The sequence below is a fragment of the Segatella cerevisiae genome (genome assembly GCF_024054555.1).
Classification (GTDB): Bacteria; Bacteroidota; Bacteroidia; order Bacteroidales; family Bacteroidaceae; genus Prevotella; species Prevotella cerevisiae.
In genome coordinates, this window is record NZ_JAMXLY010000002.1 from 1 (window position 1) to 115,343 (window position 115,343).

The following is a 115,343-nucleotide window of genomic DNA, read 5'->3' on the forward strand; positions in this document are numbered from 1 at the left end:
CTACCTTTGCCTTAAAACTTGGTTCAAACTTACTTCTTCTTCCCATTTCTGTTCCTTTCTTACTTAGTGCAAAGATAAACAATATTCTTTAACTTTAGCACCTGTACTAAAATTGGGGAGTATTATACTTGGCCTGAACCGTAAATGCGCAGGCAAACAAGAACAGTGCAATAAATAAAAGATTCTTCTTCATTTTATATTTTATAATTTAATTAGCTTATCCAGATCCAACGAGACACCACAGGAAAAAGTTGTGCCACGTGTTGCCGGAGAATTGCTGTAATAGTACTTCGGTCTGTAATTGAAGAGATTGTCGACAGCCATCGTCAGACGTATGCCTTTGTAAATACGCTGTATGAACGTGGCCTTCCACAACTGATAACCGGGATACTTCACCCGCTCCGTCTGCTCATAAGAAGTGGTAGAGGTATACTCATCCGTCCTCAGGCTGGAGAGCAGGCGACCATTGATGGCAAAATTGAAGCCGTAGTTTTTCCAACTGTGGTCATACTCTACCCTGACGACTCCGGTATGAGGGCGGGTTGACCTCGTGAGCGGTTGTCCGGATTTGACATGCTCATCCGTATAGACATAAGAGAGGCTGGCTCCTATACCGCAGGCATATTTTGCCTCGGCATTCAGTTCCACGCTCGCAAGATTCATTTTTGCCATGTTGATGTATTCCATACCCTTCAGTTCCTGATTCCAGGCTGTCGTGATACGGTTTTTGAAGGCACTGTAATATCCCGTTGCCGTCAGGGAGTAGTTGCCCTTCGTATATTCAGCCGACAACTGGAAATTATTGTTCGTCTCAGGTTTCAGGTCCTTGTTCCCGTAAATGGTGAAGATGCTCGCCATATCGAAGTTCATGTACATCTCCTTCAACGAGGGCGCGCGGAAACCTCCGGCATAGGAAGCCCGCAAGCGAAGGAACGGAAACTTGTACATCAGCGCAAGTTTTGTGCTCAAGTGATCCATGCTCGCCTCAGAGAAATAGTCATAGCGCATGCCGCCAAGCAAGTTCAAGTGATGGGTGATGTCCCAGTCAAACTGTGCAAACCCGTCTACAGTATACTGCTTGTGACTGCCGTCATTCGTAAACTGGTAGCTCATCAGGTAGTCACGCATCAAGTCGCCGCCGACGGCCAGCGTCCCGATATTGCTGAAGGTGTAATTATAGAGTGTACGCACGGAATGTTGCACGTTGCTGTAGTCCCTCACATCCTTATTGGTCAGCATCGAGAGATCACTCTTGTCGTATTGATCAAAGAAATAACTGAGTTCCAGATTACTCATCTGACTGAACTTGTAGTTCCCTTTCAGGCCTGCATCCAGATCACGGTAGCGGTTATGCGTATCAGCTGAATACATCCGCTCACGGAAGAAATACCCCATGTTACCCGTCAGGTCGAGTTTGCTGAACGGCTGATAAGTCAGGTTCTCCTTGAAGTTCCAAGTTTTCTTGCCATAGACTTTATTGAAGTCACCGGCCCTGTCGAGATTGATGTCATCGATTTTCGTATACTGGACATTTGTGAGCGTCGTGAAATTCTTCTTCCCGTAGCCCACAGAACCGCCGTAGCGCTGGTCATTGTATGCCCCCAGCCTGCCATTGAGGTTGAAGGTCAGACCATTGTCAGGTTTTTTGGTAATGATGTTGATCACTGCCCCCACGGCATTCGAGCCATAGAGGGATGAAGCCGCGCCCTTGACGATCTCGACACGCTCCACGTTATCCAGGGTCAGTCGATTATAGTCGATATTGTCCAAGGTCTCCCCCGCCATACGCTCGCCATCGACGAGGAACAGGACAGAGTTGCCCCCGAAACCCGAGAAATTCAGATCCGTCTGCTGATCCATAGAAAACGAGAATTCCACTCCGGGGAGAACCGTCTTCAGCAGATCCTCTATATTCGTGGCATCCGATTTCCGGATATCCTCGGCTGTAATGACACGAGTGACCAAAGGCACGTCCTTCAATAATTTAGGTGTTCTGGTAGCTGTGACGACAACCTCATTCAAATTCATCAAACTGTCTTTCAGCGCAATGTTGGCTCTCACAGGCATCACACCGCAGAGCAGCACAAAGCCAACTAATATCTTTTTACCGGTCATTTCACTATTTTAATGTTAAGGGATACACATAGGAAAATTTCATATAGCCTTTGACCCCGGAATCGTCCATATAGGAATCCAGGTGCAAGGCTGCAAAAGTACCGTCAGAAAATTTCACGATATAGACTTTCCCGGATGCCGTATAGATCGGAGGCATCACGCTCGTGTCCACATTAAGCCATTTGCTGATCGTGGCATTATAGTAAGTCGACGCATAGACCAGGTGACCGTCCATCATGCCGCTCATATCTATGATGACCTTATTCGTAGTAAATGAATCCGGTTTCAAGACACCCGACGGCATCTTGCCAGAACTCTGAAGATCCTGAATAGTCGTAAAATTAGTTTCAAGACCAGAACCGCCGTTCGTCTTGACATCATAACGATGGATGGCGATGTCCCAGTTGGCGGGTTCCTTCGCATCCTTTGACGTATCTATCAGGGCAGAGTCTATCGTGCACTCGTGGAAGTTCACATAAATCCACTGGTTATATTTAGTTGCATCCACGTATACTGTGCCTACAGAAGTCCCATCACTTTTCGTCAGAAAACCGTATTTGCTTTCTGCAGAGTTGTCCGGTCTATCATAGATCCCGTCCAATACTCCATCACAAGATGACAGGGCAAGCACCAGCCCTATCACCATCATACCTATTCTCGTCATTTTTTCTCGCATTTACTCTCTCATTTAGCGTCTTGAGGGGTTAGAGTTATCACCGTTCCTCCCATCACAGAAGGCACATCAATAGTAAACTTGAAATCTCCGGCCGCACTGTTACGCTTAATCACAGCCGTGAAAGTTGCATCATAAGGCTTTGCGGGACTATTCGGGTCCATACCCATATTTATGGTGCCTTTGCCACTAACGGTATAAGCCGTATCGGTCGTTACGACATCGGCATTTTCAAAGGTTCCATGCCCCCATGTTTTTCCGATATATGAAATATTCACCTTATTCTTACCGGCCGAAGTAATGGTAATGCTGTCACTGTCATTGACAAGAGGCTTATCAGAATATTTAAAAGCTCCACTGGCTTTTGCCACGTAATCATTGGCTATCAGTTGATCTGCCGTAAAAGCAGAATGAGGCAGGAACGAGACCACTGTTCCACCCATGACACTGGGGACACTGATCTTGAAACTGAAAGAGCTCGGATCTTTCTTGTTGACATAAGCCGTGAGCGTTGCCTTGTAAGACGAACCCTTGCCACCGCTCATGGACATGACCATATCTCCATCCCCGCTTATGACATAGGCAGTATCATTCTCTGTCACTTTTGCAGCATCGAAGGTACCCTTTCCCCAAGTCATACCTCTATAAGATACATTCACGTTATCAGTACCGGCTTTCGTTACAATCACGGTATCCCCCTCATTGATCATCGGATCAGTGATGTAGGCGAACAAGGCAGAAGATACGCCGTTGTAGTTCTTGGATACCAAGTCAGCCAGGTCGGACTGCTGTCCTGAATCATTGTCATCGTCATTGCTGCAAGAGCAAGTTGTTCCCAAAGAAATAATTGCCAAAGCAAGCAGAAGTCCCAGTTTTAGTCTTTTCATCTTATTTTTTGTTTAGTTTTACCTAGTAATTAAAAATCTTCGACAAAGGTAATGGGATTTTCAATTGCAAACAATACTCAAAAACAATGAAAATTTCTATACAAAAGTGAATAAGTAATACCCAATAATAATGCTTATTTGCCCCTTTAGAGGGCAAATGTATGATTTTCACTCGGCAGTCATACCATCAGGCCATCTGTTAATTTCAAAAACACCGATTCCCAAACCGTTGGTTTTCAGTTGTATTTTATAATAAGTTCAATCTTACAAACCTTACATTCGATATACATGACTCCTCCTCTATTTGAAAGACCGATAAAATACATGAAGAAAAAAGAAATGACAAATTTACAAATTGAACGACCTTATTAAATGCATTAAAGAGCAAGAAAAGAAAACTTAAAGGCAGTTCAAATACTTGACAAACAGAAAGAGAGCCCCCATCATCATTCATTAAAGTTCATCGATAGATCCCTATTATATAAGGTGTAATCCTCCATACGTTTCAAAGCCTTGCCGATGTTGCAAAACAACTGACCAAGTTGTACTCCCCCATCAGCTACCGGAGGCCCAAAGAATATTTTTCAACCGGACATCCATTGAGACATCGTGACATTCCACCGGTCAAGAGCATCATTCCCTAATGATCTCCTTTCTTAGAAAGGGACAGGCTACAAACAAACCATAGGAATACACCAAAAAAGATAAAAGAATATCAGGTCTTTACCCCATCAGAGTTGGATGGTGATTTTCCGAACATGATTGACCGGGCATCATATATTTTCCAGTCCAACACACCTAGCCCAAATCATAAAAGCATTCTCTTATCAGGGAGCCTGTAGAAACATCTTAAAAAGGGAGAGCTCACAAACATTTGAAAGCCATATCAACCTTTATCTATTTAAAGGAGATACGGCTTCCCATCTTATTATTTATATCACAAAAGGTTCTCTCAAAAACCGTTCACTTCTGTTTCTCCGGTTGATTTTTCTTATGCTTATGATAACTGACGAACCAGAGATAGCCCAAAAGAACCAGGAATACGACAAGGATAATCCCGATCTGCATTCTGTATTTCTCCGGTTTGACCCAGATTTCATTGAGCAGGTTGATACGCCCCATTACCTCAACGGGTGTCCAAAAGACAATGACAGTCGCAATAGCCATTCTGATATTGGCACCCCAAGCCTGAAGCCGGAGCTCCTTTTTGAACATGAACACCGAGCCTATTAGGCAACCTATCGCCACGATAAAGGTCACAGGATGGTGATCCCCCAGAAAACGCTTGTCATAGCAGAACATCAAGGCCAAATAACAAGTCCAGAGGATCATATTCAGTTCCATAAAGGTCACGATACTCGTATGCCGCGTCATCGGGTGCGCAGCTATTTCGTTTTTCCGGCTCCCGAAGAACAACTTTTGAAACCAGTTAATGAAATTACACCCGTTGCGTGTACTGAAAAGGTACATCAGCATGATCATTGCCCAAAAGCCAAAAGTAGCAGGCAAGATAAGGTATTCCGGTCGTGTGACGACTACCCCGTTTTCCACCTCAGGTTGCACCCCATAGCGCTCTGCATAGTATTGGAAAAGGAATTCCACCCACCCTGTCCAGAACAGCAGTCCTCCCAGGAAGCCCCACAAAGTCTGTTTGGTATCACCCTTTGCGAAGACACCGATGATGACCATGGTCATTCCGATGAGTCCCATCAAGAACGCACCATAGTGAACGGCTGTCGGAGTCATCGTGTGATCCATCACCAACATCAGGGCATGTCCCAAAGGCATGGTGAAAAGAACCATCAGAAAAGATACAATCGTACGCCACCAATAATACTTCTTATTCGCTGTCATTGTCTGTTATTTATTGTTCTATTTACTTCAGTTTATCCAGGTAATAACTGATTTGCCCGCCATCGCCACCAATTTCAGTCTTTGTATTATACCAACTGACGATCTGCAGTTTATAATAATGCTTTCCGTCAGCACTACGAATCACATAGGTATGGTATGAAGGGGCATAAGACATAGGCGGGCCGGAAACAGCTATAGACTGTTCGAGCAACGGATTAGCGCTGGAACGTTTCTGCTGAGGACCGCTGTTAGGATCAAACCATGGATATTGATCCGCGTCAAGTCCTTGCTTAGCCAGATAACTGTACCACTCATTTTGGGAAATCGTCACATTGACAGACGTATCATTATCGATAACCCATTTCGTATCTTTAGGAATCTGAGCAGCCGAAGTCCATTTCTTATAATCCCCATAGCCCAGGTCTGCTGCGGCTCCTTTACCGGGTCCACTTGTCCCGCCATTGGTACGTACATGATGTCCGCAAAACGCGAAATCCCAATCTGTGCGTGTCAGTTGCTGTCCCTCCGTGATTTCCTGATTTGGTGCAGTCTTATTATAAATGGAATCCGTAGTCATATTGAAATAGATCCAATCGTTCGTCACACCAGTCGTATATCCTGTAATACGAGGGAGAACCTTGCCTGTAAAGTCAGCGGCGTCATAATTTGTATCAAGGATACAAGAAGACAACAACATAGTCAGGCATGTGGCCAAGATTATATTTCTATTCATTTTTTCTCCTTAATAATTTATCCAGATTGAATTCCACCTCCACATAGCATCTTGCACCAGCAGTAGCCGGCACATTAAAAGCAGTGAGCCCAGAGCCTAATGTCTTCGGTTTATAATTGAAGACATTATCAATTCCTGTTATCACCTTAATCTTATCATGAAAAGTTTGTGTAAAATTAAGATTGCACAATGCATAAGCAGGCAGTTCACATCGAAAATAGGCCGGGTGACTGACGCCGTCTACTGTCAGTCGGTCCTGAACATCGTAACGCTTCTTCCCCATTATGGATGTACTGAACGTCGCCAGCAGTTGATAGGATTTTTTCTGCAGATGATAGTCTATGCTTCCGGTAGCAGCCTGAGGAGAAGTGGTATTGATACGCAGTCCGTTTTCCTTGCTCACGTTCACATAACTGTAAGATGCATTGAGGACAACCTGCGGCACAATACGCCATTTGGCAAGAATTTCCCCACCTATCAGATTCTGTTTATCAAGATTTGTATACTCGAAGTTATACTGCATATCGTATATTTTCCATACACCCTCTATCTTATTCTTGAAAAGATTCGCATAAAGTGTCGTATTAATAAAAAACGTTCCATTATCGAATTCAGTACTTATTGAGAAATAATTATTTTTTTCAGGCCTTAAATATTCATTACCCTTTATCATGAACATGCCTAAATGATCCCAGTTGAAGAACAGTTCTTTTATACTTGGAGAGCGATAGCCTTTAGAATAGTTGGCACGGAAACTCCACAGGTCATCAGGGGAATATTTGGCAGCGATTTTAGGCACCCACATAAAGCCGAACTGATGTGAAAAATCTGTGCGTACACCGGTTGAGAACATCCAATGGGATTTCACTTTCCATTCATCTTGTATATAAGATTCCGTCTCGTGAAGAGAACGTGTCAGCATCTTCAGAGTTGCTTTACCTGAAAAGCGATTACTGGTCAGTTCGTCACTAAAACTCTCCACTCCGAAAATAATATGATGGCCGGGGAAATAATCACTGGTCAGGGTCAGGCGAGGTTGAGATATTTTACTGTCATACACCTTTTGTCTCTCATCTCTCCGTTCATGGCGTTTAAAACGATCGTAAACATCAGAATGGAGGCTTCCGGCCAAGGTAAACCAATTCCGAAATGTATAGGAAGCTTTCGCACCGTAGGTATAGTCATAACTTTGGGTGAATACCAGATCCTGTACCATGTCATACTGATTCATCCAAAATCCGGTCCCATAGATTTCCGCATGAAAATTCCGAAACGGATCCAAATAGATTTTCTGTTGGACCTGCAAATGCTCTGACCCTTCTACCCCCATAGGCGGACGCGGCATACTGCTGACGATTGTCACGTCATGATCGAGAAAAGGATTGGCTTCAGCGGTATAAACCTTTTTGTCATTGGAAGACTGGTAGAGATAGAAGGCGTCTGTTTCAGCATACCACATATCTGTCTGTCCGCTAATCCAGCCTTTCTTCCAGCCGGCAGACAGCCAGCCTTGTAAATTCGGGCGATCAGCATTCTTCTCAAACATATAGAGAAAATCTTCTTTCTTCGGATGCTTATAGTTACGTTCATTCATACCCCAGTTCGGGATAAGACTTAAAATAGACAGAGCTGATTAGTCCTTTCAATAGTGTATCCGTTAAGCGCTTTAGGCTTGTTTGGGAAGAAACAATATGCTCCCAATGCAGCAATCAGATTTATAATGAAGTTGTTGACCGATCTGTGTCTGGAATGTACGATCTGTGCAGTATTTTTCAGCATATCATTGATAGTTTCAATGATGAGTCTCTTTCTGAGCATCATCTTGTCATAAAAGGGCATTAGCTTGTTCTTCATGTTCGCTTTCAGCCCGGTAACGAGGTGGATTCCGTCTTCAAAAAGACTGTCGAAAAGTTTTTTTGATATATAGCCCCTGTCGGCAAACAGCTTGCCGTAAAGTTTCTTGGCCAGCGAAGTCCAAACTTTTGGGTCGCGGTCATCTACATTGGCACTTGTGAGGACAAAGGAGATAATTTCTCCCCTGTCATTACAGGCCAGATGCAACTTGAATCCATGGCACCATCCCATCGTGCCTTTCCCGTCCTTTGCAAGGCCCTTGAATACCTTGTTCGAATAACGGCGCAGGTTATGGCAGACCGGGATCATTGTGGAATCGACAAAGGTAATCCCCGTGCACCTGCCGAAAGCCTTGAGGTTAAGGAAGAACATCAGCTGGAAGAATACACGGCTCTCCAGTTCTACAAAACGGTTGTAGGATACGGCATGTGGGAAGTAGGACTTCAAGGTTCCCTTAATGTAGAAAAGGTAATAGTGCTTGAAATTACGGAAAGTACCGAAATGGAACAGAAGCATGATGGTCATTATCTCGCTGTCGGATAATGATGCCGCGCGTCTGCGGCGTTGCTTCCCCGTACCGGTAAGAAGTACCCTATGAGCATTTTCTTTATCAAAATGTTTGCAAAACTCATCGATAATACAAAATAATTCTATAACTTTGTTCGTGGCGATCATAATGGATAGTTTTTGTAACTTATTGATTGTTAACTATAAAGTTACGAAATATTCTTGTGATTGCCAACTTTTTTGTCATTTTTTTGATGTCTCTTATCCCGAACTGGGGTATTCATCTGTCCCCACCGAAATCCTGCAGTGATATCAAGTGGCTGTGTAGGTTTTTTGGAAATCAAATTGATTACGGCGCCGGAGGCCATACTGCCATATAGCGTACTGCTTGCACCTTTGATGATCTCAATATGGTCAATAGCATGAAGATTAAAGCGCTCATAATCGAGATTTCCTGCCATATCTCCTGTCATTTGTTCTCCATCCTGAAGGAAAAGCACATGCCTGGCATCCAGTCCCTGCATAGAAATTTCATTGCCGAAACCTACCTTCTGAATATTCAATCCGGGAGTCTCCTGTTGCAATACTTTTTGAATATCACCATATCCCGCATCCACCATCGCCTTTGCATTGATGACCTGCGTTGTTATAGGTGTAGACTTTATAGGTTTTGCTTCATGCAAACCCTTTACGACGACTTCATTTATATGGAAAATCGAATCCTGCATCTGCTCTTGAGCAGACGTATTGATAGGTGGCTTTACATTTTGAGCATTGACAAACGATCTTGAGAACAATATTATTCCCAAGACCGTTGTCAAATACTTTTTTATAGTATTCATATATCAGTTCAAACCATGATCTTTTTTATACTGGGCAAGTGCAGCTTCATAATCTTTAAATTCTTGTTCATAATTAGCCATGCGACTCGTATCAATAGTCTGTTGGAAGACATCACTACTCATATTCATCACATTGAAATTAGTAACGAATTCGATTTGCTTGCTGTTAGCATTGAAATAGCCCTCGACTGTTCCGCCGCCGCCAGAACCATTAGTATACTCAGCCGTGTTCCCGGTATAATTTACAACTCCATCCGTACCTTGGAATTTAATCCATCCTTTATCAGTATATTCTTGTTTTTCCCAGCTATTCAACTGCATAATCTTACAATTGACGGAAAACCATATCGTCACAGGCATTTGACCGACAGTAAAACCTCGTAATTGAACATTCAGACTATCGCCCCTCCATGAAAAGAAATACTTTAAAGGACACCCACTGTCTAACAAAGTTTTATTCACAGTACCTTGCATGGCAGTTGCATTCAATACTATACTGTCACGTAATATTTTTTTTGCCATTGCCAAATCAGCATCGGAAGCAGGTGTTTGAGATATTTTCTCATCATCTGAACAACTGAAGCATAATATGCAAGAGAACAGAATAAAAAATACAGAAAAAACAGATAATTTTAATTTGTTATTCATATTCTAAAGTTATTTTAAACCGTCAAATGTAAATACAGATTCTTTAGTTTTATTATTGTCACTATCCATATAAGCGCTGCAAGTAAAAGACAAAGAACCATTCGATAAAGTTCCGGAAATCTTGCCAGTATACTTTCGGCCATCACCTATATCCCCCCGAACTTCAACATCTGAAAAATCTCCTTCTGAAATAGGCTCTGAAGACTTCATGGAAAAGTCGTGATTAGTAGCTGAAAAATTCCCGCTAATAATCCCATTAGCATCCACTGTAAAAGAGCCTTGCACTGAAACAGGAATCACTAGAGTTATACCATCCATCTTTATAGCCGTTGCAGTACCTGAATATGTTCCGGCAATATCGTCACTTTCATTTAAACCGGAAATTACTGAACTTTGTGAACCAACGCCTATAGCATTTACAGCTATTGTGCTTACAAACATAACTACTAAACTTAATAAAATCTTTTTCATTGTACTCATTTTTTAATTATTAATAAAACTCAAAACACCATCTTTTTTCATTTATAATCTTTTGTCCAATCGTATTCTCTAGCTGAAAAATCCGAAAAACCACCACTAATACAGTGAGTATGATTTTTGTCCAGAAATGCTTTAGTCGTACTTAAATCATCCATATCTTTTGTAATTCCAAAATACATTATTCCCTTCACATTATCTATTTCTTCACCATTAAACCAATTCTTTATGTCGGGATACTTAAGGCCAGCGCATTCAGGCAAATCTCCTAAACTCAGTTCGAACATTGAAGAAAATTGGCTCAAATCTAAAGATTTCAATTTAGGTAATGCATAGGCCTCTAAGGTGAACAGGAGCGTAGCCTTCGGTGGGAATTTAATACTTTGAAGGTTGTCACATACGTCTATTTGGATATAACTAGGCAGATCCATTTGTGCGAACTCATCATGAATATCACGTTGTCCAAGTTTCACCTGTTTGCTTAAGTCAAGGGATGTAATAAATTTATTATGTGTAATTATTATACCACAGAGGTTTACATCTTCATCTATATTCAAGTAATTAACATCCATGTTATTAATGAACAAGTCACTAATGAATTTATTGACCTTAATATAAGGGATATGCGTGTGACTACCACTTATACCTACATCTATTATCGATCCTGAATAACTCGGATTCATGGCCACATATTCTATTCCCTCTAAACTCTTGTATTTGAGCGTTTCAAGATCGAGATTTCTCGTTTTTTCAGCCACATTGACAAATCTTTTACTGATATCAATTTTATCTCCCCTGAAAATCGAAGGGTATGATGTTTTCAATCTTTTACGAATGGTATCATCCGGTACTTCTCTCAACGTGGTATAAGGTTTCAGTTCTCCTAGAGAATCCTGCATCTCCATATTGGACGTCTTCTCCTTTGCAAAATACGTCGGAATTTCCGCGCAATTGTATTGGGCACTGTGGGGCAGAAGCAATTTTGATAATGGATGAAGCACCTTTACCGTTTCATCACCGTTGTCTGCCGTCTGTATATCCAACAGGCCGGGATATTCGTAAATCTCATTGCCTGAAAGATTCACACTCGTAATCTGCTGGGGCAATAATCCAAAGTTGAATCTCGGACCGTATCCATTGTTGGAAAGATCCACTGCCGACAAATGAGGCAGAATGGAGAGGTCTGCCAAAGCCGTGGTATCAAGTTTGGTCCCCGAAAGATCAAGTGTCGTAGTCGTATCGGCTTTCGTATCAATCAGCAATTGACCATCCGCATTAAAATGAAATCCTTTTTGGATTAAAATCTCTTTCAACGCATTGTCTGCCAAAGGTTTCTCACTATAAGACGGACCATCATTGTCACTACATGAAACCATAAATAATAAGACAGCCAATAAAGCCATCAGATTTGTTTTGTTTATCCTCATCCTTTTATTAATATTTTAATTATATATGCGCAAATTTAAAGTATATATTATAATATAAAAGTTTATATTACCCATTTAACAATAAAATCATAAATAATGAGTACAGAAAATATAAGTATTTATAATAAATCATCACTTTTTATTGCTATTTGTTACATTTTTAATTCCATAAGTATGGCAAATCAAGCAATCATCTTTCATTTATAATCTTTTGTCCAATCGTATTCTCTAGCTGAAAAATCCGAAAAACCACCACTAATACAGTGAGTATGATTTTTGTCCAGAAATGCTTTAGTCGTACTTAAATCATCCATATCTTTTGTAATTCCAAAATACATTATTCCCTTCACATTATCTATTTCTTCACCATTAAACCAATTCTTTATGTCGGGATACTTAAGGCCAGCGCATTCAGGCAAATCTCCTAAACTCAGTTCGAACATTGAAGAAAATTGGCTCAAATCTAAAGATTTCAATTTAGGTAATGCATAGGCCTCTAAGGTGAACAGGAGCGTAGCCTTCGGTGGGAATTTAATACTTTGAAGGTTGTCACATTCGTCTATTCGAATATAACTAGGCAGATCCATTTGTGCGAACTCATCATGAATATCACGTTGTCCAAGTCTCACCTCTTTGCTTAAGTCAAGGGATGTAATAAATTTATCATGTGTAATTATCACACTACAAAGGTTTACTCCTTCATCTATGTTTAGGTAATTAACATCCATATCATTAAGGAACAAATCATAAATGAATTTATTGACCTTAATATATGGGATATGCATGTGATTACCTTCTTCACCTACATCTATTATCGATCCTGAATAACTCGGATTCATGGCCACATATTCGATTCCCTCTAAACTCTTGTATTTGAGTGTCTCAAGATCGAGGTTCCTCGTTTTTTCAGCCACATTGACAAATCTTTTACTGATATCAATTTTATCTCCCCTGAAAATCGAAGGGTATGATGTTTTCAATCTTTTACGAATGGTATCATCCGGTACTTCTCTCAACGTAGTATAAGGTTTCAGTTCTCCTAGAGAATCCTGCATCTCCATATTGGACGTCTTCTCCTTTGCAAAATACGTCGGAATTTCCACGCAATTGTATTGGGCACTGTGGGGTAGAAGCAATTTTGATAGTGGATGAAGCACCTTTACCGTTTCATCACCGTTGTCTGCCGTCTGTATATCCAACAGGCCGGGATATTCGTAAATCTCATTGCCTGAAAGATTCACACTCGTAATCTGCTGGGGCAATAATCCAAAGTTGAATCTCGGACCGTATCCATTGTTGGAAAGATCCACTGCCGACAAATGAGGCAGAATGGAGAGGTCTGCCAAAGCCGTGGTATCAAGTTTGGTCCCCGAAAGATCTAGCGTCGTAGTCGTATCGGCTTTCGTATCAATCAGCAATTGACCATCCGCATTAAAATGAAATCCTTTTTGGATTAAAATCTCTTTCAACGCATTGTCTGCCAAAGGTTTCTCACTATAAGACGGACCATCATTGTCACTACATGAAACCATAAATAATAAGACAGCCAATAAAGCCATCAGATTTGTTTTGTTTAAGCCCATTACTTTATTAATATTTTAATTATATATGCGCAAATTTAAAGTATATATTATAATATAAAAGTTTATATTACCCATTTAACAATAAAATCATAAATAATGAGTACATAAAATATAAGTATTTGTAATAAATCATCACTTTTTATTGCTATTTGTTACATTTTAAATTCCATAAGTATGGCAAATCAACTCATTAAGTTACAAATGTTCTCCAGTCCGCATAACCAACCATTATAATGACCAAGTCCATCACCTTATTTTAAAACAAAAACAGTTTACCCGTCCATGACCGAACTTTTGTAGCAGACGCTACTTATGTATTCATCCAACAAATGCAAGAGTCCGGCAAATGGGGACAGACCCTGATGCCCTTCTTATGAGAAAACTCTAATCTCAACTCAAAGCATTCTAATCGTTTTCATTGAATTGCGGATGCATTTAAGTTTATCTTTGCATTCTAAAAAAGAGTTACAATGAATCATTACAGATTGAATTTTCTCGTTCTTATCTTTATCGCCAGTTCACCCGGACTCATCGCAGCAGAAAGCGGGAGCGTAGGCGCATCCCTGACGGTCAGTTTAAGCGAAGCAGAGCAAGCCATGCTCAGGCATAATCCCCAACTTCGTTCAAAAGACTACGACATACAGGCCAGCAGTGCCCAACTCTCGCAAGATAAGCGGTACGACAATCCGAATATCAGCAGTATGTACAATGTCTATAATCCCTCCAACAAGCGCTATTTCGACACAAGCCGCAACGGAGAAATAGACCTGCAGATAGAGCAGCCCATTGCCATCGGGGGACAACATAAAGAAAAGGTGAGAGAATCTCAGGCAATGACGGAATCCTCAAAATACAACAGGAAAGACACTGAGCGACAACTCCTCCAGCAACTGGATGAGAAATTCATCGAACTCTATTATCTGCAAAAAGAGAATCATATCTACGAGAAAGAGAATCTGTCACTTGAGAAAATCCACCAAGCCTATCAGGAACAGATGGAAAAGGGAAATATCCCCGAGTTGGAAGTCCAGCGTATAGAAAACATGCATTTCCAACTCCTTCAGGAACAACAGGAACTCCTGACCTCTGAAAAAGACCTGGAGAAAGACATCCGGTTGCTGACCGGACTACCTGAAGACAAGGATATCATACCCGTCATCAATGACCGGCAGATCATCAGTTCACTGTCTTCAGTCCTCAATCTGAAAGAACTCCTTGCCATGGCACAGTCCAGGCCCGATATCATTGCCCAGAACTACAATATACAAGCCAGTGAACACGAAGTGAAACTTCAGAAGGCTAAGGCCCTGCCCCAAGTCTCATTGCAGGGGGAATACGACAAGAACGGAAATATCGGGCATAACTACTTCGGGGTCGGAGTCGGACTCAGCATACCTATTTTCGATCATAACAAGGGCAATATCAAAGTTGCAGAGATCCAGTCCCGGCAAGCCCAACTGGATCAGGAGACCAACAGACAGCAGATAGAAGCCGATATCAGGCAAAATTTCAGCCAACTCTTTCTGGACAAGAAGATCGTCGATGAAGCCGACGGGAAATTCAGCAACAGCATAGACGATCTGATCAACCAGGCAGAACTCCAGTATATGAAGAGAAATATTTCCATGCTCGAATTCCTCGATCTCTACACCTCCTATAAAGATTCCTATATCGCTATCAATGAATCCAAGAAACGGCTTCTGGATTCGGCCGTCAATATGAATGCACTTGTAGGGAGCAATATCATCAAACTGAACTATTGAATCAAGACAAGAAAATCATGAAACATACCAAAGAATGTATCTTTTCCATCATAGTACCGATGCTGTTGTCTATGACAGCCTGCAACAGTCACAAAAAAGAAAAACCAGTCGCTACTGTCCACAATCCGACTGAAAACCTGAATGCTATCCTGGCATCCGGGCAAGTTTCAACAGGATTCATGTATGACGAGATCATCCTCAACGGGAATGTCTCCTGTGATGAAAGTCGCATGGGGAAAGTTTTCATCCCCTGCAGCGGGCGGATCTCAGGCATCCGAGTAGAGAAAGGCGACCATGTCAGCAAGGGACAGTACCTGGCTACCGTCCATTCAACAGATGCCGCCGACTATCACAAAGAACTCAGTGAGGCGGATGCTGACATCCGCATGGCATCCCGGGAATTCAGGATGAAAAAAGATATGGAAAAAAGTGGTATGGCTTCAGACAAAGACGTCTCCGAAGCCCGGGAGAAGTTGCTCGTATCCGTAGCCGAGAAGAACCGGTTGAGGACGATAGCCGGCATCAACGGATTCGCTTCCCGCTCCAATGCTATCCTGCGCTCGCCGATCTCAGGATACGTCATCACCAAAAACGTGTACAACGATTCCTATATCGACAACGACGACAATGACGACCCCGCTTTCGAAATAGCAGATCTATCCGATGTATGGGTGATCGGAGACGTTTACGAAAGTGACATCGCCAAGGTCCATACGGGAGAGCGGGTATACGTGACGACTACGGCCTATCCCGGATTGTCCCTCCTTGGGACCATTGACAAGGTATACAGTATGATAGATGATGCCAGCAAGACCATGAAGGTGAGGGTCAAACTCCCGAATACGAACGGCAGGCTCAAACCTGGCATGTTTGCCAATATCCATGTCATCCTCCCCACACATGGCAGACCGGTGACTTATGTCCCGGCAGCAGCTGTCGTTTTCGAAAACGGCAACAACTATGTCATCGTCGACAAGGGAAATCACGAGTATTACAAGCAGCAGGTCCACATTATCCACGCCACAGGAGACAGGGACTTTATTTCCGATGGAGTCCGCCCGGGACAGAAAGTTGTCATCAAGAACGCACTTCTCGCCTTTAACGCCTTAAGCAATGAATAAATTTATCGATTTTATCATTTCCTTTTCCCTCAAAAGGAAATACCTGATCTTATGTCTCACGCTGGTCACGATCGTCATAGGCGTGATCAGTTTTTCGAAGACCCCTGTCGATGCGTTCCCTGACGTCACCAATACCAAGGTGACCATCATCACCCAATGGCCGGGAAGAAGTGCGGAAGAAATAGAGAAATTCGTCACGATTCCCATTGAGATCGCGATGAACTCGGTGCAAAAGAAAACGGATATCAGAAGTACGACACTCTTCGGACTGTCTGTCGTGACTGTCGTTTTCGATGATCATGTGGAAGATGAATTCGCCCGCCAACAAGTGTTCAACATGTTGGCAGACGCTGATCTCCCTGACGGCGTAAAACCTGACGTGGAGCCGTTGCAGGGACCGACAGGCGAGATCTACCGCTATACGCTGAAAAGTGACAAGAGGAGTGTCAGAGAACTGAAGACCCTCCAAGACTGGGTCATCGACAGAAAACTCCGCTCTGTCCCCGGCGTAGCAGATATCGTCAGTTTCGGGGGTGAGGTGAAAACGTTCGAAGTCAGCGTCAATCCCAACCAACTCGCCACCTATGGTATCAGTCCGCTGGAACTCTACCAGGCTATTGCGAACAGTAATGTCAATGTCGGCGGAGATGTCATAGAGAAAAATTCCCAGGCGTATGTCGTAAGGGGACTGGGACTGATCAACAATGTGGACGAAATCGGCAATATCGTCGTCAAGAACATCAACAATACGCCTATCCTTGTCAGAAACCTCGCCCATGTCCACGAGTCCTGTGAACCCCGACTCGGACAAGTAGGCAGGGATAATGAGAAAGATGTCGTCGAGGGAATCGTCATCATGCGCAAAGGCGAGAACCCTGAGAACGTCATTGCTGCCCTGAAGTCGAAACTCAAGGAGATCCAAGGTGAAGACCTCCCGAGGGATGTCAAGATCAAACCGTTCTATGACAGGCAGGATCTCGTCGATCTGGCAATCCATACGGTATTCCACAATGTCCTCGAAGGCATCTTACTGGTGACGCTGGTCGTGTTCCTGTTCATGAAAGACTGGCGGACGACGGTGATCGTCGCTTCCATCATCCCCCTGGCACTGCTCTTCGCCTTCATCTGCCTGCATCTCAACGGCATGAGTGCGAACCTCCTCTCCATGGGAGCCATCGACTTCGGAATTATCATAGACGGGGCAGTGGTCATGGTGGAGGCGATCTATGTGACGTTGAATGAAAGGGCGCGGAAGGTAGGCATGTCAGCGTTCAACAAACTCAGCAAGGATGGCATGATCCGCATCACTGCCAGAGGAAAAGCCAAATCCGTATTCTTCTCGAAATTGATCATCATCACTGCCCTGCTGCCGATCTTCTCTTTCCAGAAAGTGGAGGGAAAGATGTTTTCTCCCCTCGCCTACACGCTCGGTTTTGCGCTCTTGGGAGCCCTCATCTTCACGATGACGCTCGTGCCCGTCCTCTCCTCTCTCTTCCTCAAGAAGAACGTCAGGGAAAAGAAGAACAAATTTCTCGAGTTCATCTACAAATACTTTGACGGATTCTTCTCTCTCTGCCATAAGAATCCGAAAAAGACCATTGTCATCACCTTTGCAGCGGTGGTCTGCGGCCTCTCCTGCTACGGTCTGCTGGGCTCTGAATTCCTGCCTGAGATGGATGAAGGATCTATCTATATCCGGGCGACTCTGCCTCAGAGCGTCTCCCTTCATGAGGCGGTAAAACTCGCCAATCAGTTCAGAGGTGAAGTGAAATCATTCCCCGAGATCAAGGAGGTCATGTCCCAGACCGGCAGACCTAATGACGGGACTGATGCCACCGGCTTCTACAACATCGAACTCTTCGTGAAGATGTATCCTGAGAACACGTGGAAGACGGGGCGCAACAAGGACCAACTCATCAAGGTCATCAATAAAAAACTGAATGCCTATCCCGGCATTGATTTCAATTTCTCCCAACCGATCAGTGACAATGTCGAAGAGGCCGTCAGCGGTGTCAAAGGGGCCATCGTCGCAAAAGTCTACGGTCCGGATCTCTATGAGGGCGAACATATCGCAGACCAGATCTACAAGGTCATGAAACCGATCAAGGGTATCACGGATCTGGGGGTCATCCGAAATATCGGGCAACCTGAATTGCAGATCAATATCGATGAAGCCCGCCTTGCCAGATACGGTGTCAGCAAACAGGATGTCCAAAGTACGATAGAAATGGCCATCGGCGGAAAAGCAGCCTCGCAGGTTTATGAGGATGAAAGGAAATTCAACCTTGTGGTCAGGTACGAGAAACCTTTCCGGGACAATGAAGAGGAGATCGGCAAGATTAAGGTACCCGCCAGTGACGGAAGCATGATCCCCATCAGCGAACTTGCTGACATCCGCACCATCACCGGGCCACTCATCATCTACCGGGAGAACCATGACCGGTACAGTGCCGTCAAGTTCTCTGTCCGTGACAGGGATATGGGCTCTGCCGTCGACGAGTCACGTGCCAAAGTTGCCAAATTGGTCAAACTCCCTCCAGGATACAAAATCAGTTGGAACGGGGATTTCGAGAATCAGAAAAGGGCCAGCAACCGACTCGCCCAAGTCGTACCCATCAGTATCCTGCTCATTTTTGCTATCCTCTATGTCCTCTTCGGGAACAGTCGGGATGCCTCGCTTGTCCTGCTCAATGTTCCGGTTGCTGCTGTCGGAGGTATCCTCATCCTACTCCTTACCGGTTTCAACTTCTCCATCTCTGCCGGTATCGGTTTCATCTGTCTTTTCGGCATTTGCATTCAGAACGGGGTCATTATGATCATGGACATCAAGCAATTCATCAGGCACCGCTACCCGCTGCCCATTGCGGTCAGCAAAGGTATGCACTCCAGAATCAGGTCTGTCCTGATGACCGCCATGATGGCTACTCTCGGACTGATGCCTGCTGCCCTGAGTCACGGCATCGGCAGCGAGAGCCAGCGCCCACTGGCAATCGTCATCATCGGAGGACTGATAGGTGCAACGACTTTTACCCTGTTTATATTCCCGATTATTGTGGAAAAGGTATACGGACATACGGTATTTGATAAAAAAGGTATCCTGAAACAGAAGAAACTGTGAGGCCGACAAGGTCTGGAATCCTCAAAAGTTTCTGAAGGAGACCCCCCTCTATATCAGAAGACAGGCAGGCGAGTGGGAAACGGCCTCGTCTGTCTTCCCGGTTCCAGACCGACAGTCCATACCGGAGCCACAAGAGAACGATTTTAAGATAAATTAGAGTTTTCTAAGTACCGGCAGTCAGGATTTTCCACCAAAAATAGTTAGATTTGCAGAGAATGGAACAAAAAGACAATCATCAGCAGTACAGAATCTGCATGGCAGAGGACGAAGCCAACATTTCAGATTTTGTATCGAGAGGACTCTCTGAATTCGGGTATCAGGTAGACGTTTTCAACAACGGTGAGAAAGCCTGGGAAGCCTTGAAGACAGGCAATCCCCATGATACGACTCAGCGGAACAGTCCCTATGACCTCCTGCTCCTCGACATCCGTATGCCCCGGTTGTCAGGCATCGAGGTGTGCCAACTTTTCCGGGATAAATACGGTTATCAGACCCCTGTCATCATGCTGACGGCTCTGAGCACCACTGATGATATTATCATGGGGCTGCATGCCGGTGCCGATGACTATCTCTCCAAACCTTTCAAATTCATGGAACTGCTTGCCCGGATCGAAGCCTTGCTGCGCAGATCGTCGTTCAATGAGGGACACCAACTCTTCCACTATGCGAATCTGACGATTGACCCGTCCTCCCATAAAGCCCAAAGGGGTGACGTGTCTGTCGACCTGAGCACCAAGGAGTACCGCTTGCTGGAATATTTCATCCGGCATCACGGGGAAGTACTCTCCCGGCGACAACTCCTCAAAAATGTCTGGGACAGGGACTTCGACACGAATACTAACATCGTGGAAGTTTATGTGAAATACATCAGAAGCAAAATAGACGATCCTTTTGACCACAAACTGATCCACACGATCGTCGGCATCGGTTATATGATGAAAGAATAATCTCCCTGCCATGAATACCAGTAGAAAAATCTCTTTCCTGTATTCAGGAATTACCATTGGTCTGGTGCTGATAGCCGGATTCATCTTTTATATCATCTCTTCATACTACACCGAAAACCTCTACTTCAAGTATATGAATGAGAAGGCACACGCTGTGGCTGATGAGAAATTCTCCAAAGATGAACTCGACGCCGTAAAATACCAGAACGTCGTCAGACGCAGGCAAAACTCCATCCCCACATCCAAAGAACTCTTCATCAACATCAAAGACCGGCGGCAAGCCAACCGCCAACTGTCACGGTACCTCAACGCGGACCAACTCCGGGATCTCTATCAGAACAAAGTGGTCAACTTCTATCATGGGGATCAGGTCGGCACAGCGTTCATCTACTATGACAATGAAGGCAATTTCGCTGTCGTTGTCCTTAGCCGCAACCCCTATGGCAAGGAGATATCCCGCACCATCAAATGGTATATATCCTTCCTCGTGATCGTCTCTGCTGTCATCCTCTATCTGATCAGCCGGTTGTACGCAGCTAAAATGGTAGACAGGATCGACAGGGACTACCAAGTAGAAAAACTCTTTGTCAATAATGCCTCTCATGAAATCAACAATCCCCTGACGGCCATACAAGGCGAATGTGAGATAGCCCTGATGAGGGAGCGCTCTATAGCGGACTACCGGAACTCGTTGCAGAGGATCCATTCTGAGACCGAGCGCATCATCAGGATTATGCAGCAACTCCTGCAATTCTCTCATACCCGGTCACAGGAAACGGATCCCGATAACCTCAACAAGGTAGACTTCGCGGACTTTCTGGAACAATTCGACAATGAGGACACTGATATCATCGTAAAGAATGATTTCAAGATCATGATTGATGAAAGTCTCTTGAGGATCGCCATGCGCAATCTTATCGGAAATGCCCATAAGTATTCAGAAGGCAAGAAGGTCCGCATCACTGTCAACAAGGGGATCATCTCGATCAAGGACCAGGGTATCGGCATCTCGGAAAACGACATCAAGCATATTTTCGAACCTTTCTACCGTGCCGGAAATGCCAACGGCATCAAAGGTCATGGCATAGGACTGGCTTTGGCCGAACAGATACTGAAGAAATATGGTGCCTTGATCAAAGTTGCTTCTCAGGAAAATAAGGGTACGACCTTCACCATCGATTTCCGGAAGATCTTATAAACTCTCTCTTCTATCAATGAGAGATACAAGAGAGGGCTTCATACGAGATGCTCCGCAGTATTTTGAGATAAAAGAATCGGGAGAAAGAATGCTGATCCTGCTCTCTGACTATCATCGATTACAGACCTGCCGGGACGGTTTTACAGGTCCTTAAAAAACAAGAATTCGTAGTTTCGAGAAAGAAGACGACAACTTTCGAGAAAGAGACGGCTGACTTTCTCGAAACTATCCCCCGCTCTTTCTAAAGAGTTAGAACTTCTTTTCCATCAGTGATTGTTACAGTATAACTCTCCCCTGTTTTTACAAAAAAGCAGGGTGATTCCCACGGCTTTTAAGAGAAGTCCCGTTCTACTCAGGAACAAGGGGTAGGAAAACGTTCTTTGACGCACAGGGTGACTCTGACAGGCCACATCTGTTCCGACAGAAAACCGTCAGACACACGACACTTACTGCAAGGAATCAGAATCGGATGAATCGGATTTCTCTTCAGGGATTCCGTCACCGACATTGTCTGAAGGCATCGCACCGTATTTTGGTGAAGGACCATACTTGTTCTCTTCCGGTTTTGAATCCATACAATACCAGACCAAAAGTACGACTGACATGACAAGGATCAATATGACTGCAAACAGTGTCAAGATGTACCATTGGACAAGGGCAAAGACACAACACAAGATGGCGGGGATGAACACGCAAAAGAAATACCAGCCACTCCTGCCCGTGTCGTGCAGGCGGCGCCAGGCAACGGACAAACTCGGCAAGATCAAAGCCAACTCGACAATCATGGAGACTACGCCTTCACCTGAATCGGAAATATCAAAACCCAAGAGTTTATCCACCAGTGCTGCAATCGTGACTACAATCACCTGGAACAACTGGAACCACCAGTATTCTGAACGACGGGCACGACCCGTAAAAGTGGCATACTTTCTGAAGACTGTACTGACAGCCTGCACAAAAGTGAGCATCGGCCGACCTTCTTGAACATCGTTTTTATCCATAGTATCTGTTTTAAAAAGTTAATCATTTCTTCAGGACCGGCATTGTCTCCAATACCCGATGGCCGCATCATTTATATTTTGGAGAAGGCCCGTATTTGTTGATTTCCTTCCGGGAATCCAAGCAGCAGAATGCCAGGAGCGCAGCGAATGCAACAAGTCCCAGAATGCCAAAGAAAATACTGCCTGCATAAGTGAATGAAGCCAAGACCGTACTCAATACGATCGGAACAAAGAAGACTAGCCAATACCAGCCACTCCGCCCGATATCATGAAAGCGACGCCAGAACACGGCAAGGTCAGGGAGTAACAGTCCGACAAATACGATAAGCGTCAGGACGCCGACAGAACCCCTGAAGTGCAAATTGAAGTGATTGAGGATGAAGTTGGTGATCAGCGTATCCAGGCAATTGACAAGGAAAAAGGCCAGCATTTCAAACAGTTTGAACCACCAGTATTCAGATCGTCTGGCCCTTCCTCTGAAGGTCCAGTAATGATGAAAGACACGCTTCACTGCCTGATTGAACTTCAGTGAAGGCAATACTTGTGGTAAATGATTCATTCCCATGCTATTCTCTTTTTCGCGTTAGACGCAGTACGAGTTATTCTGACAACCGGCTCTTTCCCATCCGGTCTTGCCGTTTCTCTTGATAACCCTACAAAAATAACCCATATCCTCGAGATATACAAGTTTTCTATTGGAAATTCCCAATATTTCAGTATTCCGAGGGTCAATAGGCGTGTTTGTCATGGACAAAAACAGATTTGATGGTCAGGAAAATGATATAGAGGTCAAGCCAGAAACTCCAATGTTCCAGGTACCAGATGTCCTGCCGGACACGCTTCTTCATCAAATCCAGATCCTTCGTCTCTCCCCGGAAACCCGTCACCTGTGCCCATCCAGTAATACCGGGTTTGACAAAATGACGGACCATATATTTTCGGATCAAACTCGAATAGAGTTTAGTATGGATCAGCATGTGTGGCCGTGGACCGACAATGCTCATCTCACCTTTCAAGACATTGATAAACTGCGGCAGTTCATCGATGTCAGTCTTTCTCATGAAATCCCCGAAGACAAATTTCCGGGGGTCATTTTTCGTCGCCTGCACTTTGTCGGCATCTGCATTGACGCGCATGGACCGGAATTTCAGGATCGTAAATTCCTTTCCGTTAATCCCTGTGCGCCTCTGCTTGAAAAACACAGGACCGGGACTCGAAATTTTTATGATCAGTGCAATGATCGGATAAAAAGGCAAGGTGATAACCAGTGAGACCAAGGCGAAAACGATGTCAAAAACGCGTTTGACCAAACGGTTGGCAGACAGAGACAAGGGCATGTTGTACGTTGAGAACACCAGCATGTCATCACCCAGCATCTCCGGCCGAAGGTTCAGTTCAAAACCCTCCGCCAGCATCGGGACATAAAAGAAACGGATAAAGTGATCGTCACAATATTGGGCGACACGCGAGATCTCATTACAACAAGACCGGGGAAGACTACAATAGACCTCATCGGCATGGATCTCCTCCTTTTCAGATTCCAGTTTCTTGTCCAAATCCTCATAACTGCCGAGATAGGTGAGTTTGCTGAACACCGAATAAGTGGTCGTATCTGCCGGTGCATAATACCCCCCGAACCGGTATCCCGTAGAAGGATTCCCTATCAGTTTTCCGAAGATGATATCCAGGGCAGGATCAGTTCCGATGAAGATGACTGAACGAGTATTCCTGCCATTCCTCCGCAAGTTGACAAGCACAGCACGCTCCGCAAACCTCAGTCCAAACAGCAGGAACCAGTAAGTGACACAAATCACGGCCAGGATGGAGCCGCCGTCATAGTCATCGAAATGGAACAGGCGCAGCATCAGATAGGTCACGACAAATACCGTCACGACCAATTCCGTGACCCGGCGGAACACCTTTCTCGGTGTCACTATCCGACGATGAATGATGGAAGAATAACCGTACTGTGAAAACATCAACCCGACAAGGGCTGAAAGATAAAACAGTTGCCGGTCTGCAAAACTCCACGAAAGTTGGGGAAAGACAAGAAACAGATAGATCGCAGCAATAACATAAAAGAGGACAATGTCCCCTATTAAAACGGTCCATTTAATAAGTTCACTTGATTCTGTCAGAACCTTCTTCATTATGAATTTGTCTTATTTAACCAACTAACTCTTGCAAAACTACTACTTTTTACTGAATTTCACAAACATTATGAAAGAATTCCAAAGACTAATCCCTAAAAGTGTCCCTATCCTTGCCCTTTCAAGAAGCACCGGATTTCTTTACAACTCTTCATTACTGCCCCTGTTTTCAAGGTAAATATTTATGGCCGACTCCCGGTTATCAGAAAAGATTTCGTATATTTGCAAGGAAATGCTTCATCTCGGATTTTAAAAGTATTCGATCTGGTCTCGTACAATCAGACCATACCATTTACAGTATAAATAAATTGAAAAGCAAACTCATCATCATAACCCTTCTGTTTGTTGTAACAGTCTTTCTGTCTGCTGTTCCGGCGGAAGCTCAGACACTTGACTACAAATTGGAAACCGATGCCGGCATTTCTCATGGCACAACTCCTTTATGGTTGAATGCGAACAAGTACGGCGTATCGTCCTTGGACGAATCCAACGGCTATCTGCGGACAGAAATCTACAAATCTCTCAAAGGTTTTCTGAATGAGGAAATCAAGTCTGAAGGACGGGGGAACGGAGAACCGTCTGAAAGCAAATGGGATTGGGGGGCAGGACTGGACATCGTCGTCCCCCATCATTATACATCGGACATCATCATCCAACAAGCCTATGTCGAGGGCCGCTGGCTGCATGGCATTCTGACGATCGGCGCCAAGGAATTCCCCGAAGAGCAGAAGAATCCGCTCCTTTCAAGCGGTTCTCAGACCTTGGGTATCAATGCCCGCCCGATACCTCAGATCCGTCTGGAACTCCCGAACTATATCAAGGTCTTCAACTGGCTCGGCTTCAAAGGACACATTGCCTATGGCTGGGCGACAGATACGAAATGGCAGGAGCGGACTGCAGACCCTGAATCCAAATGGGCGAAGAACATGCTGCTCCATACCAAATCAGGTTTTTTAAGGTTCGGACACCTTTCGAGTCACTTCACTTTCGAGACAGGCATAGAAATGGCGTGCCAGTTTGGCGGGACTACTTACAACCACGGGAAAGCCATCAAGCGCGGTACGAAACTGAAGGATTATTGGCAGGCGTTCCTGCCCGGTGGAGACGGAGACGTGGGAGAAGGGGTCTATGCCAATGTCGAAGGCAACGGCCTGGGATCACTGATGTCCCGCTTCAATCTGGATGAACCCACGTGGAAGGCATCCTTCTATATCGACCATTTCTTTGACGACCATTCCCAACTCTTTTTCCTCGACTTTGACGGCTATGGGGACACGGACAAGGACTTCCGGAAACACAAGTATACCCGTTACATCTTCTATACACCCCGGGACGGACTGTTCGGTTGGGAGGTCAACCTGAAAAAAGGTACGTGGCTGAAAGACATCGTACTGGAATATCTCCATACGACCGATCAGAGCGGGTCTGTCTACCATGACAGCGAACCCGGTCTGGCAGCCCATGTAGCCGGAAGGGACGACTATTATAACCATTATTTCTATCCGGGATGGCAACACTGGGGGCAGGCGATGGGCAATCCCCTTTACCGTTCGCCGGTCTATAATGACGACGGAATCATCGACTTCAAGGATACCCGATTCATCGCCTGGCATCTGGGATTTTCGGGGACCCCCATCCCCCTATTGGACTACCGGATACTGGCCACTTTCCAAAAAGGCTGGGGCACTTACAACAACCCCTATGTGCCGATAGAGCGCAACTTCAGTATGCTGATGGAAGCTGCTTACCAGTTGCACCACGGTTGGAGGGTCAAGGGAGCTTTCGGACTGGATCACGGCAAAATACTGGGGAACAACGTGGGATTCAATCTGACCATTTCAAAAAGCGGGATTTTCAAACTTTAAAAGATGAGCATCTATACAAACTATATGAGGAAAGCCATACCTGTCATTACCGTTCTGACGCTTCTGCTCTGCTCTGCCTGCGGGGACATCCATCCTACTGACGACCGGAAGATCGACGGCTACTGGTTGCTGACGAATGTCGATACCCTTTCCAACAGCAGAGGAAAAGACGTCACCCAGGAAAAACTATTCTGGGCTATCGAGGGAAAATTGTTCCAGGCAGGCGGATTGACACTGATGACAGAAAAGTACGGTGATACCCTTCACCTCTATCGGCCGGCACCGGACTCGACCGCCATCAACTCCAAATATTCGTCCATTGACCCTTTCCGCAAATACGGCATCAATTCTTTTGACGAACATTTCATCATTGAGCAACTGAACGGAAAACACTTGATCGTCAGAGACTCACTCCTCAAATTGCAATTCAGACGATATTAAGTGCTTCGTTTCCGACATTAGGCACATTTTCCGGGCAGATTCATTTCATAATGAAACCCTTGGATTATCGGAAAAAATGATTATCTTTGCAAATAGTGATTTTAAAGACTCAATAAGAACAATGGAACTCACTGAACGATTTATCAATTACACAAAGTTTGACACGCAGTCGAGTGAAGACTCTGACAGTGTCCCGAGTACGGCGAAACAACTGGAGTTCGCCAAGTATCTGACCAAAGAGCTTGAGGACGAAGGCCTCAGCGACGTCGAAATGGATGACATGGGCTATATCTATGCCACCCTGAAAGGAAACGTAAAAATAAAGACTCCGACCATCGGATTCATCTCTCATTACGATACCAGTCCTGACGCCAGCGGTGCGAATATCAAAGCGAGGGTGGTCAAGAATTATCAGGGAGGCGACATCGAACTTTCACCCGGCATCGTCTCATCGCCTGAGAAATTCCCGGAACTCTTGTCCCACAAGGGGGAAGACCTGATCGTCACTGACGGCACTACGCTGCTGGGCGCTGACGACAAAGCCGGGATAGCTGAAATCGTACAAGCAATGTGCTATCTGCGGGATCATCCGGAGATCAAGCATGGTGATATACGCGTCGGTTTCAATCCTGACGAGGAAATAGGTATGGGCGCACACCATTTCGATGTCAAGAAGTTCGGTTGTGACTGGGCTTACACGATGGATGGCGGTGACCTGGGGAATCTGGAATATGAAAACTTCAATGCTGCTGCCGCAAAGATCCATATCAAGGGTGTCAGCGTACATACTGGCTATGCCAAAGGCAAGATGATCAATGCCAGTAGATTGGCTTGTGAATTCAATAACTTGATTCCATCTGACGAGATTCCGGAGACGACTGAAGGCTATCAGGGATTCTATCATCTGCTGAACCTGAAAGGGCGCACAGAGGAAGCCACGCTCTACTATCTGATCCGTGACCACGATGCACAGAAATTCAAGGACCGCAAGAATTTCATCATGGAGTGTGCCAAAAAACTGAACAAGAAATATGGTGAAGGCACCTGCTCTGTAGACATGAAGGACCAATACTATAACATGAAAGAGAAGATCAATGCCAACATGCATGTGATCGAGATCGTCCTTCGTGCAATGCAGCAAGTCGGCGTTCCGCCGAAAGTGGAAGCCGTAAGAGGCGGCACTGACGGTGCACAACTCAGTTTCCGCGGTCTCCCCTGCCCCAACATCTTCGCAGGCAGTGTAGAAATGCACGGTGACAATGAATTTGTCAGTGTACAAGTGATGGAGAAAGCGGTTCAGACAATCGTCCGGATTTGTGAGATTGCCGCAAAGTACAACGAATAAATACGCACAGACAAGAAACCCTGCACTGATGCTCTTTTCATCAGTACGAGGTTTCTCAACTGTTTTTTATGCCCATGGCAGAAATTCCTAATCTTATTGCTGATCTTGCTCTTATCCTTATCATAGCAAGCATTGTCACACTTTTATTCAAGAAACTCAAACAGCCGCTGGTCTTAGGTTATCTGGTCGCCGGGTTCCTGGTGTCACCTCACATGCCCTATACCATATCTGTCATGGATAACTCGTCTATCCAGACGTGGGCGGATATAGGGGTGATCTTCCTGCTCTTCTCCCTGGGACTGGATTTCTCTTTCAAGAAAATCCTCAAGATGGGGATGACTCCGGTCATCGCATCCTGCACGATCATCTTCTGTATGGTGACGCTCGGAATCCTCGTGGGACACTCTTTCGGCTGGCGGAAAATGGACTGTATTTTCCTGGGGGGTATGCTGGCAATGGCCTCTACGACCATCATCTATAAAGCCTTCAATGACTTGGGATTGATGCAACACAATTTTGCAGGACTGGTCATGAGCGTGCTCATTCTAGAGGACATCCTGGCCATTGTCATGATGGTCATGCTGTCCACCATCGCAAGAGGCAGCAATCCTGACGGCGGACAGTTGGTGGAGAGTATCCTGAGGATTGCCTTCTTCCTCATCCTGTGGTTCGTCATCGGACTCTTCATCGTCCCGATTTTCCTGAGGAGCACGCGACGGTTCATGAATGACGAGACACTGATCATCATTTCCTTGGGTCTGTGCTTTCTCATGGCCGTCATCTCATCGAAAGTCGGGTTCAGTTCGGCCTTCGGTGCATTTGTCATGGGCAGCATTCTCGCAGAAACCATAGAAGCAGAAAAGATCAACAGACTCGTGGCACCGGTAAAGAACCTGTTCGGGGCTGTATTCTTCGTGTCTGTCGGCATGCTCGTCGATCCGAAGATCATCGCGGAATATGCTGTCCCTATTCTGATTCTGGTCGTGACGGTCATTGGGGGTGAGGCCATATTCGGGACCTTGGGATTCATGCTGAGCGGACAGCCGTTGAAGACAGCTATGAAATGCAGTTTTTCGATGACCCAGATCGGTGAGTTTGCCTTCATCATCGCCTCATTAGGTCTGTCCCTGCATGTCATCAGCAATTTTCTCTACCCGGTAGTTGTCGCGGTGAGTATCAGCACGACCTTCCTCACGCCCTACATGATACGCTTTTCCGATCCCTGCTACCACTATTTGGAGCATCACCTGCCCAAGCAATGGATCCGGCGGCTCAACCACATCACCCTCAGCATACACACCTCCACAAAGGTAGAGAAGAACAATTGGAGACGCCTCCTCTATGCCTTGCTGGAAATCACCATTGTGTGCAGCATTCTCTCGACAGCCGGCATCTTCCTGATGTTCACCTTTATCCTGCCTATCCTCCGCCATCTCATCGGTTTTACTGCCGGCAACATCGTCTGCGGCCTATTGACGCTCATCTTGATATCCCCAGCTCTCAGGGCTATGATCATCAAGAAGAACCATAGTGAAGAGGTCAAAGTCCTTTGGGCCGAGAAACGCCTCAACCGCCTGCCTCTCATCTTCCTCGGACTGGTCAGATACTGCATTGCCGTGGCATTCGTTTTCTATGTCTGCAACACGCTCACTGAATTCGGCAACGCGCTGCTGATGACGATGGCCGTGGCCATCATTACCTTGATGATGGCGTCAAAGAGACTCAAAAGGGAGAGCATCAAACTCGAACGGCTGTTCGTGCTCAACCTGCACAGCAGGGAGATCAATGCTCAGATACAAGGGAAGAGAAAGCCGCTTTACGAGGGGCACTTGTTGGACCGGAATATCCATATCAGTATCTTTGACATATCGGAAGACTCTGAATGGGCAGGGAAATCACTGCGGGACTTACAACTCCGGAAGCGCTTCGGGGTACAGGTGAGCAGCATTATCAGAGGACTGCAACGCATCAATATCCCCAACGGGGACAGCAGTATCTTTCCCGGCGACCGCATGGAAGTCATCGGAAATGACGAACAGTTGTCAAGACTGCACCAAGCTCTCGAGAAAGAGCGGATACCGGAAGACCCGAACATCGAAAAGCGGGAGATGAAACTCCGCCAGTTCATCATCGGCGACAAGTGTCCGTTAGTCGGAAAGACGCTTAAAGACAGCGGTATTCGGGACCAGTTCAACTGCATGGTCGTGGGACTTAACGAAGGGCTGGAAAACCTGACGATGATCAAACCTGAAAGGACCTTCAAAAAGGGAGACATCCTTTGGGTCGTCGGGGAAGAATATTCACTGAGTCAACTAATGGGGGAAGTTTGATACCAAATGGCCAAACTCACATAGTTCTAAAAAAAGTCATTGATAAAGCCTTCAGATCGATCCCTGAAGACCCTATCAATGTTTTTAAGTATAGCCTATTTCCGATGAGGAAGCGCAGCGACGGCTTTGGACAATTGTTCCAAACCTTGACGGACGACACTTATCGGATTGCCGATGTTCAGACGCATGAAGCCTTCGCCCCCGGGACCGAACATCTCGCCGTCATTCAATGCCAGATGGGCCTTGTCAATGAACAGATCCAATAACTGCTCATGATTCAGTCCCAATGCCCGGCAGTTGAGCCAAACCAGGAAACTGGCCTGCGGACGAACGGGAACGATTCCCGGAATATTTTCAGCACAATAATCTTCCACAAAACGGATGTTCTTTTCCAAATAGGACAGTAACTGCCGACGCCATTCTTCCCCATGACGGAAAGCAGCGACAGTGGCTATCGGTGCGAAGATATGTGCCTCTGCCAGTTCGTTGACATCAATCCAGTGATACAACTTGCTCCTGAGTTCCGGATTGGGAATGATGGAATGAGAAGTGATGATCCCTGCAATATTGAAGGTCTTCGTAGGCGCCTGGAACGTAATGGTGATCTCGGCGGCTTTCTCGCTCACGCTGGCAAAAGGAATATGCTTATGCCCGAACATGGCCAGATCGCAATGGATCTCATCACTGACCACGAGAAGATGGTGGTCATAGCAGAAATCAGCAAGCCGGACGAGTGTCTCACGATCCCAGCAGATCCCTGCAGGATTGTGGGGATTACAAAGCACGAAGACCTTGCAATCCTTGTCGTACACCTGTTCGAGTTGGTCGAAATCCATACTGTAAGACCCGTCCGTATTCCGCTTGAGGTGATTGAATACGACCTTTCTGTCATTTCCCTGAGGAACGAGGCGGAAAGGATGGTATACGGGGGGTTGGATGATGACCTTGTCACCGGGTCGGGTAAATACGTTCAGGACCATTCCCAAACCTTTTACGATCCCCGGGATAAAGTTGATCCAACCCTGTTCGACCTTCCACTGATGATGGGAGAAAATCCAGTCTTGTATAGCCGGTTTGTAATCATCAGGGAAAACAGTATAACCTAAAATCGGATGCTCAAGACGCTTACGCAAGGCTTCCAGAATAGCGGGACAGACCGCAAAGTCCATGTCTGCCACCCACATCGGCAACAGGTCTTTCCGTCCCCATCGCGGGAGCAAAGCCTCATGCATGAGGTCCCCTGAGCCGGATCGGTCTATCACCTGATCAAAATCGTATCTTTCTTTCATCTTTATTTCTTAGCATTAATCTCTTCTCAAGCCTTCAAAGCCTGACGCACATCATCGAAAAGATCATTCACGTCCTCAAGTCCTACAGACAGGCGGACTGTCGTATCCAGTACATCCATATCAGCTTTCTGACGGTCAGTAAAACCTCCGAAAATAGTGCTGGCAGGATGAATGGCCAAAGTACGGTTGTCGAACAGATTCGTAGCCCTGCAAATGAGTTTCAAATGATCGATGAAAGAATAGCAGTCTGCCTTGGACTTCAAGTCTATACAGACCATTGCACCTGCAGAAGTACCAAACTGCCGCTGTGCCAAGGCATGGTACGGATTGTCTTCGAGACCGACGTAATTCACCCGTTTGATCTGTGGGAGAGTGGTCAGTTTCTTGGCCAAAGCGAGTGCATTGCCAGCCTGTATCCTGTAACGGGCATCCAGTGTCTCCAGACCGATCGTCTGCATGAAGGCCACTTGCGGGGTCATGTAAGCGCCTAAATTGAAGAGTATCTCATTCTTCATCAATGCGCCGAAGCCAGGTACTGTACCGTAATCGATGACCAGACCACCGAGTGAAGTTGCCCCGCCACTGACATATTTGGTACTCGAGACGACCTCGATATCAACGCCCAATGCTTTCGAAGAAAACTGGGTGAAAGGTATGGTCGTTGTATCTGCAACCAAGGGTACATGATGACGGCGAGTGACTGATGAAAGTGCGGAAATGTCGACAACTTCCATCTGCGGATTCGTGATGATTTCGAAAAACACAGCACAAGTGTTGTCGTCGATCGCAGCCTCTACTGCCTCAGGATGAGTCAGATCCACGAGCCGTGTCTCAATGCCGAACCTTTTCAAGGTCGATACCAACAAAGAGAAGGTATTGCCGAAAAGGTGTTTGGAGGTGACGATATTCCTGCCTTGAGCCGACAGGGCCATCATCGTATTGCTGATAGCTGCCATACCCGAATTCAGGGCGATGACATTTGCAGCGCCAGTCAGCGCCTTTACTCTTTCCTCAAAATTGGTCACCGTAGGATTGGCTGTACGTGAATAATCAGGTGCATCCACTTTTCCGGTGAACACATCAGCCATTTCCTTTGCGTTCTTAAATTCGTAAGCCACTGAATTATACAAAGGAAAACTGAGTGCGCCATAAACGTCAGGGCGTTTGAATGGCACATGAATAGCCTGTGTTTGCTTCTTCATAAATTTTTGCCTTTATCTTTAAAATCAAGAATCAATCTTTACCTTAATATCTTCTAAAACTCGGACTCGCGTGGCCTCTTGCCACAACATCTGCTAATACCATTGGACGGCATTGGAATAACCGCTTCTCTTCTCGTACTTCAAAGCATCTGTCAATGTAGAAGCATTGCAACGGAAGGTGAAATTATAACTCGTATAAGGCGCAAGTACGACATCACAACTCATATTGAAACAGTGTAGGTCGCGCTGCAGTGAGGCTGTCGTCATACTGATCTTATGGTATTCGAAATCATAACCTGACGAGAAATTGATGTTCCACCCGTCACTGAGCCGGATATTTCCACTGACATTGAGCGTCTGGGTATACTTGTAGGGATAGCGCATGTGCTTGTAGTTGAACTTGCCGCCCGTATTTTCACTCATCGTGATGCCATAGCCGAATGTGAGGGACCAAGGCATGGAGAACTTCATATAACCGTCTTCATCGGTTTCTGCCTTACCGTTCTTCTCTGCGCTGTGCTTCGCCTTCTCCATATCCGGATCGATATTGCTTTCGATATTTGTATCCGTTCCCTCATCGTCGTCATCGTCATCGGAACTTTTCTTCTTGTTCTGATCGGTGTCATCGTCTCCGGGATGGAACAACTTCTTGATCTTGTCCGGTGTAAGCGTGTAAGAGATGTTCTGGGACATTCCCTGAAAACGGGGGAAACGTCCTTTTCCGAATTCGGTATGGTTGCCGATATACGGTTTCCCGTTCTGATCCAGTTCATAGGCATAAGTGGAAAACACGCCATTGAAGTTGAAGGTGTAGTTCTTCCACCATTTCAAACGCATCCGCACTGACAGGTCACTCCACCGGTGATAGTCTGCAGCTGCATTATAGGACATCGTGGCTCCCAGTTCGTCAATCAAACTGATTTTCTTGAAACCTGTGGAATCCTTGTCACTCTTGACTTTCATCTCGAGGTTGTTGTCAATATCCCAAGTAATGCTCTCTGAGCGCCCTTTACCAGGCACACCATAGAGTCCTTCGCTATAAGGAGAATAAGAAACGAGAGAGACATTGCCATCGGCATCGGTCTTGAGGTAGGAATCCCAATAGCCATAGCGGCGGGTGCCGAAATCAGGAGAATAACTGAAGGTTACGGTAGGCGTGAAGACGTGGCGTATGGCCTGGATCTTGTCCCCGAAGATCTTTCTGCTCGGAACCCAGAAGCCGTATACTTTCGTACTTGCCCCTACACTGAAATCCCAATTGTAGACATTGTGGAAACCATACGTGGTATCGGCAATCTCAGTCTGTCTTGCCGTATCCCACGAACGCATGATCTTATTCGAATACATCCGGTCGGTAAAATTGAAACTCGGATTGATATTGATGGCATTGAACAGGGTAAAACTTGCACTGATCGGGATGTTGTGCTCCCAACCGTTCTTCCAGTCCTTAATCAGATTGGAATGCATGAACTGGTCTTCTTTCGTACTGATGGAATTGCTGACTTGGCCCGTATAACTCATGGCAATCTTTTCATACCAGCGTTCCGTGCCTACCTGATGCTTGCGGCGGAAAGGATAGAAACGAGCCAAACTGATATTCAAATCAGGTAAGGTCATGTCCAGACTGGAATCTCGCATATTCTGGGACAAGTTGGCTGTGGCACTCAGGGTGAGTCCGATACTCGAGAAACCGGTACTCCAACTAACGGAAGAGGTTCTCGTACTCTGGGTATAACTCTGCGGATTGTACAAACTGTTCAGATTGTTTCGCTCATAACTGGAAGTCGCAAAATTGACACTTGCAGAAAGTGAACTGAACGGATTAGCCTTCGCATCCTGACGGTGACTCCACTGGATCTTGAAACTCTCCTGTTTGGCATAGTCAGGCATACCCTTATCGCCCGTCTTGGTATTCTGGTAACTGAGGAAGATGCTGCCACTATAACGGTAACGTTTCCGGTAATTGGTAGCGGCACTCAAACCCCACGAACCTTGCGTGTAGATTTCACCCAGGAGTTTGAGATCCCAGTTGTCATTGACCGCAAAATAGTAACCGCCGTTCCGAAGATAGAATCCCCTGTCATTCTCATCACCGTAACTCGGCATGATAAAACCTGAGGAATAATGCTTGGTAAAAGGAAAAAAGCCATAAGGAATGGCGAAAGGCAACGGCACGTCTGCAACGACCAGATAGGCTGGTCCGAAAACAACATCTTTGTTGGGACGTACTTTAGCCCGTGAAAGAGCAATATAGAAATCAGGATCGGGTTTATCACAAGTCGTATAACGGCCATGCTGCAGGAAGATAACGCCGGAAGAATCCCGCTTGGACAATTTTCCGGAGAGATAACCCTCGTCCTGATGCGTATAGACCTGATCGATCAGCGCTTTCTTGGATTTATAATTGAAAGCGATGGTATCGGTCTGATACTCATCCTGACCGGCCTTGAATACAGGTTTTCCCTTGACACCGCCCTCGGCTGCCGAATCCGGCGTGCCATGAGCACGGATCATACTGTTGTCCATATTCATCCTGATCCTGTCGGATGTCAGATCATAGTTTTCATATTTGACATTGGAATTGCCATAGAGATAAGCGATTTTCTTATCCGCATCATAGACCAGAGAATCCTCTGCCTGATAATTGATCGGGGCATCAATGCCCCCTGCCCTTTTCCGGTTGATGGAATCGAGACGGATGGAATCATCGACGGTTTTATTGTGATGGTAGATAGCCAGTTGCATAGAGTCCATCTTCGTTGTGTCAACGACGATACGCCCCAAAGAATCACGCTGTACGGAATCCCGTAGGGCTGCAGAATCAGTGGACAACGACTTTTTCTTCCTTTTGAAAAAAGGCATATTGGGCACCGCCATCATATAATAAATGAAAGCGCACAATACCAAAATTATAACTGACTTTCTTCTCATTGACAGAGTGCAAAGATACGAAAAAGTTGCCAGCCGTGGAATAGCATCTTATTTTTTTTCCGCTTCAGACCGGATTTAACTTTTTACACAAATCTTTAACTTCTCAACCTAGAGACATCTCCCGTCACTGCTGAAAAGTTCTTCAGAAACCTACTCGAATAATTTTTCCCAATACCGAAAACGCGCCAGGCCTTCTTCACCGAATTTCGCCAAACTTCGCTCAGCTTGCGCTTTCGTCTTCTCGCGTTCCGGGCGGGTCTTGGAATAGAACTTGTCTGCATAGCAGATCACTTGTTCCTCCATGGTCTCCGGGAGGAAATCCTTATGCGGCAAGGGCAGATTCTGCCTGATGATCTCCGCCTTGGTCAACCCTGTACCGGTATGCCGCTCACAGACACGGGCATGACGGGGATAACCTTCTGCACGCAATAACTGTGCACCGATATAGCCGTGACAGATATAAGGCTCCGGACCGAAACAGAAGATGCCGGGAGCATGGCATCTGAAAATGCCGATATCATGGAGCATGGCGGCTTCGATCAGAAACCGGCGGTCCATCTTCAACTCAGGGTGTGCATCACAAATACGCACAGCACGCTTCATAACAAGCGTGCTGTGCGTGACGAGAATATAACGGAGTTCGTTGTCCTCCGGATAATATTTATCAATGATATGCTGATAATCCAAAATGAATTCCGGAAAAAAGAGGTTCAGGCCTCCGGACGCTGGATATACCCCAGAACATCACCTTTACGGACCTTAGAACCTTGATGAGCATTGATTTCAACTAATTCGCCTCCTAAATCAGCAGGGATGGGTTCGAGTTCTCCCCAAGGTGTCTGAAGATAACAGAACACGTCTCCCTTCTCATATGACTTGCCGATATAAGGCTCTACTGCAGGAGCAACCTCTCCGTCGCCCTGGAATTCCCAGAATACTTGTCCGCGAACAGGGGCGACAACTGGATCTGCCTTGGCATGCTTGAAGGCAACAGCCTCTTCCGGACTCACTTTAGCGCCCAAGCGGGCATCCTTGGCTTTCTGCAGATCTGCCAGGAAATTCTTCTTGGCCTGTCCGCTCTTATAGTTCCGGTATTGCTCCGGATGCATGGCAAGCTCAAAGAGTTCTTCATCATCCTGACCATAATCCCAGCCATTCTTATCCATCTCTTTACGGAATTCAGGCAGGGAATCTTTCAGAAGCGTATGAGGGTCAACATCAGTAAACTCACGGCCCTGCTTCTTGGCAAGTTCTACCAACTCTGGTGCAACTTTACCAGGTACACGACCGCTCTTTCCGAGGATCATCCCCCACATGTTATCGTCCATCATCACAAAACGACCCTTGCCCTGTTCCATTGTCAAGAGGTTCATCAATGCGATGTTCTTCGTATACTGACTGAAAGGTGTCACCAATGGTGGATAACCTACACGAGGCCACACATAAGCTACCTCGTCGAAGAGTTTGACCATCAGATCATCTACTGAATATTCGGGTTCGCCTTTCTTTGCTCTCAAGTGATTGATGGTCTGGCGCATTCCGCCCAAGTCTGCCATCATACTTCCCATCATCCCTCCAGGCAGACCGCAGCCTAACAGCAGAGAAGACATCAGTTTGTTTTGCGGATTGATGAAATATCCCAACCAGTCGTCGATGAACTCCTGTGTCAAGGCACGGGCTTTCATATAGGCTTTCATATTGATCTCAGGGACGTCAAAGCCATAGTGCTTCAGCATACTCTGGACAGAGATTACATCGGGATGAACCTTACCCCAAGCAAGGGGCTCAATAGCCGTATCGATGATATCGGCACCGTTCTTGCACACTTCCACGATAGAAGCCATACTCAGACCAGGACCGGAATGGCCGTGATATTCTATCAGGATATCAGGATGCTTCGTCTTGATGATCTTCGTCAACTGTCCCAGAAAATAAGGCTGGCCTATTCCTGCCATATCTTTCAAACAGATTTCCTGAGCACCGGCAGCAACCTCCTCATCGGCGATCTTACTGTAATACTCTAGGGTATGGACAGGTGAAGTGGTGATACAGAGTGTCCCCTGAGCGATCATACCGGCTTCCTTTGCCCATTTGATGGCAGGAGCTATATTACGTATATCATTAAGACCGTCAAAAATACGGGTAATGTCTACACCCTGGGCTTTCTTCACCCTATACATCATCCGGCGGACATCGTCCGGCACAGGATACATGCGAAGTGCATTCAGACCACGATCAAGCATGTGAGTTTTGATCCCAGCTTCATTAAGGGGTTTGCAAAAAGCACGGACAGACGGATTAGGATCGTCTCCTGCAAGAAGATTGACCTGCTCGAAAGCTCCTCCGTTAGTTTCTACCCGAGCGAAACATCCCATCTCTACAAAGACAGGGGCAATACGCTCTAACTGGTCCTTGCGTGGCTGAAACTTACCTGAACTTTGCCACATATCTCGATAGACGAGACTGAACTGAATTTTCTTTGCCATATTATTTCAATGATTCTATATTCCTGATATCATCGCAGAGATTATCCTCCCACGAAATTGCAGCAAAATTAGATATTTTTTTCCAAATATCTCATTAATACATATTTTTTTTTGAAATTATCGTTCGTTTATGCACAAATCAAGGATGTTGTGCAGTTATTACCCCACGAAGCGGGAAACAGGATGCAGAAAAGGCGGGTTATTTCTCTCTAGACAACTGATGATTCATGAAACGGTATTCGGCCATCTTCTCGAATCGTGTCCCTTTCCTGCCATAATTGGTATAGGGATAAATGCTGATACCGCCTCTAGGCAGGAAGAATCCCGTCACTTCGATGTATTTGGGATCCATCAAGTGGATGAGGTCTTTCATGATGATATTCACGCAATCTTCGTGAAAAGCACCATGGTTGCGGAAACTGAACAGATAGAGTTTCAGACTCTTGCTCTCGACCATCCGTTGGTCAGGAATATAGGAGATGCGGATTTCCGCAAAATCCGGCTGTCCTGTAATCGGACATAAGGATGTAAATTCAGGACAGTTGAACTGCACCCAATAGTCGTGATCGGGATGCTTGTTCTGAAATGTTTCCAGGACCTCAGGGGCATAATCCATCTTATAGCGGGTTTTGGAACCAAGGGCCTTCAACCCTTCTGCTTTTCTGCTGCCATCGGCAGTGTCTGCATGAATATGATTTGTTTTTTCCATTGTCTTTATCAAATATTGAAATCACCTTATTATAAAGGAGCATCTGGCAGAATACCAGATGCCTCGTATCGCATCAATTCCTAATGGGGACAGCTATTATACCTGCCATATTTTCCAGATACTGTAATTGATCCCGTCATCGTAAGTATCTGTCTGCTCATACCGCTTCACGGCCTTGACGACACGAATTGTGACAGGCAGGCAGACCACCTCATACAGGGTTTTCAATATCACCTGAAGAATCATCACCTGCGGCAGGACTTTCGCAGGGATCACGCCTCCGAGTGCCAAGGGAAAGAAGACGAGGGAATCCAGGCTCTCGCCTGCGACTGTACTCAACACGGCCCGTGCGGAGAAATGCCTGCCCTGATCATGGATCTTCATCCGGCTCATGACGTAGGCATTTGCAAAACTGCCGATGATAAAGGCGAGAAAAGAGGCTGCAGTGATACGGGGAGCCAAGCCGAATATAGCATGGAAACCGACATCATTCGTCCAATAGGGCGCACCCGGAATGGCATCGCAAATTGCACCGAAAGTCACGAAGAAGAAATCCATGAGAAATCCCATCCAGATCATCAACCTGGCCTTGCGATACCCCCACACTTCACAGGTACAATCGTTGATGATGTAACTGATGGGGAAGACGATCAGACCTCCTGTCAAACTGAGCGTCCACGGACCAATATTCAATTCTATTTGCTTTGTTTCAAGAATGTTTGCCGTAATCAAACAAACACAAAAGACGATACTGAAAAGCATAAACAGGACCGTCACTTTCTCCGGCCTCTGTTGTCCGGAGACCTGACTTCTATTTTTCATTTTCTTGTTTTTAACGAGGTTTTACAAGCACTCTTTGACGTCGTTCTCTTTCTTCCGAAGAAGTCAGGAAACACCATCGATCATAAATTGGTTGGCAAAGTTAGCGATTTTTTTCAACAAGACCATGGATTTCAGAAATATTCCTTATATTTGCACGGAAATAGTACAAATATCGTATCGCCCTTACACGATAAGGGTGTTTTTAATTAAAATCATCAGAATGAGAAAGAAAATTTTATCAATGTGCCTCTTCGCCTTGCTGACAGCAAGTGCAGGCGCTCAAAATGTAAACTACGCTATCACCGGTAATGCCCCTGAAGGCAGTGATTCCGTTTACGTTTTGTTCAATGGATCAGGAAAGCCGGACGCCTTTCCTGTAAAGGACGGGAAATATCAGATCAACGGCAGCAAGCCTCAAGATACATTCATCACTGTCACCTTCTCTAACAGACAATCTACGACCATCGTCAATGACAAGACTCCGGTAGACATCAAAAGCCAATTTGACATTTCCGGTTCTCCTCTTAACCTGCAATTCGTAGACTTGCAAAAGAAACTCAATGATTTCACGAACAAGGAGAACGGACTGTTTCAGGAATACCAGACTCTCCGGAAGGATACAACAGCTGACAATAAGGCAAAAATAAAAGCCATCTCTGATCAACTTGATCAATATGATCAGAATATCCAGAGTATCGTCCTCAGTTATACTGAAGCCCATAAGCAAGATGTGACTCCTGCCTATGCTTTGAGGGTCAGCGATATTTACAGTTATTCCTACGACCAACTCAAGAAACTTTGTGATCCTTCTACAGGTTATTATAATTCTCCTGTCATGAAGGGTGTCAAGACTCAATTGACTTCTCTCGCCAAACGTCAGCCGGGCATTGCCTTCACTGATTTGGCTATGAAAGACTTGCAAGGACGGCCTGCGAAACTGTCTCAATGGGCAGGCAAAGGCAAATATGTCCTCGTCGATTTCTGGGCTTCATGGTGTGGACCTTGCCGCGCTGAAATGCCTAATGTTGTCAAGAACTACAAGCAATATCAGTCTAAAGGCTTCCAGATCGTAGGTGTATCATTCGATTCCAATGCCGGGGCTTGGAAAGCTGCTGTCAAGCAACTGGGTATGACTTGGCCGCAAATCAGTGACTTGCAGGGTTGGAAATGTGCCGCAGCACCGGCTTATGGTATCAATGCCATTCCTTCCAACATTCTCCTGGATCCTAAAGGTAAGATCGTTGCCAGTGATCTGAGAGGTGAGGCACTCACTAATAAACTCAAGGAAATCTACAAAGACTAACCATAAAGCGGAGTCGTCTGATTCCTGAGAGACTGGAGATCTCTCCAAGTTAATAAGGGACAAAGGCTCTCTTTCAACGCAATGAACCCCGAAAGTTTTTCATATAACTTTCGGGGTTTATTATGCTCTAAAAACAAATTAGAGGCTACTTCTTCTCCACATGAACAGAGACTCCTTATCCATTGCTGAAAGATGCACCCATGATTTCAAGACCACGAAAGAGAGGGAACAGAAGACCCTTTTTCCATTACTGAAAGAATGCAACCAGTTTCCGAAAGTATAGCGGTTTCCGCCATCTCCTCCCGTTGCACTTTCTTAAGAGTTATACCATACTTAAAATCTGCACCACAAATAAGTGATAACCACTAAGCTATTGTCAAAGTTTTAGGAAAAGGCACCTTTTATAATCTGAAAAGACCATGTGCCAATGTTCGGCATCCAGTTTTAGAGACCGAACATTAAAGAAAAAACTATAAGGGTCGAGCCCATGCATCAAGACGCATACCGGCATGACTGACCAAGAAATTACAAGGTCCAAAGAAAGAAGTAATAAGGTTCTAATAAAAAAGTAGTGAGGTCAAAAGAAAAAAGTAACAATATCCAAATAAAGAGGTAATAAGGTATAAAGAAAAAAAGTAATGAATCCGGCACAATACCGAACTCATTACTTTTACTATTTGAGAATCTGAGAATTGACATTCCGCTTATCGAAGATGCCTCATGAGAGATCACTGACTGTCTTCCAATCCGAACATCAATCCCCGAAATCGCTCTCGAACAAAATCGGAATAATCTATTTTTGTGCAGCTTTCTCAGTTTTAGCACCCTCTTCGCGGTCTGCAACATTAGTTCCCTGAGTAGGAGCCAATACCTTCTTGAAATCAGTAATCCCATTCTTCACGAGAATATCATACCATTGGAAGAGTTTCTTGATGTCACTGTCATGTACCCGATCCTGATCCCAGTTAGGCAAGACCTTGGAAAAGTATTTCTGACGCTCAGCTGCGCTCGCTTTACGGAAGTTGAAAGACAAAGGTTGAAGTCCCTCTTGTTTCCCTACATTCTCCAGGACTTGCCATAATGGTACGTCATCGGCATCAGTATACATGGCTATATCGCCGAGACTGGTCACCCTGTCAGTGGCAAATGCCGGTAGACGGCGGTGTGTATCATCAAGTACTTCTACTATTAAATTACTTTTTCCACGTGATACCAGTTTATACAAGCCTGGTTTCCCGGCAATTGAAAGTATAGTTTCCATTTTTCAACTTATAATTTAAGATTTATTTTATTATTGTTGATTTCAAATTTCATATATGATCATCAGGACAAACTTTCCCAAAAGGCAAACCGGCAGAAAGTGATCCTTTCAAACTGACTCACGGTTTCTCCGGCATGTTACCAATCGTATGGAGCAACCGAGACACCTCAGTCTCAAGGTCGACCTTCCCGTCATTGACGATGACCAGATCACTCCGCTTTTCCACCTCATTCTGAGGCAACTGGTTGCGGATCCACTCCAAAGCCTTCTCCCGGCTGATTCCATCTCTCGACATCACTCTTTGGACACGAACCTCCAGTGGAGCTGAAACGCAAACCACAATATCGACATCCACGCGACGGTCAAAGCCACTATCAAAGAAAATCGCACTCTCCAGCCACTGCATTCCACTGTGGATAAAATCCGATGCCACAGCCGGGTGAATGATGTCGTCCAATGCCTGACGATGCTGCGCACTTCCGAGAAGGAACTGGGCGAGTTTATTCTTTTGCAACACCCCGTCATGGTATGCATCCGGTCCAACGAGTCGGCAGATAGCCTGCTGTAAAGTCTCATCCAGAGCCATCAGCCTCTTTGCTGCAGCGTCGCAATCATACACACGGATACCATGTTCACCAAGGAGTTTGCAGATATAAGATTTACCGGTACCAATGCCGCCGGTAACAGCCACTTTTCTCGTTTTCACGTATCCTGTCATCATTCGTTTTCTTCAATCAGGTAATCCACCTGATTCACATCCAAGTGCGGTTTCATGATCCCATGAGGGAACATCTTCAGATGGAGTTTGCAATTCTTTGTTGAATCAGAAGCCAACTCTTTATAATTAGCTACGACAGAGAACTGACTGACGTGAATCGTCCTGAACATTGATGCACCGATGATAAAACTCACCTTCACCTTGCTCGGGAAAGTCCTGAGCACTTTACCTGCCGGCATATTGATAGCCGTAATAGGCACCTCCACACTTTCCTCTGTCAGGATATCCGGGAACAGTCCGATCTGTACACGGTTAGGTACAATCTTCACGCCCCTGATACTCTTCAGGGAGACCATGCGATAGAGCGTGTCCGAGAAATTGGTGATATACAGATTCTCCGTACTCACGGAATGAACCTTATCCAGCAAATGCCGGTTAGCATAAACCGTCACTTTCTCAGGCCAGAACTCTACTTTAGAGAGGTAATAACTCTCTCCCGGCACCACCGTTCCAGCCATGCGCACCGGCACCACTTTCGAAAGTCCGAAGTTGAAATAGAAATCCAGTTTACCGGGTTTGAACTGAGTAATCTTCGAAGACTTGAAGAGTTGTAAATAGATAGAAGCCTTGATATCCCCTATAGGCACATTGCCGTGTCCGGTATCTTTTTGCGCATAGGCAGAAAAAGGAACAGATACAGGTTGTATGCTCTTGGATGTAGAATAAGCCAGCAACTGGAAGCCTTTGTCCCGGATGGTGACATAGACCGTATCCTCAAGAGGACCGGTAATGACAGCATTCCTCGGCACCCCCGTAAGACGGAGCGCGACAGGGTACTCCTTCTCATAGGTTCCATTCAGCGACATCAGCAGCCAAAAGATAGCGCTCAGCGCCAAAAAGAATAAAAAAATCAGAAACTCCTTACTGATAATACGCTTAGGCAAACCCAGCAAAAAGTCCCTGACCAATTGAAGTATATGAGATGCGTTATGCATTCTTTATTTTGCCTGGTTCTGCGAAGCAGAAGCCGGGTTGGCAAATACATAATTTTTATCTACTGTTATCACTACGCCATGAGCGACTTCCAGGTCGATGGTATTACGCGCCGGGTCAATATGCTTGACTTTGCCATAGATACCTCCACCTGTAACCACCTCTGACCCTTCTGTCAGTGCGTTCTGGAATTTTCTAATGTCCTTTTGTTTCTTCTGCTGAGGGCGAATCATAAAGAGCCACATGATTACGAAGATAGCTATCATCATAATCAAGAATCCCATTCCGCCTGATGCAGCACCCTGCTGAGCTAGTACTAGTGATGTCATAATCGTTATTTCTAATTTAGTAAATATTTATCGCTTTGAAAACCTGATGGTTTTTATCCGATTAAATCATTCTTCCTTTTCCGGTTTTGCCTCGTCTTCTGTCTTTTCAGAATGAGGAGAAGGAACTGCTGCCGGCTCATCTTCCTTTTCAGGAGAAGTCGGGCGTTCTTCGGTTTCAGTCTTTTCTCCGTCAGGTTGATCTGCTTTTTGGATTCGAGGGCGGTGTTCCGTCGTTCCTTGTACCGGACGCTTTTTATCGTTCGTACGCGGGCGCAGTTCTTCCATCGGTTTAGCCATCTTGCCCGTCTCGTTCAAGTGCCGTGCAATCGTGTCGAGCATCCCGTTGACATAGCGGCCGCTTTGAAGCGTACTGTACAATTTGGCGAGATTGACATATTCATTGATGGTGACGCTCACCGGAATATTCGGGAATGTCAGCATCTCCGCAATGGCGATCTGCATGATCACAACATCCATGTAAGCCAGACGGGAGAAATCCCAGTTACGGCTCGTCACACTCATATAATGCTGATAGGCATCCGCATTGAGGATCGTCGCGCGAAAGAGACGACGGGCGAAGTCCCTGTCCTCTTCGTCATTGTACTCGGGAAGCAGTTCCTGTTTGGAACCTTGTTCCGGATCAAAGCGCTTGATCGTCTTGAGGACGAAGGTATCCACGATCTCCTTATCATCATTCCAATACAGGCTCTTATCCTCTAAAAGAGCATCCAGGTCTTCATTCTCCTGAATATTCTGCTTATAGAGTTTGCGCCAGAACTCCCGCTCTGCATTGTAGGAGTCATCAGTGTCAGCTATATAGTTCTTATACAGTTCACTCTGCTGCATCTGGGTAAGCAATTTCCGGACAAACTCGAGGTCGTCCTCCCATTTTGTCTTTTGATTGGCTGTAAATTCAGAGAGCATTTTGTTTTCTTCCAACTGAACAGCGAACTTATTATAAGCAAACTTCTGCGACGGAGGTTCCTTGCCTTCACGTGCTGCACGAGCAGTGAGCACTTCGACCTGACTGCGTGCCTCTTTTGTAACGGCGACAATAAGGGCTAGCAAGACATTGTAAAGATCATACGCCTTCGAAAGGCTAAAAAGCAACTCTTTCTCGGCATTGTCAATGTTTCGATCCCCGTTTTGATAGTATGCATAGGTTAACTGAACTACCTTGATACGTATTAACTCTCTGTTAATCATCTCATCTATATTTGATTATTTGTTTCAGCAATCAACAAACATTGCAAAAGTAGGCAATTCTGCCGTAATATGCAAGAGAACCACGAGAAAATCAAGAAAATTTAAGGAAAAGTTGCATAACTCAGGGAAAAACAGTAACTTTGCCACGCTTTTCAAGATTGAAAAAGAACAGGCGTGGGTGTAGCATCCTATTTTGTTCTGAATCAGTGTGATGGCGAATTAAAGTCCAATATTAATTTAGAGTAACACTTTAAAATGAAAGAAATTAACATTTCAGGTCAGAAGCGTACAGACCTTGGGAAGAAAGCTTCTAAAGAACTCCGTAAGCAAGGTATGGTTCCTTGCAACATCTATGGCGAAGCAAAGAAAGACGGCAAAGCCATTGCAATGGCTTTCGCTTCACCCATGAGTGAATTGAGGAAAATTGTCTATACCCCGCATATCTATGTCGTCAACATCAACATTGACGGAGAAAAGCATACGGCAATCCTGAAAGAACTGCAGTTCCACCCTGTTACAGATACTTTGTTGCACGTTGACTTTCTGGAAGTCAATGACCAGAAGCCTATCACTATCGGCATCCCAATCGAACTCAAGGGATTGGCTCCAGGTGTCCGCGACGGTGGCCGTATGAACTTGTCTATCCGTAAGATTGACGTGACCGCTCCTTACCAGAACATTCCTGAACGTCTGATCGTGGATGTTACGAAACTGGAACTGGGCAAGAGTATCAAGGTCGGCCAACTCCACTATGACAATATCGAACTTGCCACGGGCAAGAATGTCGTTGTATGCTCTGTGAAGATGACCCGTCAGACCACTACCGATACCGCTGAAGCTGCAGCAGGCACTGAAGCAGCAGCAACTGACGCTACAGCAACCGCAGCAGCAGGTACTGAGGCAGCAGCAGATGCCACTAAGACAGACGCTAAAGCCAAGGAACCGGCAAAGAAATGATTCGGATGAAGGTTCGGAAATGAGTAAACCTCAGCCGGACCTGATTTTCTAACCCATCAGTTATCCGATTTAAGGTTAACATCGACACATGGACAAATATTTGATTTGTGGTCTGGGTAATCCTGGAAATGAATATGAGGGAACTCGTCATAATACGGGATTTATGATATTGGACGCTTTTGCAAAGGCGTCCAATATTCGTTTTGAGGACAAGCGTTATGGCTTCGTCGCAGAAACGACACTGAAAGGAAAGAAGGTTTTCCTACTCAAACCGACTACTTTTATGAACCTGAGTGGAAATGCTGTCCGTTACTGGTTGAATAAGGAAAACATCGATCAGAAAAGACTTCTCGTCATCTGCGATGACCTGAACCTCCATTTGGGAGAATTCCGACTGAAAGGAAACGGCAGCAATGGCGGCCACAATGGTCTGGGCCATATCCAGCAACTCATTGGAGAGGATTATGCCCGCCTTCGTATGGGCATAGGTAATGATTACCCCAGAGGAGGACAGATAGACTGGGTTCTGGGACATTATAATGATCAAGATATGAAGATTCTGGAACCAGCTATCCAAACCGCAGTAGAAATCATCAGAAGTTTCGTCCTCACAGGACTGGATGAGACCATGAACACTTACAACCGGTTAGGGAAAGAACATGGCAGAATCAGCAAGAATTGACAAATGGCTTTGGGCAGCACGCATATACAAAACGCGTTCTCTGGCTGCCGATAATTGCAAGAATGGCAGGGTGACCATCAAAGGCACTCCTGTCAAGCCCTCTCATCTGATCAAAAAGGGTGAAATCATTGATGTCAAGAAACCGCCCATCACTTATTCTTTTCAGGTACTCGACTGTATAGAACAGCGGGTAGGAGCAAAACTTCTTCCCCAAGTATATAAGAACGTCACGAGTCCGAAGCAATATGAATTATTGGAGATGAGCCACATCAGCGGTTTCGTCAATCGGGCTAGGGGAACAGGGCGCCCCACAAAGAAAGAAAGACGGAATATAGATTCCTTTATAGCCCCTACCTTATTCGGATTCGATGACGATGACTCGGACGACGATATCGACAATGAGTACGAGAAGGAAAAGCATAACGATTTCTGACAGAAGGCCTGCCTCTAGTATGGATATTGACAATACGAACAACTAACTCAATTATGACGAACATTGCTATTTTCGTCTCAGGGAACGGCACGAATTGTGAAAACATCATCCATTATTTTGCCCCATCAAAAGACGTGAGAGTTTCACTTGTCTTATCCAACAAAACAGATTCATACGCTCTTGTCCGTGCCAAGAAGGCAGGTGTACCCACTGAAGTTTTATCCAAAGTTCAATTCAATCAAGAGAACATCCTTTTGCCGCTCCTGAAGAAATACCAGATCGACTTCATCGTATTGGCCGGTTTCCTTCTGCTCATACCCAAATATCTCATCCGAGTTTACCCGCGGAAGATCATCAACCTCCACCCTGCTCTCCTGCCTAAATTCGGTGGCAAGGGAATGTGGGGACACCATGTGCATGAAGCCATCAAGGCTGCAGGAGAGAAAGAGACAGGCATGACGGTACACTGGGTGAACGGACAATATGATGCCGGACAGATCATCGCCCAGTATAAGACACCGCTAAGTCCTGAGGACACGTCTGATGACATCGCCCGAAAAGAGCATGCCCTCGAAATGAAATATTTTCCGAAGGTGATAGAAGAGACGATCCGTAAGCGCTTCGAATAGCCCGTCTTCTCTCCATCGACAAAAAAAGACCGCCTGGTTTCATTACCAAGCGGTCTTTTTCTATTTCTGTTACCCCATCAGCCTCTCGGGCCTCCGAAGCCTCCACCACCACCGCCACGATGCGGTCTGCCTCCAGGCATATTAGATCCGCCCTGAAAACGGGGATCATGGAAATCAGGACGATTACCCATACCCCTCATATTCTGTCTGGCCTCTTTATTTCCAAAGACATTCAGACGGTAGATGACGTGCAACATCGCATAACTGTTAATGCTGTTATACTGGGTATCACTTCTCATCGTCGCATTGATGGTACGGCTGAGATTGCTCTCATTATGCAGAATATCATAGAACTGCAATGTCACTGTCAAAGGTTTTCCGCTCAGGAAACCCTGACCGATCTGGGCATTCCATATCAATTCATTCGTATTCATGGATGCATCACTGTACCCCCTTCTACTGTTTTCATGCAAGTCAGTCGCAAGGGTCATCCCCCAAGGCAGAGTGACATTAACTGTGGTACCATAAGCAAACTGCCAAGTATCCATATTGCTCTGCGTCTGGAGTTCGTTACGAGCATGAGTATAATTGAGAGAACCGTCTACACCGACATCCAGCCAACTGTTACGGAAATCACCACCCAGACGCTCGCCTAATGTCAATGTACGTGTGGTATTTTTCTCAGAATCACTGGTGTTGTCCATGCTCAAATACCCCACATAATGATTGTAATCAAGATTCGTAAAAGTATTGACGCTAAAGTATCCCGTCGTATCTATAGCCGTATTGAACATAAAGGCACCCGTCGCATTCCAGTTACCGTTGATATTTTCCGGTTGCGTTATCCTGCCGCCGGTCGTCTCGTCATAGGTCACTTTATCACTGATACTGTTGCGAGTCGTCGAATAGTTGACGTATGTCATCAAGGCACGCTGGTGCTTTTGAGCATAGTTATTATAGAACAACCTGAATGAGTTGGTGAACGACGGTTTCAATCCAGGGTTACCTTTCGAGATATTAAGCGGGTCACTGTCATCGGTAATATCCAACAGTTGAGACATACTAGGTTGGGAAGAAGTCCCACGATAGTTAACTCTCAAATAACTGATCGGAGAGAATTTGTACCGGAAGTCAAGTGTCGGAGAGAAGTTGGTCACCGTACGTGTGGTATCAACATTGACACCCATATAGTTCTGTTTGTATTTTGTCTTCTGCGGCTGTAACATGACACCGGCATTCAGCTGGAACTTGTTCCGGATCATGCGGAACATCAGATTGAATTCCTGTATATAATTAAGGTACTCGGAGTACCGGCTCAGATCATTATCCAAATAAGAGTCCAAAGGATTCGGCAGCAAACTCAAATAATTGTTCCAGCCCCGGTATACAGGGATCACCCCATCAAAGAAGTCCTCACCTAAATTACTGAAATCATAGGTCGACCGGTCGCTTCTGGAATAGTTATACGTAAACTGATACGTAAATTGCAGATACATCGCCCGCGCTATCGGTTCACTGTACGTGCCCTCAAGACTGTAACTGCGGTTTTTGGTCGGCATCAGGTTGTAGCGGTTCGTCTGGTAAGTTGAATCCAACCCCAAAGCCGTTTTCATCAGATAAAGATGAACGGCATTGGTTGACAAACTCTTCGAATCACTCTTACCTATACTACCATCAGCCCTCAATGTAAAGTTACGCCCTTTACTGTTCAATTTACGATTGTATTGCAACATTGCCGACAGACTCTTGGTATCACTATAGGAAATGCTGTTAGCAGTTTGGGAGTTGACCATCAGACTGTCCTGAGCCAATTTTTTGAAAGACTCCGCAGAGAGCGGATCCGTCACAAACTTATACGGGTCATCATTATAAGAAGCCGATGTAGTAGCGGAACGACTGTCACTTGTGGAATAAGTAAAAGAAGGTCTGAACATGATATCCGTCATCGTATCCGGATTCCATTCCAGTCTTGCCCTGCCATCCCAACTGTTAGAGCGGGTAAAGTTCCGATTGAGAGAATTGGAAAAAGACCCCACCTTGCTGACGAAGTTCTCACTCGAGTTGTTCGTATTCACATCACCGTCAGAGTGATTCCACCGGACGCTGGCATCAACGGCAATCTTATTCTTGATCGAATAATTATAGTTGGCGCCAACCATCTTTGTGGCATTCAGGCCCTGCTGGCCACCACCGAAGAAACCCCTTCCACCTCCGGGGAAGCCCATATCATTCACATTATTGAAATTGGAAAAGAGCATTACCCTGCTCTTCGAATTGAAATAGGAGCCCATCACCCTTTCAGCATAACGGTCATGTGTGCCATAAGAGAGATCAATATTAGAGAACATCCCCTGATGCATTCCCTCTTTCAGTCCGAAATCCAAAACAGTCTGTTCTTTACCATCGTCAATACCCGTGACCCTTGCCAGGTCACTCTTCTCATCGTATGCCTTGATCTTGTCAACTATGGAAGTCGGCAAGTTCTTCAAAGCCGTCTTGGTATCACCGGTCATGAACTCCTTACCGTCGACGAGGATTTTCTTGACAGTCTTACCGTTAATCGTTATCGTACCGTCATCACTGATCTGTGCTCCCGGGAGTTTCTTGACCAACTCTTCTACTACAGAGCCTTCAGGCGTACGATAAGCAGCAGAATTGTAGACGAAGGTGTCCTCCTTGACCACCACTTGGGCAGCATGTCCGACGACAGTAGCTTCTTTCAGCATAATGGCATCAGCCGAAAGAGCGATCTTACCCATAGCAAGATCCTTATCATCCTGAATGACGATCCTCTTGAAACTGGTACGGTATCCGATACTGGATATTTTCAATAGATACTTCCCGTTTTCGGCAGCATTTAAATGGAAAAGTCCCTTCTCGTCTGAAATGGTACCGCCGACATACGTACTGTCCATTTTCAACAACTGGATTGTCACTTGCTCCAAAGGTTCCTTAGAGCTTTGGTCATTAATCTGACCTGAAATCAATCGGCTTTGAGCAAAAGAAACAGCCGATAAGCTAATTAGAAATAACAGGAGAAATAATCTTCTCATCAATCAATTCATTTTATTATTACTGTCTCTTAGACGTATTTTCTCCACACTTGTTTAATCACACCAATAAAAAAAATTACTTTTTTACTGATTTTCCATTAAAATGATTTATATTTGCCAAGAGAAAGTTTACGTTATTTTCGTTATGGAACAGAGAATTATATTATCCAAACATTTCAAGATTGAACTCGCAACTGTCATCTCGGAATGCGAGCATGATAAGATATTTGTATTGACAGACAAGACGACCAATGAAAAATGCTGGCCGCTACTCAAGTCGCACCTGAGTTTGAAGCATGCTCAGGTCATCACCATCGAAGTCTCAGACACACACAAGAACTTGGCTACTACCGTAAAGGTATGGGAGGCTTTGGGCGACAAAGGCGCAACCCGGCACTCGCTGCTGATCAATTTAGGCGGAGGGATGGTCACGGACCTTGGGGGATTTGCAGCCTCTACATTTAAGAGAGGTATCAATTTCGTCAATATCCCGACAACCCTATTGGCAATGGTCGATGCATCGGTAGGCGGAAAGACCGGCATCAACTTCAATGGCCTCAAGAATGAAATAGGTGTATTCAATGATTCCAAATTCGTCATTCTGGACACCCATTTTCTGAATACGCTCGATGAGAAAAACATCCGCAGCGGTTATGGGGAAATGCTCAAGCATGGCCTGATTTCCAATGAGAAGATGTGGGCAGAACTCCTTAAATTTGATTTGGCCCACCCTGACCTGAAGAAACTTCAGTCCATGCTTGCAGACTCCGTGAAAGTCAAGGAGCGTATTGTCAAAGAGGATCCTCATGAGATGGGCATCCGCAAGGCACTCAATTTCGGTCATACCTTCGGCCATGCTTTCGAGGCCTGGAGTCTGAAACATCAACCTATCCTTCATGGTTATGCCGTAGCTTACGGACTGATCTGCGAACTTTACCTGAGCAGCGTGAGGATGCACTTCCCTACAGATAAAATGCGCCAGACCATCGCGTTTATCAAAGCCAACTATGGGAGTCTTCCCATTACCTGTAAGGATTACCCCGAACTCATCAGGCTGATGCATCACGATAAGAAGAACCGCGGCAATGAAATCAATGTGACCTTGCTCGGAGACATCGGTGATATTCATATCAACCAAACTGTCAGTGAGTCAGAATCCAAAGAAGTCCTGGACTTTTTCAGAGAGAGTTAAGGGCCATCTCCTTTTCATTCCCTATTGCACATATTTGTTTGTTCATTGTTGCAAAGCGATCCTTTCAGCCTCAGCTCTCGCCGGTTTACCGGTCTCCGTATAGGGAAGTCGGTCAACATGAAGATAGAGTCGGGGCTGCCAGTAACGCGGCAGCACACGTTCGCAACGCACTTTCACAGAGTCCAAATCAGTCTGTTCAGTGAGAAGCACGACGATCTCACCGAACTTTTCATCCGGTCGTTTTGTAATCAAATAAGGTGAATGAAGCACCGGTCTCAGGATTTTCTCCACCTCTTCTATCTGTATTTTTATTCCCCCACTGTCGATGACATTATCCTTTCTGCCAAGGATCCGGAATTGTAATCGTCCCCCTTTTCCCTTGTCGGCCAAAGGACGAAACTCTACCCTGTCATTGGTGACTAACTCGCTTTCATGTACCAACGGCGCATCAATGACCAGGCATCCATCAGCATTTCTGCTGACCTTCACACTTTCAAAAGGCGTATACCATTCACTGGCAGTGGGCCCGTTCAACCGTCGGAGGGCGATATGAGACAAAGTCTCCGTCATACCATACGTACTCCAGACTGCATGAGGGAAATGGCGGAGTTGATTCTCCAGCGCCAAGTCGATGCTGCCCCCTCCAATAATAAGGTGTTGGATATTTCTGAGCAAGTTTGCTTCTTCAGAAACCTGCAGAGAATTATAGACCTGCAATGGAACCATAGCAGCAAAATCAGGAACAAGAGGAGTCGTCTTATGAGAAACGTCAGGAAGAGAGATATCACTTGGGAAAGGTTTGAGCACAGACCGTTCTTTCGAGAAAGACAAAGTAGATTGTCCCTTCTGAGTATCAAGATTGTCCGAGGCAGACAGAGGTTGCCAAATCCTATAGTTCCCCTGCAACAGAGAAGCCAAAGGATGTCCGCTGGGGACGACCTCCAACAGATTCAAGCCCCGCTCCATCGCTCTTACGACCACCATCTTCCCTGCGATATAATCCAGTTTCATGCAGAGCAAAGCACTGTCCCCCGCTTTCAGTCCAAGGAAGTCACAAGTGATCCGCGCGCTGTTCAGCATCCTTTGCTTCGATACCCACATCGGTTTAGGTTTTCCCGTAGACCCGCTCGTATGCACCAGCACTTCCGGACTGTTACTCTTCCATTCGGCAAGAAACTCTCCCAAATTCATCTTTCCGCTATCCTCCAATCGTCACGACAAAACACAATCGCTTATTTATCCCCATACCAAAGTTGGTCACCCTTCAATTGCAAAGGCATTGGGATATTATCCGTAAAGAGTTGGCCGGTGCCAAGGCCCTGAGGGAAAGAAATATGAGGTCCATATACTTGGGCTGCAAATTGAGCCACGGCATTCAGACCGACATTACTCTCCAGGGCAGAAGTGATCCAAGAGCCGATACCCTTTTTTCGAGCGAGTTCTATCCACTCCCGGCAACCCACCATTCCACCATGAAGGCTAGGTTTCAGGACCAGGAACGCGGGATGAATCGCATCCAAGAGTTCTTCCTTCATCGCTTTCATGTTCACGCCGATCAATTCCTCGTCAAGGGCAATGGGAAGAGGTGAAGCCTGGCATAACCGAGCCATGTCTTTCCATTGATGCTGCTTGATAGGTTGTTCGATGGAATGAATGTCATATTGAGCCAGTTTCTCCATCCTCGGCAAAGCATTCTCAGGCGTAAAACCACCGTTGGCATCAACCCGCAGTTGGACATCAGACTTGGAGAAACGTTCCCTGATATGCTTGACCAGATCCAGTTCTCGCTCAAAGTCGATTGCCCCAATCTTCAATTTCACGCAATGAAACCCCAAATTGAGTTTTTCTTCAAGTCTCCCGAGCATTTCTTCAAAAGTCCCCATCCAGACCAGTCCATTGATAGGAATCCCCTCTTCACTTCTGGCAAAAGGCGTATCAAAGAGAGCGGTAGACCCTCCGGCCTTAAACTGTGCAAAGGCTGTTTCCAAACCGAAGAGGATGGATGGATAAGGCCTCAGCATCTCATAAGGGATCTTCCCCAACTGCTCGACCATCATACAGACATGCTGCAAGAGACGCAGATATTCGGGAACGGCATCGCAAGACAGATCAGGCAAGGTCGCACATTCCCCCACACCTTTCACATCAGGTTGCTCATCAGAAGTTAAAACGAGATAGTAACTTTTGCGTTCAGTATAGACCCCGCGCGAAGTTCCCGCAGGTTGCTTGAAATGGAGCGTGCGCTCAGAAATTTGAATATGATACATAGACATAGGATAAGTCTTCAATTATTCAGAACATCAGAGGAGACAGACCTTTCTGTAAAACTATTTACTAAGTCTGTCCGACATTCAAGGGAATTGCGGATATTTGCTGAAGTCAGGTTTTCTCTTCTCCAGGAATGCACGGCCGCCCTCCTGAGCTTCGTCCAAAGTATAGTAAAGCATGGTCGCATCACCAGCCAACTGTTGTATACCTGCCTGACCGTCCAACTCAGCATTGAAACCGGCCTTCATCATACGCAGCGCCAAAGGAGAACGCTCCATCATCGTCTCAGCCCAAGAAACAGTTTCGTCCTCCAGTTGATCGAAAGGCACGACCTTATTGACGAGTCCCATCTGTTCAGCTTCCTTGGCCGAATACTGACGGCACATATACCATATCTCACGCGCTTTCTTCTGTCCGACGATCCTTGCGAGATAAGATGCACCGAACCCGGCATCGAAAGAACCGACCTTAGGACCGGTCTGTCCGAAAATCGCATTGTCACTGGCTATCGTCAGGTCACAGACGAGATGGAGCACATGCCCGCCACCGATCGCATAACCGTTAACCATCGCGATCACAGGTTTGGGCAGATACCGGATCTGCATCTGGACATCCAAGACATTCAGGCGAGGGACACCGTCATCGCCTACATAGCCGCCACGGCCTTTGACATGCATATCACCGCCGGAACAGAACGCTTTATCCCCTGCGCCCGTCAATATCACGACCCTGATATCCAAAGTATTGCGGCAATAACTGAAGGCCTGACTCATTTCCAATACCGTCAATGGCGTAAAGGCATTACGATAACGTGGACGGTTAATCGTGATCTTTGCGATATGATTATACTCTTCAAAAAGAATTTCTTTAAAATCAAACCCCTGAATGGGTTTCCATACTCTCTTGTTATGATCTTCCATATCTCTTATTTTTAACGACCTGCCGACTCACGACAGGCAAATATTAATGGTCATTTATCTTTAGGTTCAGAAGACTTGCACGAAGACAGGCAACTCTTGAAATAGGCCTGATAAACTTTGATATCTGTTTCAGAATCCGTAAACACTTCCAAAAGCATCGGGCGATTGGTCTTCCTGGTAAGGAGTTGGACAATACCTGCCTGCATATCTTCCATACCGTTAGCCTGCAGATAGCCAATATCATTCTGAGTGCAAAGTCCCTTAGCCATGGTCTGGTGATCCCCACGTACAAGTTTTTCGCGTGCAGGACTCTGGCGAAGCCCTTCAAACTGGTTGAAAATGGCACCGCCGCCATTATTCATCAAGATGATGCGGAAATTACCTTTCAGATTCTGATTCCAAAGCGCATTCGCATCATAGAAGAAACTCAGGTCACCCAAAACACAGAACACCTGATCTCTGCAGACGACAGACATGCCCGCAGCTGTAGACAGCGAACCGTCTATCCCATTTACGCCCCTATTGCACCAGACATGATGCCCGGCAAAGATGTTGGCGATCCGGACGGCATTGCTGTTGCCATACTGTACTTGATAATCATAATCAATATCTTCCAACTGTTCTTCAAAACACTTCACGACAGCCATTTCCGAATATGCCGGTTCATAAGCGGCAGCATGATTTTCAGCATTGTCGAGTGCCCGCTTCCAAGTTTCATGGAAAGGCAGAACCGTTTTCGGTTTCTTTCCTATTGCCTCTGCCAAATGTTTCAGAAAATCGGCAGTATCCGTTTGTACGATTCCCCTCAAAGACTTGAAAGTATCATAGACCGCCGGATCATCTGAAGCTATCCGCCACGTCTCCAGATCCTTATCAGCTCGGAGGAACACTTTCAACGATTTGCTGACCAGCGTATACCCCATGAAGACGAGGAAGTCCGGCTGATACTCCGGGGCCTTGTTTCCGGAAAGGATCTCTTCGAAATGCAAGATATTGTAGTCAGGAACGCTCAAGCGTTCATCCAGCAGGACACCATAATCAGCTATGACTTGCAAACTCCCTTGGAGATCATCATAGACAGAAGGTGCGTCCTGGCCGATGACAACCATAGGCCGACGAGCCTGAAGGAACCTCTCGATAACAAAATCACGCCCTTCAGGAGACACATTGTCGCCGAAAGACCGGATCAGACGCTCCTCAGGCAGTTGCTTGACCGTATATTCATACAGAGGTTCCGTGATCGGCACATTGATATGCACCGGTCCGCCACCATGACGAGAAGAAGCCAGCAAGGCCTCATTGACCAACCGGTTGCAATACCAATGCGATTCCTCATTACTACCCGGTTCAGGCAAAGAGACAGATTTCAGCACAAACTTTCCCAAAGCGCCTTCTTGAGGAATCGTCTGCCCGTCCAACTGATCGATCCACTGTATCGGACGATCTGCTGAAACGACGATCAGACGCTGGTGTTGGTAACAAGCCTCAGCCACAGAAGGAAGGAGGTCCAGAAGGGCACTGCCGGAAGTGACACAAACCACCACTGGACCGTGGGTGTACTGACACATGCCCAAAGCATAGAACCCTGCAGACCGCTCATCCGTACAAGGATAGCAGGAGACGGAAGGACACACTTCCAAATTGTGTACAATCGGTGAATTCCTGCTCCCGGGACAGACTACAGCATGGCGCACGCCATGTTTGACCAACAAATCCGTTAATATATTGACATTCTCTTTATTGCTATACATCTTTTTATCCATCAATTTACTGTAAAAATAGATTCTTCGTTATTCGGACAAACTTAGGGACAACGGCAAAGGTCAGTTCTATTTTGCCCTTTCCTACAACAGTCGCTCCATCGTTCCCAACTTTGCCCCTGTCTCCAGCCATTCATCCTCACAATGGCTGTCGTTCAGCAAGCCGCCCCCGGCGTAAAGGTCACAATAGTGAGCAGTCAACTCCATGCATCTCAAGGTGACATAAAGATGGGTCTCGCCTTGAAAAGAAAGCGGACCTTGAAACCCACTGTAATAGCGGCGCGGGGCACATTCATTTTCGAGGATGAAGCGGCGAGCCTTCTTCTTGGGAAGTCCGCAAACAGCCGGTGTCGGGTGAAGCGCATCCAGCAGGTCGCCCAAATGATCATGGTCAGGCAATGTGAATCTGAAATCACTCCGCAGATGCAGAAGGTCAGCAGCACGCGTCGTATAAGGCGGTGTCTTTTCGAGTTGGTTGGAAAAACGGTCGACACATTTCTCGATATAGTCAGCCACAAGTGCCTGCTCATGGATATTCTTTTTCGTCCACAGGGCATTCCGTAAAGCCGGATCCCGATAAGGATTCTGAGGGAAAGACGTCCCCGTATCCCCCGACTTCATCGTACCTGCCAAAGCGATCGTCTGCCAGATCCGCCCACTGCCTTTCAGGAGGATTTCAGGGGTAGCCGTCAGCCACGTCCCGCCCTCTTGCGTGGAGACGAGAGCGACGAACAGATGAGGATAGCACCTGCACGCCTTCTGAAAAAGTTCTTCCGGAGTCGGCAAGTTTTCGATATATCGACGTGAGCGTCGGGCCAGAACAATTTTCTGAAACTCCTTACCAGTGAGTTGTCCATGAAAGGCCGCGAACATCTTCTGATAAGACTCCCATTCACTTGAAAGATCATGGGACTTACCGGCATCGGAAATGCCTGCATCCAACTGATCAGCACCTTTCGATGCACCGATCTTCAAGACCTCCACCTGATCAGGTACGAGGAGGAGCACAGGTGTCTCTCTGGAAGGATCAAAGGGAGCGAAGACAAATCCACTCCGTCCGTTAAGGTCAGATACAGCATCTAAGGCAATCGGTTGGGATTTGGAGGACAGGCAGACACATTCGTCCTGACCGGGCAAACGGTAGATGGCATAATTATCCATTAGTGGTACCGCCCTCCTTTTGCTTCCCCTCCTTCACAGCTTTCGGACTACGGGGACTCAGCACATAATTCGTCACCTGCACGGTAGAGATCAGTTCGCCCGCCTCATTCCGGATATCAATATGCCATTGGTGAAGCGTGCGGCCCTTGTGTTGCAGACGGCCATAAGCAGTGACAGTGTCCCCAAAGAGGACAGACTTCAGGTGATTGCCGCTCACGTTGATGCCGACACATATCTTCCCCGGACAGAGTGCCATACTGCCGACGCCGGCAAGATTCTCCGCCAAAGCCAATGTGGCCCCACCGCTCAGGAAACCGAACGGCTGTTTGTTGCGTTCATCCACTTTCATCTTCCCGATCAATGTATCAGGTTCAGGTGTTGAGATAAACTCGATACCTAAGGTCTTGGACAGACCGTCTTCCCGTTTCAGGATATTCCGTTCTCTTTCGATATTCATACGTCTGATGTTAGAATGGCAAAATTACGAAAAAACAAGGATATAAATTCATGAAGAGATTAGATTTTGGTTTTCTACTGTTAAAATGGAAAACAAAAGGAAAATGAAAGTTGATACTTACGAATGTAAACCTGGATATAAAGTTCCTCCAAAGAGAAGAATAAAAATCACAAAACACACGATGCTTTCGGAATAATTTATTAATTTTGCAATCAAAGTAACAGTTTGAAAATAGAAGAAATGAACGTATTAGAGCTTAGCGAACAGGAAATCGGCCGCAGAGAAAGTTTGCAAGAACTTCGGAAGATGGGAATCAACCCATACCCGGCCGCAGCGTATCCTGCCAATGCCTTCAGCACTGACATCAAAGCAGAATATAAAGAAGATGAAAAGCGCGAGGTGGTCATAGCCGGCAGAATGATGACCCGGCGTATCATGGGTAAAGCCAGTTTTGCAGAATTGCAGGACTCAAAGGGCCGGATCCAGGTATACATCACCCGTGATGATATCTGCCCTGAAGACAATAAAGATCTCTACAATAAAGTTTTTAAGAAACTCCTGGATATCGGAGATTTTATCGGCATCAAAGGTTTTGTATTCAAGACCCAGACCGGTGAAGTCACTGTACACGCCCAGTCTCTGACCCTTTTGAGCAAGAGTCTGAAACCCCTGCCGATCGTCAAGTACAAGGACGGTGTCGCATACGACGAATTCAATGACCCTGAACTCCGCTATCGCCAGCGCTATGTGGACCTGATCGTCAATGAAGGGGTCAAAGACACCTTCATCAAACGTGCCACTGTCCTCCGCACCATGCGTGACTTCTTTGACAAGGCCGGCTATACGGAAGTGGAGACCCCGATCCTCCAGAGTATTCCGGGAGGAGCCAGTGCACGGCCTTTCATCACCCACTACAATGCGCTGAACATCGACATGTACATGCGTATTGCCACAGAACTCTATCTCAAGAGACTCATCGTCGGCGGGTTTGAAGGCGTGTATGAAATCGGCAAGAATTTCCGCAATGAAGGAATGGACCGGTATCATAACCCCGAATTTACCTGTCTAGAACTCTATGTCCAGTACAAAGACTATAACTGGATGATGGGGTTCACTGAAAAACTCCTTGAGACGATCTGTATTGCCGTCAATGGCAAACCGGAAGTCCAGATCGGAGACCATCTCGTCAGTTTCAAGGCACCTTACCGCCGCATTCCCATACTGGATGCCATCAAGGAAAAGACCGGTTACGATGTGGACGGTAAAAGCGAAGACGAGATCCGTGAGATCTGCAAGAAACTCAATATGGACGTGGATGAGACGATGGGCAAGGGCAAACTCATTGACGAGATGTTCGGACAGTTCTGTGAGGGAACATTCATACAGCCGACCTTCGTCATTGACTACCCTGTAGAGATGTCTCCGCTGACGAAGATGCACCGCTCAAAGCCGGGGTTGACCGAACGCTTCGAACTGATGATCAACGGCAAGGAACTGGCAAATGCCTATTCCGAATTAAACGACCCACTGGATCAGGAAGAACGTTTCAAGGAACAGATGCGGCTGGCTGACAAAGGCGATGATGAAGCGATGGTCATTGACCAGGACTTCCTGCGTGCCCTGCAATACGGCATGCCGCCGACGAGTGGCATCGGCATCGGCATCGACAGACTGGTCATGCTGATGACCGGCAAAGAGTACATTCAGGAAGTGATGCTCTTCCCGCAGATGAAGCCGGAACCGAAGATCCCGCAAAGCAGTGCCAAGGAATGGGCTGCCATAGGCGTCCCGGAAAACTGGATGTATGTCCTCCGGAAGTGCGGATTCAACCTGATCTCAGACATCAGGGATGAAAAGGCACAGGGTCTCCAGCAGAAGATCGGAGAGATCAACAAGAAATACAAACTGAACTACGAGAAACCTTCCGTAGAGGAGATAGGCAAGTGGATCACTGAAGCTGCCAAACTCGACGCCCCCAAAGAGGCGTGACCCTCGGAAGGTACAAAACAGTTTGACGAATGGTCTTCAGGGAAGGCCCGGAACGCAGATAACTTGCAGTGGAGCTCAGGTATTTTCTAGAACACCTGATGAATGATATATGTTTAATGTAGGAAAAACAGCGATAATCGGTGACGGGTCATGGGCTACAGCCATAGCCAAGATGATCGTGAGTCATACTCACCACATCGGCTGGTATGTCCGCAGACCTGACCGCATCGAAGATTTCAGACGACTGGGGCACAACCCGGTCTATCTGTCAAATGCCCGGTTTGATGTCAGTGAAATCTATTTTTCCGATGACATCACAGAGATCGTGGACCACTATGACACGCTGGTTTTCGTGACCCCCTCCACCTATCTGAAAGGACTGCTCAAGAATCTGAAAGCTCCCCTGAAGGGCAAGTTTATTGTCACTGCCATCAAAGGCATCATCCCGGATGAGAATCTGGTCTGTTCGGAATATTTCCACCGGACCTACGGCATCCCCTACAATGACCTCGCCTGCATCGGAGGTCCCTCCCATGCAGAAGAAGTTGCCTTGAGATGCCTGACTTATCTGACCGTTGCCTGCGGTGACCGGGAAAAAGCCAAAGCCTTTACCGAATTGCTGAATTCGGACTTCATCCGCACCAAGATCTCCACAGATGTCATGGGAATAGAATACAGTTCTGTTTTGAAGAACATCTATGCCATTGCCGCGGGAATATGCAACGGTCTTCAATACGGCGACAATTTTCAGGCCGTCCTGATGTCGAACGCCGTCCAGGAGATGAACCGATTTCTGACAGCCACCTATCCTTGTGACCGCTGTATTTACGACAGCGTCTACCTCGGTGACCTGCTGGTGACCGGGTATTCCAAGTTTTCCAGGAACCGCACCTTCGGGACAATGATCGGAAAAGGCTATTCTGTAAAAAGAGCGCAAATAGAGATGGAAATGGTTGCCGAGGGCTATTACGGCACCAAGAGCATGAAAGAGATCAATGCGCACATGCGCATCAAGATGCTCATTCTTGACGCCGTATATGACATCCTCTATAACCGTATAGATCCCAAGACAGAAATCAAACTCTTGGCAGATGTATTCCGTTAGAAAAATCTATAAATTTGTAGCGGACTCAGTCCACTAATAAAAAACAACTTCAATGAAAAATATCAACTTAGACATTACTAAAGCCACATCGTTTCTGAAGAACGATGCAGTAAAATCGTATGAGTCAAAGGTTAAGGCTGCTCAGGAAGCTCTTGAAAACGGCACATGTGCCGGGAACGATTTCCTCGGGTGGTTGCATCTCCCTTCTTCCGTCACCCCTGCTTTCCTTAAAGAAATAGAGGATGAAGCAAAGGTCCTCCGTGCCAATTGTGAGGCTATTGTCGTTGCAGGAATCGGGGGCAGTTATCTAGGTGCCCGCGCCGTCATCGAAGCCCTGGGCAATTCATTCAGTTGGCTCGTCAATGACGACAGCAAGAATCCGAATATCCTTTTTGCAGGAAACAATATCGGAGAGGATTATCTCTCAGAACTGACCACTTACCTCAAAGGCAAGAAATTCGGTGTCATCAATATTTCCAAATCCGGTACGACGACAGAAACTGCTCTGACTTTCCGTCTGCTCAGAAAACAGTGCGAGGCACAGAGAGGCAAAGAAGAGGCCAAGAAGGTCATCGTTGCCATCACAGACGCCCACAAAGGCGCTGCCCGCGTATGCGCAGACAAGGAAGGCTTCAAGAGTTTTATCATCCCTGATAATGTCGGTGGCCGCTTCTCAGTACTTACCCCGGTAGGTCTGCTGCCAATCGCCTGTGCAGGATTCGACATCAAGAAAATCATCGACGGTGCCCGCGACATGGAAAAGGCTACCGGTGCACACGTGGCTTTCGAAGACAATCCTTCCGCACTCTACGCTGCTACACGTCAGGCTCTGTATACACAGAACGGAAAGAAGATCGAGATCATCGAAAACTTCCAACCCAAACTCCATTACATCGGTGAGTGGTGGAAGCAACTTTACGGTGAGAGTGAAGGCAAGGAGAATAAGGGTCTGTTCCCTGCTGCCTGTGACTTTACTACTGATCTCCACTCTATGGGACAGTGGATTCAGGAAGGTGAACGCTCAATCTTCGAAACCGTCATCTCTATCGAAAAACCGAACCACACTCTGTTGTTCCCTCATGACGATGACAACCTCGACGGTTTGAACTTCCTCGAAGGCAAACGCGTAGACGAAGTCAACAAAATGGCAGAACTGGGAACCAGACTGGCCCACGTTGACGGCAAGGTCCCCAATATCCGCATCAGTGTTCCTGAATTGAACGAATACTATGTCGGACAACTCATCTATTTCTTTGAGAAAGCCTGTGGTATCAGTGGTCTGTTGGAAGGTGTCAACCCGTTCAACCAGCCTGGTGTGGAAGCCTATAAGAAGAATATGTTCGCACTGCTCAACAAACCTGGCTACGAAGCAGAGAGCAAGGCCATCAGAGAGCGCCTCGACAAAGAAAAATAATCCCTTCTTGATATTCCGGGAGACTGACTGCTGCATGACAGAGCCAATCTCCCGGAAATTATAAATGTCCTAAATGCCAAATATGAAGAGAAGGCCTCTCCTCTCTTTTCAATTGGAGATTCAGACAGAGCAGGTAAAAAGATTGACTCTATTATTATAACATGAACAAGAAAGACATTCAGGCGGCTCTGAGCACATACAGAAATCATCTGAAGGCTTCGGGAATATCTGTCCCGATAGAAGAATCCAATAAAGGGATCCGCTGTGTCTTATTCGATATGGACGGTGTCCTCTACAATTCGATGCCTAACCATGCCATCGCCTGGACTCAAAGCATGAAGCAATTCGGAATACACATGACGACAGCTGACGCTTATGCTACTGAGGGAGCCAGAGGCATTGATACCATACGCCTTTTTGCGCAACGGCAACTGGGCAAGAACCTCTCAATAGAGGAAGCACAACAGATGTACGATGTGAAAACCGACTATTTCCACAAATTACCCGAACCGGAGATCTTCCCCGGTGTCATTGATTTGATGCGGCAGATCCAAGCCTCAGGCATTACCATCGGGGTTGTCACCGGAAGCGGACAACGCCCGCTCATCCAAAGACTGCTGCGCGACTTCGGCGAGTTCCTCAATGAAACACATATCGTCACCGCTTACGACGTCAAACGCGGTAAACCTTATCCTGACCCTTATCTGATGGGTCTGAAGAAATGCGGCAACTACCAGCCTTGGCAAGGTGTCGTCATCGAGAATGCACCTCTGGGGGTACGCTCAGGTGTAGCAGCTCATATCTTCACCATAGGCGTGAACAGTGGTCCACTACCCGATTCTGCATTGGAGAAAGAAGGCGCCTATCTTGTCTATCAGAAAATGACGCAATTATGTAAGGACTGGAATACGCTCCTGGAAGAATCAAGAAATCAATAACCCGTCTCTCTTCCTTTTCTGATATATCCCAATTGGAATCTACCAGAAAAGAAAGATTTCAGATTTTATAGAAGTTTGCCAATGCCCAGTCAAGACCAGGCAATTGGCATTTATCAATCACAGGCAACAAGTCTTGCCTTTCGGTGCTACAATATCACGGCTGTACCACTGCAAGTCACCATCAGCATGGAATTGGATTGTCCTACGGTCTCATAGTCCAGATCAATTCCGACGACAGCGTTTGCGCCTAATTGTGCAGCACGTTCGGACATCTCGCTCATAGCGGCAGTCTTTGCCTCCTTCAAGACACCTTCATAACTTTTACTTCTGCCTCCGAAAAAGTCTCGGAAACCTGCCAGCATGTCCTTGATGGCATTGGCACCTATGATTGTTTCACCTGTTACTACCCCTATATATTTCTGGACAGGATGTCCTTCAAGGGTTGGAGTTGTCGTTAATATCATTTTATTTGCTTTTTAAAAATTAATATGTATTCGATCGATTTTACTTTCTGCTTCGTCAGTTGAAGATGAGGCACTTTCTGCCTCCCAATGTCAGGTCTTTCCCTCGAGAAAAACAAGAACATTTACTGTCATTCCACCGCGTCCTCCCCATCTTTCCGGATCGTCCAACATCATTAAATTATATGGACTAACACTAAAATTTCAGCTATGAATCCCATATAAAAACAAGAAGTCGCTCTCTCGAGAAAGAAGAAGCTTTCTTTCGAGAAACAAGACGCTGCCTTTCTCGAAACTACGAGCGCTTATTTCTCGAATGGTACAAAGTCTGTTTCTCAGAAGGCTCAACCGGGGCTGCTCACTGAAAGACAAAATCGAGTTTGTTGCCCGACCGTCTTCTTCTAGAACCCATACCGTTCCCATCCGACTCTCGTCAGATGATTTCTCCACTACCGAAGCAACGGTGATGGTCTGTATCATAAACGACACAAAACTGTCCCGGAGCTACACCGTGAATGGGCGCATCAAGATGGAAGAGATAACTGCCGTCTCCCATGTCTTCTACAGTAGCTGCAGTGAAGTCAGGGGTATGCCTGATCTTCAAGGTTACCCTACTCTCTTTGACCGGTTCCGTCAGGAAATGGAAATCATGCACTTTAAACTCTTTCTTATAGGCGGTCTGTGGATCATATCCGTGGCTCACATAAAGGATATTGTTCGGCGTATCCTTCTTGACAACGAACCAGGGGCCACCACCTAAGCCGAGGCCTTTGCGCTGCCCGATCGTATGGAACCAGACCCCATTATGCTCACCGATCTTCTTGCCGGTCTCCAATTCGATGACATCTCCTTTTTTCTCACCGAGATAACGTCGGATATATTCGTTATAATCAATATTACCCAGAAAGCATATTCCTTCAGAATCCCGCCTCTTGGCAGTAGCCAGATGCTCACGCTCAGCTATCTCACGTACCTCCTCTTTCCGGTATTGCCCGATAGGAAAAACAGCCTTTTCCAACTGCCAACCGTAGATCTGAGCCAGAAAATCCGTCTGATCCTTTACCGGATCCGGACTTGTCGTCAGCCATTTCTTCCCGTCTATGATTTCCGTCTGCGCATAATGGCCGGTAGCGATGAGGTCGTAATGACACCCCATCTTTTCATCAAATGCACCAAACTTGATCAGTCTGTTGCACATCACATCAGGATTAGGGGTCAGTCCTGCCTTGACTTTGTCCATCGTATATTTGGTCACTTCCTGCCAATATTCCTTATGGCAGTCCACGACCTGCAGTTTGCAATCATATTTCTTCGCTACGGCGGTAGCCATTTCCATATCTTCCTCGCTGTTGCAGTCCCACGATTCTTTTTCCTCAGGACCTATCATAATATAGAAACAGTCAGGGTGCAAACCCTGACGAGCCAGTTCATAGACGACGACACTACTGTCTACTCCTCCCGAGAGAAGTACGGCAATACGCTTGTCTTTAATTTCATCGATATTCATAAGAAACAAAGATAGTTATTTTTATGGTCTGAAAATTCCGAGTGATGTTAAAATACTTGAAACGCATGCATTGCTTATCCTGAATCCACTCATCCGGGAGGAAAACTCTGGGACAAGCAAAGAACAAAAAAGGATCATCCGCATCCTAAGACGCCGGAAAATCCTTTTATTATATGATTAGACCACGTGAAGGGAAGGAACATTGTCCTTTCCTTCAAACTCTAAATTCTAATTCTCAGCAGGCTTAGATTCGCTCTTGCTGTCAGCAGGTTGATCAACCTGCTTTTCGGCAGCCGGAGCTACCTTCTCAGTTGGTGTAGGAGTTGCTTCTGCTGCTGGTGCTGAAGATATCTTTTCAGCAGGTGTAGGAGTTACTTTTGCTGCTGGTTTAGGAGCTGCTTCTGCAACTGGTGCAGAAGATACCTTTACCGATTTAGGAGTTGCCTTTGCAGCAGTTTTACCCGCAGCAAACTCTCTGTTTTTCTGGTCGATAGCCTTGATCTGCTGTCTCACCAGTTCCAGATTATCCTTCTGCCTCTGCACTTTCCGGTTCATTTCTTCGATCAAACTGTTTCCCTTTTTGCTTGCGGCATTCAGGAATCCAAGATTGTTCTCGTAGGTATTGATCTCCTGCTTCAGAGACTCGTACCGATGCATCAACCGTGCACGCTCATTGCCAAGGGCATCCTCACCCCTTTGGGCGACATTCTTCAAACTGCTTCTGAAGTTCTCCAGTCTATGGCGGGCTACAGAAACATGCAGATTAGTATAGATCTGATCCAAGACATCATGATAAGCCTTATAGACTTTATCCTTATCCTTATAGGGGACGTGTCCCGTCTCATTGTATTCACTGACCAGTTTCTGAACCACCTCCTGGACTTTGTCCCCAGGATTCTTCAGCAAGTCCTGCAATTTGGCGATGATCTCATTCTTCTTATCCAGATTATCGTGTTCCTCCTTGTGAGAACCAGCCTGAACGGCATTACGAGCCTCGAAGAAATGGTTGCAAGCTGAAAGGAATTCATTCCAAAGTTTGTCGCCCTCCTTCTTAGGAACCATGCCGACCGTCTTCCACTCTTTCTGCAGAGCGATCAGTTTATCAGTAGTAGCATGCCAATCCGTACTGTCAGTCAAAGCCTGAGCTTTTTCCACCAGTGCTTTCTTCTTCTCGAGATTCTCGGCAAACTTTGCCTTCAGCCCTTTGAAATATTCAGCTTTGCCATTGAAAAATTCGTCACATGCAGAACGGAAACGCTGGAAGATTTTCACGTTCATCTTCTGAGGAGCGAAACCGATTTTCCGCCATTCTCCCTGGATTTCGATGATATCCTTCGTATGATGTTCCCAGTCAGAGGCACTTTTATTCTCTTCTTGTGCTATCGCCTCGACCTTCTCGCAAAGGGCCGTCTTTTTCTCCAGGTTATCCTTTTCCTTGGCACGGATCTTTTCGAAATATTCCTGATGTCTCTTGTTGATGACAGTAGAAGCAGCCTTGAACCTTGCCCAGACTTTCTCCCGGAGATCCTTAGCCACAGGGCCCGTCTCACGGTATTCCTGATGCAATTCCTGCAACTGTTGGAAAGCGCTGATGACATCAGTCACATCTGCCAATTTCTCAGCTTCTTCACAGAGTTTCGTCTTCAACTCAAGATTCTTCTTGAAGTCATACTCACGAGCTTCCCTGTTCAGATTCAGCAAGTCATAGAACTGCTCAACGTACAACTGGTAATTTCTCCAGAGTTCATTAGCCTTCTCTGGCGGGACAGCTCTGATCTCCTTCCATTCCTGTTGGAGATTCTTGAATTCCTGATAGGACTTGTTGGCAGCCTCAGGTGATGTTGCCATCGCCTTGATCTTCTCGATAATATTTTCCTTCTTCTTCAGGTTTTCCTCTTTCTCCTCTTCCTGTCTTTCCAGAACTTTGGCACGCTTCTCACGGATGATCTGCATTTCAGCTTTGAAAGCCTCTTCCATATCGTCAGGCAAAGCCGGATAATGGTCAGGATCACCTCCACCGTCAATGTAAGCTTTCATCTTAGCTTCACGGTCAATGTTCAGCAATTTATAGAAAGTGGTCTTCAGATGGTCTACTTCAGCCTTTTCAGGAGCCTCTTTTCCCCGGGCGATTTCCGTTACCCGGTCGAGGACTTCCTGTCTGGTTTTATAGACCTTCTCAGAAGGAGCCGTTTTTTCTGGTTTCTCTTTTGCAGTCGTGGCTTCACTTGTGCCTTCACCTTCTGCCGGGCTCTTGTCCTCAGAAGCCTTGGGGCTTTCCTCTGAGGTCGTCGTATCCCCTTCATCTGCAGTCGGAGCATCGGCCGTTTCCGGTTCGCTTGTTGTTTCCACTGCAGGTTCCGGAGTTGGTTTCACCGGCTCGTCAGGTGCTTGGGAGACAGTGGGTTCCTCAGTCGTCTTTTCAGACTGGAGGTTCTCATGTTCCTCTATCGGTTCTTGCGTTGCCTCTTTTTTCTCAGAAGCAACTTCTTCAGAAGTCGCAGATTGTTCTACCTGATTCTCTTCTTCCATTTTACCCTTGATCGGGGTATTCTCTTGAGAGTCCATCATTTCACAGTTTAGTTTATGACATGGTTTTTCAATGCAAACACATGCGCTGACGCACGGCTGCCAACAAAGCACTCGTATCGAATACAAGACTTATAGTATGCAAACTTATATAAATTTTTTGTAAAAGCCTAAAGAAAAGCAATTTTTCTAACCTATTTTGGCTAAAGCAAACGTTTATAGCGCAAAATACACCAAGATAAGCCTGACACCAAGGCTGAAAGGAAAAGAGCAATCAGGAAACCATAGGGATTACGTTCCAGGCCATTGATCAGATTCATACCCAAAAGTGAGGCTATAAGTGTAGGAAACATCATGATGATACTCACGGAAGTCAACGTCCGCATCGTCGTATTCATATTGTTGTTGATGATGCTCGAATAGGTGTCCATCGTAGACTCCAGAATATTGGAATAAATGCTTGATGTCTCCCTCGCCTGCATCATCTCGATATTGACATCTTCTATCAGATCCGTATCCAGTTCATCCACCTGCAACTTGAATTTCAATTTCTGCAGCAAACTCTCGTTTCCTCTGATGGAAGTGATGAAATAAGTCAACGAATCCTGCAACCGGCTCAGTCCGATCAAACTCTCGTTGTTCACCTCACGGTCCAGGTTGTGCTTGGACTTTTCAATCAGCGAATTGATCTGTTTCAGACGCTTCAAATACCACACGGAGGAAGAGAGGAAAAGGCGGAAAATCAAATCGACGTAATCCGTGAAACCGACACCGCGCTTCTGCTGATAACTGACAAAGTCTATCATCATGTTCGTCTCGTAGTAACACACGGTAATCGTGACATTTCCCTTATGGATAATGCCCAAAGGCACCGTCGTATAAGGCGTCCGCGAACGGATTTCCTTCACGTATGGGATACGGAGGATGATCAGCATCCAGCCGTCATCATAGTCATAACGTGCACGCTCATCAGTATCACTGATATCCGAAAGAAAATAATCGGGAATATGGTATTCCTCTTCCAACAACTGTTGGTCTCCCTCACTGGGACAAGTAACTTGAATCCAGCAATCCGGCTTCCATGAGTCGATTGCCTTTAGGCTTTTATTGATATTCCAAAATGTTCTCATCGTGCTAATCTCCATAAAAAAATCAGGGTATGGGAATTAGCATTTTGAGTAATCCTCACACCTGACAATTCTTATATGCCGCGTGATAATCGTCCATTTAAACTTCCAAATTTTAATAGTTTTGCAAAAGTACGTAAAATAATCCGTAAACGAGACAAAAGACAGGAAATAATTCGAATTATTTCCTGTCAGACAACTCCTTTACAACATTGATGACGATTGGCATTCCTGAGATGCCGAACGGGTGTTTGTCACCTGCTCCCGACCTTATTTCTCAGGAATCTCTGCCAGAACTTCCTTGACCAACTCCCAGTATGGAGGGATGGAAGAGATCTGGCAGCGCTCACTGGTCGTATGCGGCGAGTAGATCGTAGGTCCGAAAGAGACGATATCCAGTCCCGGATATTTGCTCAGGATGACAGAGCATTCCAGTCCCGCATGATCTGCCTGAATGACCGGATCTTTCCCATTCTGCTCCCGATAGACCTTCTTGACCAATCCGACAATAGGGCTTTCAGGAACAGGGTCCCAGCCTCCGTAATCTCCGCTTGTCGTCGTCTTCATGCCTGCCATGCTGAAACAACTCTCGAGTTGCTCCACCATATAGGCTTTCATATCTTCACGAGAAGAGCGGACCAGGATCTTGAACTTTGCCTGATGGTCATCTATCTCAATGATGGCCAGATTGCTGGAAGTTTCCACAACATCAGGATAGGCAGGGACCATGCGGAGCACACCATTATGGCAAGCATAGATCGCATCTATCAGGTTATCCTGTATCTCTTCCGGCACACGGGTAGCAGGTGCAGCTACCTCTTCGACAAAGAACCTCACGTCCTTTTCGATACCTTTGAATTCCTCTTCGATCAACTGTTTTTGATGGCTTACCATCTCACTGAGCGCACCGATATTTTTCTTTGGCAATGCCAAGACGACCTCTGCCTGGAAAGGAATAGCATTGCGCATGCTGCCCCCATTCCAAGACACCAGTCGGGCGCCAGCTTCAGCGATGGCACGCCGTACAAGTCTTGCCATTTCCTTATTGGCATTTGCACGTCCGGCATTGATTTCCAGACCGGAATGTCCTCCGCGCAGGCCTTTCAGAGTCACCTTTACAGCCCCGTCAAGGACATTTGCTTCAGCCTTATAATCGAGTTCGGCTGTCACATCAACGCCTCCAGCAGAACCGACAGTAAACTTTCCCCAAAGTTCGGAATCGAGATTCAGGAGAATATCGGCCTTCAGCTCCCCTTCCGGCAAGTCATTGGCACCATACATGCCTGTTTCCTCATCTCGGGTAATCAGCACCTCTATCGGGCCATGCTTCAGGTCTTTACTCTCTAGGACAGCCATCGCCGTAGCGACCCCCATGCCGTCATCAGCGCCAAGAGTCGTACCTTTGGCTTTGACCCAATCGCCGTCGACATAAGCGTCTATCGGGTCTGTCTCGAAATTGTGAGTACTCTCCGGAACTTTTTGAGGGACCATATCCATGTGACCTTGCAAGAGAACGGTCTTGCGGTTCTCCATTCCAGGCGTAGCAGACTGGCGCATGACGATATTACCGGCAGGATCCTCAAAAGCCTCGACTCCGACCTGCTTGGCAAAATCAAGCAGAAACTGGCGTATGGCATCCAAATGCCCTGAAGGTCTGGGAACCTGTGTCAATGCATAGAAATTATGCCAGATGATTTCCGGTTTTAAATTCTTGATTTCTTCCATAATTATTGTATTTAAGTTGAAACTTCCATCGCGCTTTCCCCGGAACAATATTCCGATGAATAGGAAAGTATCTTATCCCTGTTTGCATCTCAAAAAGATCAGGTCATCATGGTTGCTCTGAACCATGTTCTCCTATTGTATATTAGGTTTCTTATCTGTCAGTATTGCTTTTTTCTTCGTCGTAAAAGACAAAGCCAGCCAACCGTAAATTCCAATCAATACCACCAGCAAGGTCTGTATGCTGTGTACGATAAGCACAAAATTAAGGGCATCCGTTGCCGTCACCCCATACAATATCAGCATGGTCTTAACTGCGAAATGCCAAGGCCCTGCCCCATTAGGAGTGGGCACGATCACGGCAATGCTGCCTACGATGAAAGTGACCAAGGCGCAGGACATACTCAGGTGGGAAGTCGCCTGGAAACAGAAAAATGTCAGGTAGTAATGCAGGAAATAACTGCCCCAGATAGCCAGGGTGAAGAAGATGAACAATGGAGCATTCCTCACTTTCTTCAACGACATGACTCCCTGCCAGATTTCCTTCACGGCATCCTTCACCTTATTATATATAGAGAGTTTCTTCAGCAGGAAGTAGAGCAGTCCGATTGCCATCACACCGCATACGCCTGTCACGAGATACCCCGTGAACGTAAACCTACTGAAAAAAGAACTCATGCTCGTACCCGTCTTCCGGAAAAAGGTGTGGAAAAGTGGAATCTGATAGAGGATAGTCAAAAAGGTCACGATCATGATCAACAGCGAATCTATCGCCCGCTCTATCATCACCGTACCTAAAGCCTTCGGGAAAGAAACGCCGTCCCATCGCCTGAGGATGCCACAACGGGCAAACTCCCCTATTCTGGGAACGACCAGACTCGATGCATACGACACAAAGATGGAGTTGACACTTACAGATGTCCGCGGGTGCTCTCCCACCGGCTCCAGTGTCTGACGCCAACGCCACCCGCGAAAAGCCTGGGCAAGGACGCCAAAAGGCAGAGACAACAGCATCCACCCCCAATTCATCTTGTGCAACATCACATATTCCACTTGCTTGAAGTTGAAGCCCCTATACATCCAATAGAGAATGGCGCCACCGAGAAACAACGACAGTACCACCTTGAATGCCTGATTTAAAGCCTTCTTCTTCATATCCTGCAAAGTTAGGTAAAATAAATGAAAAGGAAATATTTTTTCAGACTATATTGGGTAAATAGGGGCAAAATGGGCACTTGGAACACGTATGAACTTGATTAAAATCAATAAAGAAGCCGAAAGAATCATTTTCAATTGGAATTGTTATCGCACACAATTAAAAGTTCATACCTTTGCAATCGAAAGAGAGATAAAGATGAAAAGAAGATAAAAGGATAACAAGAGTGAGAATTGAGAGTATTAGTAGAAAAAAGATTGTTTAATTTAAAGGTAAGAAGATTATGGTAACATTAATTTCAGCAGCTATTGTAGCAATTATGATTGCACAAGCTATTAAGGTAAACGGTAAGATAAACATGAGTAACAAGTAATCTTGCCAAATTTGAAAGAAAGCATTTGAAACAATACAAAAAGGCGAAGCGATGAGAATTGCTCCGCCTTTTTTCGTGCCTTATTGTATGAGGGTTCTGATAGAGTCTCTTCCTTTGCTCCGGCATAACGGAACCGGGTAGGCCGAAAGTATTTCCTGCACCGGAGTATGATTTTCCGATCGGCTGCCAGTTTTATCAACAAGATTTACTATTTTTGCAAAAGAAATTCAAAAACATGAACAAAGTTAGACCCAAGAAAAATCTCGGACAGCACTTTCTGACAGATTTGAGCATTGCGCAGCGTATCGCCGACACCGTCGATGCCTGTCCTGCAATTCCGATTTTGGAAGTTGGTCCGGGCATGGGCGTCCTCACTCAATATCTCATGCAGAAATCACGGGAATTGAAAGTCGTCGAGATCGATACGGAATCCGTGAACTACCTCCATGAGCATTTCTCCGTCATGAAAGAGAACATCATCGGTGAAGATTTCCTGAGGATGGACCTTTCCAAGGTATTCGACGGCCGCCAGTTTGTCCTGACAGGCAATTACCCGTATGATATCTCCTCCCAGATCTTTTTCAAGATGCTTGACTATAAGGATATCATCCCTTGTTGTACGGGTATGATCCAGCGGGAAATGGCACAGCGGATTGCCTCCCCACCCGGAAAGAAAGCCTACGGCATCATCTCCGTGCTCATACAAGCCTGGTATAATGTGGAGTATCTCTTCACCGTTGACGAAGATGTCTTCAACCCGTCTCCAAAGGTCAAAAGTGCAGTGATCAGAATGACGCGCAACAAGGTCACACATCTGGACTGTGATGAAAAACTCTTCAAGCGACTGGTCAAGACTGTATTCAACCAACGCCGAAAAATGCTCAGAGTCAGTTTCAGGCAAATGTTCCGTAAAGATCAGATCGACAAGGACTTTATCTCTCAGGAGATCATGACTAAAAGACCGGAACAACTCTCCGTCGCAGAATTCGTCCATCTGACGAACCAGGTGGCAGAGCAATATCAAAAACTCGGCATTCCTTTTTAAGAGGATCAGATACAACATGCGGCTATCTGCCGATGAATGCGAGTTGGAGAGTTACTGTAATCTTGTCCTTAATGGAGGGAAAAGAGATTCCTAAGGAACCGATTTAACGCCGGCTTGTCAAAAATGCCGGTAAACAGTTGCACAATCGAAATATTATCTCTAATTTTGTCAATACGAATCTAATATAAAATCTTATGATAGACGTTAAGCAAACACTAAGAAGTGCAGAAGACCGTATGAAGAAAGCCACAAACTTTCTTGAAGAAGAATTGGCGCGCATTCGTGCAGGACGCGCCAACACAGCCATCCTCGATGGCGTGAAAGTAGAATCTTACGGACAGACAGTACCCCTGAATCAAGTTGCCAGCATCACGATCCCTGATGCCCGCTCTATTGTGATCCGCCCTTGGGACCGCAAGCAAATCAAAGCTGTAGAAAAGGGTATTATGGACTCTGACGTGGGCATCACACCTGAGAACAACGGTGAAGTGATCCGCCTGAATCTCCCTCAACCTACTGAGGAACGACGGAAAGATCTCGTCAAACAGTGCAATAAGATGGGAGAAAAGACCAAGGTGGAAATCCGCAGTGTCCGCAGTGAATATAAAGAAAAACTCAAAAAGGGTACAAAGGACGGACTTTCTGAAGATCTGGAAAAAGACGCCGAAGACAAACTCCAGAAGGTGCATGACAAGTACGTCAAGGATGTAGACCTCTTGCTGGCTGACAAACAGAAAGAGATTATGACGGTATAATGAAAGGACTTGTCATCAAGAATACCGGCAGTTGGTATACGGTCAAGACACTCGACGGGCATATCGTAGAGAGCAAGGTCAAAGGCAATTTCCGCCTGAAAGGCATTCGCTCTACAAATCCCGTGGCAGTGGGTGACCATGTCGAAATCACGAAGAATCCTGAGGGGACGGCTCTCATCACAGCCATCGAAGACCGGAAAAATTATATTATCCGGAAAGCCCCCAACTTGTCCAAACAGAGTAACATACTGGCTGCCAACCTCGACCTCGCCCTTCTGATGGTTACAGTCAACTATCCCGTGACGAGTACAACTTTCATCGACCGTTTTCTGGCTGGTGCCGAAGCCTATCGAGTGCCTGTCACCCTAGTTTTCAACAAGCATGACTTGTTAAGTGATGATGAAATCCATTACCAAAGAATGATGATGGATCTCTACGACCATATCGGTTATTCCTGTATAGAGATCCAGGCAAAAAGCGGTGAAGGGATAGAAGCACTGAAACCTCTGCTGAAAGACAAGGTCACACTGGTCAGTGGAAACAGTGGCGTGGGAAAATCAACACTCATCAACCAACTCGTACCCCAAGCTCATCTCCGTACTTCAGAGATCAGTGAAGCACACAATACAGGTACGCACACCACGACATTCAGCGAGATGCTCGAACTGCCTGAAGGCGGCTATATCATTGATACACCGGGCATCAAAGGATTCGGAACTTTTGACATCGAACCTGCAGAACTGTCGAGTTATTTCCGCGACATCTTCGAGTTCTCTAAGCAATGCCGCTTCTCGGATTGCACGCATACGAACGAACCCGGATGCGCGGTAAAAAAAGCTGTGGAAGAGCATTACATCGCAGAGAGCCGTTACAATTCTTATCTCTCCATGCTGGAAGACAAGGACGAAAACAAATACAGAGAGGCCTATTGACTTTCTTCAAATGAAAGTATCTTTTTCGACAATAACTGCCCTCTGTATCTCATACTTTAAAGAGTATTGTTTCGGTTGATCCGTCCACAAACAACAGGCAATTCGTGAAGCCTTAATTTTCTGTTCCGTTAAAACCACCTGATGTGAATTGACATTCTTATCGTGTCTGGGCAAGGAAAGTTTCAGACACTTTATCACATCTATTTCTTCGCTTTTGCCGCGTACAGTTCAGAAAGGTTACGAGCAAATTACCATTAGATCATTCTAAAGCCATTTGAGCATTTTATTCCTTTCTGATAGATCCTATTTATTGGATAAAACCGAATAAGTGACAGGCCATTCACTTGATAGGTCTACCCAATATAAGGGCGTAATGAAAGAAACACTTAAGGCTCCATACTTTATTTCGTTATCATAAGAACACAAAAATCATTCAATTTACACCCGACCAGGTATCTTAAGGAAAAGAACAGATTACACCATCTTCGGAAAAAGAGACATCAGAGGTCAGTCATTAAAGCACAAATAGAAGAATATTCCGCCACAAATCAATCATAAAGATATGTTTTTCAAATAAAATATAATCGTTTTGATTCGTTTTAATTCTATTTTTTATACCTTTGCACAGAATAAAGATAAAGAAAAAGGTAAAAAGAGGATTAACGGGGAATTTCATTATCTGAAAAAGAAGGCTTAACTATAAGGGTATCCGCCAATTCTAGTTGCCATTCTTATAAATGTGAAGACTTGATTTTCAGAAATGAAAAATGATGATGCGAGGTCTTTTGATTTGAGGAAAAGAACAATATCTATTATTCACCTTGTGCCCGGCATAAACGGACACATAATATTTTAATTACATGAGTAAGAACAAGTTTCTGGTACCGCTGATTTACATTGGTATCATGTATTTTACGGTAGGATTCACGCTCGGGATAAACAGCTATCTCGTCCCTTTATTGCAGTCAGCACTCAAAATTTCGGCAGGTCAGTCCTATCTTGTTCTGGCGGCTAACTTTGCTGCTTTCCTACTGTTTTCCTATCCGGCATCACTTCTGATCAGGCACATTGGTTATAAGCGCACCATGTCACTTTCTTTTCTGTTTTATGCCATCGGATTTTTACTTTTCATCCCTTCCTCAGCCCTGCGCTCACTGGGTCTTTTCCTCTTGGCATCCTTCATCTCCGGCACAGCTAATGCCACGTTACAATCAGCCATCAATCCCTATGTGACCATCCTAGGTCCAATCGACAGTGCCGCCAAGCGCATGAGTCTTATGGGAATCTGCAATTCCTGTGCCTGGGCTATCGCCCCAATCGTCCTGGGCATCATCATAGGCAAACCCATCAAGGAAGTGTCCCTCAATGATACTTCCCTACCTTTTATTTTCATCTCAATCTTTTCTGTCATCTTAGCCGTCATCATGTACAAATCACCTCTGAAAGAAATCAAAGCTGTCGGAGAAGATGAAGGTCATGTGGAAGACTGCCCCTACGCTGCATCAAAGAAATCAATATGGGAATTTCCTCATCTCATACTCGGTGCCATCACCCTGTTCCTCTATGTCGAAGTGGAAACCATAGCAAGAGCTACACCCGTCGATTATGCTACAAATCTGAATTTGGCAAATCCTGACTATTACGCCATATTGCCAAGCATTGGTATGGTAGTCGGCTACATCTGTGGAATCTTCCTTATCCCCAAATACCTCTCACAGAACAAGGCCCTTCGCATCTGTTCCTTCATTGCCATCATAGGTTCACTGCTCGTCATACTCGCCCCACCCGACCTGTCCATCTACTGTATCACCTTCATCGCCTTAGGATGTTCACTGATGTATCCTTCACTATGGCCTTTAGCAATAGTCGACCTGGGGAGATTTACCAAGACAGGTTCATCCCTGTTAGTCACCAGTATTGTCGGTGGAGCCGTCATTCCGACGATATTCGGTTTCATGAAAGATTCCTTAGGCAATCAGAATGCCTATTGGATATGCGTCCCCTGTTTTCTGGTAGTGATGTTCTATGCCTTTTACGGGTATAAGATCCGCACTCATGAGGCCCAAACGACCAAGTGAAATTCCATCCAGTCGGCCATCGACAAGATATTTGCGGAATCAGCAAGACATTCTATTTCATTTCACATCAAATAAATCCGGAATAGTATGAAAGATAAAACTTTTTCAAAAGGTTTCTAAAACTCGATTTAATCATTTAACTTTTAGCACTCGCCTAATTCAATTGGTAGACAAGACCGTCTCACGATTGGATTAGGTTTTTTATTGTTATGATGAACCTAGTCTCACCGATATCCTTCGTGTTTTCCACGCCATTATCCAATCATTTTCTTATTGTCCATTCCACCAATATGATGATACATCCCCTATCAACCCCATTTAGAACCATTTTTTCAAGTGAAACAAGAAAAACGGAATTCAGATAGTCCTCTTTAAATCAAAAATATTATCTTTGTTGAACTTAAAGAAAGAACCAATGAATGATTTAAATATAGAATCCGTTTATCAGCAGATTGCTTATGGAATCCGGGAGTTAGTAGAAGGAGAAGGCAGTTCCGGTAGGATTCTTGGGATGGAAGTCGATTCCGTCAATAATGCCATTGTGGTTAAACTTGCAGAAATGTCAAAAGCATTTCAAAACACTTTAATAGAAGAAATCAAAGAAGATCTCAAAGACTGGAGGGTCAATCCCTTCACAGAAGTCGTCTATGAGGGGAACCAAAAACTTGTTTTCTATCTGAAGGACGAAGACCAAATATTGAAGGCCTATCGAAGTCAGATGTGAAGAAATATTTAAAGAGAAAGGCTTTGGGACAAATAAACAAAAGAAAGGACCTTTACAACTTCTCTAATATAGTAAGACGCTTACTTACGAGTTCCTTGTATTTTTCTTTCTGTTGCTTAGCAATGAATGATGCATCAATACAATTGAACCATTTGGCTTTAAGGATCGTAAAATGACGCAAAAGTCTCTTAGCTACTCGCTCTGACACTCCCGTTGCCTCCATAGCCTCCATAAAGTCCATTGCAAGCAATTTCTTTTGAAAGCCATTAAGTGATAAAGCCAGTTCTTCTGTGTCTTCAGGCATGACAATAGCGGTTGCCACTTGATCATAAGTAGGTGTCAGGACATATTTTCCATTCTTTGGGCTGTACAGGGAGAAGTTCTTCAAGTGCATATCAGCATTGCCTACAATCCAAGCAAACACGACCTGCTCCCAATAGTTGACAATATCCAGTTTGGCAGCACACGAATACTTTTCTATCAGGCGTGTAATCATTTCATAACTGCCCTGGTATTTCTGTTCAGTCAGCTTCCCAGACAATTGACACATATCTTCCATTGGTAATTTCTTTCCTTCTCCTGTACGATCAATCCTGCGAGTAATATAATTCAACTCCCCATCCGGAAACCGGATAAGGGCATGGGGTACGGTTGAAATCCTAGCTATATCAGCAAGATGCATGGTAAGGTCTTCCATCTCCGGGAGACAAATGAACTTTTCGGTCTGGGGTTTCAAGATATATCTGCCCATCACTCCGACGATAGTCAGTCGCTGGGCCTTCCCATTTGCATCATGCTCCAAGTCCATTGACAATTTAGCTTGAACACCAGTTAACGCAGTCCGGTTCTCAACCATTACCAGAGCCAGTTTGTTGATATCTTTCCGTGAATAAGGGAGTACAGGAACTGTTGTACCAAAGAACTTTTTAGCACATTGTGGATGATAATCCACTTCTCCGGCACGCAAAGGCTGATAACAACATAAACATCTTTCCATCATTCCACATCATTGACAGGTTCCACACTTATATTTCCAATACAATCATGACAGCATGTAAGCAACAGTGCCATACGATCACGACGATTGATTTTCCAATTACGCTCAGCAATATTAAGCATCCAACCTTCAGGAATCAATCCGTCAAAGAAAGAAAACAACACATTATTATGGTATAACTCTTTGCGCAAAGGCAAAGTAAGACTTACCGGAAAAGCATCTTTTCTTGACAAATAGTCCGGATCATAAGCAAATGTATATCCTGTTTCATCCTCTGTGAGGATTCCTGCCCTAACGCCACTGACTAAGACTTTACCCTGTCTCATTTACCCTGCCTCCTTTCCAGAGGTACTGCACCTAATTGTAAATTGAACATTTCGAGCACCTGGTTCACTTTGTCCATACGGACAGTAGGCTTTCCCTGCTCCAGTTCCCGGAGGAAACGTAGGCCGACGCCAGACTTGAAGGCAAGGTCTTGCTGAGTAAGGTTATACTCCTTGCGGAGTGCCTTGATTTGTTTGGACAGCCTTGTTTGTTCCATACTGTTATACCTTTTCGGGACAAATATAAGTAAAATAGTTGAAATAAACAAAGAAAAGAACCGAAAGGGTATACTTAAAGGTTCTATTTATCATTTTGTACCCGTTATGGTATAGGAAAACCTATAAAGGTATGGGGGGGCTTACAAACTACAGCCCAGTTTTCAAACTATATATCAAGTGAAAGAACATTATTAACACCTGTCACTATTCTTAAAGGAGACTCAAAAATAATTATCTTGCACTAGTGTCCCCATGGAATATAAGATTTAATAAAGTCTTGTCGCTTACAACCGTCACTGCTTTGAATTTCTGATTAGGTTGTATCACATGTCCATAAACTCTAGGATTCAATACACGTGCAAAAGCTACAAAGTAATTTTCGCCTTCTTTAGTTATCACTCTATCATCAAAAGCATCTGTCGTTGCAACAACCGTTTCGTTCTCACTGAAGCCCTCAAAAGAGATATTGAAACGTCTGTGTTCATGAAACAGATACAAATATCTATAAGGAACTTCTATATTTGCATAATAGTAAGTACTTGGGAAAACCTCAAAATAATGTATGCCTCCACTACACTCTATTGTAAATGGAAAGTGCACTGTTGTCACTACCAATATCATTCCCGCGATAAACAATGTCACTATTGTTATTCCAACGCTTATGAGTCGGGGAGGCACTTTGCCTATTATCTTCCGAACTCGCTCGCTCCTCAATTCAATATTATCAGTTGTTTCCATATCATTCAATATCTTTATTGGTTCTAGTTCCCCAGTTCCAATTGGTTTTTCACTAGATTGTAGTAAACTCCACGCTTCGCAATCAGCTCATCATGACTTCCTGCCTCTGCAACCATTCCTTTGTCTATTGCTATTATTCGGTCGGCATTTCTCACCGTGCTCAGCCTATGCGCCACGATTACCACGGTACGTCCGGCATAAAACTTATCAAGGTTCTCCACAATAGCCCTCTCGTTACTTGCATCTAGGGAGTTTGTTGCCTCATCTAGGAAGATGTAGTCGGGATTTTTATAAACAGCTCTTGCTATAAGTATTCTTTGCTTTTGTCCCTGACTCAATCCAACCCCATCACGACCAATCTTTGTATTGAACTTCAACGGAAGTCCCATAATATAATCTTTTATGCAAGCTATTTCAGCAGCCTTCAGCAACCTTCCCTTATCTATATCCGCGTCATCCACTGCAATGTTGCGTGCTATTGATTCAGAGAAGATCACTCCATCTTGCATCACAACTCCGCACTGTCTGCGCCACCACTTCTTGTTAAGTCGATTAATGTCCGTTCCTCCTACCATGATATGTCCCCCTAGTACGGGATAATATCCAAGCATAAGCCGAACAAGAGTGGTTTTTCCACTACCTGAAGCACCTACTATCGCAGTAACCTTACCCTGAGGTATATGTATATTGACATTGTCCAGCGTCTCTTTCAGAGCGTGCGGATCATACTTGAACATGACATTCTCAATTTCAACACCTTTTCCTGTGTCTTGCAGACTGGTCTGTAAACCAGTTTTTCCGTTCTCGTCATCCACGCAATGGATCTCATTTATGCGTTCAAGACTTATCTTTACGTCCTGTATTGAATAGAAAAAGCTCATAAGCTGTTCTACAGGACTATTTAACTGCCCAATTATATATTGCACGGCAAGCATCATACCAAGGGTCATCTGACCGTGGATCACAGCTGTTGCGGCAACTACAGTAATCACGATATTCTTAATCTCGTTTATGAATATACTTCCCGCCTCTTGCGTCTGCTGTAGTTTCAGACTCTTCATCTGCACACTGAACAGATCAGCCTGCACGTCCTCCCATTCCCAGCGTCTACGTTGTTCACAGTCCTGCAGCTTTATTTCCTGCATGGATGTTATGAACTCGTATGTCTTGTTATTATTTATAGCTTGCTGCTCAAAAAGTTCATAATCAAGTACCTTCCTTCTCCTCAGAAACAACGCCATCCACATTCCGTAAACAACACTACCTATAAGAAATATTGAGAAGACCAACTTGTTATAAAAGAACAGCACTATGGTGAACACCACGAATGTGAGCATTGAGAACATAATGTTCAGTGTCTGCTGTGTCATAAACGTATTCACACGGCTGTGGTCATTCATTCTCTGCATAAGATCACCCATCAGTTTTGTGTCAAAGAAAGACATCGGTAGCTTGAGCAATTTTATAAAAAAGTCACTTACAAGTGAAATATTTATCCTCATACTGATATGGAGTAGCAACCAGCGACGGATAAAATCAATAACCGTACGACTTATCGTAAGCATAAGCTGTCCCAGCAGCACAAGCCATATAAATCTTATATCTTGGTTCTTTATGCCTACGTCAACGATACTCTGTGTCAAGAACGGAAGCACAAGTTGCAGCAGACTGCCAACAATAAGCCCTAACACAATCTGCCCAAAATAACGTCTGTACTGCTTTACATATCCAAACAGAAATCTGAATGAACGTCTCTGTTTATTTTCAGAAACATCTTTATTGCAGCTGTAGAACAAAGGAGTTGTCTGTAGGAACATTGCCACACCTTTCTCCTCACCATTAGATCGTGTACTTACCCAATGACTTTTAAATTCATCTATATTATAAATTATAAGTCCCTTTCCAGGATCAGCAATATGAAACTTTTTACCTCTCTTTACTTTATACAATACAACAAAATGATTCTGATTCCAATGCAGAATACAAGGTAATGAAACGTCAGACAGTTCCTTAACTGTAGTTCTAGCACATACTGAATGCAGACCAATCTCATTGGCAGCTTCGCTAATCCCCAACAGAGAAACTCCTTCGCTTGTGGCAAAGCAAATATTCGACAGGAAGTGGAGAGAATATTCCCTGCCGAAATATTTACTTATCATCTGCAAGCAGGCTACACCACATTGCATTGAATCATGTTGGAGGGAAAAATGTTTCATATAAATTATGATTATTACTCTATTTTCGGTTACAGACGTTTCATCTCGCTCTGACCAGCTTCTTTTCCTTTATATTTTGATTTTGCTGGATTGAAAGAGTACGAAAAAGTCAAATAGAATGTAGGACTGTAACTATTGACATAATGTGAGGTATATGCATTGACATATTGCGAATATCCTTTTTCTTTTGAATTGAAAATATCAGATACGCCTAACTTAAACCTCCAATTATTCATATTTTTCTGTACCGCCATGTCTATTCTCATCACAGGACGGGCCATGTAGGTGTCGGCGTTACCTTTCAGATTTCCATTTGCATTGACGATGATCATCCAATCCTTTTGAAGGATAATAAGGTTTTTCCACTGCATGCCATACTGCGGTCGGTTATAACTCAAACCATCATATGTAAGCCACTGCTTATTCACCCATATATTCCATGATGCTTTCCATATTCTGAATAAAGTAGGCGAATAAGACATACTTGAATATATGCTAGGATATGAAAAATTCTTATCTGTAGAAAGCACGGCAGGTGTACTTTCCATCACATCGAACCATGAAATCATCCCATTTTTCGAATAGGTATAGTCACAAGTCAGCTGGAAATCTCTGTATGATCCAATCAAAGAAATATCATGATTGTATGTCGGCTTGAGCTGAGAATTTCCCTTATAATAACGGAAGTAACTTATATATTGCAATCCATCGTCAAGTTGGCTGTAGCTTGGACGGTTAGTATATATGTTATAACTTAGTGCCAGAGATAGGCTCTTCATGTTATACGAAAGTGTGAGTGAAGGCAGAATATAATTATATTTTCTACTGCTCTCATCTAAACGTTTACCATTTGAGTCGTAATTATAGTTGGTATATTCATATTTAACACCCACTTGAGTATATACTTTACCAAATTCTCTGCTATAATTAACGAAAAGATTAGCTGCTGTCTGTCGTGATTCGTTGTTACTGTTCTTTAGTTCTCCATTATAGTCATCATTCTCCACATTATATTTTTGACGATAATGAGTATAAGTTGTTTCAAAGCCATATTCCAACTTGCCTAAAGCAATAGAAGAGGTAAATACGGTCTTTATCGCTGCCATATCAGAGTTGGACCTAGATGCTGGTATAAGTGTAGAACTTTTATCTGTGTCAGTGGAACTTACAGTTTGTTTGTTATAATTATTATAGTGGGCATAAGTTCCATCAATATTTAAAGACAATTTATCATTAAATTTATTTTCATAATACACGTCTAAGCTATGTTTGCCATTCTGGCTAAGATTATCTGTGTTTGTATCAAACTCGGAAGTACCAGTATCCATAATCATCTGGTTATGATATTTTTGAGTCATGTTGTTTGAAAACACTCTAGAGAAACTATAGGTTGCTCCGATTGACTGTTTCGTGGAAATCTGATCATTAAATCCTACACTTATAAAGCCACCTTTTGAAGACTGGTAGCCATCACCTTCGTAATTAGCATAGATACCCTTATTGTTGTACTTAAAGTTATAAACATCTTTGCGATATGAATGTGCATTACTGAAAGTATTAAGTGAGGTGCTAAGAAAGAGATCAAGATTCTTTTTACGATAGTTAAGATTCAGTCCACCATAAGTATTCCAGTAGTTTGATACGCTTTCTTGAAATGTCACGTCTCCGCCCAAACCATCTCCAACGGGTTTGACAGTGGTAATAAATATGACAGCTCTGACATTTGAACTATATTTTGCTCCAGGATTCATATCAATCTTGATATCTTTAATCATATCACTTGATATTCTTTGCAGTTCGCCAGAATTTCTCATCAATTTATTATTAATGTAAATCAGTGGTGTACCTCTACCCAATACGCTGATACCATCACTGCTCATCATAGGCAGCTTCTGCAGTACGTCAGTTGCTTTCCCTAATTTACTAAAAATGGTTCCCTGAATAGAGGATACGAACATACCCTGCGACATCGTGAAAGTTGGGCGATTGGCAGTAACTGTTACTTCTTTTATATTTTGTTCTGAAGTGTGTAACAATACGGTAATGCTATCTGCTGCTGGTACAATAGTAGTCTTATACCCCACACAAGAAACTTTAATCAATCGATTGGCTGGACTAGTTTTAAATGAAAAACTTCCATCATCGTTACTTATTGCTCCAGAAATAAAAGTAGAATCTCTTTTCTCCAACAGTGCCACTGTTGCAAGGTAAAGTTTAGCATGATTCTCTCCTATGACAGTGCCATATATATTCTGTGAACTTAAGCATATTGGATATGCTATAGACAATACAAGTATAATCAAATATCTATTCATCGGCTTGATGCTGCAATAACTTTATGTATTGCTTTGACTAGTTTTTCGGTATTTGCTTAGAAATATATATTTTTTCATTCTTAGTAAGAGTAATTACTTATATGAAACCCGTTGGCGGAATTAAATGCCTAAAAGATTTATGTTCAAAAAGTTGCACATATCATTGATTATTAGCAACTTAGTAGTGACAAAACATCTAAGTACAATTCAACGTATGCACAACTTGTATTCAAATTTCGTGAAATTTTTCGACATATGCAAGGTTTTCTCTAAAGATTTAGTAAATGAACGAGGAAATATACCTCGTCGGGGCGTTGTCCCCCGCTTTTCAGATCTCGAAGTTATAGCCCTCAGCTTGACAGCAAAGCATCTGAGCATTGACAGTGAGAATAATCTGTTTGACAGACTTAAAGAATGCAGTCTGTGGGTTAAGCGGAGTCATACATTCCTATGACCTCAGTCCTGCAAACATTCATGACATCCATTATCTGAAGGATGTCAAGTTCCGGTTCCATGACTGTAGTATAATTGGAGACCGTGCTTACCTCAGTGCCGAACTACAGCAGGACCTGTTCTCTTCCGTCGGCATAAAACTCGAAGTTCCCTATCGGTTGAACATGAAGAATTGGAAGCCGGCTTTCAAGCCATATGCAAGGGCCAGAAAGAGGATAGAGACCAACTTCTCACAGCTCTGTGACCAATTCATGATCTTCCGTAATTATGCAAAACAAACTGCAGGACTGTTCACTAGAATTATTGCAAAGATCAGTGCATTTACTGTTCTTCAGTATATCAATTATAGGAATAGACGACCTATCGGGAGAGTTAAATACGCTCTAAATTAATTCCACCAATGGGTTAAGATCAATAATCACACTACCTGATTATTAGAATCGTGTTTCAACCTCCCTACTTACTGATGAATGTTTTTTAATATCTATATTTTTACCAAAACGATAAGTAACGCTGAAAGATACGGTAAATGGATGATAGCTATTATGAAAGGCCATATACATTCCTTCATTTGCGTAAGAAGTACCAGAAGTAGAAGGAGAAATAACATTAAGGCAGTTCAATCCAAAGCTTAACTTCTCTGAACAACTATAATTCAATCCGCAATCAACTTCCCAATTACTTTTTATCACAGTTATAGAACTATTTTGTCTACTATTGTATATCACGTCAGTATACCCTGTAAAACGATTTTTCTTGTCGAAGATAAAGTTTAGATTAGCAACAAAATCACCTGTGAGGAGTTTCGATGATGGAAGATTAAAAGCGGTTTTACTTACATTTTTCTCATAATTGATATCACATATTAGATTTGCCTTAATCCATCTGATGAAACCGTAATATGCAGAAATACTTGTTCCCCAGCTATCTTTATTATAAGCATTCTGCCATTGGGTGATAGACTGCGATGTTTTATTGTCCATCGTTGTGACCTGTGACATCGCATCAGTCTGTCTAACATAATGCAATTCTGAGAATAATGACACATTTCCTATATTACAATCTGTCTGCAATCTTAATTTCAAATAATAGCTAGGCTTCAAATCAAGATTACCAATAGATACAGAATTAGCAGTATTATAGGTTGAAAAAGTATTGATATTACGTATTGAAGGTCTATATACACCGCTATTTATACCTGTCGTAAATGAACATGCATCACTAACTACGTATCTAACATAAATATCCGGAAATAAATGTCCATAATTAGATACGTTGCCCATCTCTTGATGGAGTTTTATATTTACATGAGTGAGTTCATAACGTAGCCCCAACTGGAATTCAAGTTTTTTATATATCTTATTAAAAATTGAATAAGCACTATATTCATCTTCACCATATTCAGCTGAATTCTGTTGCGTTAGAAGTGTTGAATTCTCATAATCATCTGTACTTGAAGTTTTTGTCCATATAGTTTTAACACCACTACTCCAAGATATAGAAAACGGTAGTTGACAATCATAATCAAGGGTTAGACTCATACCCTTCAGCATAGCATCTGTGATATTGTCAAAATGATCATCTACAAGTTCATTACTGCTCAAAATATGCTGAGTGGAATTAAATTTATAGAAAGAATTGTCCTTGAATTTAAACCATTCTGATCTTGCATTAAAATGTCTATTGTTAGAGAACTTCTTATCAACCGAAAAACCAACAGACAGATTTTTTTCTGGAGCATTGATATTTGATATTGTGTAACTATTACTAATTAATTTTCCATCATAATCTTGATTTTGCATATCGCAAGACTTGAAATTTTTAACTTCACTATTATAATAGCTAACATCGGCTCCGGTAGTGAAAGAGCTATCTAATTGCCAAGCTAAATCTCCGTTTAAAGATAAGTCGTTGTTTCTGACTTTATAAGGTGTATTTTCTGATTGTACATTATCAGTGAAATATTTTTGGTTAGTTTCGCGGAAATGTTTCTTTCCATATGACCAACTTGAATTAATAGATGCTACAATTTTCTTATAATCTGAATTTAGAGATAGATGTGGTTCCTCTTTAAATGCTTTTTCTCTATAGAGTTCATTGGAAATTTCTCCTCCAAAATAATTTTTTTTCTTCTCTGTTATAAAGTTCAATATTGCATAATCCCCTTCTGCACTGTATTTCGCACCTGGATTTTTTATTATTTCAATATATTTTATAGATGACGCACTATAACTTTTCAAAAAACCAGGAAGCTGGGCGGAGGATAAATTTTTGAGAGTGCCATTAAACATTATTTTAATTCCGTCTCTATTTATTATTTTTATATTGTCGTCACTTACTAGTATTCCTGGAACAGAACGTAATAAATCAAAGATGTTCGCCTTACCATTCTTTAATAATCTAACGTCTACAATATCTTTGTCAGGCTTGTGTGTAATCAATTTCCTTGATTTTACAACACTAACCTCCTGAATATTAATTGTTGTATCCATCTCTTGTGAAAAGACAGAATTACAATTGATTAAAGATGATAAAACAAATATTAATGTAATTTTCATTATACGTAAATCTTTTTAGACATATCTTTTGAAGCTTTATTACATCTTGGATCTGAGTAATCTATATTTAATTATCTTTAAAGAAAACAAAGTTATAAACCTTTTTATTAACGTCCTAATTTTTATACAAAAAGTTAAATGTAGATGTTGCAGGTATCGTTGCAGGTTAAAATTCTAAAAATCAACAAGTTGAGCTTATTATAACGATTTTGTTGCAGGTCAAATGCAACAGAAACAGACAATCTTGAGACTAGAAAAATCATATTATAAACAAAAACAAGATTATTATTCAGCTATTAACGGAATATTTTAATTGGACTTTTTTATAGTTAAACGTCTCAATTATATTACAAATAGTTAATAAAAGTCACCAAAAAGTCATATATTTGCATTACAATAACTGATTCTAATAAAAAGGACTATATGCTGAAAATAAACATAAAAGTATTATCTACGATATATACAATCATGATGTTTACATCATGTCATGATAATATAAACAAAAAATTGGAAATGGCAGACGGATGCCTGAGCAGAAATAGTGTTGACTCGGCATATAACATTTTAATGCACATTAATCCTGAAAATCTAAATGGAGATGAAAATATAGCCTTATACACATTGTTAAATACTAAGACTAAATACATAAAATATATTCCCGTGAAAAACGACTCCATTGATTATGCTATATTCTATTATAAACAGAATGGACCCAAAGCAAGATTGGCAGAAGCATATAATTATAAGGGCATAACTTTGTTTAGTGACTCCCAGAAAAGCAAAGAAGCTCTTAAATATCTTAAAAAGGCAGAAGCCATTGCTCTAAGAATGGATAATCCAAAACTAATACAGAAAATCGAAGAGAATATATGTACTGTGAACCTGTATTCTGGTTGCTATATAAAAAGTTTGGAATATGGCAAGAAATCTCTTAGATACGCTAATAAATTTAATGACACGGTAAGCATGGCTTATGACTTATCTTACATATCAAATTCGTATTCTGGACTTGGATATGACGATTCTGCTTTTATATATGAAATGAAAATATTACCACATCTGAATTATTTTTGCAAATCTGATCAGGGTATCCTATTAAGTAATATTAGTGTTCTATACTTCCAAAAACATGACTATGATAAAGCAGACAAATTTCTAAAGAAGGCATTTGCTACAATTCCAAATGTTTACACATATTCAATAGCTGCTGATATATATATTAAAAAAGGTGAGTATACAAAAGCTAATGAAATTATGACGAGAGCTCCCTTACCAATGAATTATATTGAACAGTTGAAAAAGCTGTCAACCTTATATGACTTGAACAGAAAATTAAAAAACTATGTCAAAGCATTAAATATTGCAGACTCTATCATTGAACTTAACAAAAAGACATACGATGCAAAAGAACATGACAATCTTAACGATATACAAGCAAAATACGACCGTGAGATGATGGCTCAGAATTTTAAAAGCCAAATCATATATATTATTGGAGCATTACTGCTGCTCTCGTTGTTAATAATATTGCTAATCTTTAGACAGAAATATAGAAACTCTAAAATACGACAGAGCATAATTCAAAACCGTCTGCTAATAAACGAATATAAAAAGCGAATATCTAAAATGGAAAATGCAAAAGATAATTCCATTTCTAAGATTTCAAACTTGGAACAGAAGATTAATGTTTTAGAGAATAAAGAGTCAAAGGCTTTATATAATGGCAAACGCTGCTATGAGAGTATCCTTGATAATAATACTATTGTAAATTGGTCTGCTAAGGATCTTAAGGATTTCGTAGATTACTACAAGTTCAAGGACCTTCCATTCATTTCATCACTTGATGAAGAATATCGCAAACTCAGTCCGAAGCAATACCTATATTTGATAATGGTGAATGCCATGAATAAAGACAATGCTACTGTTGAAAGAATAATGGGAGTTAGCAATGTTACCATTAGGTCTATGAAATCACGTATAAAGGCGAAGAAAGCATATCATCCTTCTTAAATCAGTCTTTATAGTTATGATCAAAAAAACTCATAACAACTAATTTACATCACGAAAATAGGATAGTCAGATGAACTGTATCAAAGTCCTTTTCTTTTTGGTTGTTGCCCTCATCCGAAAGGCACGATTTCCAATCGTGTTTTTCGGATGAGGGACATTACAGTCAGCAAAGTTACATAATCTTGAATCTGTTTCCAAATGTTATAGCTAATTGCTGAGCCGTGAGTTCCAAATTCGGTATCGGCATGATCCATTTCCTGCGGATATTGCGGTATACCAGGTAGACAAGCTTATAGAGGGCATCATCATTGGAGTACACCCCCTTTGTTCTTCGTTACCATACGTACCTGACGGTGATAACCGTCAACGATATTAGTCGTATAGACAATTCTTCGATATCTGCATTGTACTGGAAAAATTGGCTGAGATAGTCTCATTTACCCCTACAAGATTTGATTACAATAGGATACAGATTGCCCCATTTCTTGTCTAAATTGTCCAGCTTAATTTCAGTCTTTTCCCTGTTAGAAGCAGCATAGACCAATTTGAGATCCTTGAGATCCCCCCTTTTGATTCTTGCTTCCCACGTACTTCAAAGAATTGCGAATTTGATGGACAATACAGAGTCGTACGTCGGTGTTGGGAAAGACACTCTAGATGACATCGGGAGAACCACAGAGACCGTCGATGCGGTAATGAGATATCTTTTACGCCACCGTTCTGATGGTCTGTCAGGACGCTAAGCCAAAAGTTAGCACCTTCACTATAGGACACATGCATCTCTCCTAATGCATGGGTAGTAAAATTAAATTACAACTAATCACAGCAAATACGTTTTAAATCCTACATCAGTGTCCGTTATACCATTTTCCTTTAATATCGCTTTGACACCTTCAACTTCTCCTCTGTCAAAATCTAGTAGTGTGTCGTCTAAATTAAAAATAACATTTTTAATCACCTGTATTATCTCCTCAGTCTAACAAATATGTTTTACGTTATTAAATGTTCTATGCTTCACATTCTACCTTTCCTTACGGTACCAATAAAATCTTACCCATACTTCTACCTGACTCAAGATACTCATAGGCATCTTTCCCCTCAGCCAAAGAAAAAAGCGTAGGTTCGCTAACTTTAATTTGATTAGTTTCAAAATATTTAAATAAACGTCTGCTTCTTCTTTTCCGTTCAGCAGCACTATCTAAGTAATCCCATAAATCGCCTGTTAAAATACTCTTTGAGCTTTCTAACAAACTTAAGGGATTAATCAACTCAGGATTCCCCCCTGCCATTCCGTAAAAAACAACTTTTCCTTTATTAACTGAGAGTTCAAGACTCTGTTTTAATGTACTGCCAACACCATCATAGACTGTATCAAAACTGGCTTTATTGGCTGTTTCCCAATCAGATTCTCGCAAAAAAACTTTTTTTGCTCCTTGTTTGAGCGCTAGTTGTTGTTTTTCTCTTGTTGATGTAGTTCCGTAAACATTGATACCATCTGCCGTTAACATTTGTGCCAAAATTTGTCCGACCCCACCGCTAATTCCATGGATAAAGACATTTGCATCTTCTTGGTTATTACCTAAATCATGAGCTAGAAAATCAGCTGTTAGCCCTTGTAAGCCAATAGCTGCAACCACCTTAGGGTCAAGTATTGCTGGAACTTTAATTGCATTTTGCTCTGGAACACAAACATATTGCGCTTCTGCCAAAGGAACATCCACAAACAAAACTTGATCATCTAATCTAAAGTTTTTAACATTTTCACCAACTTGAACAACACGACCTAAGCCCTCATAGCCATTAATATATGGCGTATGGTTTTCAATGTGATATGTACCCCGTCTTCGATAAATATCTGCAAAATTTAAACCTATATATTTTGTTTCCACTAATAATTGATTCTTTGTTACTTTAGGTAAAGCCACATCTCCATATTGTAAGACGGAATTATCACCAAAAGTATTGAAGTATAAAGCTTTCAAATTTTCACCTCCTATCAGCTAACGCTTATTCATATGTTGTTTCTCCTAATGCAAAGATAGTAAAATTACAGCTAATAACAACTTGTGGCAAATATTTTCTAGAAATATTAGAAAAACAACGACTTTCCTAAAATATTTTCCTTTCTTATTTGTCTTCAATAATGTAGGGTAACCCTAGGAGACATTCGCGAATGAAATGATTAGGTTTTAAAAATTAAATGTGATTATGTTCTGGAAAAAGAGTAAATTAGTAGCTAACGTAGACACAAATAGATGCCGAAACTGTAAATATTGTGAATGGATCTGCCGGAGAAGAGTATTAGAGAGTCACTGGATATCAGGAAAATATACTACTTTTGTCAACCATCCTGAAAGGTGTGTCGGTTGTGGGAAATGTGTTGAAGCTTGTCCTGAAGATGCCATTGAACTGATAAGAAGATATTGTTAAACTAAAAATAAAAAGTAAGATGAAACTAAGAACAAAACAGAGAACGGGAATAAGAGTGACTGGCCATATTTTAATGTGGCTTGTACTATTGGCCGGCTTCAGTGCTATCGTAATGCTCTTATGGAATTGGCTGATGCCTGACCTATTCGGTCTGAAAGATATCAATTTCTGGCATGCTTTGGGGCTGTTGATATTATCCAAGATATTGTTCGGTGGTATGATCCATGGGGAAATGTCTCATGCCAGACACCACTATATGTCTGAAAAGTGGCATCAGATGTCTCCCGAAGAACGTAGAGAATTTATCAGACACCGGCAATACCACTTCCGGCATGACTTTTATCAGGCTGACACCAATGCTGATAAAAAAGAACTATAATATAAAATGGAGGAATCCTATAAAGACAAACTCATAGCGAAATATCAGCCTCAACTTAAATCGTTTATCCTTAAAAGGGTGAACAATAAGGAAGATGCTGAAGACATTCTACAAGATGTTCTATATCAATTCTTTAAGACGATTAATCAAGCTTCAAGCCCTATTGAGCAAATATCTGTCTGGCTCTTCCGGGTCGCCAGGAACGATATCATCAACCACGGCATCAAGCATAGGGAAGAAGAACTCCCCAGTATTCAAGACGAAGATGGTACGGATGAAATTCTGGAAGATTTCTCTGATACTTTGTTCAATGAAGATGGTGCTTCATCACCAGAAGACGAGTATCTACGGTCTTTGATATGGTCTGAACTTGACCATGCCCTTTCCGAGCTACCTCCGGAGCAACGAGAGATTTATGAATTGACAGAGGTCGAGGGCATTCCGATGAAAGAGATCGCTCAGACAATTAAGGTTCCGATAAATACTCTTTTATCCCGAAAGCATTACGCTGTGCTCCATCTTCGCAAACGGTTGAAAAATCTTTATGATGAGATTACTGGTTATCCATAATCGGTAATTTCATTATAAAGACACTTTTAGATTATTCCACACCTACAAGCCTTAGTTTTAGGCTATAAATTTATCCTAAGAGAAATCACCACCGATTCACCTGATTTTGGGAAAGCACCAATGATTATGAGTTTGATAAGAATGGATCATAGGAATAAGAATCCTACAATATCCATCATACACTCAGTTTTCAGAATACCAAAGTTGGTTTTATCTCCTTATTTCGACTATTCTCACTTACGAATCCTGCTGACATAAACGATATTGGAGACCTTACGTTCTCCCGTATGATCAAAGAGGTGATTATCACAAGGATGATTGATGACGCCATTCGTTTTAGTCCATAGCGTAGAAGAGCCGCCTCCATCCAGATTGATTACATCCTTCATTTTCAGATAACGGGCTATTGTGGCGCACTCCTTGTAAGACATACCATCCGCATTTCCTTTGAACCGGCCATCTATGACCACCATAATTATATCTTTCCCGTTATTAGTGATCCCGATAATTGTGCGAGGATGGCGAATAGAATCAGGGAATTCGGGGATGATCCCATCAGTCATCAATATAGGACCGGAGCCCAAAACAGAAGAATATTCTTTCTCTATTTGATCGAATGTATTTGCCTTTAAAGGCAGAATGCCCACCCTATTCTCTTTCTTCGAATAATCCATCGCCAACAAGCCATTACTTCGTCCGTCATAGGCACTTGCAGGGCAAGTACTTTTCACGACTTTATCAACCATCACGAATGTAACCGGTTTCCCATTATGGGTATCAAAGAAACTCCCGTTTACGGCAAAATCAGCATTGACACTTTCTGCAAGGTCACTGGTCGTAGCGGCCTCGTCTGCTTGGAGAATACGGGTAGAATACTGTTTCACTGGATAGAGGACCAGAGATATGGACTGAATGGAATGAAACATCCGGATCTGCGCATACCTCATTTCCGCACCATGACCTAATTTCTTTTTTGTCCAATCAGCCTTTACAAAAGCAATGGAATCATTTTTATCGAAACTCTCTTGTTTGCCTTCTGTTACTGAAGATGCGACATACTTTCCTAACTGGATATTACCAGCTAAGGAACCGGAAGAAATACTCGCAAGAATGACGCAAAGCAACAAAGATGCTAGAACATTGTGACGAAAGTAAGATAATGAATGTTTCATAAAATTATTCTGTATAGACTACTAATGACAATTCCTGACGGAAGTAAAAAAGAACTTACCTAGGCATATCACGCATCGCACAAGTCATTAACCGCCCGCTGTATACTTGACACTCAGGCCTAATCATGTCAGATGCTACCGCTATGCAATATTCGCTAAATTCTTTGGAATATGCAAGGAATTCCAAGAGATTTTTATTCTATAGTCCCGTTGGCGGAATGAAATGACTAGAAGATTTATGTCCGGAAAGTTGCACATATCGTTAACTTTTAGTCACTTAATAATAAAACAGCTAAGTCCGGTTCAACGTATGAACAACACGTATCCAAATCTCGTAAAATTTTCGACATATATGTAAGGATTTCTCTAAAGATTTAGCCAATGAATGTGGAATTATACTCTGTCAAGGTGCCGCACCCCGTTTTTAGTCCCTATAGACCAAAAGCACATCCGTTCCCTACCCAATCCCTCTCCGTCCCCTGTTCGTTCCCTCTCCGTTCTTTATTGCAGTTATTAGCTCGAAAAGATTGAGGCAGTCTGTTGACGTGGGAGAACAGGGTGTAAGAACGTACGTTATTAGGGGCTCATGTCGTACGTCCTTACAGTATAAGAACGTACGTGAACAGAACCTCATAACGTACGTGAACAGAACCTCATCAAGCGGTGAACAGAATGTATGGTTGTGCTTCGATACAATGAATGGGTATACATCTTCAGATGCGAAGACGTACATCGGAACCTTTCGGTCCAAATATAATCTTTGCATCTACCTTATCTGATAGCAATATAACACCTTTTGAGACATGATATTCGATCGCCGATGGTATATTCCCATTTTAAACCAAATCACAAATAAATGCCAAATGATAAAGTTTGGAATTTAGGTCCATAAGAAGTATCAATGACATTGCACGGACTGTACTTGAAATAGTAGCTCAGACATGGTGTTTTCAGTATTGCCAGAAAATCAACAGTTACAGGATTAGTATGTACATCCTTTGCCTTATCTTTTATCACGGCCCCATTCAACTCATATTTCGTGAGTATGCTGCTATGGTAATTGAGATTAACCACCGGACCTACTGACAATTTAAATTCTCTTGACAAAGAGCGTCTGTAAAGAAATGGCACGGTAATGCTCGTGACCTTAATGCGTGAGAACTTCAGTTTGGCACCATCAGGAATAGCCTGCAGGCTCGTAACGCCATTATCAGCTTTGGAAAAATATTGATTGTCAGTCATACGATAATTGCGCCAGTCAATACCGAAACCAATAGCCAACTGATCCTTACTGCTCTCCCAGGGATGCCAGTTATATTGGGCGATAATATACCATATTTCCCATGAAGAAAAAACCCGCGTATCCATATTTGCAGGCGCGCCTAAAGCAGAGTTCCATCCTATAGCCAGATCGGAGGTGATCTCTACATGATGAGTATGATGATCTCTGCTGATGCCACCTATACTAAAACCAAAATCACTGGAATTGATCCGCATGGTTGAGACATAATTGCTGTCAGTAAGTTGGATCGTATTGTCATAATGATAAGTTGAATCCGATTCACGACCTCGAATATCTACTTTCTGCAGAGAATCACCGGTAATGATCGTAACCACCTTTGGTTTTCTGACAGTAATAGTGTCATTGGGATTTTTAGCTGATACCGTCATGCCGGCAGCAAGCATCACAAAAAAGATAAGTTTTTTCATATTCTATATTTATTAGTTTTCCAATAATTTCCTCAATTCTCGAAGACTGCCTACAGGTCCTTCCATGTAGACCAAAGTGACATTGGCATTTTGGAAAGAAAGGCAAATGAAACGATGTGTACGCCCCTGAGGCGGCACACTTATGATCAACTTACCGGCATGGCTGCCTTTCTCCACGCGGTATGTCTCGATAGCCTGTTTACGGTCCTGATCAAAAAGACTTTTGACCGTCAAGAGTTCTTTCTTTGAAGCCACAAAACGCAGACTATGATAATAGGTGAGATGGTATTGGCTCAAGGAACGTCCCCGCACAGATGTTTCCACCATTCTCGAAGCAGGGATGACAGTTCCTTTGAAGACAGGGTTAATAGCAAGTCCTTTCTGTGCCTGCATACCCATCACAGAAAACAGGAACATGAGAAATAGTATGATGCGTCTGTCCATCTTTTGATTCCTTTCTTATTTATTCAAACAATCCTTTTAGTTCACGGTCAACACTTGCGTTCCCTTCCGTCACAATACCCATCGTATTGCGGACTTCATGCATCACCACAGCCCGGTCCGTTACCTTCTGACCGTAGATGTAAGCTACACAAGTATTCTGCCGATGAACAAAATAGACTGATACGACAATAACACCGACAAAGATTGCCGCAGCAGCCAAAAGCAACTGATGCCAATGACGGAATGGTTTCACTACCTTTGCCGCCCTAGAGCTGCCCACAGCCTCCATATCCAGAAACATCTGCTGCAATGGCCTCCACTCCTTACCCACCTCATGCGTACGAAAATACTCATAAAGTTGGTGTTCCTCTGCAAGGGTAGTATCACCTTCAAAGAAGCGGTTGATAAGTTGTAGTATATCATCTTGATGATTCATAATTGATACTTTTTATAATACTCTTTTCTGACTGCCTGCCGTGCCCGACTAAGAGCTTTCCTTACTGCAGTCTCTGTCGATCCCATCAAACGGGCTATCTCACTAATTTCCATATTCTCCATATGCCGTAGGCGAAGAATGGTCTGCTGCAAGGAGGGCAACAAACTGATAATATGCATCATACGTTCGACGCCATCATACGATTGCTCCTCAACAGAGATTTGAACATCCTCAATATTCAATTCTGAATGATGCCGACGAAGATGGTCAACCGCCAGATTGCGCACCAGAACTTTAGCCAAAGGAGCTACAGGCAACTTGAGTTGATCGAGCATGAGCCACATCTTCAGAAATACATCCTGAACGATGTCCTCAACTTCATCGCCATTGCTGATATAATGCCTAGCTATGGAAACAAGTTGTGGGCGCAAGCGCTTTACCTCATGTTGAAACTCATCAACAGTCATACTTTATATTTCGTTTCTATATGGATTACGCAAAAGACATGGTTTTGTGACATACAAATAAGAAAAGAATAGAATATAAATGAAAAAAGTACGCTCAGAATACCGTTATTAGTTATAGAGACTGGTTTCTATCGTTACTGGCCTACAATACCCACAAAGGTATAGCAGAAAACTTGACCTTCCAAATATTAAGCGTTTCATTTTTAAACTTCTACAAAGCTAAAGGTTCCGTTATTCCTATCTTCAGCCTTAACGATAGAAATAGAATAAGGAAGAAGTGACAAAAGGTTCCTTCCCCACTCTCTTGTAAGCAAAATATAAGCAACGGTTATTCCTCAACAATAGCAGATGAAAGTACAATATCACTTCATAGACAATGGATTCTCAGCTAAATTGATACAAAAACAAAATAAAAGATGAGATAATACGTTATTATAAAACAAACCTACAATAGCAAATACCAGAAGTTCTTAAAGAAAAACTAAAACTATCAAATGAAAAAACTTATCTTACTACTATTATTCTTTCCCTATATTTCAAGTTTTGCACAAAGCCATTCCAAGGTATGGAACCCAGACTTGGGAAATGGTACTTACAAGAATCCTATTCTCTATGCAGACTACAGTGACCCGGATGTCATCGCTGTAGGTAAGGACTATTACCTCACAGCCAGTTCCTTCAACTGTATTCCAGGACTCCCGATCCTTCATTCCAGGGACCTCGTCAATTGGGAGATTATCGGTCATGCAATCCAAGAACTTGAACCCAAGGAAGTATTCAATCAGCCTCAACACGGAAAAGGTGTATGGGCACCTGCTATTCGCTATCACAATGGAACATTCTATATCTATTGGGGAGATCCGGACTATGGCATCTTCATGGTCAAGACCAACAATCCTGCAGGCAACTGGGACAAACCGATATGCGTTCTTCCAGGCAAAGGCATGATAGATACCTGCCCGCTATGGGATGATGACGGAAGGTGCTATCTGGTCAATGGTTGGGCAGGAAGTCGAATAGGATTCAACTCTGTTCTGACAGTAAGGGAATTGTCTGCTGACGGCACAAAAGTCATCGGCAAACCCTGTATCGTTTTTGATGGAGGGGCCCAAAATCACACTACGGAAGGCCCAAAATTCTATAAAAGAAATGGCTGGTACTGGATTCTATGCCCTGCCGGAGGTGTGGAACAAGGTTGGCAACTGGCTATGCGTAGCAAGAACGTGTATGGTCCTTATGAATACAAAAAGGTCATGGCACAAGGAAAATCGTCTGTCAATGGACCTCATCAAGGAGCATTGGTACATACTTCAGAAGGTGAAGACTGGTTCCTGCACTTCAACGACAAAAAGGCCTATGGACGAGTAGTTTTTCTACAACCTGTAACGTGGAAAGACAATTGGCCTATTATGGGGAAAATGCCTAAAAGTGGATACTGTGGAGAACCGTTGCTCACTTTCAGAAAGCCCAAATCCTCATCATCAGTCAAAATGAATCCACAGGAAGATGACGAATTCAGTGCAACCGAACTGGGACAACAGTGGCAATGGCAGGCCAACTACCAACAAATGTTCGGCATGCCGATGAACAATGGTTGCCTCAGACTTTATACCTGGGATATAGGAAAAGATTTCAAGAGTTTATGGGATGTCCCTAATCTCCTACTCCAAAAACTTCCGGCACCGTCATTTACAGCTACGACGAAAATCCGTTTTGCCGCAAAGGAAGACCACCAATATGGGGGCATCGTCATGATGGGAATGGATTATCAGGCTCTGGTTGTAAATCGTGAAGAAAACAAGTTCAGGCTGCAAATTCATTCCTGCAAGAATGCAGATGGCAAAGGCATAGAGTCTTCTTTAGATATCACGGATCTCTTACCTACCACTGAAGATACAATTCCCTACTCACCGGCTATCTATTTGGACATCTATCTTCAAATGAAAGTAAAAGACGGGAAATGCCAGTTTGCTTACAGTCTGAATGGAAAAAAGTTTAAGGATGCAGGTCCCCTTTTCACGATGCAGAAAGGCAAATGGATAGGAGCGAAAATGGGATATGTCAGCGAAAGTAGTTTCCGAAAAGGGAATCGCGGTTGGATTGACGCTGACTGGTTCAGGGTCAATCCATGAATTCATGAATCTTCTTCCGCAAGATTCCTTTTCCGGAAAAGAAGTATTTTCAGGAGTTTTAAGCTCCCACTGTGATAATATATTCGCTCATAAAACTCGAACCGGGTAAAAGTTGATTCATCAGATATTTATTCCGGAAATCACCCTCATAACCGACTTCATCATGTATGCCATACCACGGTTCGATGCAGACAAAAGGCGCATGCTTACCCGCAGGACTCCAGATGCCCAAAGCCGGCGCCTTCGTATCTATGGCAATGACCCTCTGAAGAGATTGGTCCAGAAGTTCGATGTGTTTCAATTGACTCTGATCAAAAATCAAAGCATCATCAACGAAGTCATCCTCTGTAAAACGGAAAAGACCATGATCTGTTTTCATCGGATGACGGCCTTTTGTAATACAGCCTCCTACATTCCCATAAATACGATCCAGTCGAGGTTTGTCGAATTTCAGAATGCCCGCACAAGGTTTGCCTTTCTCTGCTCCGGGGATACGGAAAGCCGGATGCCCCCCAATCTGGAAATAGATGATCTGATCATCTGTATTCTCTACATGCCAGACCACATGGATATGATTATCTTCCAAATGATAGGTCACTGCCAGATTGAAATGGAAAGGATAGACATCGAGTGTTTTGGCACTTTCATGAAGGGCATAGGTCATATAGTCATCCCCTTTTCTAATAAGCGTAAATTCAGTATCACGGGCAAAACCATGACGCGTCATATGATATGCCCTCGTCCCCAGGCGATAAGTATCTTTCCACAATCCACAGACTACAGGGAAAAGAATGGGAGAATGCCTGCCCCAATAATTCTGATCCCCATCCCACAAATATTCACGTCCGTTGATATCCCGGATATTCTGGAGTTCTGCGCCCAAAGAAGAAGCGCAAACCGTGAGTTTACTATTTTTGATTTGTTCCATTTATTATTATATTTATTCTGTTATTCAGATAACCCCACAAATATAACACATTAATTTAGAATAAGAGCTAAATTTCAGCATAAAATCATGATTGTAATCCATTCCCTTACAAAATGATATTCCCTTAGAATATCATGGACCCTTATCCGATACCCCTATAAACAAAAAAAGTCGGATAGGATTTCTCCCCCGACATCTAAGGTTTCCGCCTCCCGGCGTTCACCTGCAACATAAACTCTTTTTTGATAATCCTGAAATCTTAATACCTATTCAATCCTTACTTCACAATCTTCTTTTACCTTATTCCTAATACCACTAACAATCTTAAAACTTACCTTAATCTAATACCGCTAATCCTGAATTCTTCTTTACCTTGACTAATACCTTGTTACAATCTCTAAACCTTTTTCTTACCTATTGACGTTGCAAAGATAGGCATTGTGTACGGACACGCCAAACTTTTTCATGACTTTTTCCAGTAATCTACTCCGATTTTGATTTAAATCAATCAAAGTTTGATCATCCATGAAAAATATTCTATCATTCCACCTCCAACGGAGAAAATCAGACAGGAAGTGACCGGAAATAAAGCGGTAAATATATAAGGTGTTAGGGGTCCATTGGAATCGCATGATCAATACATCAAGAAAATATCCAACTCAGAGTCTTAACTGCCAACTTTTTATTACCTTTGCAGCGGAATGAACGTAACAGGTCTGAATCACTTTTGGTGTTCTTTCAGGATTGTATTTTCCGTATTGACTTTCAGACCTGAGAATATCAGGGCGTTCTGCGAGGAGACAATACGACCGGAAAGAGATGCAGTACTTCGTATCCGGTGGACCTCCCACCTGAAGCATAAACAAAAGTTAAAGATTTGGCTCTTTTATTAGATTTAATTAACTTTGCAAAACTTACGGAAATAAATATGAAAACAGTCTTCATCGCCGGTCCCTGCGTTATCGAGTCCATGGAACTATTGGAAACTGTAGCGAAGGAACTTGTGAGCATCAACCGCACGGCAGGAACAGATATTATCTTCAAAGCCTCTTTCGACAAGGCTAACCGTACCTCTATCCATTCTTTTCGAGGTCCGGGGTTAGACCGAGGACTCCAGATGCTTTCCGACATCAAGGAGAAATATGGACTAAGGATAACGACCGACATCCATGAAAGTTATCAGGCGGCCCCTGTAGGAGAAGTGTGTGACGTCATTCAGATACCTGCCTTTCTTTGCCGTCAGACAGATCTTCTGGCAGCAGCAGCCCGTACAGGAAAAATCGTCAATATCAAGAAGGCCCAGTTTCTGAGTGGCCGTGATATGCGCTATGCAGTGGAAAAAGCCAAGGACAGCGGTGCCAAGGAAATATGGCTGACAGAAAGAGGCAACAGTTTCGGCTATAACAATTTGGTGGTGGACTTCCGCAACATCCCTGACATGAAAGAGATCGTGCCTACCGTCATCATGGACTGTACACACAGTGTCCAGCGGCCAGGAGCAGGGAATGCGAAGACTGTAGGAGACCGTAAATTCGTACCTTGCATGGCACTTGCTGCGAAAGCCTTTGGCGCCACAGGCTATTTCTTTGAAGTGCATCCCGATCCCGACAAGGGACTCAGCGATGCAGCCAATATGCTGGAACTGGACAAACTTGAAGGGCTCGTCAAGCAACTCATCTCATGAGTGGAACAAGAAACGACACACAATTCGAATCCTATTATTCAGATAAGATCAGGAAATCATGACCACAACAACCATAGATAAGAAAATGTCAAACATTCGTCATGTCGGCGAGCAATGCCTGAGAGATGAAGCACAGGCCGTCCTGGAACTGATTCCACAGATGGACGACAATTTCAACAAGGCAGTTGAAATGATGTACCACTGTAAGGGCAAAGTAATCGTCACAGGTGTGGGCAAGAGTGGTAATATCGGCGCGAAGATTGCAGCGACCCTCGCCTCGACGGGAACTCCTGCCTTTTTCATCAACCCTCTGGATATGTATCACGGAGACCTCGGGGTGATGACCGAAGGCGACATCGTGCTGGCTTTGTCCAACAGCGGACAGACGGACGAACTGTTGCGTTTCATCCCAATGGTCCTGCACATGGACATTCCGATCATCGCGATGAGCGGCAACGTCAACTCCCTTCTAGCGAAATACTCGACCATTCATATTCTGGTCAGCGTCAAAAAGGAAGCTTGTCCGCTCAACCTTGTACCGACGAGCAGCACAACGGCAGCCCTGGCAATGGGAGACGCTCTGGCTGTCGCCCTCATGGAAGTACGGAATTTCAAACCCCGTGACTTTGCACAATTCCACCCCGGAGGAGAACTTGGAAAGCGACTCCTGACCACTGCCGAAGATGTCATGAGAACTTCTGGCATGCCCGTCATTCCCAAAGAGATGCACTTGGGTGAGGCAATCATCCACGTGAGCAAAGGAAAACTGGGATTGGGCGTATCCCTCAATGAAGAGGGAAAGGTCATCGGCCTGATCACTGACGGAGACATCAGAAGGGCTATGGAACGCTGGCAGGCTAAATTCTTCGACCATACCGTCAGTGACATCATGACCCGTGAACCGAAAATCGTTTCTCCCAATACAAAAATCGTAGAAATCCAAAGAATTATGAATCGGAATAAGATCCATTCAGTATTAGTCGTGGACAAAGACAAACATCTGTTGGGAGTCGTTGACCACTACGCCTGCATGATTTAAATATCAGCCGGCACATACTGTAGATTTTACGACAATTCCAATACGATCATCTGACAATGAAATACTCTAAAATTTTTCTTCTCTTCCTTTTTTCACTCTTTTGCTTGTCAACGAGCGCAGAACAAGGAGAGTCTTTAGACAAATCACACAAGGATTCCCTGTATTATACACAGACAGCTGATTCATTACTGGCTCATACGCTGCGACTACATGGGATCAAATTCACACACAACAACTCCGTCGTTCTCCTGGAAACAGGACAGGAAAAGTTTGACGACCTCTTCAAAGCCATCAAAGACGCAAGGAGCAGCATACACATGGAATACTTTAATTTCAGAAATGATTCCATCACCCATGCGCTCATTGATCTGTTAGCAGAAAAGGTCAAGCAAGGTGTTGAGGTACGACTGCTCTTCGACGGATTCGGGAACTATTCCAACAACAGACCGCTCAAGAGAAAGCATATCGACGCTATCCGGAAGGCCGGCATCGAGATCTATGAATACAAGCCCATCCGCTTCCCTTGGGTAGACGCAATCTTCAACAGAGACCACCGTAAGATCGTCATCATCGACGGCAAGATAGCCTATACAGGCGGAATGAACGTAGCGGATTACTATATCAAAGGCAAACTGAAGATCGGCTCCTGGCACGATATGCACTGCCGTATTGACGGTGATGCCGTGAATACATTGCAGTCGATTTTCCTGAGAATGTGGAAGAAGGTGAGCCACCAGGATGTACACGGCTGGAAATACTACCGCGGAGGTGTTCCGGCAAATTATTTCACTGACCTCAGACCCGATACGACACCTACACGCTATCAGAAAATGGTGGGAATCATCAACCGTGAACCCCATACGAGCAATGATATTATCCGCGTGTTCTACCTCAATGCCATCAATGACGCCCACGACAGCATCAAGATCATCAATCCCTATTTCACGCTGAACTGCAAACTGATCAAGGCTTTGGAGAAAGCGGTAGACAGAGGGGTAAAGGTTGAAATCATGCTTTCCACGAAATGTGACGTTCCCCTGACCCCTGACTGTGGATTCTACAATGCACACCTGCTCATGGGACACGGCTGCAAGATATGGATGTATACGGCCGGATTTCACCATACGAAAGTGATCATGGTAGACGGGCGAATCTGCACTGTAGGATCTGCCAATCTGGATTCCCGCAGTCTCAGATGGGATTACGAGGACAATGCCGTCATTCTGGACAAGTACATCACACAGCAACTCTGTGACCTTTTCGACCGGGAGAAGAAACAGAGTTTCCTGCTCACAGAAGAGAATTGGAAGGAGTGGCGCACCCCTTGGCAGCGTTTCCGTGGCGGCTTCGCAAAAATGCTGTCTCCTTTCCTCTAACGAGAGGAAAGCCAACTCCTGAAGGTTGCGGAAGTCTCATCTTCCAATTAGCCTTTGGAAATTCAGGAGACTCTCTCCGGAGAAGGAGGAATTGTCAAGAAGTAACTTTTTTCAAGAAAGACAAAATGCCTGATATATAAACTGTAAAGAATGGAAGACCCAAAGAATCCAGTTGCCATGATGTCCATGTTTCACGGACGTCCGGCAATAGCCATTATCGACTCGAATACGCTGGCTGTAATAGGCTTGAAGCAGATCCTGAAGGATGTCATGTCCTTTATGGAAATAGAGACCTTCAAGTCATTCGAGGACCTGGAGGACCATCATCCGGACACTTACTTCCATTATTTTGCGGCAAACACCATCGTCTTGAACCATCGGTCGTTCTTTCAGGAAAGGAAGCATAAGACGATCGTACTGACCAATTCTTCAGACCCCAACACCTGGATGAATGATTTCCATTATCTCTGTGTCAATGTCCCCGAAAAACAACTGATCAAATCGCTTCTGCGACTTGAACAATTCGGGCACCCTCATGGCAAGAACCTTCCACCTGCTCCCAAGACTGGTGATACCAAGGTCCTGACAGACCGGGAAATAGAAGTCCTCGCCTTGATTGCCCGGGGCTATTTGAACAAAGAGATCGCAGACAGACTGAATATCGGTCTGACTACAGTCATTTCACACCGGAAAAACATTCAGGAAAAACTTGGGAAGAAAAGTGTAGCTGCACTGACCATCTATGCAGTGATGCAGGGTTATGTAGACATCAACGAGATCTGAAGATCAGCCTATACCGACCAGGAGTTTGAGAATATAACCGATAATGAAACTCAGTCCGGCGATACTGAAACTCAGGATGGCCATCTCCGTGAAACGCTTCCGGAAACTCTCTCCGCGTGCCACCGAATAATAATAATTGAAGCCTGCGATAATCAACAATGCCATAGCCAACATGATCACCAGAGCGACGATCACATTCCTGAAAAGAATAAACGGGGCTATCAATGCCACTACTGTTATCAGATAGGCTATACCGGTATACACAGCAGCCTTGACCGGTTTTTTATCTTCTTTCTCATCCGATTTTGTAGACAAGTATTCCGACGAAGCCATCGACAGTGCCGCAGCGATACCTGTTATGCTGCCCGTAAGGGCTATCAGGGTACTATTGTTCAGCGCCAAGGTATAGCCGGCGAGCGCACCGGTAAATTCCACCAAGGCGTCATTCAATCCAAGTACGACAGATCCCATGTAGTTCAACCGCTCCTCATCGATCATCCCGATCAGTTCCGCCTCATGCAGATTTTCATCTATGGTCATATCATGGATGTCAGGATAATTCAAATACATTTTGTAAGCTGTCTGAGAATCGATCTCGGAAGATTCCATCTTCTTAATGGCAAATGTATTTCCCAATATCTTCGCTATCCAATAGAATTTGTAGACCGTCTTCATATCCGGCTTCACCTCTCTATTGGTATAACGCATCAATATCTTATAGTGCTTTTGTTCTTCATGGGTGATACGGATCAGAACATTTTTATTCCGCTCATTCTTCTCCTTGGAAGCGAGTCTCCGATAAACATAAGATGCTGTCATCTCGCCCCGTTGATAACGGAGGAAATCAGCCTTATCCTTTTCTGATAAATCCATCATTACTTCACTTTATATTTAGAAATCCTGACGATACAGATCAAATTGGGAAATGATCCCAATACTCTCAAATACAAAGTTACAAATAAATCTATGAGTTCGATAGTTTATTCTCAAAATACATCAATTGATGATCCGAGAACACCGTTACGACCTGTCCCTCCAGGCATAAGGATTGCATCAAACTCACACTCATAAAAAGTATAATTGCAGGAAAGCATGCTACTCTTTCCTGCAAGTTTTTGAACGTTCCCGCAACTGACTCATTATAGGTCATCCCGCAAGGCCGTACTCTTGGCATAAGCCGTACTCTTAGCTTCGAAAAAGTCGGTCTTTACCATATTGGCATTGGAATATTGGGAAACCCAAAGCATACTCTCAGGTTCTTTATGGTTGTCTTCAAAAAGATAGCCAAAGCCCAAACTGTTCCAGCGCAGATTGCCCAAATAGCGGATATAGTCAGAGACCATCTGCGTATTCAAACCGGTAATCTCATTACCTATCACATATTGTCCCCATTCTATTTCCTGTCTGACGCCTTCAAGCATCATATCCCGATAAACTTTTACAAATTCATCGGTAAAGAGTTCGGGCTCTTCCTTCTCCAATTCCAGTATGATGCTCCGGAACAACCACAAGTGTGTATTCTCATCCCGATTGATATAGCGAATCTCCTGTGCCGAACCCGACATTTTGCCATTCCGGCTCAGGTTGTAGAAGAACATGAAACCACTGTAAAAATAAATACCCTCTAGGATGAAGTTGGCCATCATGGCTTTCATCAGTCTGAACCGGTCTCGATGCTCATGGAACTCGTTGTAACAGTCCCCGATAAACTGATTTCTCTTCAGCAGGTGCTCATCGTTTTTCCATTGATACAAGATGTCATTGCGCTCCTCCGGGTTGCATATCGTGTCCAGCATATAACTGTAACTCTGACTGTGCACACATTCCTGAAAAGTCTGGATATGCAGGCACAAGTTCACCTCATTGGCCGTGATATACTCGCTTACCGTAGGCAGGTTGTTGCTCTGAAGAGAATCCAGAAAGACCAGAAAACTCAAGATCTTGTTGTAAGCCGTCCGCTCACAAGGTTCCAGATGAGGGTAATCTTTCACATCCTGAGACAAGTTGATTTCCTCAGGGATCCAGAAATTGTTCATGGCCTGGCGATACCAGTCACTCACCCACTCATATTTGATATTGTTGAAATCATTCAGATTGGTACTGTTTCCCCCAATCATCCGCCTCAACCTCAGGTCAATATCACCACCGGGGTTAAAAAGCGTATTTCTTTTCAATTGTTCTGTTTTCATCTTACCGTCATTCATTAATCCGTTTTATGCGGAGCAACTCTCACATTCTTCTACTTCTAGCGACTTGCTGCGCACGTAATAAAGGGTCTTCACACCACATTTCCAAGCCAGGAGATACAAGTTCAGGACCTGCCGCATCGTATAACTATTAGTGATATAAAGGTTGACACTTTGAGACTGGTCGATATGCCGCTGCCGTATTCCGGCAGCCCTGATGCTCCATTTCTGATCGATCAGGTAAGCCCCTTTGTACAACCAATAAGTTGCGTCAGACAGCTCAGGGGCAACACGTGGAAGCATGACACCTTTCTTCTCCTCGAGGAAGAAGCGTTTCATCACCGGATCCAAGCCTGCTGTCGTCCCCGCAATAATACTGGTACTGCTCGTAGGAGCAACAGCCAGAAGATAGGCATTGCGCATGCCGAAGGCAGAAACTTTCTCCGCCAGTGTCTTCCACTCCGGAGAGACATAGCCGCGTTTCTTGAAATAGTCCCCGGTCTGCCAGTCACTACCCTCGAAATACTGGTAAGTACCCTTCTCCTTTGCGAGTTTGCAACTTGCCTCTATGGCTGCATAGTTAATCGTTTCAAACACCTTATCAGCAAACTTCAGATGTTCTTCACTCTCCCATTTTATGCCTCTCTTGGCCAGAGCATGATGATAACCGCTCACACCCAGACCGATACTCCGATACCTGTGATTGGTAATTTGCGCAAAAGGTACGGGGTAGAAATTAAGGTCAATCACATTATCCAAGGCCCTCACGACAGTCTCTATCTTATCTTTCATCGCCTGTCTATCTTCAAGCGGCAACCGCCCGAGGGTCAGACTGGCGAGATTGCAGACGACAAACTCACCCGCCTTTACGGTATTCACGACGACAGTTTCACCATCCACCGTCTTGATCTCCTGGGATACACTCTGTATCGGAGCCATATTCTGGGCGATTTCCGTACAAAGATTCGAACAGTAGATCATTCCCTTATGCGGGTTCGGATTCGTCCGGTTGACAGTATCGCGATTGAAGATAAACGGTGTACCGGTTTCTACAGCAGAACGCAGGATCAGGCGTATCACGTCCTTGATGCTGATGACACGGCGAGACAAACGACGGTCAGCGATGCAAGCTTTGTAACGCACTTCCCAGTTGTCCCCATAATAGTCTTCCAGGCAAAACCCTTTCAGACGCATGATCTCATTGGGACAGAAGAGATACCAATCCTGATTCATGTCCTCTTCTGCCATCTTCCAGAACAAGTCAGGGAAACACACAGCAGGGAATACATCATGAGCCTTCATGCGGTCATCGCCATTATTGGTGCGGATCTGCAAGAATTCCGGCAGATCCTTATGCCACACGTCGAGATAAACGGCCACCGCGCCTTGGCGCATCCCCAACTGATCTACAGCCACTGCCGTGTCGTTCACAAGTTTGATCCATCTGATCACGCCTCCGGCAACTCCCTGAAAGCCCCGGATGCTTCCGCCCATCGCTCTCACCTTACCGAAATACATCCCCATACCGCCACCAAACTTGCTGACTTGGGAGAAATTTCCGATACTGCGGTAGATGCCCGTCAAACTGTCGGGGACTGTATCAATGAAACAACTGGAGAGTTGGTGACAAGGTTTTCGGGCATTGGACATCGTCGGCGTGGCCATAGTCACCTCCAGACAACTCAGCAAGTCATAGATTTTCCTCACCCATTCCAAACGGTTTTTCTTCTCAGGCATTCCAAGATGCAAGGCGATGCCCAGGAACATCTCCTGGACTTTCTCAATGGGTTGCCCCTCGAATGTACGAATCAGATAACGCTTGATCAACAGGTCCAAACCTGAATAATTGAACAGATGATCACGCTCAGGTTTCATAAAAGCAGCAGCAGCCTCAATTTCCTCCTGAGTATAGGACTTGAGAATATAATCGCCGTAAAGGCCTTGCTTTGTCAGATAGACGATCTTATCATAGAACGAATGGAGTTCCAGAGCCGACACCTTCTCATCAATATCTCTGTTCAGCATAAAGTCGAGTACACGAGCAGAGATCATTTCCCATTCCGGTGCCTCCGCCGTCGTCAGTTCCACTGATGCCTTGATCAAGGCAAGGAGTTTGTCCCGTAACTTCATCTGAGGGCGGCAAGAACCAGTAAAGCGGTCGGCCAGAATGATCATACTGTATTCCTTAGCCTTGAATTCATGTGACACGACTCTCAGGACATCCTCCAAAGCAGGTACACCGATCAAGGTGGAAATCCTTGATATGGCCTTACGCTCCTCACTGCGGCTGTCACGAAACAAGATATAGCTCTTTGCCTCTTCATAAAAGCCGTGTGCCATGAGGCATTTCTCCACCTTGTCCTGAATGCACTCCACGTTCCTTTTTGCCGGATTATCAGAGACGTACTGTTCCACTTCAGATACGATGGAATGCAGTTCGTCTTCCGTCACAAAACGGCTCGTGCTTGCAAAACTCTTCTTTATCGCTATTGAGATCTTCTGACCGTTAAAAGGTTCCGTTATCCCATTTCTCTTTATTATTTCCATGATACCTCTTTCTTATCATACAGACTACCGGAAATATCACTTCTTCCAAAACCGAAAGGTAATATCCTGAAAGCTGCCATCCGCCACCTTCTTGTAAAGTCTCTGGTTCGTCGTCTTCTCTTTCAGACCGCCCCGTTGGCGGATATAGGGTCCTAACTTAATAAAATCGAAATTTTCTTTCTTGACCTTATCGGATAATTCCTGCCTGCCACTGTACCAGCCGACCTTGTATTCCGGGTATTTTTGGTGGAGATACTGAGCCAGTCGGTCTACAGCCTCAGGCTCACTGTCTCCTCCCATAAAACTGATACAGGTAATATCCGTACCCAATTTCTCTGCCCATTCATCCAGTACTTCAGTCGTCAGTTCTGTCCCTATATTTTTCCATAGATAAGAACTGTGACAACCAGGACACTTGATCGGGCAATTGGAGATATTGACAGACAAAGTAACTTCATCAGGAATCTCCTGAAAGACAATGCCCGTATTCACATATCTCAGCATTTCTCCGTTTCCTCAGACTTCACCGGTTGCAGTTCTTTCTGAATAGGACCCAGATGATTCGTTGAAGCGTAATAGCGGCGATGGGCTTCTTGCTGACGGGCTTGCGAGAAATTGCTCACCCGTTTGAGATAACCGATGACACGTGTCAGATAGTCCACGTTTTTAGAGTGGCACACCGGGCATTCGTGCAGGTACCGCTTGTCGATATGTCCGCAATCGTTGCATACCGTATTGGGAATATTGTAAGTGAAGTAATTGCAGCCTTCCTTTGCAGCCACCTTAAAGAGTTGGCGATATTGTGCCTTACTCAGATGTTCATCCAAATTCATGTGCAGGGCAGAGCCGCCTGTGAGATGCTCGATATAAGGTGCGCCATGCAACTTGAATTTGTCGATAACGCTCAAACTCTCATCTTCCACAACATAGAAATAACTATTGTAGCAATCCCGGGGAACGAAATAACCGTCTTCCCGATCCCATTTGGCATGCTTGACACCGACATTCTCGGCAGGGATCATCTCACAGTTGAACATGACTTCCTTCGAACGGTATTTCTTATTGCAGGTCTCCACGATCCCCAGCACACTCTGGACGAAATGCAGATAGTCCGGATTGTCACTGATCTTCAAACCGAGGAACTCGGCAGCTTCCACCAAGCCATTGACGCCTATCGTCAGATACTGACGCTTGATATTGATATAGCCGGCATCGAAAAGCGGCAGCATGCCATGCTTCTGAAGTTCTTTCAGATTCTCGTTGTACGCCAACTGCACCTTATGGCAGAGGTCTACGACTTCCTCAAGAACTTTCTTATAGTCCTGCTTATGGTTGACAGCATACTGTATGGTCCGGTTCAGGTTAATCGTCAGCACGCTCTTGGAACCTGTGCTCACGCCACCGGCACCCAATGTATAACTGAAACCGTTGTCCTGAATCTCATTTCTCAAGCGGCAGCAACTGCTCAAGGAATCTGGTTGGTCACTGAGATAGGTGAAAAAGCTATGCCCTTCAGAATACATTTCTGCAGAGAAGTCTGCCCATTCCTTATCTTTGCAATCCCCGTTTTCCGTCAGCATCGCCATCGTTTCTACTGGGAATGTCAAGACGGCCTTCGTGCGCTCTTGATTGAACCATTTCATAAACCGCTTCTGCAGCCAGTTAACGCCATTCCAGTCAGGACGACTCCCATCAGGGAAATAGAAATTATCAAAGAGGCTCTTGAAATAATACTTGTCATAATAAGAGATATTCCAGAAGACGGCCTGATAGTTCCGGGCACCTGTAGGTTGGTTGAGGGAATATACGATCTGCTCAAAGCAATCAGTGATCATCTTGTCGAGAGTACGCTTTTTCAAACCTAAGTCGACGACGTCATTAGCATGCTTATAGTAGTCTTTTCCGTATTCTTTCTCCACAAAATAATTCATGTACATCAGGAATTCTGGTGTCGCGCAAGCGCCGGAAAGCATGGAACTGACCATGAACACCATGTTGATAAAGCCCCCACAGAAACTTTTCAGGTTGGTAGGCGCAGAAGAGTTGCCTCCAATAGAGGACGTTCCGCCCAAGAGCCAAGGGTACATGGTGATACTGGCACAGTAATTTGCCAAGGAGGTTTCATCATTCTTATATATAAAATGGTGTGTCAACAAATCCAGATAGCGGTCAGCCAGTTCTTTGCCATACATTTTCTTGATACGGTCTGTCAGCAGGCGGCGGTTCAAACGTATGAAACCTGCTTTGGGGAGTTCTCCGATCAATGTGGCGATATTCTTATGCTCTACATTGGCATTTGCGTCATACTTTGAACCTGTGGCGGCATTGGAAGCCTCACAATAATCCGTCAAGAACTTCAACTTCCGCAGCGTCTCGCGATCTTCAGCATGTTTCTGCCTATAAAGCATAAAACTCCGGGCCACTTTATAATACCCTTCACGCATGAGAGATTCCTCGACCTCATTCTGAATATCCTCTACTTTTATACCTTCATGAATATCCAGATTACTGATAATTTTAGACACTGCCCCTAAATCAACCGGCTCTTTCACTGAATCAAAAGCTTTGATGATGGCATTCATGATTTTGTCTAATGAGAAGCGTTCCTTTTTTCCATCCCGCTTCGTGATGTTGAAGTTCTGCATTTCCATAATCCTCCAATTATTTGAATTTAACAGTTTAAACTGTATTGTTTTCTGACAACTTTTTACTTACTACAATCCATAAAGTTATCTTTTTTAGAAAACTTTTGAATTATAAATTCAAAATAAGTTTTCCATATTTGCAATAATATGATTGCAAATATAGAACAAAAAATTGAAAGAAGAGTCATTGAAATAGATTTTTAATAGTTAAAAATTATCCTGCGAATAATACAGAAACTATAACTGTGCTGATAGTAATATTTTAATAAACGGGATTGAAGTTTTTCAAAAGTATAATAGGATAAGTCATTGATAATGAATGTTCTTTGTCAAACAAGAATATTTATGCCAACTCGTTGCAAAATTCCAAAGAAGTTTCATTTCTCATGCTGGATCCCGGTCAAGTCAAGACGATAATCGGTTTCAGGTTTGATGCAAAAGGAATTAATTGCTATCAGATAAAATAAAGTATTTCGAGAACTCCATCTTAACAAAAAAGACAATTCCGATACATATTCTCGCCCGCAACAACAAACAAGTAAAATCATCCTATCAGAAACAAGTTAGACAAATTTTATTCTGCATCAACTGATTAATCGATAGCTTTTCATCTCAGGAAGACAGACTTCTTCGAGAAAAGACAACGCCGTCAGGGCAAAAAAACAAAAAATAACGGTCCCGATCCCCGTTCAATCGAAAAGTTGAAGCCTTAATCTCATGTAAGAACAAGGGAACCGGCACATACAAAAAGACAAGTTGGTAGTTTCTCGAAACACCGCTTGCTGTCTCGAGAAACAGAGCGCTGACTTTCTCGAAACATAGAAGTCTTGTTTCTCGAGACATAGAAAAGTACCTTCACAGCAACTTAAAGGTCTCTTTTTCGAAAGACTCTTCGAGAACACAATAGACCCGAACAGAAAGTTTTCTTATGATTTCGCCCTTTCCAAGAGACATCAATCAGCCCATCCGTCTCCTATAATATCCATGAGAGTTCATCCTAATCAAAGCGTTTGATTTTCACATTTTGAAGTTACAATCGACTTTGAAAAATCAGAAAATTACAAAAAAGGGAAATCAGAGATACTCATCCCTGC

Annotated in this window: 91 protein-coding genes and 4 pseudogenes; 35 read left to right on the forward strand and 60 right to left on the reverse strand. The window is 44.2% G+C overall.

The genetic code is table 11. The features are described 5' to 3' along the window. Nucleotides 1-201: 201 nt before the first annotated feature. The 12 genes and pseudogenes from NG821_RS00775 to NG821_RS00830 form a co-directional block, all read right to left on the reverse strand. Nucleotides 202-2,115: a TonB-dependent receptor plug domain-containing protein gene (locus NG821_RS00775; protein ID WP_252759755.1), complete on the reverse strand. Its 1,914-nt coding sequence runs from the start codon at nt 2,113-2,115 to the stop codon at nt 202-204. 4 nt (nt 2,116-2,119) lie between these two features. Further along, a complete protein-coding gene (locus tag NG821_RS00780; RefSeq protein ID WP_252759756.1) occupies nt 2,120-2,779 on the reverse strand; it encodes an HmuY family protein in 660 nt (219 codons plus the stop codon). Between the two features lie 20 nt (nt 2,780-2,799). Beyond that, a complete protein-coding gene (locus NG821_RS00785; protein ID WP_252759757.1) occupies nt 2,800-3,675 on the reverse strand; it encodes a calycin-like domain-containing protein in 876 nt (291 codons plus the stop codon). Nucleotides 3,676-4,638: 963 nt separating this feature from the next. Beyond that, nucleotides 4,639-5,529: a hypothetical protein gene (locus NG821_RS00790; protein ID WP_252759758.1), complete on the reverse strand. Its 891-nt coding sequence runs from the start codon at nt 5,527-5,529 to the stop codon at nt 4,639-4,641. A gap of 22 nt (nt 5,530-5,551) precedes the next feature. Further along, a complete protein-coding gene (locus NG821_RS00795; protein WP_252759759.1) occupies nt 5,552-6,262 on the reverse strand; it encodes an HmuY family protein in 711 nt (236 codons plus the stop codon). Next, nucleotides 6,255-7,862 (reverse strand): annotated as a pseudogene (locus tag NG821_RS00800) (TonB-dependent receptor plug domain-containing protein); the annotation flags it as partial. The gene NG821_RS00795 and the pseudogene NG821_RS00800, both read right to left, overlap by 8 nt. A gap of 14 nt (nt 7,863-7,876) precedes the next feature. After that, nucleotides 7,877-8,791, reverse strand: coding sequence for an IS982 family transposase (locus tag NG821_RS00805; RefSeq protein WP_252759760.1), 915 nt, complete (start codon nt 8,789-8,791; stop codon nt 7,877-7,879). 110 nt (nt 8,792-8,901) lie between these two features. Then, nucleotides 8,902-9,465, reverse strand: a pseudogene (locus NG821_RS00810) (TonB-dependent receptor plug domain-containing protein); the annotation flags it as partial. A 3-nt stretch (nt 9,466-9,468) separates the two neighbouring features. Further along, nucleotides 9,469-10,113: a DUF4903 family protein gene (locus NG821_RS00815; RefSeq protein ID WP_252759761.1), complete on the reverse strand. Its 645-nt coding sequence runs from the start codon at nt 10,111-10,113 to the stop codon at nt 9,469-9,471. 9 nt (nt 10,114-10,122) lie between these two features. After that, nucleotides 10,123-10,584 carry a hypothetical protein gene (locus NG821_RS00820; RefSeq protein ID WP_252759762.1) on the reverse strand — a complete coding sequence of 154 codons (462 nt, stop codon included), beginning with the start codon at nt 10,582-10,584 and terminating at the stop codon, nt 10,123-10,125. A gap of 47 nt (nt 10,585-10,631) precedes the next feature. Then, nucleotides 10,632-12,017 carry a hypothetical protein gene (locus NG821_RS00825; protein WP_252759763.1) on the reverse strand — a complete coding sequence of 462 codons (1,386 nt, stop codon included), beginning with the start codon at nt 12,015-12,017 and terminating at the stop codon, nt 10,632-10,634. Between the two features lie 197 nt (nt 12,018-12,214). Then, nucleotides 12,215-13,600 (reverse strand): hypothetical protein, encoded by a 1,386-nt coding sequence (locus tag NG821_RS00830; RefSeq protein ID WP_252759764.1) that lies wholly within the window; start codon nt 13,598-13,600, stop codon nt 12,215-12,217. 470 nt (nt 13,601-14,070) lie between these two features. Here NG821_RS00830 and NG821_RS00835 point away from each other — a divergent pair, with 470 nt between their 5' ends. From NG821_RS00835 to NG821_RS00860, 6 genes are all read left to right on the forward strand, one after another. Continuing rightward, entirely contained in the window at nt 14,071-15,363 is a 1,293-nt protein-coding gene (locus tag NG821_RS00835; protein WP_252759765.1) for a TolC family protein, read from the forward strand. Nucleotides 15,364-15,380: 17 nt separating this feature from the next. Further along, nucleotides 15,381-16,484 carry an efflux RND transporter periplasmic adaptor subunit gene (locus NG821_RS00840; RefSeq protein ID WP_252759766.1) on the forward strand — a complete coding sequence of 368 codons (1,104 nt, stop codon included), beginning with the start codon at nt 15,381-15,383 and terminating at the stop codon, nt 16,482-16,484. Continuing rightward, nucleotides 16,477-19,602 (forward strand): efflux RND transporter permease subunit, encoded by a 3,126-nt coding sequence (locus tag NG821_RS00845; protein WP_252759767.1) that lies wholly within the window; start codon nt 16,477-16,479, stop codon nt 19,600-19,602. The genes NG821_RS00840 and NG821_RS00845 overlap by 8 nt, the downstream gene beginning before the upstream one ends. A gap of 215 nt (nt 19,603-19,817) precedes the next feature. Further along, entirely contained in the window at nt 19,818-20,549 is a 732-nt protein-coding gene (locus NG821_RS00850; protein ID WP_252759768.1) for a response regulator transcription factor, read from the forward strand. A 10-nt stretch (nt 20,550-20,559) separates the two neighbouring features. Further along, entirely contained in the window at nt 20,560-21,747 is a 1,188-nt protein-coding gene (locus NG821_RS00855) for a sensor histidine kinase (protein WP_252759769.1), read from the forward strand. Nucleotides 21,748-21,763: 16 nt separating this feature from the next. Next, a complete protein-coding gene (locus tag NG821_RS00860; protein ID WP_252759770.1) occupies nt 21,764-21,901 on the forward strand; it encodes a hypothetical protein in 138 nt (45 codons plus the stop codon). Nucleotides 21,902-22,193: 292 nt separating this feature from the next. Here NG821_RS00860 and NG821_RS00865 read toward each other — a convergent pair whose 3' ends face one another. The 3 genes from NG821_RS00865 to NG821_RS00875 all read right to left on the reverse strand — a co-directional run bounded on the left by NG821_RS00865 (nt 22,194) and on the right by NG821_RS00875 (nt 24,898). Beyond that, on the reverse strand, nt 22,194-22,748 hold the full coding sequence (locus NG821_RS00865) for a DUF805 domain-containing protein (protein WP_252759771.1): 555 nt from the start codon (nt 22,746-22,748) through the stop codon (nt 22,194-22,196). Between the two features lie 67 nt (nt 22,749-22,815). Continuing rightward, nucleotides 22,816-23,313, reverse strand: a complete 498-nt coding sequence (locus tag NG821_RS00870) for a DUF805 domain-containing protein (protein WP_252759772.1) — start codon at nt 23,311-23,313, stop codon at nt 22,816-22,818. Nucleotides 23,314-23,476: 163 nt separating this feature from the next. Beyond that, nucleotides 23,477-24,898 carry an undecaprenyl-phosphate glucose phosphotransferase gene (locus NG821_RS00875; protein ID WP_252759773.1) on the reverse strand — a complete coding sequence of 474 codons (1,422 nt, stop codon included), beginning with the start codon at nt 24,896-24,898 and terminating at the stop codon, nt 23,477-23,479. Nucleotides 24,899-25,206: 308 nt separating this feature from the next. On the opposite strand from NG821_RS00875, the gene NG821_RS00880 reads away from it, so the two are divergent. The 4 genes from NG821_RS00880 (at nt 25,207) to NG821_RS00895 (ending at nt 30,879) form a co-directional block, all read left to right on the forward strand. Next, on the forward strand, nt 25,207-26,763 hold the full coding sequence (locus tag NG821_RS00880; protein WP_252759774.1) for a capsule assembly Wzi family protein: 1,557 nt from the start codon (nt 25,207-25,209) through the stop codon (nt 26,761-26,763). 3 nt (nt 26,764-26,766) lie between these two features. Further along, entirely contained in the window at nt 26,767-27,204 is a 438-nt protein-coding gene (locus NG821_RS00885) for a lipocalin-like domain-containing protein (protein ID WP_252759775.1), read from the forward strand. Nucleotides 27,205-27,325: 121 nt separating this feature from the next. Next, a complete protein-coding gene (pepT, locus tag NG821_RS00890) occupies nt 27,326-28,549 on the forward strand; it encodes a peptidase T (RefSeq protein WP_252759776.1) in 1,224 nt (407 codons plus the stop codon). Nucleotides 28,550-28,623: 74 nt separating this feature from the next. Beyond that, a complete protein-coding gene (locus NG821_RS00895; protein ID WP_252759777.1) occupies nt 28,624-30,879 on the forward strand; it encodes a cation:proton antiporter domain-containing protein in 2,256 nt (751 codons plus the stop codon). 95 nt (nt 30,880-30,974) lie between these two features. Here NG821_RS00895 and NG821_RS00900 read toward each other — a convergent pair whose 3' ends face one another. The 7 genes from NG821_RS00900 to NG821_RS00930 all read right to left on the reverse strand — a co-directional run bounded on the left by NG821_RS00900 (nt 30,975) and on the right by NG821_RS00930 (nt 40,318). Further along, complete coding sequence (locus NG821_RS00900; protein ID WP_252759778.1) at nt 30,975-32,168, reverse strand: MalY/PatB family protein; 1,194 nt, start codon at nt 32,166-32,168, stop codon at nt 30,975-30,977. 26 nt (nt 32,169-32,194) lie between these two features. Beyond that, nucleotides 32,195-33,370 carry a PLP-dependent transferase gene (locus tag NG821_RS00905; protein ID WP_252759779.1) on the reverse strand — a complete coding sequence of 392 codons (1,176 nt, stop codon included), beginning with the start codon at nt 33,368-33,370 and terminating at the stop codon, nt 32,195-32,197. 93 nt (nt 33,371-33,463) lie between these two features. Next, entirely contained in the window at nt 33,464-36,301 is a 2,838-nt protein-coding gene (locus tag NG821_RS00910; protein ID WP_252759780.1) for a putative LPS assembly protein LptD, read from the reverse strand. Nucleotides 36,302-36,451: 150 nt separating this feature from the next. After that, a complete protein-coding gene (locus NG821_RS00915) occupies nt 36,452-36,988 on the reverse strand; it encodes an HD domain-containing protein (RefSeq protein WP_252759781.1) in 537 nt (178 codons plus the stop codon). Between the two features lie 23 nt (nt 36,989-37,011). Further along, on the reverse strand, nt 37,012-38,787 hold the full coding sequence (locus NG821_RS00920) for an oxaloacetate decarboxylase (RefSeq protein WP_252759782.1): 1,776 nt from the start codon (nt 38,785-38,787) through the stop codon (nt 37,012-37,014). 199 nt (nt 38,788-38,986) lie between these two features. After that, nucleotides 38,987-39,496, reverse strand: coding sequence for a preQ(1) synthase (gene queF, locus NG821_RS00925; RefSeq protein ID WP_252759783.1), 510 nt, complete (start codon nt 39,494-39,496; stop codon nt 38,987-38,989). 96 nt (nt 39,497-39,592) lie between these two features. After that, entirely contained in the window at nt 39,593-40,318 is a 726-nt protein-coding gene (locus NG821_RS00930; RefSeq protein ID WP_252759784.1) for a queuosine precursor transporter, read from the reverse strand. Between the two features lie 220 nt (nt 40,319-40,538). On the opposite strand from NG821_RS00930, the gene NG821_RS00935 reads away from it, so the two are divergent. After that, nucleotides 40,539-41,621 carry a TlpA disulfide reductase family protein gene (locus tag NG821_RS00935; protein ID WP_252759785.1) on the forward strand — a complete coding sequence of 361 codons (1,083 nt, stop codon included), beginning with the start codon at nt 40,539-40,541 and terminating at the stop codon, nt 41,619-41,621. 793 nt (nt 41,622-42,414) lie between these two features. On the opposite strand, the gene NG821_RS00940 is transcribed toward NG821_RS00935, so the two are convergent. The 5 genes from NG821_RS00940 to nusB form a co-directional block, all read right to left on the reverse strand. Then, complete coding sequence (locus NG821_RS00940; protein WP_252759786.1) at nt 42,415-42,882, reverse strand: DUF5606 family protein; 468 nt, start codon at nt 42,880-42,882, stop codon at nt 42,415-42,417. A gap of 118 nt (nt 42,883-43,000) precedes the next feature. After that, nucleotides 43,001-43,603: a dephospho-CoA kinase gene (gene coaE, locus NG821_RS00945; RefSeq protein WP_252759787.1), complete on the reverse strand. Its 603-nt coding sequence runs from the start codon at nt 43,601-43,603 to the stop codon at nt 43,001-43,003. Further along, complete coding sequence (locus tag NG821_RS00950; RefSeq protein ID WP_317233067.1) at nt 43,600-44,466, reverse strand: YbbR-like domain-containing protein; 867 nt, start codon at nt 44,464-44,466, stop codon at nt 43,600-43,602. Before NG821_RS00950 ends, coaE begins: the two co-directional genes overlap by 4 nt. A gap of 132 nt (nt 44,467-44,598) precedes the next feature. Next, nucleotides 44,599-44,922 (reverse strand): preprotein translocase subunit YajC, encoded by a 324-nt coding sequence (yajC, locus tag NG821_RS00955; RefSeq protein WP_252759789.1) that lies wholly within the window; start codon nt 44,920-44,922, stop codon nt 44,599-44,601. A gap of 66 nt (nt 44,923-44,988) precedes the next feature. Further along, nucleotides 44,989-46,128 (reverse strand): transcription antitermination factor NusB, encoded by a 1,140-nt coding sequence (gene nusB / locus NG821_RS00960; RefSeq protein ID WP_252759790.1) that lies wholly within the window; start codon nt 46,126-46,128, stop codon nt 44,989-44,991. A 255-nt stretch (nt 46,129-46,383) separates the two neighbouring features. Here nusB and NG821_RS00965 point away from each other — a divergent pair, with 255 nt between their 5' ends. The 4 genes from NG821_RS00965 (at nt 46,384) to purN (ending at nt 48,829) form a co-directional block, all read left to right on the forward strand. Beyond that, a complete protein-coding gene (locus NG821_RS00965; protein WP_252759791.1) occupies nt 46,384-47,085 on the forward strand; it encodes a 50S ribosomal protein L25/general stress protein Ctc in 702 nt (233 codons plus the stop codon). Between the two features lie 88 nt (nt 47,086-47,173). Continuing rightward, entirely contained in the window at nt 47,174-47,767 is a 594-nt protein-coding gene (gene pth / locus NG821_RS00970; protein WP_252759792.1) for an aminoacyl-tRNA hydrolase, read from the forward strand. Then, nucleotides 47,745-48,200 carry an RNA-binding S4 domain-containing protein gene (locus NG821_RS00975; RefSeq protein WP_252759793.1) on the forward strand — a complete coding sequence of 152 codons (456 nt, stop codon included), beginning with the start codon at nt 47,745-47,747 and terminating at the stop codon, nt 48,198-48,200. The genes pth and NG821_RS00975 overlap by 23 nt, the downstream gene beginning before the upstream one ends. Before the next feature lie 53 nt (nt 48,201-48,253). After that, nucleotides 48,254-48,829 (forward strand): phosphoribosylglycinamide formyltransferase, encoded by a 576-nt coding sequence (gene purN / locus NG821_RS00980; RefSeq protein ID WP_252759794.1) that lies wholly within the window; start codon nt 48,254-48,256, stop codon nt 48,827-48,829. Nucleotides 48,830-48,906: 77 nt separating this feature from the next. On the opposite strand, the gene NG821_RS00985 is transcribed toward purN, so the two are convergent. Further along, nucleotides 48,907-51,882 (reverse strand): TonB-dependent receptor, encoded by a 2,976-nt coding sequence (locus tag NG821_RS00985; protein WP_252759795.1) that lies wholly within the window; start codon nt 51,880-51,882, stop codon nt 48,907-48,909. 145 nt (nt 51,883-52,027) lie between these two features. Here NG821_RS00985 and aroB point away from each other — a divergent pair, with 145 nt between their 5' ends. Then, nucleotides 52,028-53,074, forward strand: coding sequence for a 3-dehydroquinate synthase (gene aroB / locus NG821_RS00990; RefSeq protein ID WP_252759796.1), 1,047 nt, complete (start codon nt 52,028-52,030; stop codon nt 53,072-53,074). 42 nt (nt 53,075-53,116) lie between these two features. On the opposite strand, the gene NG821_RS00995 is transcribed toward aroB, so the two are convergent. The 6 genes from NG821_RS00995 to NG821_RS01020 form a co-directional block, all read right to left on the reverse strand. After that, the gene (locus NG821_RS00995; RefSeq protein WP_252759797.1) at nt 53,117-54,265 is read right to left on the reverse strand and encodes an acyl-CoA synthetase family protein; all 1,149 of its coding nucleotides are present in this window, start codon (nt 54,263-54,265) and stop codon (nt 53,117-53,119) included. A gap of 41 nt (nt 54,266-54,306) precedes the next feature. Further along, nucleotides 54,307-55,341 carry an o-succinylbenzoate synthase gene (locus NG821_RS01000; RefSeq protein WP_252759798.1) on the reverse strand — a complete coding sequence of 345 codons (1,035 nt, stop codon included), beginning with the start codon at nt 55,339-55,341 and terminating at the stop codon, nt 54,307-54,309. An 84-nt stretch (nt 55,342-55,425) separates the two neighbouring features. Then, nucleotides 55,426-56,262 (reverse strand): 1,4-dihydroxy-2-naphthoyl-CoA synthase, encoded by an 837-nt coding sequence (gene menB, locus NG821_RS01005; RefSeq protein WP_252759799.1) that lies wholly within the window; start codon nt 56,260-56,262, stop codon nt 55,426-55,428. A gap of 50 nt (nt 56,263-56,312) precedes the next feature. Beyond that, nucleotides 56,313-58,013 carry a 2-succinyl-5-enolpyruvyl-6-hydroxy-3-cyclohexene-1-carboxylic-acid synthase gene (gene menD, locus NG821_RS01010; protein WP_252759800.1) on the reverse strand — a complete coding sequence of 567 codons (1,701 nt, stop codon included), beginning with the start codon at nt 58,011-58,013 and terminating at the stop codon, nt 56,313-56,315. Between the two features lie 93 nt (nt 58,014-58,106). Then, nucleotides 58,107-59,183 carry a chorismate-binding protein gene (locus tag NG821_RS01015; protein WP_252759801.1) on the reverse strand — a complete coding sequence of 359 codons (1,077 nt, stop codon included), beginning with the start codon at nt 59,181-59,183 and terminating at the stop codon, nt 58,107-58,109. After that, nucleotides 59,176-59,640, reverse strand: a complete 465-nt coding sequence (locus NG821_RS01020) for a PaaI family thioesterase (RefSeq protein WP_252759802.1) — start codon at nt 59,638-59,640, stop codon at nt 59,176-59,178. The genes NG821_RS01015 and NG821_RS01020 overlap by 8 nt, the downstream gene beginning before the upstream one ends. A 240-nt stretch (nt 59,641-59,880) precedes the next feature. On the opposite strand from NG821_RS01020, the gene lysS reads away from it, so the two are divergent. The 4 genes from lysS to NG821_RS01040 all read left to right on the forward strand — a co-directional run bounded on the left by lysS (nt 59,881) and on the right by NG821_RS01040 (nt 65,086). Further along, nucleotides 59,881-61,629, forward strand: a complete 1,749-nt coding sequence (gene lysS / locus NG821_RS01025) for a lysine--tRNA ligase (RefSeq protein ID WP_252759803.1) — start codon at nt 59,881-59,883, stop codon at nt 61,627-61,629. A 109-nt stretch (nt 61,630-61,738) separates the two neighbouring features. Beyond that, nucleotides 61,739-62,734, forward strand: a complete 996-nt coding sequence (locus NG821_RS01030; RefSeq protein ID WP_252759804.1) for an NAD(P)H-dependent glycerol-3-phosphate dehydrogenase — start codon at nt 61,739-61,741, stop codon at nt 62,732-62,734. A gap of 52 nt (nt 62,735-62,786) precedes the next feature. After that, nucleotides 62,787-64,148, forward strand: coding sequence for a glucose-6-phosphate isomerase (locus NG821_RS01035; protein WP_252759805.1), 1,362 nt, complete (start codon nt 62,787-62,789; stop codon nt 64,146-64,148). A gap of 161 nt (nt 64,149-64,309) precedes the next feature. Beyond that, nucleotides 64,310-65,086: an HAD family hydrolase gene (locus NG821_RS01040; protein ID WP_252759806.1), complete on the forward strand. Its 777-nt coding sequence runs from the start codon at nt 64,310-64,312 to the stop codon at nt 65,084-65,086. 146 nt (nt 65,087-65,232) lie between these two features. On the opposite strand, the gene NG821_RS01045 is transcribed toward NG821_RS01040, so the two are convergent. The 6 genes from NG821_RS01045 to NG821_RS01070 form a co-directional block, all read right to left on the reverse strand. Then, entirely contained in the window at nt 65,233-65,550 is a 318-nt protein-coding gene (locus NG821_RS01045; RefSeq protein WP_252759807.1) for a heavy metal-binding domain-containing protein, read from the reverse strand. A gap of 430 nt (nt 65,551-65,980) precedes the next feature. Then, nucleotides 65,981-67,054 (reverse strand): tRNA 2-thiouridine(34) synthase MnmA, encoded by a 1,074-nt coding sequence (gene mnmA, locus NG821_RS01050; protein ID WP_252759808.1) that lies wholly within the window; start codon nt 67,052-67,054, stop codon nt 65,981-65,983. A gap of 228 nt (nt 67,055-67,282) precedes the next feature. Beyond that, nucleotides 67,283-69,619: a DUF349 domain-containing protein gene (locus tag NG821_RS01055; protein ID WP_394802046.1), complete on the reverse strand. Its 2,337-nt coding sequence runs from the start codon at nt 69,617-69,619 to the stop codon at nt 67,283-67,285. A 164-nt stretch (nt 69,620-69,783) separates the two neighbouring features. Then, nucleotides 69,784-70,710 (reverse strand): magnesium transporter CorA family protein, encoded by a 927-nt coding sequence (locus NG821_RS01060; protein WP_252759810.1) that lies wholly within the window; start codon nt 70,708-70,710, stop codon nt 69,784-69,786. Between the two features lie 267 nt (nt 70,711-70,977). Further along, nucleotides 70,978-72,432: an aminoacyl-histidine dipeptidase gene (locus NG821_RS01065; protein ID WP_252759811.1), complete on the reverse strand. Its 1,455-nt coding sequence runs from the start codon at nt 72,430-72,432 to the stop codon at nt 70,978-70,980. Nucleotides 72,433-72,564: 132 nt separating this feature from the next. Then, nucleotides 72,565-73,584 (reverse strand): lysylphosphatidylglycerol synthase transmembrane domain-containing protein, encoded by a 1,020-nt coding sequence (locus tag NG821_RS01070; RefSeq protein WP_252759812.1) that lies wholly within the window; start codon nt 73,582-73,584, stop codon nt 72,565-72,567. A 609-nt stretch (nt 73,585-74,193) separates the two neighbouring features. Here NG821_RS01070 and rsmA point away from each other — a divergent pair. The 5 genes from rsmA (at nt 74,194) to NG821_RS01095 (ending at nt 79,492) form a co-directional block, all read left to right on the forward strand. Beyond that, a complete protein-coding gene (gene rsmA / locus NG821_RS01075) occupies nt 74,194-75,003 on the forward strand; it encodes a 16S rRNA (adenine(1518)-N(6)/adenine(1519)-N(6))-dimethyltransferase RsmA (protein ID WP_252759813.1) in 810 nt (269 codons plus the stop codon). 194 nt (nt 75,004-75,197) lie between these two features. Beyond that, complete coding sequence (gene frr / locus NG821_RS01080; RefSeq protein ID WP_252759814.1) at nt 75,198-75,758, forward strand: ribosome recycling factor; 561 nt, start codon at nt 75,198-75,200, stop codon at nt 75,756-75,758. Continuing rightward, a complete protein-coding gene (gene rsgA / locus NG821_RS01085) occupies nt 75,758-76,690 on the forward strand; it encodes a ribosome small subunit-dependent GTPase A (RefSeq protein ID WP_252759815.1) in 933 nt (310 codons plus the stop codon). Before frr ends, rsgA begins: the two co-directional genes overlap by 1 nt. 860 nt (nt 76,691-77,550) lie before the next feature. After that, the gene (locus NG821_RS01090; RefSeq protein ID WP_252759816.1) at nt 77,551-78,768 is read left to right on the forward strand and encodes an MFS transporter; all 1,218 of its coding nucleotides are present in this window, start codon (nt 77,551-77,553) and stop codon (nt 78,766-78,768) included. 415 nt (nt 78,769-79,183) lie between these two features. After that, on the forward strand, nt 79,184-79,492 hold the full coding sequence (locus NG821_RS01095; RefSeq protein WP_252759817.1) for a hypothetical protein: 309 nt from the start codon (nt 79,184-79,186) through the stop codon (nt 79,490-79,492). 52 nt (nt 79,493-79,544) lie between these two features. On the opposite strand, the gene NG821_RS01100 is transcribed toward NG821_RS01095, so the two are convergent. The 6 genes from NG821_RS01100 to NG821_RS01125 all read right to left on the reverse strand — a co-directional run bounded on the left by NG821_RS01100 (nt 79,545) and on the right by NG821_RS01125 (nt 86,300). Further along, complete coding sequence (locus NG821_RS01100; protein WP_252759857.1) at nt 79,545-80,489, reverse strand: HipA domain-containing protein; 945 nt, start codon at nt 80,487-80,489, stop codon at nt 79,545-79,547. Next, nucleotides 80,489-80,815, reverse strand: a complete 327-nt coding sequence (locus tag NG821_RS01105) for a HipA N-terminal domain-containing protein (RefSeq protein WP_252759818.1) — start codon at nt 80,813-80,815, stop codon at nt 80,489-80,491. Before NG821_RS01105 ends, NG821_RS01100 begins: the two co-directional genes overlap by 1 nt. After that, a complete protein-coding gene (locus NG821_RS01110; protein WP_252759819.1) occupies nt 80,812-81,030 on the reverse strand; it encodes a helix-turn-helix transcriptional regulator in 219 nt (72 codons plus the stop codon). Before NG821_RS01110 ends, NG821_RS01105 begins: the two co-directional genes overlap by 4 nt. Nucleotides 81,031-81,262: 232 nt before the next feature. Next, on the reverse strand, nt 81,263-81,769 hold the full coding sequence (locus NG821_RS01115) for a hypothetical protein (protein ID WP_252759820.1): 507 nt from the start codon (nt 81,767-81,769) through the stop codon (nt 81,263-81,265). A 23-nt stretch (nt 81,770-81,792) separates the two neighbouring features. Then, the gene (locus tag NG821_RS01120) at nt 81,793-83,985 is read right to left on the reverse strand and encodes a peptidase domain-containing ABC transporter (protein WP_252759821.1); all 2,193 of its coding nucleotides are present in this window, start codon (nt 83,983-83,985) and stop codon (nt 81,793-81,795) included. Between the two features lie 29 nt (nt 83,986-84,014). Then, nucleotides 84,015-86,300: a TonB-dependent receptor domain-containing protein gene (locus NG821_RS01125; RefSeq protein WP_252759822.1), complete on the reverse strand. Its 2,286-nt coding sequence runs from the start codon at nt 86,298-86,300 to the stop codon at nt 84,015-84,017. Between the two features lie 139 nt (nt 86,301-86,439). On the opposite strand from NG821_RS01125, the pseudogene NG821_RS01130 reads away from it, so the two are divergent. Next, a pseudogene (locus NG821_RS01130) lies at nt 86,440-87,145 on the forward strand (IS982 family transposase). A 42-nt stretch (nt 87,146-87,187) separates the two neighbouring features. Here NG821_RS01130 and NG821_RS01135 read toward each other — a convergent pair. Beyond that, complete coding sequence (locus NG821_RS01135) at nt 87,188-89,311, reverse strand: outer membrane beta-barrel family protein (protein ID WP_252759823.1); 2,124 nt, start codon at nt 89,309-89,311, stop codon at nt 87,188-87,190. A 423-nt stretch (nt 89,312-89,734) separates the two neighbouring features. Between NG821_RS01135 and NG821_RS01140 the strand changes: the two genes are divergently transcribed. Next, a complete protein-coding gene (locus NG821_RS01140) occupies nt 89,735-91,321 on the forward strand; it encodes a tetratricopeptide repeat protein (RefSeq protein WP_252759824.1) in 1,587 nt (528 codons plus the stop codon). A gap of 172 nt (nt 91,322-91,493) precedes the next feature. On the opposite strand, the pseudogene NG821_RS01145 reads toward NG821_RS01140, so the two are convergent. Both NG821_RS01145 and NG821_RS01150 read right to left on the reverse strand, forming a co-directional pair. Further along, a pseudogene (locus NG821_RS01145) lies at nt 91,494-92,101 on the reverse strand (transposase); the annotation flags it as partial. A gap of 251 nt (nt 92,102-92,352) precedes the next feature. After that, nucleotides 92,353-93,303 carry a zinc-binding dehydrogenase gene (locus tag NG821_RS01150; protein WP_252759825.1) on the reverse strand — a complete coding sequence of 317 codons (951 nt, stop codon included), beginning with the start codon at nt 93,301-93,303 and terminating at the stop codon, nt 92,353-92,355. A gap of 226 nt (nt 93,304-93,529) precedes the next feature. On the opposite strand from NG821_RS01150, the gene NG821_RS12665 reads away from it, so the two are divergent. The 3 genes from NG821_RS12665 to NG821_RS01160 are packed head-to-tail and all read left to right on the forward strand — an operon-like array spanning nt 93,530 to nt 94,700. Further along, nucleotides 93,530-93,751: a 4Fe-4S dicluster domain-containing protein gene (locus NG821_RS12665; protein ID WP_394802045.1), complete on the forward strand. Its 222-nt coding sequence runs from the start codon at nt 93,530-93,532 to the stop codon at nt 93,749-93,751. 19 nt (nt 93,752-93,770) lie between these two features. Then, on the forward strand, nt 93,771-94,130 hold the full coding sequence (locus NG821_RS01155; RefSeq protein ID WP_252759826.1) for a hypothetical protein: 360 nt from the start codon (nt 93,771-93,773) through the stop codon (nt 94,128-94,130). A gap of 6 nt (nt 94,131-94,136) precedes the next feature. Continuing rightward, a complete protein-coding gene (locus tag NG821_RS01160) occupies nt 94,137-94,700 on the forward strand; it encodes an RNA polymerase sigma factor (RefSeq protein WP_252759827.1) in 564 nt (187 codons plus the stop codon). Between the two features lie 233 nt (nt 94,701-94,933). Here NG821_RS01160 and NG821_RS01165 read toward each other — a convergent pair whose 3' ends face one another. The 5 genes from NG821_RS01165 to NG821_RS01185 all read right to left on the reverse strand — a co-directional run bounded on the left by NG821_RS01165 (nt 94,934) and on the right by NG821_RS01185 (nt 98,929). Then, the gene (locus NG821_RS01165; RefSeq protein ID WP_252759828.1) at nt 94,934-95,872 is read right to left on the reverse strand and encodes a phosphodiester glycosidase family protein; all 939 of its coding nucleotides are present in this window, start codon (nt 95,870-95,872) and stop codon (nt 94,934-94,936) included. An 846-nt stretch (nt 95,873-96,718) separates the two neighbouring features. Beyond that, on the reverse strand, nt 96,719-97,582 hold the full coding sequence (locus NG821_RS01170; protein ID WP_252759829.1) for a hypothetical protein: 864 nt from the start codon (nt 97,580-97,582) through the stop codon (nt 96,719-96,721). 12 nt (nt 97,583-97,594) lie between these two features. Further along, nucleotides 97,595-98,026 (reverse strand): DUF6108 family protein, encoded by a 432-nt coding sequence (locus NG821_RS01175; protein ID WP_252759830.1) that lies wholly within the window; start codon nt 98,024-98,026, stop codon nt 97,595-97,597. A 19-nt stretch (nt 98,027-98,045) separates the two neighbouring features. Next, nucleotides 98,046-98,462, reverse strand: coding sequence for a hypothetical protein (locus NG821_RS01180; RefSeq protein WP_252759831.1), 417 nt, complete (start codon nt 98,460-98,462; stop codon nt 98,046-98,048). After that, nucleotides 98,459-98,929, reverse strand: a complete 471-nt coding sequence (locus tag NG821_RS01185) for an RNA polymerase sigma factor (RefSeq protein ID WP_252759832.1) — start codon at nt 98,927-98,929, stop codon at nt 98,459-98,461. Before NG821_RS01185 ends, NG821_RS01180 begins: the two co-directional genes overlap by 4 nt. Before the next feature lie 494 nt (nt 98,930-99,423). Between NG821_RS01185 and NG821_RS01190 the strand changes: the two genes are divergently transcribed. Next, nucleotides 99,424-101,061 carry a glycoside hydrolase family 43 protein gene (locus NG821_RS01190; RefSeq protein WP_252759833.1) on the forward strand — a complete coding sequence of 546 codons (1,638 nt, stop codon included), beginning with the start codon at nt 99,424-99,426 and terminating at the stop codon, nt 101,059-101,061. A 58-nt stretch (nt 101,062-101,119) separates the two neighbouring features. On the opposite strand, the gene NG821_RS01195 is transcribed toward NG821_RS01190, so the two are convergent. Further along, nucleotides 101,120-101,989, reverse strand: coding sequence for an aldose 1-epimerase family protein (locus NG821_RS01195; RefSeq protein WP_252759834.1), 870 nt, complete (start codon nt 101,987-101,989; stop codon nt 101,120-101,122). 928 nt (nt 101,990-102,917) lie between these two features. Here NG821_RS01195 and kdsA point away from each other — a divergent pair. From kdsA to NG821_RS01215, 4 genes are all read left to right on the forward strand, one after another. Next, on the forward strand, nt 102,918-103,673 hold the full coding sequence (gene kdsA / locus NG821_RS01200; RefSeq protein ID WP_252759835.1) for a 3-deoxy-8-phosphooctulonate synthase: 756 nt from the start codon (nt 102,918-102,920) through the stop codon (nt 103,671-103,673). A 58-nt stretch (nt 103,674-103,731) separates the two neighbouring features. Further along, complete coding sequence (locus tag NG821_RS01205) at nt 103,732-104,712, forward strand: KpsF/GutQ family sugar-phosphate isomerase (RefSeq protein WP_252759836.1); 981 nt, start codon at nt 103,732-103,734, stop codon at nt 104,710-104,712. Nucleotides 104,713-104,768: 56 nt separating this feature from the next. Next, the gene (cls, locus tag NG821_RS01210) at nt 104,769-106,088 is read left to right on the forward strand and encodes a cardiolipin synthase (protein ID WP_252759837.1); all 1,320 of its coding nucleotides are present in this window, start codon (nt 104,769-104,771) and stop codon (nt 106,086-106,088) included. Nucleotides 106,089-106,238: 150 nt separating this feature from the next. Continuing rightward, nucleotides 106,239-106,871 (forward strand): response regulator transcription factor, encoded by a 633-nt coding sequence (locus NG821_RS01215; protein ID WP_252759838.1) that lies wholly within the window; start codon nt 106,239-106,241, stop codon nt 106,869-106,871. Between the two features lie 3 nt (nt 106,872-106,874). Here NG821_RS01215 and NG821_RS01220 read toward each other — a convergent pair whose 3' ends face one another. The 5 genes from NG821_RS01220 to nrdD form a co-directional block, all read right to left on the reverse strand. After that, on the reverse strand, nt 106,875-107,744 hold the full coding sequence (locus tag NG821_RS01220) for a VIT1/CCC1 transporter family protein (protein WP_252759858.1): 870 nt from the start codon (nt 107,742-107,744) through the stop codon (nt 106,875-106,877). Nucleotides 107,745-108,010: 266 nt separating this feature from the next. Further along, on the reverse strand, nt 108,011-109,060 hold the full coding sequence (locus tag NG821_RS01225; protein ID WP_252759839.1) for a ribonucleotide-diphosphate reductase subunit beta: 1,050 nt from the start codon (nt 109,058-109,060) through the stop codon (nt 108,011-108,013). A 24-nt stretch (nt 109,061-109,084) separates the two neighbouring features. Beyond that, complete coding sequence (locus NG821_RS01230) at nt 109,085-111,604, reverse strand: ribonucleoside-diphosphate reductase subunit alpha (RefSeq protein ID WP_252759840.1); 2,520 nt, start codon at nt 111,602-111,604, stop codon at nt 109,085-109,087. Between the two features lie 36 nt (nt 111,605-111,640). Next, nucleotides 111,641-112,108: an anaerobic ribonucleoside-triphosphate reductase activating protein gene (nrdG, locus tag NG821_RS01235; RefSeq protein ID WP_252759841.1), complete on the reverse strand. Its 468-nt coding sequence runs from the start codon at nt 112,106-112,108 to the stop codon at nt 111,641-111,643. Beyond that, entirely contained in the window at nt 112,102-114,255 is a 2,154-nt protein-coding gene (gene nrdD / locus NG821_RS01240; protein WP_252759842.1) for an anaerobic ribonucleoside-triphosphate reductase, read from the reverse strand. Before nrdD ends, nrdG begins: the two co-directional genes overlap by 7 nt. Between the last annotated feature and the right edge of the window lie 1,088 nt (nt 114,256-115,343).

Excerpts from the sequence above, each read along its gene's own strand:
- NG821_RS01135 (WP_252759823.1), bottom strand. The coding sequence starts at position 89,311 with ATGAAAATTACATTAATATTTGTTTTATCATCTTTAATCAATTGTAAT.
- NG821_RS01230 (WP_252759840.1), bottom strand. The coding sequence starts at position 111,604 with ATGGAAATAATAAAGAGAAATGGGATAACGGAACCTTTTAACGGTCAG.
- queF (WP_252759783.1), bottom strand. The coding sequence starts at position 39,496 with ATGGAAAAAACAAATCATATTCATGCAGACACTGCCGATGGCAGCAGA.
- kdsA (WP_252759835.1), top strand. The coding sequence starts at position 102,918 with ATGAAAACAGTCTTCATCGCCGGTCCCTGCGTTATCGAGTCCATGGAA.
- NG821_RS01020 (WP_252759802.1), bottom strand. The coding sequence starts at position 59,640 with ATGAATATCGAAAGAGAACGGAATATCCTGAAACGGGAAGACGGTCTG.
- NG821_RS01165 (WP_252759828.1), bottom strand. The coding sequence starts at position 95,872 with ATGAAACATTCATTATCTTACTTTCGTCACAATGTTCTAGCATCTTTG.
- NG821_RS01155 (WP_252759826.1), top strand. The coding sequence starts at position 93,771 with ATGAAACTAAGAACAAAACAGAGAACGGGAATAAGAGTGACTGGCCAT.
- cls (WP_252759837.1), top strand. The coding sequence starts at position 104,769 with ATGAAATACTCTAAAATTTTTCTTCTCTTCCTTTTTTCACTCTTTTGC.
- NG821_RS01015 (WP_252759801.1), bottom strand. The coding sequence starts at position 59,183 with ATGGATAATTATGCCATCTACCGTTTGCCCGGTCAGGACGAATGTGTC.
- NG821_RS00845 (WP_252759767.1), top strand. The coding sequence starts at position 16,477 with ATGAATAAATTTATCGATTTTATCATTTCCTTTTCCCTCAAAAGGAAA.
- NG821_RS00780 (WP_252759756.1), bottom strand. The coding sequence starts at position 2,779 with ATGACGAGAATAGGTATGATGGTGATAGGGCTGGTGCTTGCCCTGTCA.
- NG821_RS01045 (WP_252759807.1), bottom strand. The coding sequence starts at position 65,550 with ATGATATTAACGACAACTCCAACCCTTGAAGGACATCCTGTCCAGAAA.
- coaE (WP_252759787.1), bottom strand. The coding sequence starts at position 43,603 with ATGATGACAGGATACGTGAAAACGAGAAAAGTGGCTGTTACCGGCGGC.
- mnmA (WP_252759808.1), bottom strand. The coding sequence starts at position 67,054 with ATGAATATCGATGAAATTAAAGACAAGCGTATTGCCGTACTTCTCTCG.
- NG821_RS00815 (WP_252759761.1), bottom strand. The coding sequence starts at position 10,113 with ATGAATAACAAATTAAAATTATCTGTTTTTTCTGTATTTTTTATTCTG.
- NG821_RS01105 (WP_252759818.1), bottom strand. The coding sequence starts at position 80,815 with ATGAGACAGGGTAAAGTCTTAGTCAGTGGCGTTAGGGCAGGAATCCTC.
- NG821_RS01030 (WP_252759804.1), top strand. The coding sequence starts at position 61,739 with ATGTTTAATGTAGGAAAAACAGCGATAATCGGTGACGGGTCATGGGCT.
- NG821_RS00875 (WP_252759773.1), bottom strand. The coding sequence starts at position 24,898 with ATGAAGAAGGTTCTGACAGAATCAAGTGAACTTATTAAATGGACCGTT.
- NG821_RS00850 (WP_252759768.1), top strand. The coding sequence starts at position 19,818 with ATGGAACAAAAAGACAATCATCAGCAGTACAGAATCTGCATGGCAGAG.
- yajC (WP_252759789.1), bottom strand. The coding sequence starts at position 44,922 with ATGACATCACTAGTACTAGCTCAGCAGGGTGCTGCATCAGGCGGAATG.
- nusB (WP_252759790.1), bottom strand. The coding sequence starts at position 46,128 with ATGATTAACAGAGAGTTAATACGTATCAAGGTAGTTCAGTTAACCTAT.
- NG821_RS01120 (WP_252759821.1), bottom strand. The coding sequence starts at position 83,985 with ATGAAACATTTTTCCCTCCAACATGATTCAATGCAATGTGGTGTAGCC.
- NG821_RS01100 (WP_252759857.1), bottom strand. The coding sequence starts at position 80,489 with ATGGAAAGATGTTTATGTTGTTATCAGCCTTTGCGTGCCGGAGAAGTG.
- NG821_RS00775 (WP_252759755.1), bottom strand. The coding sequence starts at position 2,115 with ATGACCGGTAAAAAGATATTAGTTGGCTTTGTGCTGCTCTGCGGTGTG.
- NG821_RS01220 (WP_252759858.1), bottom strand. The coding sequence starts at position 107,744 with ATGGATTTATCAGAAAAGGATAAGGCTGATTTCCTCCGTTATCAACGG.
- NG821_RS00795 (WP_252759759.1), bottom strand. The coding sequence starts at position 6,262 with ATGAATAGAAATATAATCTTGGCCACATGCCTGACTATGTTGTTGTCT.
- NG821_RS01060 (WP_252759810.1), bottom strand. The coding sequence starts at position 70,710 with ATGAGAACATTTTGGAATATCAATAAAAGCCTAAAGGCAATCGACTCA.
- NG821_RS00895 (WP_252759777.1), top strand. The coding sequence starts at position 28,624 with ATGGCAGAAATTCCTAATCTTATTGCTGATCTTGCTCTTATCCTTATC.
- NG821_RS00940 (WP_252759786.1), bottom strand. The coding sequence starts at position 42,882 with ATGGAAACTATACTTTCAATTGCCGGGAAACCAGGCTTGTATAAACTG.
- NG821_RS01225 (WP_252759839.1), bottom strand. The coding sequence starts at position 109,060 with ATGAAAACAGAACAATTGAAAAGAAATACGCTTTTTAACCCCGGTGGT.
- NG821_RS00910 (WP_252759780.1), bottom strand. The coding sequence starts at position 36,301 with ATGAGAAGAAAGTCAGTTATAATTTTGGTATTGTGCGCTTTCATTTAT.
- aroB (WP_252759796.1), top strand. The coding sequence starts at position 52,028 with ATGGAACAGAGAATTATATTATCCAAACATTTCAAGATTGAACTCGCA.
- frr (WP_252759814.1), top strand. The coding sequence starts at position 75,198 with ATGATAGACGTTAAGCAAACACTAAGAAGTGCAGAAGACCGTATGAAG.
- NG821_RS00950 (WP_317233067.1), bottom strand. The coding sequence starts at position 44,466 with ATGTCGCTGAATGGAACCTATGAGAAGGAGTACCCTGTCGCGCTCCGT.
- NG821_RS01170 (WP_252759829.1), bottom strand. The coding sequence starts at position 97,582 with ATGAAAAAACTTATCTTTTTTGTGATGCTTGCTGCCGGCATGACGGTA.
- NG821_RS00865 (WP_252759771.1), bottom strand. The coding sequence starts at position 22,748 with ATGGATAAAAACGATGTTCAAGAAGGTCGGCCGATGCTCACTTTTGTG.
- NG821_RS00840 (WP_252759766.1), top strand. The coding sequence starts at position 15,381 with ATGAAACATACCAAAGAATGTATCTTTTCCATCATAGTACCGATGCTG.
- NG821_RS01070 (WP_252759812.1), bottom strand. The coding sequence starts at position 73,584 with ATGAAGAAGAAGGCTTTAAATCAGGCATTCAAGGTGGTACTGTCGTTG.
- nrdG (WP_252759841.1), bottom strand. The coding sequence starts at position 112,108 with ATGCTGAGATATGTGAATACGGGCATTGTCTTTCAGGAGATTCCTGAT.
- NG821_RS00920 (WP_252759782.1), bottom strand. The coding sequence starts at position 38,787 with ATGGCAAAGAAAATTCAGTTCAGTCTCGTCTATCGAGATATGTGGCAA.
- nrdD (WP_252759842.1), bottom strand. The coding sequence starts at position 114,255 with ATGGAAATGCAGAACTTCAACATCACGAAGCGGGATGGAAAAAAGGAA.
- menD (WP_252759800.1), bottom strand. The coding sequence starts at position 58,013 with ATGTATAGCAATAAAGAGAATGTCAATATATTAACGGATTTGTTGGTC.
- NG821_RS00805 (WP_252759760.1), bottom strand. The coding sequence starts at position 8,791 with ATGATCGCCACGAACAAAGTTATAGAATTATTTTGTATTATCGATGAG.
- NG821_RS00985 (WP_252759795.1), bottom strand. The coding sequence starts at position 51,882 with ATGAGAAGATTATTTCTCCTGTTATTTCTAATTAGCTTATCGGCTGTT.
- NG821_RS00995 (WP_252759797.1), bottom strand. The coding sequence starts at position 54,265 with ATGAATTTGGGAGAGTTTCTTGCCGAATGGAAGAGTAACAGTCCGGAA.
- pth (WP_252759792.1), top strand. The coding sequence starts at position 47,174 with ATGGACAAATATTTGATTTGTGGTCTGGGTAATCCTGGAAATGAATAT.
- NG821_RS01110 (WP_252759819.1), bottom strand. The coding sequence starts at position 81,030 with ATGGAACAAACAAGGCTGTCCAAACAAATCAAGGCACTCCGCAAGGAG.
- NG821_RS01160 (WP_252759827.1), top strand. The coding sequence starts at position 94,137 with ATGGAGGAATCCTATAAAGACAAACTCATAGCGAAATATCAGCCTCAA.
- NG821_RS01205 (WP_252759836.1), top strand. The coding sequence starts at position 103,732 with ATGACCACAACAACCATAGATAAGAAAATGTCAAACATTCGTCATGTC.
- lysS (WP_252759803.1), top strand. The coding sequence starts at position 59,881 with ATGAACGTATTAGAGCTTAGCGAACAGGAAATCGGCCGCAGAGAAAGT.
- NG821_RS00975 (WP_252759793.1), top strand. The coding sequence starts at position 47,745 with ATGGCAGAATCAGCAAGAATTGACAAATGGCTTTGGGCAGCACGCATA.
- NG821_RS00965 (WP_252759791.1), top strand. The coding sequence starts at position 46,384 with ATGAAAGAAATTAACATTTCAGGTCAGAAGCGTACAGACCTTGGGAAG.
- purN (WP_252759794.1), top strand. The coding sequence starts at position 48,254 with ATGACGAACATTGCTATTTTCGTCTCAGGGAACGGCACGAATTGTGAA.
- NG821_RS01190 (WP_252759833.1), top strand. The coding sequence starts at position 99,424 with ATGAAAAAACTTATCTTACTACTATTATTCTTTCCCTATATTTCAAGT.
- NG821_RS00820 (WP_252759762.1), bottom strand. The coding sequence starts at position 10,584 with ATGAAAAAGATTTTATTAAGTTTAGTAGTTATGTTTGTAAGCACAATA.
- pepT (WP_252759776.1), top strand. The coding sequence starts at position 27,326 with ATGGAACTCACTGAACGATTTATCAATTACACAAAGTTTGACACGCAG.
- NG821_RS00790 (WP_252759758.1), bottom strand. The coding sequence starts at position 5,529 with ATGACAGCGAATAAGAAGTATTATTGGTGGCGTACGATTGTATCTTTT.
- NG821_RS00830 (WP_252759764.1), bottom strand. The coding sequence starts at position 13,600 with ATGGGCTTAAACAAAACAAATCTGATGGCTTTATTGGCTGTCTTATTA.
- NG821_RS01115 (WP_252759820.1), bottom strand. The coding sequence starts at position 81,769 with ATGGAAACAACTGATAATATTGAATTGAGGAGCGAGCGAGTTCGGAAG.
- NG821_RS01095 (WP_252759817.1), top strand. The coding sequence starts at position 79,184 with ATGAATGATTTAAATATAGAATCCGTTTATCAGCAGATTGCTTATGGA.
- NG821_RS01035 (WP_252759805.1), top strand. The coding sequence starts at position 62,787 with ATGAAAAATATCAACTTAGACATTACTAAAGCCACATCGTTTCTGAAG.
- NG821_RS01040 (WP_252759806.1), top strand. The coding sequence starts at position 64,310 with ATGAACAAGAAAGACATTCAGGCGGCTCTGAGCACATACAGAAATCAT.
- rsgA (WP_252759815.1), top strand. The coding sequence starts at position 75,758 with ATGAAAGGACTTGTCATCAAGAATACCGGCAGTTGGTATACGGTCAAG.
- NG821_RS01065 (WP_252759811.1), bottom strand. The coding sequence starts at position 72,432 with ATGGAAGAAATCAAGAATTTAAAACCGGAAATCATCTGGCATAATTTC.
- NG821_RS00825 (WP_252759763.1), bottom strand. The coding sequence starts at position 12,017 with ATGAGGATAAACAAAACAAATCTGATGGCTTTATTGGCTGTCTTATTA.
- NG821_RS01180 (WP_252759831.1), bottom strand. The coding sequence starts at position 98,462 with ATGAATCATCAAGATGATATACTACAACTTATCAACCGCTTCTTTGAA.
- NG821_RS01125 (WP_252759822.1), bottom strand. The coding sequence starts at position 86,300 with ATGAATAGATATTTGATTATACTTGTATTGTCTATAGCATATCCAATA.
- NG821_RS00785 (WP_252759757.1), bottom strand. The coding sequence starts at position 3,675 with ATGAAAAGACTAAAACTGGGACTTCTGCTTGCTTTGGCAATTATTTCT.
- NG821_RS01000 (WP_252759798.1), bottom strand. The coding sequence starts at position 55,341 with ATGTATCATATTCAAATTTCTGAGCGCACGCTCCATTTCAAGCAACCT.
- NG821_RS00860 (WP_252759770.1), top strand. The coding sequence starts at position 21,764 with ATGAGAGATACAAGAGAGGGCTTCATACGAGATGCTCCGCAGTATTTT.
- NG821_RS00905 (WP_252759779.1), bottom strand. The coding sequence starts at position 33,370 with ATGAAGAAGCAAACACAGGCTATTCATGTGCCATTCAAACGCCCTGAC.
- NG821_RS01175 (WP_252759830.1), bottom strand. The coding sequence starts at position 98,026 with ATGGACAGACGCATCATACTATTTCTCATGTTCCTGTTTTCTGTGATG.
- NG821_RS01195 (WP_252759834.1), bottom strand. The coding sequence starts at position 101,989 with ATGGAACAAATCAAAAATAGTAAACTCACGGTTTGCGCTTCTTCTTTG.
- NG821_RS00885 (WP_252759775.1), top strand. The coding sequence starts at position 26,767 with ATGAGCATCTATACAAACTATATGAGGAAAGCCATACCTGTCATTACC.
- NG821_RS01140 (WP_252759824.1), top strand. The coding sequence starts at position 89,735 with ATGCTGAAAATAAACATAAAAGTATTATCTACGATATATACAATCATG.
- NG821_RS00900 (WP_252759778.1), bottom strand. The coding sequence starts at position 32,168 with ATGAAAGAAAGATACGATTTTGATCAGGTGATAGACCGATCCGGCTCA.
- NG821_RS01215 (WP_252759838.1), top strand. The coding sequence starts at position 106,239 with ATGGAAGACCCAAAGAATCCAGTTGCCATGATGTCCATGTTTCACGGA.
- NG821_RS12665 (WP_394802045.1), top strand. The coding sequence starts at position 93,530 with ATGTTCTGGAAAAAGAGTAAATTAGTAGCTAACGTAGACACAAATAGA.
- NG821_RS00835 (WP_252759765.1), top strand. The coding sequence starts at position 14,071 with ATGAATCATTACAGATTGAATTTTCTCGTTCTTATCTTTATCGCCAGT.
- NG821_RS01055 (WP_394802046.1), bottom strand. The coding sequence starts at position 69,619 with ATGGACTCTCAAGAGAATACCCCGATCAAGGGTAAAATGGAAGAAGAG.
- menB (WP_252759799.1), bottom strand. The coding sequence starts at position 56,262 with ATGGAAGATCATAACAAGAGAGTATGGAAACCCATTCAGGGGTTTGAT.
- NG821_RS00870 (WP_252759772.1), bottom strand. The coding sequence starts at position 23,313 with ATGGGAATGAATCATTTACCACAAGTATTGCCTTCACTGAAGTTCAAT.
- NG821_RS00855 (WP_252759769.1), top strand. The coding sequence starts at position 20,560 with ATGAATACCAGTAGAAAAATCTCTTTCCTGTATTCAGGAATTACCATT.
- NG821_RS01185 (WP_252759832.1), bottom strand. The coding sequence starts at position 98,929 with ATGACTGTTGATGAGTTTCAACATGAGGTAAAGCGCTTGCGCCCACAA.
- NG821_RS00930 (WP_252759784.1), bottom strand. The coding sequence starts at position 40,318 with ATGAAAAATAGAAGTCAGGTCTCCGGACAACAGAGGCCGGAGAAAGTG.
- NG821_RS00935 (WP_252759785.1), top strand. The coding sequence starts at position 40,539 with ATGAGAAAGAAAATTTTATCAATGTGCCTCTTCGCCTTGCTGACAGCA.
- NG821_RS01090 (WP_252759816.1), top strand. The coding sequence starts at position 77,551 with ATGAGTAAGAACAAGTTTCTGGTACCGCTGATTTACATTGGTATCATG.
- rsmA (WP_252759813.1), top strand. The coding sequence starts at position 74,194 with ATGAACAAAGTTAGACCCAAGAAAAATCTCGGACAGCACTTTCTGACA.